The sequence below is a fragment of the Stenotrophomonas sp. 115C5 genome, assembly GCF_056861055.1.
Window position 1 is genome coordinate 1 of the sequence record NZ_JBSPUQ010000009.1, and the last position, 113,536, is coordinate 113,536.

A 113,536-nucleotide genomic window follows, 5' to 3' on the forward strand; every position below is an offset into this window, starting at 1 on the left:
TTTCCGGGGTGCCCCGCCCCCCCAGCCCGCCTCCCCCAGCACGCAACAACACAGAGCCGACCAGCCTGCTGTTGCTGTTGCTGTTGATCTCGAAGCAGTCGCGGCCGCAGGCCGCGCGGAACCCTCACAGATGCCGCAGTTCCTGCTTCAGCGTCGCCACGCAGCGGCGGCTCACTTCCAGCGGCTGCTTGCCATGCCGCAGCATCGCCTGCACCTGGCCGCCCGTGCCACGACGCAGCTCCACCAGTTCGTGGCGTGCCACCAGGCAATTGCGATGGATGCGGATGAAGCGACTGGCGAACTCTTCTTCCAGCGACTTCAGCGACTCCTCGATCAGGTCTTCGCCGCGTGCGTGGTGCACCACCACGTACTTCTCTTCGGCCTGCAGGTAGTGGATGTCGTCCAGCGGAATCAGGCGCAGGCTGCCGCGCAGGCGCGCGCACAGCATGCTGCGGGCCTGCTGCCCGCGGTGGTCCTGCGGCTGGCCGTCGCGGCCGGCCAGGAACGTGCGTGCGCGTGCGATCGCTGCAGCCAGGCGCTCGGCACGCACCGGCTTCATCAGGTAATCGATCGCTGCCGCTTCGAAGGCCGACAGTGCATGCGCGTCGTAGGCAGTGCAGAACACCACCGCCGGGCGTGGCTCGAAGCTGGCAAGGTGGCGGGCCGCTTCCAGGCCATCCAGCCCGGGCATGGCGATATCCAGCAGGACCAGGTCCGGCTGCAGCTCCGCGCACGCGTGCAGGGCCTGCTCGCCGTTGCCGGCCTCGGCCACCACATCCACGCCGTCCTGCGCGGCCAACAGGCTGCGCAGGCGCTCGCGCGCCAGCGGTTCGTCATCGGCGATGACTACCCTCACGATCGCTCCCTCACTGGATCGGCACTGTCACCTGGCAGGCATAGTAGCCCTCGCTCCAGCCAGCCGTCATCCGCGCGGCGCTGCCGAAGCGCCAGGCCAGCCGATGGCCGATGCTGTGCTGGGCATGGCCGGCACCGCGCGCCAGGGCCAGCCCGGGGGCCTGCGGATCGGGCGCCGGATTACGCACGCGGATCTGCAGCTCATTGCCCTCGCGCGCCAGCTGCAGCTCGATGGTGCCACCCTCGGGCAGCCGCGAGATGCCATGCAGCACGGCGTTCTCCACCAGCGGCTGCAGTACCAGGCGAGGCAGGGGAAGATCCCAGGGCAGTGGCTCGTCGCGCTGCCAGCGCACCTGCAGGCGCTCACCCAGTCGAAGTGATTCGATCGACAGATAGCGCTCGGCCAGCTCGCATTCGTCACGCAGGGTGGAATCGCCCTCGCCCGCCCCCAGCGCGGCACGGAACAGATCGGACAGGTCCAGCACCGCCCGCTCGGCCACCACCGGGTCGCGATGCAGCAGGCTGGCGATCAGGTTCATGCTGTTGAACAGGAAATGCGGGCGGATCCGCGCCTGCAGCGCGTCGGCCTGTGCGCGTGCGTTGGCCTGTACCTGCGCGGCCCAGCGATCACTCACATAGAAGTAGCGCAGTGCCAACGCCGTGATCAGCGCCGTCGTCGCGGCGCTGCCCAGCGTGAAGCGCCAGAAGCTGATGCCGCGGGCGAAGTTGTCGCCAAGCACCGCGTACAGGGCATGCACGATGCCCGCGCAGACCACCGCGATCAGCGTCGCCAGTGCGATGGCCGAGACCGCCCCCAGGACCTGTGGCAACCGCGACAACGCGTTCCGCAGCAGGCACAGGCTGGCCGTCACGGCCAGCGCCAGCCACAGCGCGAAACCACTGGCCGACAGCAGTTCGCCCACGGTCCAGTGGCGGCTGCCATCCGGGGCCAGGGCCAGCACCACCACCACCAGTTCGGCCAGGCCGAGCATCGCCGCCAGCCGCGGCAGGCGGCACAGTTCCGGCATCCAGGGCGGGGCGCTGGCCGCTGACATGGCTCAGGCGGCGCCCAGGCGTTCCTGCAACCAGTCACCCAGCGCCTGGATCTCTTCGGCGCAGACCTGGTGGGCCATCGGGTAGCTGTGCCATTCCACCTCCAGGCCCATCGCCTGCAGGGCCTGCGCGCTGTGTACGGCCACCGCCTGCGGAATCACCGGGTCGCTGCTGCCATGGGCCATGAACACCGGCACCTGCACCGCTCCGTCAACGCGCTTGGCGCTCTCGGCTTCCGGCAGGTAGGTGGACAGTGCGATCAGGCCAGCCAGTGGCGCGGTGCGCGACAGCGCGGCGGTCAGGATGATCGCGCCCCCCTGCGAGAAGCCGGCCAGGAAGATCTTCTCCGGTGCGATGCCGCGCTCGATCTCGCGCGCGATCAGCGCATCCAGCTGCACCACCGATTCCTGCACGCCAGCCATGTCGGCGCGCGAACGGAAGTCCATGCCGACGATGTCGTACCAGCCACGCATTGGTACGCCGTTGTTGATCGTGATCGGCCGCACCGGCGCATGCGGGAACACGAAGCGCAGCGCCGGCCAATGCGGGCGCACCAGCTCCGGCACGATCGGCGCGAAGTCATGGCCGTCGGCGCCGAGGCCGTGCAGCCAGATCACCGACCACTGCGGCGAGACGCCGGTTTCCTGTTCCACCGTTTGCAGCATGATGCGGCTCCTTCAAGTTCGAGCCGCATTATGCCGCTGCCGCGGGACGATCAGTACAGCGGCGGTTGTTCGGCGGCTTCCCGTCGCAGCTGCGCGGCGCGTACCAGCACCGGCGGCGGGATGTTCTCCTCGGGAATGTCGAGCAGGCCGAGACGATGCAGGAAGGCGCCCGGGCCGCGCGAAGACGTCAGGGCGACTACCGGCACCGCCAGCACCATGCCGATCACCACCGGCGCCATCCACGCCGCCAGCGAGGGCGATACCGCCCAGGCCAGCAAGCCCATGAAGGCACCGAACACCCCCAGGCCACCGTAGCCACGGATCAGCGCCAACCACGAGATGCCGCCATCGTCGCGCTGCTGTGCATCCCAGCCGGAATCGCGACCGGACAGCACTTCGGCCACGCCGCGCGACTGCACGTACATCACCACCGGTGCCATCAGCGCCGCCAGTACGGTTTCCACCAGCATCGAGACGAACGCGCGCACGGCGCCACCGCACCCGCGGCGGTCAACCGGGTCCAGCAGCATCGCCAGGTAACCCAGCACCTTGGGCAGCAGCAGCACCGCCATGGTCGCCGCGAACAGGCGCACCACCTGCTGCTCGTCCTGGGCCCGCCAGTACACGCTCGGCGACAGGTGCAGCAGGGCGTTGAAATCGATGCCTTCCTGGAACAGCGGGATGGCGATGCCGATCAGCATCAGCATCGCCCACATCGGCGCGGTGAAGTAATGACCGATGCCGATCAGCATGTGCATGCGGCTGATCCAGTGCAGGCCGCGGCTGCCGACCACCTTGCCGTGCTGCAGGTTGCCCTGGCACCAGCGGCGGTCGCGCACCAGCAGATCGGTCAGCGTCGGCGGACCTTCTTCATAGCTGCCCCCCAGGTACGGCACCATGTGCGCGGCCCAGCCGCCCCGACGCATCAACGCCGCTTCGACGAAGTCATGGCTGAGGACGTGGCCACCGAACGGCTTGCGCCCCGGCAGCGCCGGCAGCCCGGCCTGATCGGCAAAGGCGCGGGTGCGGATGATGGCGTTGTGGCCCCAGTAATTGCTCTCGGCACCGTGCCACCAGGCCACGCCGCGGGCGATCACCGGACCGTACACGCGGCCGCCGAACTGCTGCATGCGCGCGAACAGGGTGCGCCCACCGATCACCGACGGCAGGGTCTGGATCAGGCCGACATCGGCGTTGTGTTCCATGCCCGCGACCAGGCGCACGATGCTGTCGCCGGTCATCAGGCTGTCGGCGTCGAGGATCAGCATCTGCGGGTAGGCGCCGCCGAAGCGACGGACCCAGTCGGCGATGTTGCCGGCCTTGCGCCCGCTGTTGTCGCCACGGCGGCGGTAGAACAGCCGCGCCTGGCCATCGGGCACGCGCTCGCGCAGTTCGGCGAACACCTGCTCCTCGGCCCGTGCGATGTCTTCGCGGCGGGTATCACTGAGCACAAAGAAGTCGAACCGGTCGAGCTGGCCGGTGGCGGCCACCGACTCGTAGATCGCCTGCAGGCCGGCCAGCAGCCGGCGCGGGTCTTCGTTGTAGGTCGGCATCAGCAGCGCGGTGCGGCTGTGCACCGCCGGCAGCGGCTTGTCCGGGTCGATGCCGAGGCGGTAACCCCGGTCGAACACGGCAGTCAGGAAGCCGGCCACTGCACTGGCGAAAGACAGCGCGATCCAGGCGAACAGGCCGACAAACAGGACCAGCAGGCAGGCTTCGAGCACGCTGATGCCATTGGCCGACAGCACCCGCCACATCATCCGGGTGGCGATGGCGGTCATCGCCAGCGTGCCGCCGAAGATGTAGAACCGGCGCAGGCCGATCAGTCGCGGCGAGGTGCGGTGGCGGCGAACCTTCAGTTGGCCTTCGCGCAGGGTCTGCTCGGGCATCTGCAACGGCGATTCGGCCGGCAGCAGCGTCCAGCCGGCATCACGCCGGGACGTATCTGCTTCCGCATGGATGGTCTGCACCCCCATTGCCGCCTACTCCGCGCAGTCGGCACGGCCGGCCATCCCGGCCGGGCTGCATGCACCAAGGTTCCCGGCGCGCTTTCCCGGCGCCCGCACTTGTCCTGGCTGCGTCGGCCTCACGCCACGCAGTCGCTGTCTGTCACTACCGGAACCCACACGATCTCCAACGGGGCGGAATCGAAAATGCGGCTCAGTCTAGGGCGCCGGATGTAAGCCGAGTGCGAAGGTCTACGCCGGGATTTATCCCCATTCAGCAAACAGCAGGCGAGTGCCGGGGCATGGGTACGTATGTCACTTGGTCGCCCCAGGTACTGGATCGTAACAAACGCGAACGGTTATCATTTCATTAACCAGGCAGGTCACCGTCTTCCGCACGGCCGAGACCCACCCAGCTGCGCCGGTTCCAACCCAGCGCCCAACGACCCATGGAAGGGGGCTGCCTGCTGTCTGCGTGCGCCTGCTGCTTCCACCGGGTCCCCCTCCTCCGATGGAAGCCGTCATGTCCCTGCCGTTCCGTACCCGTTCCGCGCGCCTGCCGCGCACCCGCCTGTCCCGCGCTCTGGCCACCGCCTGCCTGCTTGCCCTGCCCGGCCTGGCCGCTGCAGAGGCCAGCGCCGATGCCTCCACCAAGGATCTGGATACCGTGGTGGTCACCGCCTCGGGCAACCAGCAATGGATCAAGGACGCGCCGGCCAGTATCAGCGTGATCAGCCGCGAGGACATCGAGCGCCAGCCGGTGCACGACCTGGCCACCCTGCTCAGCCGCGTGCCGGGCGTGACCGGTGGCCTCAGTGCGGTCGGCGAGCAGTCCAAGATCAAGCTGCGCGGCATGCCGTCCAATTACACGCTGGTGCTGGTGGACGGCAAGCGCATGGGCAGCTCGGCCTCGACCAACTACCGCCCCGACCTCGGCCGCCAGGATCTGAACTGGATCTCGCCCGACCAGATCGAACGCATCGAGGTGGTGCGCGGACCGATGTCATCGCTTTACGGCTCCGATGCCATGGGCGGCGTGATCAACATCATCACCAAGCGCATCGGTGATGACTGGAACGGCAGCGCCACGCACAGCTATACCCGCCCGGGCGATGGCAAGCGCGGTGATACCCAGCAGATCGGTGCGACCTTCTCCGGCCCGCTCGGCGAGCGCTTCGGCCTGCGCATCGGTGCCAACAGCATGCGCCGCGACTCGGACCGCTCCAACGGCGGTGTCTACGGCAACGCCTACGCCGGCGAGAAGGACCGCAACGTCGACGCGCTGCTGCAGTGGAAGCTCAGCGATGCGCAGGAACTGTCGCTGGAAGCCGGCCATGGCGTGCAGCAGGCCTTCATCGATGCCTCTCTGGAGAAGCAGGACGAAGGCGCCTGGGGTGCCAGCGAACTCAAGCGCAGTTCGCTGGCGCTCAACCACGACGGCAAGTGGAGCTTCGGCAACTCGAAGATCAGTGCGTACTGGACCGAGTACAAGAACGACATCGGTGCCACAGGCCGCTCCGAAGCCACCGATACGATCATCGAGGGCAGCCTGACCACGCCCTTCACCCTGGGGGTTGAACACCAGTTCGCCGTGGGCGGCCAATGGAAGCGTCAGGAGCTGACCAACACCGACACCATCGGCCGCGCGCCGATCGACTATGCCGGCAATGCCGTCAGCGGCTCCGATCTGGAAGTGGATACCTGGGCCCTGTTCGTCGAAGACGAGCTGAAGCTGCACCGCACCCTGGCGCTGACTCTGGGCGCACGCCTGGACCACCATGAGAAGTTCGGCGGCCACGTCAGCCCGCGTGCCTACCTGGTCTGGCACCCGGCCGAGCAATGGACCATCCGCGGTGGCGTTTCCAAAGGCTTCCGCGCACCCAGCCTGACCGAGAATTCGGCGACCGCCGCCACCCAGTCCGGCGGCCGAGGCTGCACCTCGCTGATCCCGTTGGGTTATACCCGCGGTGGCTGCTACATGGCCGGCAACCCGGACCTGGATCCGGAAACCAGCACCAACCGCGAGATCGGCATCAGCTTCGACAACGACCTGGTCGATGCGGGCCTGACCTACTTCCATACCGACTTCAGGAACAAGATCGAGTACGCGCCCCTGGGCAAGTTCAACGGCATCTGGTGGACGCGCATGAGCAACGTGCAGCGCGCACGCACCAGCGGCATGGAAGGCAACCTCAATTTCCGCTTCGGCGAGCACTGGCGCTGGCGCACCTCGGCGACCTGGATGAAGGAAGCCAAGAACCTGACCACCGGCCGCAACCTGATCGATACCCCGGAATTCTCTGGCTATTCGTCGCTGGACTGGACGCCCAGTACGGTGTTTTCCAGCAGTCTGTCGGCGCAGTACACCGGCAAGCAGACCGGCACGGCGACGACCTTCCTCAAGGCCTACACGTTGTACGACCTGACTGCGGCCTGGAACGTCAACGAGGTACTGACCCTGCGTGGCGGCGTCAGCAACCTCGCCGACAAGAAGCTGTATGCCGAAGGCTCCACCGACTACTTCGTGGCCGGGCGCAGCTACTTCATGAGCATGACCGCGCGGTTCTGACCGGCGGCGCGCGCCGCGATCGCGCTGGCAGCACGCCAGCGCGATCGGCGGTGTTGCGGATTACTCGCTTTCCAGCGCGGCCGCGTTCTGCGTAGCGGCCGTGCGTGCACGGTCCATCGCTACCGCCAGTTGCTGGCGTGCGAGCAGTTGTTGTGCCTGCACCACTTCAGGTGTCGGCAGGAGCACCGGTCCCGGTGCGTTTTCCGGTGTAGCAGGTGTGGTCATGCAACCTCCATGGACATCCCGCTGCCACCCAGATCCAGCAGGGGCGGCAGCGGAACTGCGCACCCTATCCTAAAAACAAGGCGGATGGGTGACGGAGCGGCGCCCCGCCACACCACGTGGAACACGGCAGGCGTCACATTTTTGACGCCGGAGCTTGGATCCTGAATAGGACTTGTCCTATCATGAAAACGTTTTCCAACAGGGATGTTTCCCATGAATACCACTGACCTGTCCCAGTTCAGCCCGAAGTGGCAGTTCCGCTTCAACTTCTTCCGCCAGCACGGCGCCCCCAAGAATCCCGGCTTCAAGCAGGCCTGGAAGGCGCTGTCCTTCGGTGACCGCCTGAAGATCAACCTGAACTTCTTTGCGCTGTTCTTCGGCGCCATCTACCTGTTGATCCTGGGCATGTGGCGCAAGGCACTGGTGCTGATCGGCATCAACATCGTGCTGGCCATCGTCTCCATGTTCCTTCCGGACGTCGTGGGGCGGATGCTGTTCATCGCCATGAACCTGCTGGTCGCCTCCAGCACCAACTACAGCTATTACCTGGAGAAGGTGGAAGGACGCGCCAGCTGGAACCCGTTTGAAGGCATGTTCTGAGCCCTCAGAACTGCGCACGGATGCGCGGCAAGGATGCAATCGACGCCCGGCCCCCGCCGGGCGTCTTCGTTTGCGGGGTCAGGCCGCGCGGCGTGCCACGGCTGCCGGTTCGGCGTGCAGACGGAAGCGCGAGACCGCCACCGCCAGCTGCTCGGCCTGTTCTTCCATCGCACGCGCGGCGGCACTGGCTTCCTCCACCAGCGCGGCGTTCTGCTGGGTGGTTTCGTCCATCTGCACCACGGCCTGGTTGACCTGCTCGATACCCGCCGACTGCTCGCGGGAGGCCGCCGAGATCTCGGCCATGATCTCGTTGACCCGACCGACCTGACCCACGATCTCCTGCATGGTGCGGCCCGCGCCGTGCACCAGCTGCGCACCGGCACCGACCTGCGCCACCGAGGCGTCGATCAGTTCCTTGATCTCCTTGGCCGCGCCCGCCGAGCGCTGCGCCAGCGCGCGTACTTCGCTGGCGACCACGGCGAATCCACGGCCCTGTTCGCCGGCACGCGCCGCTTCCACCGCCGCGTTCAACGCCAGGATGTTGGTCTGGAACGCGATGCCGTCGATCACCGAAATGATCTCCGCAATGCGCTGCGACGAGGCCTCGATCTGCTCCATGGTCTGCACCACCTGGCTGACCACCTGCCCGCCTTCGCTGGCCACACCCGCTGCGGAGCCGGCCAGGGTGTTGGCCTGCAGCGCGTGATCGGCATTCTGGCGCACCGTGGAGGTCAGCTCCTCCATCGAGGCCGCGGTCTCTTCCAGGTTCGCTGCCTGCTGCTCGGTACGGCGCGACAGGTCACTGTTGCCCGCGGCAATCTCACCCGCCGCCAGGCGGATGCTGGCCGCCGACTGCTGGATCTGGCCGACGATCTGGGTCAGCTGCTGCACGGTGCTGTTGGCATCGTCGCGCATCACCGCGAACACACCGTGGAAGTCGCCCTGCATGCGCGCGCTGAGATCGCCTGCGGCGATCGCGCGCAGCAGCGTCGACAGCTCGGCCAGGTTGTGGTCGCTGACCTGCATCATGGTATTGAGGGTTTCCACCATGCGGCGGAAGTCGTGGTCGAAACGCAGCGTGTCGCCGCGTACCGCGAAATCGCCGGCGGCGGCGGCGGCGGCCAGCTGCTGGATCTGATCGTTGATCGCCGCCAGGTTGCTCTTGGTGGTGGCCATCGCAGCGGTGAACACCGCCTTCTCGCCCGGCAGCGCTTCCATGTCCACGCTCAGGTCACCCACCGCATAACGCTGCATCACGTCGACCAGGCGCTGGGTGACGGCGTTGCTGGAGGCCACCAGCTGGTTGCTGTCGGCCACCATCCGGCCGTACTCGCCCGGGAACGCCGCGGCGTCCATGCGGTAGCTGATTTCGCCGGCGTCATGGCGACGCGCCATCTCCGCCTGCGCCGCCATCACCGACTGCAGCTGACCCCGCATGCCCTGCATCGCATCCAGCAGGCGGCCCACTTCGTCGTTGCTGCGTGCCGGCAGGGTGCTGTCCAGCTTGCCTGCGGCGACGTCGCCGGCCACGCGCACGGCTTCGGCCAGTGGGCGGATCGCCAACCGGCGCAGCAGCACATAGACACCGGCACTCAGTGTCAGCGCGGCCACCACGCCAACCAGCAGGGTCAACCACAGCAGCTGGCGCGCCTCGGCCACGATCACCGCGTGTGGCATCACCACGCCCAGCGCGAAGCGCTGCGGCGCATCGCCCACGCGCAGCGGCACGTACACGCGCACGTTGCCTGCCGCATCCGGAGTGAAGGCTTCGAACCGGCGGTCGGCGGCGATGTCGGCCAGCATGCTGCGGGTCAATGCGTCGTTGCGCGGCTTGCCGATCTCGGCGGCGTTCGCCGAGGCCAGCACCACGCCGTTCGGCGAGAGCAGTTCGACGCGCCCGGCGCCCATCGGCTTCAGCGTGGCCAGGTGCTTCTGCAGCGCCGCCAGCGAGAAATCGACGGTGAATACACCGAGGAACGTGCCGTTCTCGATGATCGGAGTGCTCAGCGTACTCATCAGCACCTGCTGGCCGGCGATGTCGTAGGCATAAGGTTCACTGACCTTGGGCAGCTTGTCGCGGCTGGGCACCACGTACCAGTCGGCCGAGCCGTCAGCGGCTTCGGTGTAGTCGGTCATGGTCGACTGCTGCGGCTTGCCGTCATGCCAGGCCCAGTAGCTCATGTAGCGGCCGCTGGCATCGTGCATCTCGGTATTGGCGAACTCGGCATCCTTGCCATCGAAGGCGTCGGCCTCCCACATGGTGCTCTTGCCCAGCCATTCCGGGTGGGTACGCAGCTGCTCACCGAGCACGGCCGCCAGGCTGGCGCGATCAGGCGCGTCACCCCGCGCACGCTGGGCGAGCACGGCTTCGACCATGGCATCGTTGCTGGCGAACGCCGTGCCCAGGTCGGCGGCGACCTGGCGGGCTTCGGCGGTGGCTTCGCTGGCCATGGTCTGGCGCGAGGCATCGATCAGGCTGGCGCTGGCCTGGCGGTAGATCAGGAACGCGGTCAGGCCGAAGCACAGCAGCGCGATCGCAGCGGTGCCCAGCATCAGCTTGTGGGCAATGCTGCCCGGGCGGCGGGCAGCGGCGGAACGGGGAGAAGGCATGGAAGGGTCCGCAAGGCAGTTCAGAACGACCGGCACCGCGAGGGCACCGCGCAGGTGCGCGATCCGTCGCGCAGGCCACCGGCCGCCGGGACCCGCCCGGCGCAGGAAGCGCACCGGGTTAGCGGCCGCCTGCGAACGAGGTTGAGGCGCTCCGCCTGCACATTCCTGAACCTGCTCAGGGTCGGGTCAGGAACCCGCCCCGTTCCGTCCTACTCGGCAACCCGATCCTTGATCCACTGCGCCCGAGGCAGCACTTCGATGCTGCCAGCCGCGTACTGCTGCAGCACGTCGTCCGGGCCGAAGCGCGGCTGCCAGCCCAGTGTGCTGCGCATCAGTGCACTGTCGTAGACGCGGTCGATGCTCAACGGCAGCGGCCAGCCACGGCGCTCGAACTCGGCCAGCAGCTGCGGGGCGCGGCGGGCCAGCACCCGACGGGGCTGGGTCGCCAGTTCCAGGCAATCCTCGCGCAGGAACGGTGTCGGTGCGCAGGCAATGTAGCGTGCGAAGGCGGCGCCCTCATCGTGCAGCAGCGCGGCATGTGCACTGGCCACGTCGCGCGCGTCGATGCCGCGGTGCAGGCGGAACATCGCCATCCGCTCCGGTGGCTCGGGGAAGCAGCGGGCCATGCGCAGCACGCGCACGCTGAAGCCCGGTGCCACGGCGGCTTCGGCCAACGCCTCTGCCTGCAGCTTGCTGCGATGGTAGATCGTGCGCGGCAACGGCTCGGTATCTTCATCGATCCAGCGGCATCCGCCCGCCACCACCGCATGGCCATACAGGGCCGTGGTGCTGGTCAGCACGAAGCGGCGTGCACCGGCCTCGCGGGCAGCCTGCAACAGGTGTGCGGTCGCCTCCACATTGATCTGCTGGAATACCGCATCCGGCACCAGGCCGACATGGGGTGCGTGCAGGGCGGCGGTATGGATCACCGCATCGACGCCCTGCACCGCCCGCGTCACGGCCTGACGATCGGTGACATCGGCAATGATGCGGGTGGTGGCAAATGGGCTGCGATCCAGCCCCACCACTTCGTGGGCCGCCGCCAGCGCGCCGAAGATCGCACGCCCGATCCGCCCGGAACTGCCGGTCAACAGAATCTTCATTGAGTCCATTCACTCGAAGCGCCCGGGAACTACCGGGATGCTTCGATTCTAGGCACGCTGCATGTCGTCTGCGATAGGGTGCGGTTGCAATTGTGCGTTCATTTTGGCGATGCCGATCGGGCCAGCAGCTTCCGGGCGACGAACAGCGGATCGTCACCGCCTGCCGCATCAGGCGTGACCCCGGTACGTTCCCAGTTGGTTCCGGTACGAAGGTTGATCGGCTGCCGGTCGGGAATGCTGATCTGATAGCCCTCCGGCAGCAGCACAGGATCATCGAACATATGTGCCGCGCCGCCACTTCGACTCCCAACGACACGTGCCCGCCCCTGCGCCTGCAGCGAGTACGCGACGAATTCGGCGGCCGAGCCGGTGCGGCGGTCGATCAGCACCACCAGCGGCTTCAGGTACAGCCCCAGGCTCGCCGGTGGCAACGGTACCGGACTGCGTTGGCCACGTTGTTGCAGTGACTGCACCTGGGTGATCTCCGCCGCCAGCAGGGTCCGCACCAGCAGGTCCGCACTGCCGTCATCACCACCACCGTTCTGGCGCAGATCGAGCACCAGCCCATCGGTGTCGGCCAGCAGGGTGAAGGCCGCGGCCAGCTTCGGCCGGGCCAGATCGAGCGGATAGAAGGTGCTCAGGCGCAGGTAGCCGATGTTGCCTTCCAGCACCCGCACCTCGCGCACGCCCGCGCCATTGCTGCGTGCATCCGCGCGCCAGGCCATCAGCCAGTCGTCCTGGCCGGCGCTGGCATCCACGCGCTCGACATGGAAGTGACCATCGAACACGTCCAGATCCTGGTTCAGGCGTGCGCTGAACGCCTTCGGGTCCGCGCAGCTGTCCGCATAGCGCTGCTGGGCGGACCAGCCGCGCACTGCCTCGGCAATGCGCGCGCCTTCGGCCACGTCCAGGTACTGCGCCTGTATCGCCGTGGCCGCCGCCTGCAGCACCGCGTCCTGGACCGGGCAGGACGCCGCCAGCAGCGCGCCCAGCATCCACGAAACCGCCATGACCGCACCCCATGTTGATGATATGTAAGTGCTTATATATCATCGCCAGCATGGATCTCCAACACGCCACCCTGGGAACGCTGCTGCGGGCCCTGCTCGACCAGCTCGACCCGGCGGTCGAACAGGCCTACCGCGACCTGAAACTGGACTACCGCCCGCGCTACACCCCGGTGCTGCGCACGCTGATGGCGCAAGGCCCCTGCCGCATCAAGGACCTCGCACTGGCCTGCGGGCTCAGCCATTCGGCACTCAGCCAGACGGTTTCAGCAATGGTGCGCGACGGCTGGCTGCACGCTGCGGTCGGTGAAGACAGCCGTGAGCGCATCCTGCAATTGAGCCCGCGCGCACTGCAGGCGCTGCCGGCGCTGCAGGCGCAGTGGCAGGCCACGGCACGCGCGGCGCGCAGCCTCGATGCCGATCTTGGACAACCGTTGGAGCAGGTGCTGCGCGACGCACTGCAGGCGCTTGAGCAGCGGCCGTTCGCACAGCGACTGCACGACGCACGTCAACACTGAGGTCGTTACTGCTCGGCCGCGATCTCGATCTCGCTGAGGAAGGTCCAGCTGCCATTGGCCAACCGCAGCTCCAGCGTGCGGCACTGCGCGGCCAGCGGCGCTCCATTGCCCACCACGTACTCCTCTTCGGTCGAACCGCTCAGCCCGGCCTGGGTGAATGGTGCCGACAGCACGCCGATGCTGGTTGCGGCAGTTCCCGGCTCAGCGCACATCACCTCCACCGACGTCGGCGTGACGATGCCCCACGCCGGGCGGGTCATCGTATGCAGGCCGATCCAGTCCACCCGCCGGCGCTGGCCCAGGTCGATGGTGATGCTGACGTTGCCGTGCACGCCCACCCAGCCGGCATCCATCGGATTGCGCGGATCTCCCACGCGGCGATCGAACAGCTCGTGACCGCTGCTGTCCGGATAGTTCGCATCCGGCGCCACGCTGTAGCTGTAGGTGGTCTGCACCGGATCGACACTGTAGGACGCACCGAGGCCATACAACCCGCGATAGGTGTTCATCAGCCGCGGCGATTCGCCATAGCCCTGGCCGGGACCGACGACCTCGGACATGTGGTACTGGTTGAGCCAGGCAACGCGCTTGCCGGCCGAGCGCGCACTCCACAACTGCTGGTTGATGCGCTGTACCGAGGCCGGGCGATAGGCACCGGACAGCCCGTTGCCGGTGTCCAGGAACAAGGGGCTGCCATGGTTGAACAGTTCTATGTCGGCCCACAGGCCGCTGGCACCCAGCGCCGCCGACAGCGCCTCGTAGTACGCCTCGGTGGAATGACCCGCGCGATCCCACTGGAACAATCGAGCATGCGAGGCCGCACCGATACCGTCCTGCCAGATCTGCACGTCCACGCCGGTGGCCGTACGGAACTGTGCAGCAGCCCGGCCCACGCTGGCCGGATCCACGCTGGATGACGCCAGGTAGGGTGCCACCATCACCGGCCGGGAAGGCGTGCTGCTCTTGAGCGCAGCCACGACCGCGCGGTAGAAGGACGCGCGCTCAGCCGGCACCTGGGCCGGCTCGTCGGTGATGTACCAGCCTGCGAACGCCGGATGCGATCCGTACTGCTGGCCCAGCTGGGCCAGCGACTGCGCGGCATCCTGCGCGACTGCCGTTGCGTTGCGGCCCTGCCAGAAGGTGGCGCACTGCCCCGAGCTGTAGGTGGTGCCGACCACGACCTTCATGCCGCGCGCCGCCGCTGCATCGAGCACCGTGCCAAGCTTGCCGGGGAAGCCGGCAATCCATTCGAAATCCTGCTCGCCGCTGGCACAACCCACGCCGGCCCGGGTGGCACGGGTCTGGCCGAGGATGATCGTGTCGTTGCCCAGGTCCTGCAGCTCATCCAGGAACAGCGGCAGCTGCGCGGCCGGCAGTTGTTCATCGCTGGCCGAATAGCCGACGTGGACGAAGCTGCCGGACAACAGGGGGCTGGCTGCATGGACGGAGCCGGCACACGCCAGCAAGGCGATCAATCCAATCCTGTTCATCTTCTACGTCCCTGTCGTGGCCAGGCGAGTGGCGTTGTCACTCATCCTATCAACAGCGGCCAGCACGCCACGATCACCTGCAGCGCTGCGCAGGCGCCGACTTCCACTGCTCCCGCAGCAATGCCCATGCAAAGTCGATTCAAGCGGTTGATTCATTCATCTGCGTGATCGAGCCTGCGCGCTCCTTCCCCCTGGAGCACCCCTCATGCGTACACCGCCCGCACCGCTCACCCTGGCGGAACGTGACCGCCGCTGGGCCCTTGCCCGTGACATCATGGCCAGCGAACGGCTGGATGCACTGGTCGTGCATGGCGATCGGGAAGCCGCAGCACCCGCCGGCTTCTCACCCGATTGCTACTTCACCAATGACCGGCCTGGCTCGATCGTGGTGTTCCTGGGTGACGCGGTCCCGCGTGTGTTCACCTTCGCCTCGCTGATGATCGCCGACCACCTGCAGGCCGGCCTGCGAGGCGACCTGCAGTGGATCGCACCCGAGCAGCTGTGGGTGGGCAAATCCGGCCAGGAGGTTGGCCGCTGGCTGCAGCAGTGTGGCCTGCATTCGGCACGTATCGGCGTGCTGGGCCTGGAACCGTACCCGCCGTTCTACTTCGACGGCGCGATGCCCGCACGCACTCTGCAGGGCATGCAGGCCGCGGTGCCCGCCGCGGAATTCGTACCGGTCTACCGCGCCTTCTTCCAGCGCGCCTCGGTGAAGAGCCAGGAGGAACTGGCACTGATCGCGCATGCCGCCTGGATCGGTGAATCGATGAGCGAGGCACTGCGCGCCACGGCCCGCCCGGGCGTTTCCGAAGCCGAGCTGGTGGCCGCGGTGACCGCTACCTGTTTCTCGCTGGGAGGCTATACCGCCGAGGTACTGCTCGGCTCGGGCCCCGAGTACGTCGGCTGGGGACCACCCGCATGGCAGTACCGTGCGCAGCCGCCGCGCATCCTGCGCGACGGCGACCTGGTGCTGTCCGAGATCTTCGCGCTGTATGGGCTGATGGAAACCCAGCACCAGGCCGCCGTTGCCATCGGCGAGGTGCACGAGGACATCCACCGTGCCGCCGTCGTGGCCCGGGCCAGCTACGAGGCGGGCCTATCCGCACTGCGCGTGGGCAATACCTTCGGCGATGTCGTCGACGCAATGGAGGCGCCCCTGCTCGAGGCAGGCGGCTGGCACGTGCACCCGCTGGTCCACAGCCTCAACCCCTACGGGCCGGTCGGCTTCGGTCGCGCACCGGGCATCGAAGTGCTGCCCGAGGCGGCACGCTATGCACGCATCACGCCACTGCCGACGGTCGGGCGCGAGCTGCCCCTGCAGGCCGGCATGTGTTTTGCCTTCGAGCCGAACTGTGCGTTCGGCCGGCACATGGCCAACATCGGCGGGACGGTCATCGTCGGCGAGCATGCAGGTGCGGCGCTCAACGAAAACTCGACCTGGCTGATGCGGGCCGATGCCTGAGTTCACCGCCCACCTGCAGACGCCGGCACGGCGGCGCGCGGCCGAGACGCGCAGCGGACAGACCCGGGCCCGCCTGTTGCAGGCCGGGCTGCAGCTGTTCAGCACACTCGGCGTGGACGGTGTGCGCACCCGCCAGTTGGTGGACATGGCCGGCTGCAGCCAGTCAGCCATTCCGTATCACTTCGGCGGCAAGCAGGAACTGTATGCCGCCGTACTGGCGCGCTGCGCGCAGACCATCGTCGAACACCTGCCACTGCCAGCCACGCCACCCACCGGCACGCGCCAGGCGGCGCAGCAGCTGCAGCAGTTGATGCGGGCCTTCGTCCACGCGTTGCTGTCGGCACCGGATGCCGGCACGCGCACGCTGCTGCTGGCACGCGAACAGATCCAGCCGACGGCCGCGTTCGCCAGTGCACACCGTACGCTGTTCGAACCCCTGCACACCACGCTGGCCGCGTGCGTGGCGTGCCTGCGCGGCAGCGAACCAACCAGCGTCGAGACGCTGCTGCGTACCCACGCCCTGCTCGGGCAGGCGATCGTCTTCGCCGTCTCCCACGGGGCGCTGCAGGCGCGATTGAACCAGGGAGCACCCTTGGCAGACGTGGAGACGATCGCGGCGGTGGTCAGTGGCATGGCACTGGCTGCAGCGAAGGCAGCACCCGCCTGAATGGCTGCATGATCAGCCCTGTGCGCAGGGCGCGTGAAAATCGTGGCGAAGATGGCGACCTGGACTTAGCGCGCGATGGCCAAGGATGGCCACTGTCGTCGACGACGGCGGCACCCACCCAGCAGGAGACGTCACATGGCCGACCAGAACCCCCGCAGCTCCAACCGGGGCTTTGCATCAATGGACCAGGACAAGCAGCGCGCGATCGCTGCCAAGGGCGGGCGTGCCGCACATGCCTCCGGCAACGCGCATGAATTCAGTCCGGCCGAAGCACGTGTCGCAGGCCGCAAGGGCGGCGAGGCGATCAGCCGCAACCGCCAGCACATGGCCGCGATCGGTCGTGAGGGTGGGCACGCTCGCCACGCCAATGCGCGCCAGCAGCAACAGCAGCCACAGGAGATCGAACGCACGGCAGAGGGCCCGCAACGCCAGCAGGGCTGAAGGCTGCGCGTCAGGCCGGTGCGCGCTGGCGATACAGACCCAGCGCAGCAAGCAGGGCCAGCGCACCGGCCACAGCCATCGCCCAGCCGAAACCACTGGCCATCGCACTGCGATACCACGCAAGCATCTGCGGCGTGGCGTGCATCGAGCTCGGTTGCAGGATCAGTTCGCGCGCCTGTGCCACCAGCCCCCGCTGCCCGGCCGCCTGCGCGGAAACGGCGAAGTGCTGCACGGCGCGCTGGCCCATCAAGCTGCCCAGCAGCGCGATGCCCAGGCTCATGCCTGCCTGGCGTAATGCGTTCATCGTGGCTGAGGCGATACCCGCGCGCTCGACCGGCGCGCTGGCCATGACCGCCATGCCGGTCGCCGGCACTGCCAGCCCCATGCCAATGCCAAGCAGCACCAGCACAGCGCTGGCAAAAGCGCGCGACGTAGCCGGTTCGAACGTGGCCATCGAGCACAGCGCTATCCCGGCCAGGGCGTAGCCCAGCACCAGCGCAGCGTGCAGCCCGAGGTGGGCGACCAGACGACCGAACAACAGCGAGATGACACCCATCAACAGGAACTGCGGAGCCAGCTGGGAGCCGGCCTGCGCAGCGCTGTGGCCCTGCGCCTGCTGGAAGAACAGCGACAGGAAGAACAGGCTGGCATAGGCAGTGAAGCCCAGCACGAACGATGCCAGGTTGAACATGCCGAAGCGGCGGTCGGCAAACAGGTCCAGCGGCAGCAATGGGCGTACCACCCGGCGTTCAACGATGCCGAACAGGATCAGTCCGGCGGCTGCGACGCCCAGCGCCAGCAGGGTCACCGGGGACAGCAGGCCATGCTCGCCGATCGCGATCAGGCCATAACTCAGCGCACCCAGCGCGACGATGCTGAGCAGCTGCCCGGCGGGGTCCAGTGCGGCGTGCTGCGGATGCCGCCGCTCGGGAATTCCCCATGCGCCCAGCGCCAGCGCGAGCAGGCCCATCGGCAGGTTGATCAGGAAGATGCTGGGCCATCCGGCGCGCTGCACCAGCACGCCGCCCAGCAGCGGGCCAAGCACCAGGGCCAGCGCACTGAACGCCGACCAGCCGCCGATCGCACGTGCACGCTGGCGCGGGTCGGGAAACGCGTGGCTGAGGATCGGCATTGCGGCGGGAATCAACAATGCGCCCGCGATGCCCTGCACTGCGCGCCCGGCCACCAGGGTTCCAAGATTGCCGGCACAAGCGCACAGCAGGGACCCCAGCGTGAAGGTGGCGACGCTGAGCAGCCACATCCGCCGATGACCGTAACGATCCCCAAGCGGCCCCGCCGACAGCATCAGCGCCGACAACGCGATCGCGTAGGCATTGATCACCCATTGCAGGCCGGCCATGTCGGTGTGCAACGCCTGCTGCAGGGTCGGCAGGGCGACGTTGACGATGCTGATGTCCAGCGAGGCGAGGAATGTGCCGAGGTAGGCGGCCAACACCAGGGCCGGACGTTGGAAACGCTGCATGGGTGGATCCCGGGGGAGGACGTGCGCGCATCGTAGCCACTGACTGACCGTCGGTCAATGACCGACGGTCAGTCAATGCCAAAGGACAGCTAGAATGGCCACCGTCGCACCCGGACCTTGCCCACCATGCAGACCCCAGCTGTCGCCAGGCCTCGCACCAAGCCTGCGGAAACCCGCCAGGAAGAACTGATGGACGCCGCGCAGGCACTGTTCCTGTCAAAGGGAGTGGACGCCACCACCATCAGCGACATCGTCGCCGCGGCTGATGTGGCCAAGGGCACCTTCTATACCTACTTCGCCTCGCGCACCGAGATCCTGCAGGCGCTGGCGCAGCGCTACACGCGGCAGTTCATGGAAGCGGTCGACCAGGCCGTGCAGCAGCACCCCGACGGCGATGGCGTAGCACGCCTGCGCGCCTGGATCCGCGCCAACATCGAACTTTACGTGCGCACCCATGCACTGCACGACGTGGTGTACGCCAACCATCATCACCACCAGCGCGGCAACGCCGAACGCAATGCAATCCAGCAGCAGCTGCTGGGCATCCTCGAAGCGGGCAACGCCGCCGGTCTGTGGCAGCTTCCGGCGCCGCAGGTTACCGCCTCGTTGATCTACGCCGGTGTGCACGGCGCTACCGACGACCTGATCGCCACACCGGCACAGGATGCCGATGCGTTCATCGAAGCCGTGCAGGCCGATTGCCTGCGCATGCTCGGCGTGCCACCGGCCGGTGCAAAGCGGCGCTGACGAACCGTCTGTCGCTCAGGTATGGGCGAGGATGTTCAACAACCGCCCGAACGGGTCACGGACGAAGAAGCGACGCACTCCCCAGGGCTCATCGGCCGGGCCATATTCCAGCGGGATGCCGGCCGCGCGCATGCGCTCCAGTACCTGCTGCAGATTGTCCACTTCGATCGACAGATCCGGCACTGCGGTGCCGGAACCCCCTTCACTGGCAAAGCTGACCTGCGCCAGCGCGCTGCCCTCGCCGCCGTGGGTGACGATCCAGCCGTGGTCCATCACCACCGGCATGCCCAGCAGCTCGCCATAGAACACTGCGGCACGCGCAGGATCAGGCGTGGCGATGTTGGCGACGACACGTTTGACGGCCATGTGCAGCGGCTCCGATGCGATTCCCCATCCTCGCCGCTGCGTGCATGGCCTGCAATCGGGCTGCGCTGAAACAGAAGAGCCCCGTCGGTGACGGGGCTCGTCATCAGTCCTGCATTGCCACTGCTTACACAGCGCCGCAGCGATCCATGACGCAACGATCGTATTCGTACTGGCATTCCATCGCATCACCGCCACCGGACAAGCAGGCCTGGTAAGCCTTCCAACAGGGAAGATCGCATGGCGGAATCGGCCCGGCCACAGCAACCGAACCGCTGCAGGCCAAGGCGAACACGGCACCCACGATCATTTTCCTGAAAGTACGCATGGACATCACTCCTTGATAAGCCTGGTGACCCCAGGCCGGGCCACGGTAGCGGGGTCTCCGGGAGATGGAGTGAACACGCGCGTCACGGAACATTAACCTGTTCATTAAATTTCCTTCACGCCACTGGGGGTGATCGGCGCGCTGCGGGGTTAACGGCCTTGTTGTCCGTCAATCAAGGAAGTTGTCCGATGAATCACCCGCTGCACGGCCGTTCGTCCCGCTCCCGTTCTCCGATGCACAGCCGCCTCGCACTGGCGGTCACCAGCACATTGCTGCTTGCCAGCACGTTGCCCGCCATGGCCAACGACTCATTCGAGGTCTGGCAACAACAGCGCCAACTGCAGGTGGCGTGGGCACAACCGGCCACTGCGGCGATCCCGTCCGCAACCACCCCGTTGCCGATTGCAGCCCCGGCAGCGGCGGCCAGCAGCACGACGACCCTCGGCAATCCGGGCGATCCAGCCAGCTGGCGTACGAACGAATTCAATGCCGACTGGGGCCTGGCCGCGACCAACGCGGACCACGCCTATGCGCGGGGCCTGACCGGTACCGGCATCCGCCTGGGTGTGTTCGACAGCGGCACCGGCCTGGACCATCCGGAGTTCGCCGGGAAGAACCATCGCAGCCTCCGTCTGGCCGATGTGTTGGCCGATGGCAGCCTGTGCGGAAGCGAGGTACTTGCCGGCCCGGATGCCTGCTTCACCAGTGACGGCAATCAGGTCGCCATCGATTACACCCTCATTGATCCGGCCTACAGGGACCTGCTCAATCGCAACGGCTACTTCGAGGGCCCGGGCTACAACGTGCACGGTACCCACGTATCCGGAACCATCGCCGCCAACCGCGACGGCAACGGAATGCACGGCGTCGCGTTCGGGGCGGACCTCACCGTGGCCCGCCTGTTTGCCAACAGCGTGAACTACCTGACCGTCGTCGAGCGCAATGGCGGACTGTATCTGGACAGTAAATCGGTTGCCGGGCTGGGAGCCTCCGACTCGATCTTCCCGCAGCTATACACACAGCTCAACGAACAGCACGTCCGCGCAGTCAACCACAGTTGGGGCCTGACCAACGAACCGGACACCGCCGAGAAGCTCGACTTCTATCTGTCGCACCCGGATCTTGCGGACAGCCTCGGCGCGATAGCAGAAGGCTCACGTACCCGCGGCCTGATCCAGGTATGGGCTGCGGGAAACACCGACTCGGTCAATCCCTCGCCAGAGCAGGCGCCGATCGCGGGCATGTATGCATCGATGCCACGCGCATTCACTGACGTCGAGCCGTACTGGTTGGCCGTAGTCAACGTCAACCAGGCGCTGGAGCTGAGCAATCGCTCGATGCGCTGCGGCCTGGCCGCAAACTGGTGCCTGGCCGCGCCTGGTTCGAACATCAATTCGACCGTCTACGGCGAAGATTCGGTCATCGATGCCAGCCCCCGCGAGGACAATGGCAATGTGATCCTCGAGGTCTCCGGCCAGGCCCCAACGCATGCCTACGGGAACCTGAGCGGCACCTCGATGGCCGCACCGCACGTCACCGGTGCACTGGGCCTGTTGTTCGAACGCTTCCCTTATCTGGACAGCGCCCAGGTGCGCGACGTACTGCTGACCACCGCGCGCGATCTTGGCGCACCGGGCATCGATGATGTCTATGGCTGGGGCCTGATGGACCTGCGCAAAGCCATCGAAGGCTACGGCTCGCTGCGCGTGGATACCAACGTGGTGATGAACCAGAAGGCCGGTGGCCTGAAGGTCTGGGAAGGCGATGCCTGGGACGACTGGACCAACGACATCGGTGGCCCCGGCAAGCTGACCAAGTCCGGCATCGGCTGGCTGCGCCTGAGCGGTGACAACACTTTCAACGGCGCGGTACTGCAGGACGGTACGCTGGAATTGAATGGCGCCAACACGCTCACGTCTGCGGTCGAGGTCCAGGGTGGCCAGTTCCTGCTCAATGGCAGCCTGGTCTCCACCGCGCTGAACACCACCGGGGGCGTGAGCACGGTCAGCAGCAGCGGCCTGCTGAAGGACAGCAACCTGACCGTCAACGGTGGCGTGGTGTCCTTCAACGGCACGCAGACCGGCGGCACCACCACGGTCGGTGCCAACGGCCTGCTGAAGGGTGTCGGTACGCTCGGCAGCACCCACGTCGACGGCATCATCGCGCCCGGCAATTCGATCGGCACGCTGACCATCAACGGCAACTACGTACAGGGTGCAACCGGCGTCTATGCTGCCGAACTTGCTCCGGGCGGGCGCAGTGACCAGCTGCACGTGACCGGCACCGCCACCCTCGGCGGCACCCTGATCGCACTGCCGGAGCCGGGTACCTACTACCTCGGCGAGCAGTTCAATTTCATCCGCGCCGACGGCGGTGTCAGCGGCCAGTTCGCGAAAACCGACTTCAGCGCGTTCTCGCCGTTCCTGCAGTTCAGCCTGGCTTACGGTGCCAATGGCACCCGCATCGACGTGGCCCGTGGTGCGTCGCTCGCCAGTGCCGCCGCCACGCCGAACCAGCGTGCGGCCGCGGCGGCGGCCGATGGACTGGCAATCAACCAGGGCCTGCCCAAGCCGCTGACCCAACTGTTCCCGCAACAGGTCGGCGGCGTGCTTGATGGCCTCAGCGGTGAACTGCACGCGGCCACGTCGCTGGCCCTGGTCGAGGGCAGCCGCCATGTGCGCGACGCCGCACTGTCACGCCGTGCCGGTGCGGCCGCACCGGGATCCGATACGGGTGATGCCACCGGCGCCTGGGTGCAGGCCCTGGGCGGAAACAGCAAGCTGGATGGCAACGCCAACACCGCCCGCACGGAAGCCAACAGCAATGGCCTGCTGGTCGGCATCGACCGCGAGTTCGGTGGCTGGCAGATCGGCGTGCTGGCCGGCACCGGCCGCACCGACGTGAAGCAGCAGGAGCGTCGTGCCAAGTCGAAGATCGACAACACGCACTTCGGCGCCTACGCCAGCCACACCTGGGGCGGGTTCGGCCTGCGCGGTGGCGTGGCATGGAGCCGCAATGAAGTGAAGAGTACGCGTGATGTTGCCTTCGCCGGCTTCAGCGACAGCCTGAGCGCGCGCTACAACGCACATACACGTCAGGCCTTCATCGAAGCGGGCTACCGTTTCGGCAATGCGGAAGGTGGGCTGGAGCCGTACCTGCAGGTCGCCCGCGTGGAAGTGGACCTGAAGCAGATCAACGAGCGCGGCGGCGCGGCCGCACTGCACGGCAAGGTGGACGACACCGGCACCACCATCGCCACCGCTGGCCTGCGCTTCGACAAGGGCCTGAAGGCATCGTTCCAGCAGGACAGCTGGTTGCACCTGCGTGGCGGTGTCGGCTACCGCCGTGCCTCCGGCGACCGCAGCCAGGTGGCCAACCTCGCCTTCGCCAACAGCAGCACCACGTTCGCGGTCGAGGGTGCTCCGATTGCCGACAACGCCGTCGTGGCCGAGCTGGGCCTGGCGGCGTGGCTGACCCCGCGGCAGCAGCTGGAGCTGGGCTACAGCGGTCAGTTCGGCAGTGAAAGCCGCGACCATGGCGCCACTGCACGCTGGTCCGTCCGCTTCTAAACACGTGTTCTCTTGACGGGTTGGGGCGGCCTCGCGGCCGCCCCTTTTTTGCCCGCCATCCAGCGCTATGTGCGGTGCCGCAGCGCGGCGGTACCTGCCAGGCTGGCAAGTGGCAGCAGCAACCCGTAGGCCACCAGCGGCCACACGGTATCGCCGGGCAGCACCAGGGTAACCAGCGTGCCGATGCCTGCCACGATCAGGCTCTGCACCGCGTAGTACAGAGCCACCGCCGTACCCGACGCATCGGCGAAATCACGCAGCGCGCCGCTTGCGGCCACCGAAACCACCATCACCAGCCCCACCGCGATGCCCCACATGGGCAGCACCACCGCGATGAACGAGGGAGGCCACGCTGCGGCCAACGCCATCAGCAGCACCCCGGCCACCATCACCCACAGGCCGCGCAGGAAGGTACCGCGCACGTTCCAGCGGGCAATGCACACGTGCGCCATCCGCGCCGTGACGATCATCACCAGCGCCACCGTGGCGAAGGCAAGGCTGAACGACAGGGGCGAGTACTGCATGCGCCCGACCAGCAGCCGGGGCGCGACCGAGAAGAACACGAAGAACGTGCCCATGCCCGCACTGAAGCCCAGCGTGTAGACCCAGAACGCGCCGCTGCCGAGGATGCGTCGTACCGCCGGTCGCGACGCGTCATGGCACCGCGGGCGGGTTTCCTGCCAATGCCGTACCGCGCGCATGCCGGCGATCATGCCCAGTGCGCCGAGCAGAACGAAGATCGCGCGCCAGCCAACCGCGCCTGCCAGCAGTGCGCCGAGGATCGGTCCCAGTGCCGGCACGAAGGCCAGCATCGAGGCGAACAGCCCATACAGCGACGCACCTTCGGGTGTATCGGCATACACGTCACGGACGGTGGCAAAGGTCGCCACCAATGCCGCCGACGCCCCCACCGCCTGTACGGTTCGCCAGGCCAGGAATGCTGCGCCGCTGCTGGACATGGCCAGCGCAAACGACGAAAGCGCGAACAGCAACGCCCCCAGTAACAGGACCGGCCGCCGCCCGATGCGGTCGGACAACGGGCCGAACAGCAACTGGCCCAGGCCGAGCACCAGCAGGTAGATGCTCAACGTCAGCTGCACCAGCGTCGGTGATGTCTGCAGTGCCCGCGGCATCACCGGCACCACAGGAAGATAGATATCCATGGCCAGCGAGGCCAGGAGGTCAAACGGCGCCATCAGCACAATGGCCGATGGCAGCGGGTGGGCCCAACGCGGGGCCTGTCGATTGAACATGGGGAGTCTCCGCCCAGAGTGAATCCGGCGGTGATCCATCCACTTCGCGTGCATCGCAGGGATGAACACCGCAACAACGTCTGCATCGTTGTTGCGGCTCAGCGAACTGTCTGCGGACCGTTCCCGTTGTTCATGATGTCCATCGAACGCGTATGCAGGTGGCGCAAGTGTAGCAATCGTCCACCTGCCGCGCGGCACTCAGGCCAGGGGCAACATGTCGATGCGCCTGCACGGCGTCTCCTTCACCTGCTCGATCAGCCGTCGCACCACAGGCGAGGTCTCCGCCCGCCGGTACTGCACAGCGATGGTCGAGACGATGGTGGGGCCGGCCAGTGGCAGATAGATCATTCCGGGCAGCACCAGCGTGCGTTGCAGTACCGATGGCACGATCGCCACCGAACCAACGCCGACCGACACCTCGGCCAACACCGCCGCCAGATGCCCGGGCTGGGAACGGATACGTGGAATGAACCCGCCGCGGCGCCCGACTTCCATTGCGCCCACCGGCTGCTCCGGCATGACGAAGCTTTCCCGGGCCAATGACGCCGGCTGTACCGGCGCGCGGGCCTGCGCCAGCGGATGGGTTTCCGGCAGGGCCACGCAGAACTGGTCTTCGACCAGGGTGTGTTCGCCGAAACTGTCGGGTACATCCATCGGAGGCCGGCAGAACACCACATCCACCCGGCCTTCCTGCAGCAGCTGCGGGAGCTCGCCCATCGGCCATTCGCTCACCTGCAGGTCCACGCCCGGGTAGCGGCTGCGGAACCGGCTGAGCTGATCCTGCAACGCACCGGCATACAGCGCGGAGCCGACGTAGCCGATCTCGATCTTGCCGATCTCACCCCGCCCGGCGCGCCGGCCCAGGGTTTCGGCCTGTTCGAACCGGCGCAGCACATCGCGGGCTTCCGCCAGGAACACCTCGCCTGCGGAGGTCAGCAGCACTTCGCGCCGGCCGCGGTCGAACAGGCGCGTGCCGAGGCGACGCTCGATGTCCTGGATCTGCACGCTCAGCGTGGGAGTGGCGATCCCCAGCCGCAGGGCCGCGCGACCGAAGTGCAGTTCCTCGGCCAGGGTGACGAAGTACTCCAGGTGACGGCGTTCCATGGGCGGCATTTCGTTAGGTTCAAGCTAACGTAACCAGAAAACACCGAGAATGAAACAAACACCGATCGTTGCTGGAATGGACGTCCTCCCTTCCTGCGAGTGACCGGTGCCGCCCTCCCCTCCCTCTTCGCCTGCACGGCAAACGCTGCCTGACGCGATCCTGCTGGTGGCCTCGCTGGGCTGCACGATGACCGTGCTGGAGACCAATGCCGTAGCGGTCGCACTGCCCAGCATCGCGCGCGACCTGCACGCCGGATTCGCCGATATCGAGTGGGTGATCAGTGCCTACATCCTGTCCTTCACCTCACTGCTGCTGCCCGCCGGTGCTGTCGCCGACCGCTACGGCCGCCGCCGGGTGCTGCTGATCGGCATCAGTCTGTTCGCCATCACCTCTCTGCTCTGTGCACTGGCGCCCGGTGCCACCCTGCTCTACCTGGCGCGGGCACTGCAGGGCATCGGTGCTGCTTTCCTGCTGGCGCCCTCGCTGTCGATCATCGGCCACACCTACCACCAGGGGGCCGCCAAAGACACTGCATGGGCGTTCTGGGGCACAGCCATGGGCGTGATGATGGTGCTCTCGCCACTGATCGGCGGCCTGCTGTCCGCGCTCTGGGGCTGGCGCGCGGTGTTCGTCGCGATCCTGCCGTTCCTGGGCCTGCTCGGCTACGGCACGCTGCGCTGGATACCCGAGTCGTCCGACAGCGTGGTCCGCCCGCTCGATCCGCCCGGCATCATCACCTTCAGCGTTGCCATCTTCGGCATCGTGTTCTTCCTGGTGGAAGGACTGGCAAAAGGATGGTCATCGGCGCCAGCGCTGAGCGGGCTCGGCCTGGCCATCATCATGGCCGCCGCCTTCGTCATCGTTGAACGGGCACGGTCACATCCCATGGTCGATCTCGGGCTGCTGGCCAGTCCGCGCTTCGTCGGCGCACTCATTGCCATGGTCGGCTATTCGGTCAGCGCACAGGTGATGGCGTCGATGCTGCCGCAGTACCTGCAGAATGGCATCGGCCTGGGCGTACTGGCTGCGGGTGCCGGCATGCTCCCGTTCGCTGCGGCGATGCTGCTGTTTCCCAGCGTGGGCCGGCGGCTCGGTCGCCATCTGAACAGTCCGGCGATGCTGGCGATCGGGCTGTCGATCACGGCCGCGGGCAATGCCGTGGCCGGACTGGCCGCGTGGCAGCACCTGCCGTGGCTGGCATTCGTCGCAATGGTGGTGATCGGTGCCGGCGGCGGCATCCTCAATGGCGAGACCTCCAAAGCCATCATCGGCGCGGCACCGCGCGAGCGGGCCGGCATGGCCTCCGGCATCAGCGCGACCACGCGCTTTGTCGGCATCCTGCTCGGATTCACCGTGCTGTCCAGTGCCTTGAGCCTGGGCATCCGCAACGCACTGTCGGCTGTGGTTCCCGCGCGCGATGTACTGCCGATGGCCGATGCGATCGCTACCGGCACCTTCGCCGATGCGCGCACCGAGGCCTTCGCACAGGCGATCTACAGCTACGGATTTGCCAGTGCACTGTGGACGTCGGCCATTGCCGCACTGCTGGCCAGCCTTGCGGTGTTGCTGCTGGGCCGCAGCCGGTCTGCGGCGGAAGCACCGTCCCTCCCGCAACACCCGGAATCGCGCGCATGCGACTGAACCTACCCCTGATCCTGTTGCTGTTCGCCATGCTGGCAGCCACCACAGAGGCGGCATCGCCCAATCTCCCCGTCGAGCCGCCACGTGCAGCGCTGCTCAGCCAGATCGACCAGGGCATGGCGAATGCCGTGGCCTGGGAGTACGCGTTCAATGCCATCGCCTCCTGCGATGTCGCACGGATCGACCACACCCTGCGCAACCAGCACCACAGCCACCCCGTGCAGGTACAGCCGCTGCTGGATGCAGGCTACACCGCGACCTATCGCACGGCCGAACCCTATCCGGCCCTGCAGGACCGGCTGGCCACGCTGCGCGATGCGGAAATCGCCTGCATGGCTGTTGCCGATGGCCGCAGCCACGCAAATGTCATCGACCGTGCTTCCGCGCTGCTGGCCTACATCGCCGGGCAACCGCTGTAACCATTGTCTCGATGCTCCATCGCATGTGCACACCCACCATGGCGCCACGCCGCACGCGTGCCCATGACTTCCGCCGCCGCTACCGCCTGACCTGCGCCGCACTGGACATACTGGCGGGCCTGCTGCTGGCGCGGGCCGCCGACGTCCAGATCGTTCATCATCACTTCTACCGGCACCAGGCCGAAGCACGGATGCTCCGCCACCATCCACTGCGCGCGCATCGCGGCACGCTGTACGACCGCCACGGCATCGTCATTGCCGGATCGGCTCCCGTGGCATCGCTGTGGATCGACCCGCGCGCCTTCTTCGACGCATCAGGTTCAGTCGAGCAGCTGGCCACGGTTCTGGATACTGACGCGATTGCGTTGACCAGAGTGCTGGCGCGCAACCGGCAGCGACGCTTCGTCTACCTGCCTGGCTTCCGTCGCGGCGATCCCGCCCGCCTTGAAGCACTGCAGGCCAGGGCGCCGATCGGGGTCCACCTGCAGCAGGAGTTCAAACGCTTCTACCCACAGTCGGAACTGTTCGCGCAGACCGTCGGCGTCACTGATATCGAGGGCCGTGGCCTTGAAGGCCTTGAGCACCTGTTCGATGCGCGCCTGAGCGGACAGGCCGGCTACCGTGACGTCATCATCGATCGCAAGGGTCGCCCGGTCGAGCTGCGCGACCGCGGCCGTCCGGCGCGTCCCGGCGAGGACATCGTGCTGTCGCTGGACAGCCGCATGCAGCACATCCTCCATGCTGGACTCGGACCGGCAGTACAACGCCACGGCGCGGTTGCCGCCAGCATCGTGGTGCTGGAAGTCGGCACCGGCCAGATCCTGGCGATGGTCAACTGGCCCACCTACAACAGCAATGTGCCCGGCACCGGCGCCGCGGATGCACGCCGCAACCGTGCGGTGACCGATGTGTTCGAGCCCGGCAGCACGGTGAAACCCTTCACCGTCGCCGCCGCGCTCGAGGCCGGCGTGATCACGTCTGCCAGCACGTTCGACACCCACCCCGGCTGGATCCGCAATGGGCGCTTCACCACCCGTGACTATCGGGATCTGGGCGTACTGGATACCACCGGGGTCCTGAAGAAAAGCTCCAACGTGGGCATCTCGTTGATTTCGCACCGCCTGAGCCGGGAACAGCTACACGCCATGTTTGCCGCGCTGGGCGCCGGGCATGTCTCGGGGAGCGGATTTCCCGGCGAGCGCAACGGCGTACTGGCCGCGCCTGCTGCATGGAGTGGCACCGGCAAGCAGACCTTGGCCTATGGATACGGGCTATCGATGACCACGCTGCAGCTGGCCAATGCCTACGCGACGCTGGCCAACCATGGCCTGCGCGTACAACCGACCTTCGAGCATGGCCGCGCAACAGTGGTGAGCCGTGCCATGCCCGCAGACGTGGCCGACCAGGTGCTGGACATGATTGCCACCACCAGCGAGCCGGGTGGCACCGCGACGCGGGCCCGCATCAACGGCTATGCCATCGCCGGAAAAACCGGGACCGCGCGCAAGGCGGCTGCCGGCGGGTATGCGCGCCACTACATGTCCCTGTTTGCCGGGGTCGTACCGGCGCAACATCCACGTTATGCGGTCGCCGTGGTGGTGGACGATCCCGATGCACGCCGCGGAGGCTACGGTGGCGGAGCAGTCGCCGCCCCCATCTTCAGCGAGCTGATGGGGCGGGTGCTGCACCTGCAGGACATCGCGCCCGATGCGCCCCGCTGAGTCCTGCACGCCACCTCGAAGTTGGCCGGGGCAGCCACGCTGCCCCGGCCGTGGCGGCCCCGGGGAGAAGGCCGCCGATGATCGTCAGGCCGCCTTCATGGCGTGCTTGCGCGCACGCATCACGTTGTGGCATTCCTGCACTTCAGGCAGCAGCTGGGTGACTTCCTGGCGCACGGCCGGCGGCAGTTCGTTGTCCTTCAGCACGTCCTTGAACGCGCCAAGCAGCCGGTCTTCGGACTCTTCCAGCTCGGCCACGTAACCATAGTTGGTGTCGCCGAATGCAGCGCGCACCTTGCCGTAGAACTGCTGCATCGACCCGACCATGGTGCCATGCTCGGCGGGCTTGCCGCCGCTGGCGGCGACCGAACTGCTCAACGCGGCGACGATGCGGCCCTTGACGCCGGCAATGCGGGTGAACAGGGCCGACAGTTCGGCATCCTTCACCTTGGTCGCAGCTTCTTCGTAGAACGACTTTCCGTCCCGGGCAATCTCGATCAGGTCGTTGAGGCGATGTTCGATGGTGGACTGGGTGCTCATGGAATCGCTCCTGTGTGCTCGATGGTCTATGGAGAATGACAGCGCGAGTGCGTTGCCTTCGGGACCACTGTGGAGGTTTGAATGTGCCGGCTGGGTGAGTACGAATTGATGCCTGCATCACCACCCTCAACGCGTCCTGACTCCTTCATCCCATCGCATTTCCACGTTCACGGCACCTGAGCATAACGCCCACGATTCACCAGGGCGCGATGACGATGATCAGCATCACCAGCAGTGCGATGGCAAGCACCAGCAACAGCACATGCCACTGCTTCCACGTGGGTTTTGGTTTGCCGGGGGTATTCATCGGATGTCTCCTGGAGTCTGTCATCGGCCCGCAGCCAGACTGAAGCAGAGCACCCCCGGTGCGCGTCGCGGTTTCGTGCATGCCTTGTGCATGAACGCTGTAGCCGGCGCGCGACGATAACGCGTCCATAACGTAATCGAGTTGTAAACGGAATGTTAGGTTCCTTCCGATTCCGCACGGCGGAGTTTCAGATCGGTTTCCACGCAGCAATGCGGAAACCCATTCAACTGGATTTGGAGAGAGCCAAATGCACTACAAGTACACCCTGCTTTCCCTGGCAGTGGGCACGGCCCTGGCCGCCGCTTGGTCACCGGCCGCGCATGCGCAGGATGACGGCGACAAGACCCCGAAGAACCTCGATCGCATCCAGGTTACCGGCTCTGCCATCCGCAGCGTGGATATCGAAACGCAGCAGCCGATCATCGCCATCACCCGCACGATGATCGAGCAGCAGGGCTTCACCACGATCGCCGACCTGTTGCAGAACCTGACGTCTACGGGCGCGCCGGCGATCTCCCGCGCACGCGCATTGTCGTCCGGTGAAAATGTCGGCGGCTATTACGTCGACATCCGCAATCTGGGCGCCACGCGCACGCTGGTGCTGGTCAATGGCAAGCGCCTGGGCGCGACCACCAGTGGCCTGCAGGATCTCAGCCAGATTCCGATGAGCGCGGTGGAACGCATCGATGTCCTGAAGGACGGCGCCTCCTCACTGTACGGTTCGGATGCGATCGCTGGCGTGGTCAACATCATCACCCGCAAGAACTACGAAGGGCTGGAAGTGTCCATGCAGCACGGGCAGTTCAGCCAGGGCGATGGCAAGGACAGCACGTTCTCGCTGGTGACCGGCGCCCGTGGAGAACGTGGCGGATACACCCTCGCACTGGAATACCAGAAGTCGGACCCGGTATTTGCCCGCGACCGCGAGTTCTCCCGGTACGGCGGCGCCGGCCCCAATTACCCGGGCGCGGACTGGAGCAACATCAGCCAGAACGGTTCGTGGTGCGACCCGGCGCTCTACAAGTGCAACACCGGTGACGCGGTGTTCAAGACGCTCAACCGTGGCGGCGACCCGAGGAATCCGAACGACTACCACCCGATCGCGCCGGCCGAGTTCGCCAACGGCAGCGACCAGATGCACCTGCAGACCGGCATCGAGCGTCGCTCGCTGTTCCTCAGCACGGACTACGCGCTGACCGACCAGATCAAGTTCGCCGCCGACATCGGCTACAACGAGCGCACCACCGACCAGCAGATCGCGGGCTACCCGTACCAGTCGACCAAGTTCGGCACGCCCCTGGACGCAAGCAGCGTTTTCAACCCGCTCGACCACAGCATCGCGTTCAATCGCCGCCTGTGGGAAGTGCCGCGCACGACCGAAAGCAAGCTGAAGTCGCTGCGCATTGCACCAAGCCTGTCCGGCTACTTCGAACTGGGCGCCAAGACGTACGACTGGGAAGTCGGTGCGCTGTTCAACCGCAATGAAGTCACAAAAACAGGCCGTGGCGACATGAGCCTGATTGCTTCCCGGCAGGCATTGGGGCCCTCCTACCTCGATGCCAACGGTGTGGCCCGGTGTGGCACGGCGGCATCGCCGGTCACGGGCTGCCTGGCCTGGAATCCTTTGCTGCCATACGGTGTCGCGGGGGCTGGCTCTCTCTCCGATCCCGAACTGCAGCGCTTCTTGTTCCCGACGTTCAACGATACCGGCATCACCAAGACCCGCAGCTATTTCGCCAATATCTCCGGGCCAGTGATCGAACTGCCTGCCGGTGACCTGTCCGTCGCTCTGGGTTACCAGTACCGCAAGGAAGAAGGCCGCTTCGTGCCCGACGCCTTTGCCCAGTCGCGCCAGAGCACGGCACTGGGCGCATCCACCACCTCGGGTGAGTACAGTCTCAATGAGTTCTTCGCCGAAGTGAACGTGCCGGTGCTGCGTGACCTGCCGTTCGCCAAGGAACTGACCGTGAACCTGGCCACGCGCTATTCCGACTACAGCAATTTCGGCAACACCACCAATTCCAAGGCCAGCTTCGCCTGGCGCCCGATCGAGGAATTGATGATCCGCGGCACTTTCGCCGAAGGCTTCCGCGCCCCGAGCATCTCCGACCTGTATGGTGGAATGGGGACCAGCTTCGAAACCTATGTCGATCCCTGCGGCACCGGCGCCACCAACAGCGTCAACGGCAACGCTGCCTGCAACGCTGCCGGCGTCCCGCTGGGCTACCAGCAGCTGAACCAGAGCCTGAAGCCCTGTGCCAGCTATCCGTGTGCCACGCCCGACGAATTCACCACCGGCTCCAACGCGAAGCTGCGACCGGAGGAGTCCAAGAGCAAGACCGTGGGCGTGGTCTGGAGCCCGCGCTGGGTCGATGGCCTGGACATCAACCTCGACTGGTACAGCTACAAGATCACCAACATGATCATCGAGGACAGCGTCGACCGCATCCTGCGTGACTGCTACGTGCTGGGCAATTCCTCGCGCTGTGGCAGCATCAGGCGCGCTGGCGATGGCCACATCACCAGCATGTTCTACGGTCTGGCCAACCTGGGCTCGATGGAAACCGAAGGCTGGGATCTGGGCATCCACTACCGCCTGCCCGAGTTCTCGTTCGGCCGCTTCACCATCGACCTGCAGAACAGCTATGTCTCCAAGTACGACGAGGAGAACCAGAACTCGGCCGGCGACACCATCATGATGGGCCGGATCGGTCGGCCGGGCATCTTCCGCCTGCGCTCGAACGTGGGTGTGAACTGGCAGCTTGGCAACTTCAGCACGCAGTACACGGTGCGCTACTACTCCGGCATGGCCGAAAGCTGCGTGCCGAACCGTCCGTGCTCGCTGCCCGATCGCTACGCCTACGGAGAACCGGATGCGTTGCGCAAGGTGGGCTCCAATGCCTTCCATGACATCCAGGTCAGCTACAAGCTGCCGTGGGACGGTACCGTGGCGCTGGGTTCGAACAACGTGTTCAACCACCAGGGCCCGATCATGTTCTCCAAGCCGTCCAGCTCCTTCCCCTACTACGGCGGCTTCGATATCGGCCGCACCGTGTACGTGAAGTACTCGCAGCGCTTCTGACGGGCATGTCCGTGCTCGTGGCCGGCGGAAGGGGAGTCCGCCGGCCACGATGCACACCACCTCCACCCAATCTCCATCGTTTTTCGACGGAATCTCCAAGGTTCCCGGCAACACTTGATGTCATGACGGCTAAGGAGCAGGACCGCATGGATCGCCACGCGCCCCGACGCTGCACACCCGTCTCCAGGTTCACCACTGAATGTGGCGATGTGGCCGGGTTCCGACCCTCCGGACGTGCCGCCGCAAGGGAAGTACGAGATGACGACGGCAGTTCGCACCGGCCTGACCGACCTGGTCGCTGACGCGCAGCGGTACCTGCGCAGGATTCTCCCCGGGCTGGCCTCGGCAGTGCATCCACTTGCTTCATTGCACGCCATTCCCCACGCAATGGCATCGCGCTACCACCTCGCCGGACTGATGCTGTACGGGGAAACCCCCGCCATGCTCGCCGTGGCCCGCGAGCCCGGCGAATCCAGCACCCGTGTGATCCAGGATGTACGCTGCCTGCGCTCTGCTGCGAATGCACTGGTGCTGTACGTCTCTCCCTATCTCACGCCGACCCAGCGCCGCTTCCTTGTCGAGAACCACATCGACTTCGTCGTCCCGCACACCCAGTTGTTCGCGCCAAGCCTGGCCATTGAGTTCCGCGACGCCCCTGATCATGAGAAGAAGGCCATCTCGCTGCTGCCTTCGGCGCAGGCCGTGCTGATCCACGTGCTGCTGAGCGGCCAGTCGCGCTGGTGGTCGCCGCGCGAGATCAGTGCTGCCGCCGGCTACACCTCGATGACGGCGTCGCGCCTGTCGGCCGAACTGGTTGGTCGCGGCCTGGTTGAACGCTCCACCGGTGGCCGCGAGCGCTTCCTGAAGCTGGCCGGCAACCGCGACGAGGTCTGGGCCAGGGCGCAGCCGTTCCTGCGTTCCCCCATCCTGAAGGAAGTGGATGTCTACTGGGGCCCGACCGCCGAGGCGCTCCGCGATGCCGGGCACCCGGCGCCGACGGCGGGCCTCGATGCGCTTGCTGACACGTCACCGCCCGCGATCGGCGGCACCCGCGCGCTGCACATCGATGCGTGGCGGTTGCTGGGTACACTTCCCATGCCCGGCCCGGACTGCGCCCAGAGCGCACGGCTGCAGATCTGGGCCTATCCGCCGGCATTCACCAGCATCGGCGATGTGGTTGACCCGCTTTCGCTGTATCTCAGCCTGAAGGGCAAACGCGGCCATGATGCAGACGCGCTGGAACAGCGGGTGGAACAGGCGCTGAGCGGGGACACATACCCCGCATGACCGAAGCCCTATGCGGGCTGCTCGCCCGGCACTGCAGCGGCGCGCCTGGCACCGTACTCGGCGAACACCACGCCGGACACCGCCAGCAGGCCACCGCCCAGTACCCAGCCACTGAGTGATTCGCCCAGCAGCAGCACGGCCAGCGCGGCGGTCACGATCGGCACCAGGTTGAAGAAGCCAGAGATGCGCGCAGCGCCCAGGCGTGAAAGTCCGGTCATCCAGGTCAGCGGCGCCAGGATCGAGGCACAGACTGCAGCGAAGCCGATGCAACCGACGGCGGTCGGATTGCTCACCCCGGTACCAACCAGCAACTGCAGTGGCAGCAGGATCAGCGAGGCCGCCGTGGCCTGCAGGAACAGCGACTCCAGCACCGACAACGGAATCTTCCAGCGCTGCATCAGCACGTTGTAGGCGGCGAAGGCCAATGCGCCGATCAGCATGATCGCGTCTCCGCGGTTCAGGCCCTGCGCCGCCAACCGTGCCAGGTCGCCCTGCGATACCACCGCCACCACGCCGGCGGTGGAGATCACCGCGCCAAGAATGGAAGTACCACGCACCGGATGGCCCATGAACACGCGTGACAGCGCCAGCGCGATCAACGGAATCAGCGCCTGGATCACCCCCATGTTGGTGGCCGAGGTGAAGTGCGCCGCATAGTAGGCCAGGCACTGGTACATCACCCCACCCAGGCAGCCCAGCACCAGGAAGCGCCCGAGGTTGGCGCGCACGGTCGGCAGATTGCCGCGCAGCCGCGGCAGCGCGAATGGCAGCAGGACCACCGCCGCGACCAGCCAGCGGAAGAAGCCGATATCGATGGGACCGACCGAGCCCGAAGCAAGCTTGGTCACGATGGTGTTCGCGCCCCACAGCAGGCAGGCGAGGATCGGGGAGAGATAGTTCACGCGTGCAGGTGTACGTGGGGGAATGGCCAGCGTACGCTTGGCGTATATTGAGGACATCCCGAAAATGCGCCACCCCGACCCCGGCTTGCGGCAATCGATGGAGCCGATCCCCACCTTCCGCCAGCTGCCCGGCCCGATCTACTTCCGGCAGGGCGCGATGGAGCCCACGGACTGGGGCACGCACAGCCATCCGTGGGGTCAGTTCAACTTCGTCGCGCAGGGGGTGATGGAGATGAAGATCGACGGCGAGTGGATGGTGTCGCCGCCGCACTACGCGATCTGGATTCCACCAGGAATGGCGCACTATTCACGCAACCGCTCGCAGCTGGCCTACCGCTCGGCCTATCTGTCGGCGGCACTTTCACGCCGGCTGCCCACGCGTTGCAGTGCGCTGGAAGTCAGCCCGCTGCTGCGCGAACTGCTGCATGAACTGGCACGACAGGGCGTGACCGATCCGCAGACACCGGTCCAGCGGCGCATGGCCGCCGTGGTGATCGACCAGATCGTCAACGCCGCTGTGCTGCCCAGTTTCCTGCCGATCGCCAGCAGCGATGCCTTGAAGCAGGTGATGGCGTACATGGAGAAACACCTGTCGGCGGCCGAATCGGTTGCCGAGATCGCGCGGCGGCACCACATGAGCGTGCGCAAGCTGGAGCGCCTGGCACGCAGCGAACTGGGCATGTCGCTGGGCGACTGGCGTGGGCGGGTGAAGTTCGTGCGCGCCACCGAGGCGCTGTGTACACGCCGGCCGATCAGCCGGATCGCCGAAGAGCTGGGCTATTCCGGCGTCAGCGCCTTCGCCGAGATGTTCAAGCGGCACGCGCAGTGCACGCCGGATCAGTACAGGAAGCTGCATCGGGCGGGGTGAGCGCGGCCTAGAGAGCGACCAGCAGGTCCACAAGCAGCCTCGGCAGGAACAAGGCGGCCAGAACGCTGGCCAACAGGATCAGCAGGACCTTCGCCGTCAAGGGGCGACGGCGCGGATTGCTGAAGTACAGGTGCAGATCGCGCAGTTCGTCTTCCAGCTCCTTCCGCACGCCTGCGCTCTGTGCACCGGGTTCGAGCAGCTGTCGCTCAAGCGCCTTCAGGCGCTTCATCAGTTCACGCGGCGGTGTAGCCCGCAGGATCAGCTGATTGAGCTCCTGGAGCCGGCGCGCCTGCGGCATCAGCGCTGCCACGAGATCATCCGGCGGAAGCCGTGAGACCCGTCGCAGGGCGTCCGCATCCATCTCAGCCTGCAGCACATCGCGTTGCCGCTGCAGTTCGGCCAGGGAGGTGCGGCGCTGCCACATGAGGAGGTACAGGATTGATGGGTGGCGGGCAGTGTATCGCCCGGCGCCCCGGGAAGGTTGTCGATTTCCCGCCCCGTCGTTCGTCGGAGAAGGAAAGGCGGGTCTTTCAGCCTCCAGGAGTGCCCCGATGTGCCCGATCCTCACCGCCTTTGCCACCTCTCCCGACCGCGGCCAGGGCCTGGCCCGTGACATGCGCGTACGCTGGGCGCTGGAGGAACTGGCCGTGCCCTATGACGTGCAGCTGCTCAGCTTTGCCGAGCTGAAGCAGCCCGTCCACCTGGCGCGCAACCCCTTCGGGCAGATCCCCACCTGGCAGGACGGCGACCAGGTCCTGTTCGAATCCGGCGCAATCGTCCTGCACCTGGCCGAACAGCATGCCGGCCTGCTCCCCGCTGATCCGGACGCACGCATGCGCGCGATCATGTGGGTGTTCGCTGCGTTGAATACGGTGGAACCGCCCATCGTCGAACGCTCGATGGCCTGGGTGCTGGAGCGCGATCAGCGCTGGTATGCACAGCGTCTTCCGATGCTTGAAGAGCGCGTGCGTACGCGGCTGTCACAGCTGTCGGCCTGGTTGGGCAGGGCGGCGTGGCTGGATGGCGACTTCAGCGTGGGCGACCTGATGATGGTCTCGGTGCTGCTGCGCCTGAAGAGCAGCGGCCTCCTCGACGAATACCCGCAGGTGGTCGCCTATGTGGGCCGTGCAACGCAACGCCCCGCCTACCAGCGTGCGTTTGCCGCGCAGCTGCAGGTGTTCCGGCAAAGCGCAGACGCGCCATCACCAAAGGATGACTGAGGCAGCCGCCTTCGGCACTCGAAGGTCCCGGCCGCGCGGAAACCGGAAGGCAGCCGTGTCGTGTATACACGGGCTTCACTGCCTGTGGGCTCCGATCGCGGGGGTCGGACACCCTCAAGGACTTCACTGTGAGCACTTCCTCGCACTCGCTTGCTTTCCTGCTTGCGCGCATCCTGTTGATGGCACTGTTCCTGGTCTCCGGCCTGGGCAAGCTCGGCGACCTCAGTGGTACCCAGGGCTACATGGAAGCAATGGGAGTGCCCGGCATCCTGCTGTGGCCGACCATCGCCTTCGAGATCGGCAGCGGCCTGTGCATCCTGCTCGGCTTCCAGACCCGGCTGGTATCGATCGTCCTGGTGGGCTTCAGCCTGGTCACCGCCTTCATCTTCCACCACAACTTCGGCGACCAGACCCAGCAGATCATGTTCCTGAAGAATCTGGGCCTGGCCGGTGGGTTCCTGTTGCTGGCCTGCACCGGAGCCGGGCGCTACAGCATCGACGGCCGGGGACGCCGCGCATAGGTATCGGCCAGCAGGCTCGCCACGCTAGCGACGGAGCTCCGCCTCCGGCGCCAGCGTGTGGACCACCTTGCCCTGCGCATCGAGGAACTCGATCGCCCCGTAGCCTTCCGGCGTGACGGTCAGCCGCAGCCGCGGCCGATCCGCCTTGTCGTTCAATGCAATGGCCGGCGTTCCATCGGCGCCGACCACCAGGCCGATGCGGGTCGGTGCCTGCACACCGGGAATCAGCGCATTCCCGAGCGTGGGTTCGCGTATCAGCTTCGGTGCCTGGTTGATCGAGAAGCTCACCTGGCCATCGGGAGACACCCGCCATCCGATCGCATCCATCGCCGGATGATCCAGCGCCAGCACCGCCATGCCGCCGTCGACATCAGCGGTGCCGAAACCACCGCGCTCGCTGCCCTTGTCGTCGTACAGCACCATGCCGGCCACGTTGAAGGCGCGTTTGTACTGGATGCCATCGATGATCGGCGCCGGCGTCTTCCCGGACAACGTCATGCGGATCACGCCCTGGTCATCGACGATATCGATGCGACGCGCGGTGATGCGCTCGCTGTCGGGCGTCGCGATCCGCGTCTGCGGAGCCTTGTCCACGATCAGGCGCTGCAGGGTTTCCACCGAAGGCCGCTTGGGCGCTCCGGCATCTTCGGCCGCACGCGCCGGAATGCTGTGGAATGCAATGAGCAGGACCAGCGTGCAGGCAGGGCGCATCATGCGGCCTCCAGAGCGGCGTGCACCGGGCGCCGGCAGGCGGCCTGCACCAGCATCAGCTGTGCCACCAGGATCAGCATCGCGCAGCCGGACAGCAGCCATGGGTCGATGTACCACTGGGCATTGAAGCTGAATTCACCGGCGGAGATACGCTTCCAGCCGTTGAAGTGCTGCATCGCCGCGACCACGAACGCGAAACCACCCATTGCGTTCGAAAGCCACGGCACGACGATGCCACCCGGCCGTGCAAACATCATCAGTAGACCCAGCACGCCGATGACGGTGCGCTGCACGCGGCAGTAAGGGCAGACATAGGCCAGCCCACTCCATTCCACCGACCAGGCCAACAGGCTGATCAGCACCGCTGCCGCCCCCGCGACGTACAGGACCCTCGGCGCCATCGCCGTGCTGCCGTTATGTGCCATTGCGTGCCTCCCTCCAGTGCGGACCCATGTGCAGGGTAGCGTGAAGCGGACACGGGCGCGGCAGGCGTCGCCTTGCGGGCCTCAGTCCTTCTTGAACACGGTGCGCTGGCCGATCGGGCTTCCCTTGCGGGCGGTGGGACGGGCCAGGCCGGGAATCAGGAAATCCGTCACCTTGTGGCCCTTCTGGACCTTAGCGGCCAGCCAGCGCGGCATGCGCCCGCGGCCGGACCAGGTCAGGCGCTTGTATTCCGGGTCGCGGTATTTGGCAGCGACCTTGCCGGCTTTGCGGCGGCTGGATTTCCGCGGCGTTGCGGGTTCTTCGACGGACGCATCGCCAAAGAGTTCTTCGAGCGTATAGCCCGCTTCGGCGGCCGCCGCCTTCAGCATGCGGCGCACCGCACTGGCCGGACGACGGCTGGAAATGAGCTGCCTGCGCTGTTCAGCGGCAACCACCAAGGCACCCAGCTCCCGCAGGCTGAGCGATTCGATATCGATAGTCATGGCGGGAAAGGTCCACTCCGGCAGGGTGATCTGTCAAGAGCAATGAGCGCGCGGGTGGCGAGCCGCCATTATCGTGTCAGGTCCTTCAGCAGCTGATTCATGTGTTTTGACCAGTGCGTTGCAGACGCAACGTCATCGAGCAGTTTGTTGCGCAACTCAATCAGGTGCTTTGGAAGATCCATTATTGGAATCCTGAGATCCTCCTGTAGGAGTTCTTCCGAAAACGCGCCAGCCTGTTCATTCCACAACAGGATGGTCTCGCGCGCCAGCCCGATTTTCTCGTCGTACGTGTGAGATGCCTTCATCCAGATTCGCGCTATCAGCACACCCTCTGGCCCATGTTCCCGAAAGAACTCTGAAAATGCCTCCATCTCGTCGCGAGCAGCCTTGTTGGCACGCTTGGCTTCATCAATCCAGCTCGCAGTATCTTTTTCCAGACACTTTCCAAGTGCGAAACGTGTAGTGGCAGTTGAAATGCCAAGCGCCACCTCCTGAAAGTGCCGGGAACTGACAAGGGACACATTGCATCAACACTGGCGTGGCTCAGCGTTGCCCGCCCCGCCTGATCCGGAAGTGATCGCGATACGCGGACGGCGACATGCCGACAATGCTCTGGAATGCCTTGCGGAATGAAGCCGCGTCGTCATAACCCAGGCGCGAGGCCACCTGTGCGATGGGAAGATCGCCGAGCTGCAGCGCATCCTTGGCCTTGGCCATCCTGGCCTGACGGATGTAGTCGGCGGGATTGCGTTCCGTGGCCTTCTGGAAGCGCCGGATGAATGTTCGTTCGGTCAAATGGGCACGTTGGGCAAGCCCGGCCACGGTGTGGCGCAGCCCAGGTTCTGCAAGGATCAGATGCTGGGTCGCCAGGATGGCGGCATCATCGTGATCGAGCCGGGGCAGGAATCCCTGCAAGGGACGCTGGTCCTGCCGGATGCCGTCACTGAGCATGAAGCGGGCCGTGGCCAGCATGACACTGGGGCCCATGACGCGATCGACGATCAGCAGGCCGAGATCATTCCACGCGAGAATCGCCCCGGAGGTAATGACGTCACCGTCATCGATGACGACATTCTCGGTCGTTACCTGGACATCCGGATACGCGCTGGCGAGCAGCCCTGCAAAGGCCCAGTGGGTGGTAACCCGCCGTCGCGCAAGCAGGCCGGTCTGGGCGAGCACGAATGCCCCTGCGCAGACCGAGCACATGATCGCGCCACCGGCATGGAGTTCCTTGAGCCACTGCGCCTCACGCGGCATCGCCGACATCCGCTCGGGCATCGCGACGCTGGGCGGCGAGATCACGAACGCGGGAGCGTTCACCTCGCCTGGATCGCTGTCCCAGCAACATTCCATTTGCGCCGACACCGGGTCCAGCTGCCAATGCGTTACCCGCAGGGAACACCGCCGGTCATCGTCGTGGGGATACGCCGCCCACTCATTTGCAATCCGGAACAGATCCGTCAGGCCATGGATCGCTGCCATCTGGCAATCCGGATAGATCAGCAGGGCCACTTCGACCCGCTTGTCAGTTTCGATACCCATGAATGTCACCTCCGCCAATTTCAATTGATGCAGCGCTTCCTAGAATGGATTCGGACGGAGTGATGGCCGCCTCAGGATAGAAGGAAATGCCGCCCTGGGGCCACTTCTGCAACACACACTGACAGCGTCCTTCCTCCTGCACCGATGCATGGTTGCCGGTAGGCAGGACGCCCCCAACCCCAACTGCGAGGAACCCGGAAATGGCTACGGTTACTACGAAAGACGGCGTCGAAATCTTCTACAAGGATTGGGGCCCGCGCGACGCCAAGGTCATTCATTTCCATCATGGCTGGCCCCTCAGCGCCGACGACTGGGACGCGCAGATGCTGTTCTTCGTCAACAAGGGATATCGCGTGGTTGCCCACGACCGCCGCGGGCATGGTCGCTCCAGCCAGGTGTGGGACGGCCACGACATGGACCACTACGCGGACGATGTTGCGGCGGTGGTCGAGCACCTGGGTACCCACGGCGCGATGCACGTGGGCCATTCCACCGGCGGTGGACAGGTGGTCCGCTACATTGCTCGCCACGGCGAGAAGAACGTGTCCAAAGCGGTGCTGATCAGCTCGGTGCCGCCGCTGATGGTCAAGACCGCGGCAAACCCGAAGGGCACGCCCAAGGAGGTCTTCGACGATTTCCAGGCGCAGCTGGCGGCCAACCGCGCGCAGTTCTACCACGACGTGCCCGCAGGTCCCTTCTACGGCTACAACCGCCCCGGCGCGCAGCCTTCAGATGCGGTCATCTGGAACTGGTGGCGGCAGGGCATGCAGGGTTCGGCCAAGGCGCACCACGATGGCATCGTGGCGTTCTCCCAGACCGACTTCACCGAAGACCTGAAGGGCATCTCCATCCCTGTGCTGGTGATCCATGGCGACGATGACCAGGTGGTGCCGTATGCCGACTCCGGTGTTCTCTCCGCGAAGCTGGTAAAGAACGGCACGCTGATCACCTACGAAGGTGCACCGCACGGCATTCCGACCACGCACGCCGACCGGATCAACGCCGACCTGCTGGCGTTCCTTGAAAGCTGATCGTGAAGGATCCGGGAAGTGCTTCCGGCACTTCCCGGACGGGGATGGCAAGAGCGGCTGCCACACACACACCAGCCCTCCCATCTCTGGAACCAGGTCAGCCCCTACGCAGCTTCAACATAGGGTGCCAATGCAACGGCCAGCACGTCGATCCCCCACATCGACCCGGCGATGTCGTCTGGCCCGCTCTTCTTGAAGCGCGACCAATCCGCCCTCGCCAGTTTCCCCACCAGCAGTTGATCTGCCGGCAGGCGATGCATCGCCCAACAGGGAAACTGCCGCGAAGACACGCGACCTCGCGCCAGCTCAACAATGTCGGTGTGACTCGTCGACTGCATCACACGCTCGTAGACACTCGCAACGCCGTCTTCAGGTCCTTCGAAGTACTGGACGAAGCGATCACCGTCGTGCAGCAGGACACCTGTAACCCCGGCCATCCTGTTGAACCTGGCGGCGTCCGCAGCGAGCGACTCCAAACGCTCCGCGGAAAGATCCGCGGCAACCTGACTTGCGTAGACAACAGCCCGAAGGGGCATGGATTCTGCCTTGAAATAGGTGCCGGGTAGGCACCTGCCGGCACTCTAGCACCGGCGCCACGTGCAGGTCGGGACGTGCATTCTTAACTCTTCAGAATTCGATCGAGCGCCCTTCGTGCCATGCGACCGGCAAAGCAGCATGATGGGCGGCCCCAGGAAAGTCAGGGTTCTCGTTCATCTTCATGCGTGACATCGGACAGTTCTACGTAATCAGCGTCGAGGGAGTGACGCGGGCAGACGGCACCCTGCTGCAGGTCACCCGAATCGATTGCTCCTGCATCAAGTGCTCCTGGCAGTTCAGGGCCATTCCCAACCATGGCCTTGTTGATCTCGACGGTGCGGCGGCGCTCAGCTGCCCAACCTGCGGCAATCACCAGTCAGTCAGTCGCGCACGGCTTGAAGAGCTCAATCGACGCAACGACGAATAGCCTGCACTTCAACCATCCATCAACGCGGCACCGACACGACCGATACCTGGTTGGCTCTATCGTTCGTCAACAGGCACCATCCCGGCATTCCCATGAGTCATACCGGCATTTTTCAGATCACCGATCTCACCTACACGGCTGGAGAGGAGGGCGCGCTGGCCCGCGCACTGCAGATCGTCGCCACCTGCACCGCGTGCGGATCCACGAGCATCTGGCGCGAGCATGAGATGGAACACGTTGCCGGTGGAACCGTCCTCTCATGCCGCACCTGTGGTGTCCGCCAGGCCATCAGCAACGCGCGCCTTTCGATCTGCCCATCAGACATCCGCCATCCGCGCCGCTGAAGGGCACCGGGCTCGTACTGCGTAGCGAACCGGCAGAAGCAGACGTTCACTCGGCTTTTACAACGCATCGCCGCTCCAGGCCAGGAAGCCCCCGGGCGCATCCACCTGCATCCAACTGCCGCGCCAGCGCGTATGTGAGATGCCCGCGCCTTGCGGGCATCCCACAGAGGAACGCGCCGTGAAAGCTCTTCAGCGGATAGCCGCCACAGTAAGCTTCGCCGTACTCGTCTCAGCCACTTCAATGAGCTTCGCCGCCAGTACCGTGATGGTCGGCGGAGCGGAGATGTATCCCACCAGGACCATCGTCCAGAACGCCATCAACTCCAAGGACCACACGACCTTGGTCGCTGCGGTCAAGGCGGCGGGCCTGGTCGATACTCTCAATGGAGCCGGCCCCTTCACCGTTTTCGCGCCCACCAATGCAGCTTTCAGCAAGCTGCCCGCAGGTACCGTCGATACGCTGGTGAAGCCTGAAAACAAGGCACAACTGACCAAAATCCTGACCTATCACGTGGTACCGGGCAACTACAGTTCCGCGCAGCTGATGGCCGATGCCAGGAAGCACGGCGGCAAGGCCATGCTGAAGACCGTTGAAGGTGAACCCCTCACCGTCGCTCTGCACGATGGCAAGCTGTGGGTCATCGATACCAAGGGCGGCAAGGCGGGAATCAGCATTGCCGATGTCGGCCAGTCCAATGGCGTGATCCACGTGATCGACACCGTGTTGATGCCGAAGTAGTTGCATGTAGCAGGACGTCCACATGCGCGGCAGCCGCATGGCGGCTGCCGCCGTCAGGACAATCGGTGACATGGCCAGGCACCGGCTATGAGTGCCTGCGAACAGGATTGTCGACCGCGATGGTGGGCCCACCAGCAACCGCAAAATTAACTTATCTTATTGATTTATAAGAAATATTAAGTGGCAAGCAAAAAGAACAACTCACCTTTAGACTCACAAAGATGGATCCTAGTCCACAGGCAGGATGTAGGCGACTTACGCCGATGCCCGGCTGTCAGTCATCCGCTACCTGCATGTACTCAAGTGGGAGATTGAACTGCGACCGGAGACGGTCAAGGTACTCCTCCGTTACGCGATCAAGATGCGCGTTTGACACAACGACCAGTGCGGCCGCCTCTAGGCCATTTCCACGGTAAGAGTACTCCAGCAACTGCCCCATGGCCTGCCTCACCGCATCAGAGGCTGTCCTGGCTGGCTTAATTTCGTAGAGAACGAACTGGCCATCCTGCCTTAGCACTAGCGCATCCGCAGAGCCACCCGTACCTGTTGGGTGCTCGGTCGCTACCGAGTCACCAAATTTTTTACGAAGCAAATCGACGAGGCGATCCTGAATGACGTTCTGCCTGTACTGGATGGACTTCAACCCCGCCTCTACCTCTGCGGTGCCGTTAGCAACACGCGATCTATGCCCTGGCACGAATTTCACTTTGTCGGACCCGGCGACCAGGTTGCGATAGACGAACCAAGGGAAGATGTTTCTAACGAGCGGATCTTCAGCTATTCCGCATTCTGTCAGGTGCGCCGATAGCGCGGCAGCTTGGCTCGCCCAATTGCCACCCGGATTGATGAAGCCGGTATGCCGAGCAGACCATTGCGCAACCTCAGCATGCTTCTTGCCGTCGACGACAGTGTGGTACGTATCGGGATGGATGGCGGCAAACGCCCTAGCCAAGACGAGGCGCGGGTTCTTTGGGATCAAGCCATCCGTTGCCCAACGCTCAAGGACAGCCCCCAATCTCTGGAAGCTCTCAGGCGTTCCGTCAGCCGAGATCTGCTTTGTCATCTCGACGAGTTGTGGGCGAACGCGCTCAACTGCTGCTCTTCCGAGAGTTCCTTGACCGGCATGACTGATGGAATTGTCCTGCATCACCCAAATCAAGTCGATGACGTCATCAACCCTATCACTGCGCAGAGCGCTAGCGACGGCCACAGTGGCTTCCCGATACTTCGGCAGCCACGTGTCAAGCGAAGAATTATTTCTGTCAAGGAAGCGCGCCTTGAAATGGTTAGCTTCCGCGTCAAGATGAGGTCTCACTACCTCGCGGGACAGGTAAGCACGCAACGCTGGCGAGATCTCTACCCGGTCTTTTTTGTCGAACGTAAGCGTGGTCTGCTTCTTGTTAGCCCTGTACCCAGTTGCAGTTAGCCCCGGCGTCCCTCGTACCAACTCGCGCAGGAACACCTTCACCGGCAAGTATGGCCCGTCCGCCTGGTGCCGCTGGTCGTGACGGTAGATCATAATTTCGCCGTCGCGCTTGACAATGCGAGGATGGATAATTTCATACGGCGCATCCGTCCGATAACTGACGCCGCGCAGGTGAACGCCATCAATGAACTGCTCTAGCTCTTCCATGCACCCCAATCTCCAATGAAATGACCGTCAGTAGGTCGCAACCGCCCGAAGATCATATGGCCAGAGAGTGTCCAAAGCCTAGGATCGCTGGCAGTCGCACCTAAATGTCCTGGAGGACACCTGCGATGACAAAGGTCTCATTCTTTCGAAGAGGTCGTTTCGCCTATCTAGACTGGCGAGAGAACGGAAGACGCAAGCGACTATCTATTGGCATGCTGAGCGACCCAGAGGCTGAGAGAGTGAGAGCGATTAAGGAGACCGAGCTAATTTGGGGGCCTCGTATTCCGCCCTCACTTCCCACTGTCTCTGAGTTCATGAGCTTCTACCTGGAATGGTACAAGGCTGAACATCCCACGACCATCAAGCAGGCCAGGAGCGAGATGAAGCGCTTCATTGAGGGCTTCGGACATCGTTCCATCGACACGATCCGGCCGATTGAGATCGAGCAGTACAAGCGTTCCCGCCTGCTGGATGACAAGGCGGCGAAGGAAACGGTTGGAAAGGAGATCCGACGGCTCAAGGCGGCGTTTAAGCGCGGCGTCGAATGGAAGGAGCTAGACGTCAACCCGCTGGACGCGGTGAAGGCTCCAAGAGGGGTGCGCAGCGTGGCGGTCAAGTTCTACGACCGGGCATCAATGCGGAAGCTGTATCGGGCAAACCCCAAACGGGCGCCGCTTTGGCTGTTCGTGGCCCATACCGGTTTGCGGCGCGGTGAGTTGATCGGCCTGGAGAAGTCCTCAGTAGTTCGCGGGAGGCTTCTGATTGAAAGCACGCCAGACGAGTATGGCAACGGCAGGACGAAGTCTGGCAAGTGGCGCGAGGTCCCGCTGAACCGTTATGCGCGCTGGGCGCTACGTCACCTGCCCGATCCTCTCGTGTCCGTGCACAAGGATACAGTGTCGGACTGGTTCGCCTTGGATGCCAAGCGTGCTGGAATCGGTGGCAGCCTCCACCGGCTCCGGCACACCTTCTGCGCCCACATGGTCATGGCCGGTGTGCCGCTTCGCCGGGTGCAGATCCTGGCAGGACATGCCGACTACGCCACCACAGAGAAGTACTACGCGCATCTGACCACTGAAGGAGATGCTGCAGCCGTGGCTACGTTGACGTTCTGAATTCAACCATTCACAGAGCCGTCCGCACCGTTGTTCGCAAGGAGTTGCTGCAATGGAATCTGGCAATAAGCTACTGACCCTAGCGCAGGCTGCGGAACTTTCAGCCTGTTCCACCAAAACTCTCCGCAGAGCCATTGATGCCGGGGAGCTTGCCACCGTACGGCTGGGACAAAGCGCGAAATCGGATCGAATTCATGCCGCCGATCTAGATGCTTGGTGGCAGCGGTCGCGGTACGTGTCCCCGCCCATGCCGGTGTTCCCGAAAGCAGCTTTCATGGGATCGCTCGCTTCTGATGCTGATGAGCGACTCGGAAAGCTACTGGCAACGAAGCGAACCAAGTCCGCCGCCAGGACCGCGACTGTGCGCCGGAGGAAGTAGTCCGCTAGGCGGAGATGTCCGGGAGGCGGACTAGTCCGTCTGACGCCACTCTTGCCGTTGCTGCTCGGCCTTACTCGCTAGCTCCCCCGGACGGCTGCTGCGCCGAAGTTCTCCGTCTACGCGCTCGTGCCCCGTAACGATGGCTATCTCGCCACTTCAGTACCTCCCCGGCCACCCAAGTGGCTGGGCGCATCGATACCCTGAGAGGGAAGTCAGGTCGGCACGCGACAGTCTCAAGCACGCTTCTGCGTGTTAGCCCAAGCAGTTCGCCTACGACGTCCGCATTTATCGCCCTGAGCTCAAATGGCACCAGGCTATCGTGTTCGCTCATAGTCACACCCGTTTTACAACTGCCGGGCCAACCAGCCTAGCTAAGACTGCAGCCCCTGTCCCCCACCAGAAATTAGGACTCGAACGCCCTGTGCTGCAAGGCATTTGAGATCACAGGCGTAGTCGACAGCTGGGGATGCATCTCCTCCGCGTGCATGCCCGTTCGTCCGACGCCGGAGATTGTTCCGCCGCCGTCCAATCAGGTGGGAAAGCCGCGCGGTACCACTTGCGAGCCAGGTTGCCATCCCCTCTGATGCGCTCTACCCGCCCCTACCCAAGCCTTCATCGGGTCTTTCACCCTGGGCTTGGTCACCGCTGGCGGCCGACGTGGCTCCAGGGCTTCCTTGACCCGCTCCAGCTCCTTCAATCCGGCCTGGGCCAAGCGGCGAGCCTGCTGCAACTGCTCGGGTGTCGGCGACAGGCCGGGCGGCGGCGGTAAAGGCTCCCTCGGGCTGTCGTCCACCATCCTAGCCACAGCGGCTCGCAGGCGCATCTCAGGGTAGAGCCTGGCCGCGCACCACCGCTCGGCGTAGCGCTTGCCCTGATCGACACTCGCCGCCCATGCATCCTTGGTCTGCCACATCTTCCGGGCATCGAGGTGCACACGCACCCCGCGCTCCTTCGCTGGCGAAACCTGGGCGATCTGCCGGCCGCTCCACCACAGCACCCAGGTATCCCTCAGCTGGACGCAGCCAGAGGGTGGTGACGCAGAGCGAAAGCCTTGGTAGCCGTGCGAGGGAAGCATGGCCGGAAGGATACGGCTGGCCGTCGCACATCCTGCGAACGCGACAGCCACCTGCCTGAATCGTTCCGGCTGGCGCCCGGCGCAGCGCTACTCAAGCGTCACTGGCTTGAGTAGCTTGAAGCCCTGGATCCGGCAAGGACAGAATGCCGACTCCGCCCTGTCGACCGTCGTCAAGCCGCTTTGGGCTATGGCCCCCTGAGCCTAGGATAGAACCGACCTTAGACCTTGACCTTAAGCTTGACTGTTGAACCAGCCGTTTCGGCAGCAGCCAACGCGTCTTCCAGATTACTGCCGGCGGCGCCCGCAGTGTCAGCGATGATCTGCTCAACGTCCGGAACAAGAGCAAGAAGCTCTTCCCGCGTTTCGACAGTTGGGTGTTCAACATCCCCTGTAGAATCAATCACTTCGGACGAAAGCTCATGCATTACGGCGTCGATCTTTGGCGCACCCTGCTCAATGTCGATGTTCTCTTGGACTGCCCATTTGAGAACGGCATTACCAAGACCTTCATTGAGGAACAACAGTTCCGCGAGGTAGAGGGGCTCAATATATTCGTGATCCGTCGCTTTCTGCCCGAGGAGGATACGGGCATGCTCCTGACTCAGAAGTGCGGCGAGGATGGCCAGCTGCGTGGCATGTTGCGGAGAAGTGCTTTTCACAATTGACATCCTTTTCAAAGTCCACAAATTGCATCGGCATACCAAAGGTAATCTTTAGTCACAAGCTGCGGCTTAAGACTCCAACGTGTTTCAAGCCGCCCTTTTCCAGAAGACGCTGGGGGGAGCCCACCCAAGACTCTCCCATAAGGCAACCCTAAAATCGGCCGCATGCGTCAATCATGCTCAGTGGATGCGTTCGCAATGCGAACGCATAGTCCAAGCACGACGGACGCATCGGGGTTACTAGTCGAGGCTGCAGCAGCCGACAGCCAGCCACTTCGAATTTCACGTGAAGTATTGAACCTCCTGCGTCCTGAGAGTGCATGTAGCCCCTCGCCATCTAATCTTCCTCTGGAATCGGCCGTACAGCAAGGAGCTTGGTGGTAATGCTCGCAATTCTAGCGACGGAGGACAGCGCAAACGCTGACACCCCAGCAACGATAGAGTGAAGGACTACGCTCTTAGGGAGATAGAAGGAAATCAGGGCAACAACGCACATTAGAACGCTTCCCCACAGAGCCTCGCGGAGATAGCAGAGGAGGTCATCCAGATACCCGCTACCTTTCAGCCTCCCGTAAGCAGTGTCGCTCATTGCGTACAAAAGAGCTTTGAGCGTAGCCATGAAACCTGTCAGCACTCCTCCCAATGAGATCACGGCCGAGAGATAGCTGTCGGGAGACTGCACAGGAAGAGAGATGAACTCCGCTGCATGCAGAAACCAAGCCGCGAGAGCCACCGCCATAGCTAGCACCCATGGCGAAGCCCTCTCCCTCGCTAGCGGCGTTATCCATTTTGAATACGTTCTCGCCATCTTCTGTATGTGGCCTCCAATTTGCTAAAGCGCGCCTCCATTGGTAGACGCTTCCCGGAACCTGGCTCAATGCTTACGTGATGTTTAAGCGTCTCGTTGATGAGATCTACGGGACAAATATCACCGTCCGGGGTCTCACGGCCTGCGATTTCGGCTGAATCAGCGGCACCGCTGTTGACCAGTCGGCTTAGCCATCCTTTGGCATTGCGTAGTGACCTGTTCTTATCGTGGCCAACTGAGACCTCAATCTTGATACGAGCCCCATTCATATCTGCGGCTTGGCCCAACGCCTGAGTTAGCGCGTGCCCGTCTCTACGCTGCCGGGCGGTCAGCTTGGCCAAGTCCACTCCAACCGAGAATCTCCTCACTTCAGAGATTCTCTCGTAGCGAGCCTCTGCATCGGGATCAAGAACCACATCGGCTTCATACTCATTGGTCTCGTACTCCAAGTAAGATGACAAGTACTGAGCCATTGCACTTGGCCTCACGCCATAGTGGTTGTACTGCGCTATCAGATGACGAGTCTGCGGGAGATACAACGCTGCAGCCTCCTCTCCGAAGAACTGCTCCTCCTCGATATCAAGGTCTTCGATTGGTTGGTCCTTGCTCCCCTTTCCGGGGCCTGACACGTCCCTCAACTTCACGAAGTCCAACGCCCATCGGCGCGGCAGCCCGTTCTCCGCGTCCATCCGTTCTACGCTTTCTAGTCGAACATTGGCACCGCGCACGTATCGAACACGGTCTCCGATATCATCCGCCTCAATCACTCGCAATAGGGAACTTACACTCCTTTCCCCACCCACCCTGTTAAGTTTAAAAAGCTGAATTTGAACGCGTGCCGGTTTCAAACTATGCCTCCCTTCGGGTAACTCCCTCACTCAGAATTGAGCGGTCTACTTGAGAGCCTAATCCCTAACCGGACATCGTCCAACCGTATTTTTTGGCACAGCAATTGCATGGGTGGCGCTAGTGAACTCCTTCCAAATCCCAAGGTCCTCCCATTCCTAGATTTACCTACATCGCTCTATCCGTCCTTGCCATGCTTGGAGCCTGTGCCAAGCAGCCGGAGATGTGGACGGCCTTCGTTTACCCTCCTGGGAGGTCCTTGGCGGCCGAAGACGCCTTCAGGGCAATTTACGGCCACTACGAGTCCTTCGAGCAGTGCCAAGCCGCCTCTATTGGCGCTCTGCGGCAATTGGCCTTCCAGCGCCAATCCGAGGACTTCGGGAGCTACGAATGTGGTGTCGGCTGCCGGTACGAAAAAGAGTGGGATATGTACGTCTGCAAGGAGACTCGGAAGTAGCTCAGTTCAGCGAGTGCTGGTCTATGACTGAGTGGAACACGTCCACCTCAGCCACCCACCGGCCGTTACTGAAACAGCTAACCAGGCCACATTGGCAGTGTCCGCCCGTCCAGGCAGGGCAGCGCCCGTCGTGCAGGTCGTAGGCCCTCCAGGGCTCGCCGATTGCGTCCTTGGCCACCTGCGCTCGGCCCTCGAAGTCTTCCGGCAGGCACTGCCGCTCAGCGGCATACACCACGTAGGTAACCCCGTCCCAAACCTCGGGCGGTCCATCCCCCTCTAAAGTAGAAATTGAGGTCTGCTCCTCAGCCATGACTGCCGTCCTCCCTAGTTGCCTCAGGGGAGACAAAGCGGACCGTGATGCCTTGCACAGGCACCGAATCAGGGTCTACCCCAACAGACTGGACCGGCTTGCCGTAGCCCCGATCCAGCAGTGCCTCGCTGGCCGCCTTAGCCAGAGCAGGATTATCGCCTCGCATGATGGCTACCAGCTTCTCAATGGCCTCCTGGCCGTACTCCCGCGCCAACTGACGCACCTCAAAATCCACCTTGGGCCGGCCGCTCGGATTGCCCGATTGTCCTGGCTTGAATGCCATAGCTGTCACCTATTGTTTTCAGTTGTTACCAATACGAGCCCATGCCTACGGAAAGCCTTGTCCGCAACATCCAAGCCCACCTCCTCGACATGTCGCTGGAGGAAGCTCGCGGCCATCTCGGTGATGTCTAGGCCGCCCAGGTAGACACGTTGTCCCGCATTGGCTCGGAGCATCACTGCAGCGATGCCCTTCACGGCCGCAGGGGATAGAGACGACGACATAGCTACTCCCTCAGTTCGGCGATCCACGCGGCATAGGAAATGCACTCATCGGACGGCGAGTTCTTCTCTGGACCGACTACCCACCCGCTCAGCGTCTTGATAACGACGATCTGCTTACCATTGAGCCAAGTCGGCATTGCTTCTCCTTAGTTGATGTTCAAACCGCGTCGATTGATCTTTTCCAGGAACGAACCGCGAGCGCCGCCCGGCCCCATGCCGCTGCTCGGGCTGAAGCTGCCTGTCTGCATTGCTCGGTTGGCGCCAGCGCTACCACCTCGGCCCGTTCCGCCACTGGCTGCAGTTGCGCCCGGCGAGTAGTTGCCGAAGTTGAGATTCGATCCCTGCCCCTCTTGGATGCCTTGGCCCCAAGTGCTTGCTGGTGACCAGCTGCCGGGAATGCTTGCCATCCCATTGCCAAATTGGGAATTTCCGAAGTTGTTAACCGACCCCTGACCCTGCAGGTAGCCGCTCCATGTGCCACCCGGCGACTGGGACGGGAAGCCGAGGTTCGGGGTGGCACTGGGCGGCGCTGCGACGAAAGCGGATTGGGCAGACGGCGGGGCTCCGTAGATCGGGACAGACTCGGGCTGCACCCTACTGATTCCATAGTCCGCTCCACGAGTCACCCAGCCGCTCAGCCCTCTGTCTGCCAGCTGTGCGGCAGGCGCCCCGCCGAACAGGCCAGCGGCGAACTTCAGCGCAGTTGCAACGGCTGCCCGTCCACCGTTGCCCATGTAGTTGCCGCGACTGTCGAAGACGTTTCCCGGGATGGCGCCATTGGCGATGCGCCTACCGGCCCCCTTAAAAAAGGCCGTAGCCCTTGAATCAGTCATACGCTCTCCTGGGGCGCGGATCCCGCCCCCCGTTTATGTGGTTTTTTGAGATCCCAGACGACCGGCCAGGTGTATGCTGACCCGGCCCTCCTGAGGATGGACTTCGATGGATGCTTGGAAGAAGACCCGCTACTCCCTCCCCAAGTCCTGGGAAGAGAGTCAGCAAATGGATGATCGAAAGGACGGCCGTTACGGGCTGGCCTTCGTCTCGCTGCTTGTTGCGGTCCCTGTGCTGCTTATCGCGCTGGTAGTGCTTGCCTACTCTGGCTTTGCGGCCGCTTCGTAGCTTCAAGCTGATCCGCAAACTCCGCTACGTCGTCGTTTCCTTCCAAGTCGGCAATACGGCGCAGCGTTTGAGCCTGAGAGATCAGCTCGCCGACCGGCTTCTCTCCGTTCTGAGCCACCCAACGCACAAACCCCGGACTGGTCATCAAGCGACCGAGGCCGTTAAACGCTGCAGCCAGCGAGGCGGAACTGGTGACGATCCCCGCCGCGAGCAGCGGACTCCCTGCCGCTAGTGCACTCGCTGCGCTACTCGCTGTACCTGCCGACTGGGTGATGAGCGAAATCAGCCGCCCCGAGCCAGACGGGTTGCGGAACACCGCGCTCCCCTGCCGGATTCTGTCAGTCATGCGAGCGATCTTTTCCATATCCTGACGGAAGCCCATCCCATGGCGGTCGAACAACACCCGCTTAGCCTCCGGGCTCATGTTCGCCCAGTTGGTCAGAAACGTTTCCATGCTGAAGACGTCGCTATCGGCGTTCTGCTGGCTGCCCGTCGCCCGCCCCATTCGGCGAATGAAGGAAGCTGACATCTCTCGCTGTGCATCTTTCGGAAGGGACTGCATCACCGCATGCAACGTCGTGGCCCCCTCCTTCGTGTTGCCGAACGCAGCCTTATAGACGGCTTCCGGACCGCCACTCTTGTCCACTACATGGGCAATGGAGTCGATACGGTTGCTTCTGGCCGCGTAGTAGGCATTTGCCCGCTTCCAGGCCTGCTGCGCCTCCGGAGTCGTAGCGGCCGCCTCCATATCCCGCGTGAGGGCTCCGTAGAGCGCCTTCCACTTGTCTCGTGGCACGCTATCCGCCAAGGAGTAGTTGTCTAACTCCTTGCCCACAAGCGTCCGCAGTTTGGTCAAAGCTTCGTACGGAATCTGGTTGTCCGCCATCCCTGCGATTGCCGTCTTGACCTGCTCGTCAATCTGCCGAGGACTCGCAACCGGTTGCGAGGCACGCATTCCCAATGTCTGGAGACGCACATTCTCCGCCCGAGCCTGCTCCGCTTGCGCGTTGAGCTGCTGCCTAAGCGTGTCAGCCTGTTGGCGGACATCCGGGCGCTGTAGGGCGGCCTCCGCCCCCCCTATGTCCTTCGCTAGCGCAGACTCAATACCTTGGATTCGCGAATTCTGGAAGAGCTTGGCAACGTTGGGTGCCCCCTCAATGGAGGCATTGAGATCAGACAGTGCCTGCTTGGTGTTCTCGACCTGAACCCGTGTACCGGGCGCAACTTGCTGGGATACCCGGTCATACAGCTCATCCGCCTTCTTCGCAGTCTTCGGAACGAACGCCACCGGACTCTTGCCCTCTACCCCCTCAAGAACAGCTCTACCAGCTTGCTCGGGGCTCATAGGCCTGCCGCGTGGGGAGAGCTTTTCCGCGTAACGCTCAACGGCTTGGCCAGTAGCGCTGGACTGCTTGGCCCCCAGCCGTGCAATCGGGCCAGCGCCACCGGGCACGTTGCCAAGCATGGTCTCCATAGATTGGGCGAACCGGCCGCCAGTCGCCTGCCCAACGCTCGGCGTGGTTCCTGCAGCGGCGAAATCGGTGATTGCTCGGTCGACATCTTGGGCAGTCACTCGTTCACCCGCAGCGTTACTCCCCCTGAGAGCGCCTCGCGTCACATCTGCCATCGCCTGTGGGACGAACCCGCTACGCATACCGGGAAGTGCCGAGATAGTGCCCGGCGCGAAACCGCCAACAACACCTGCTGCGATTTGGGCAGCGGTCCCGCCACCAGTCTCTCGGACGGCGGAACTAGCCCCGGTGCCCGATACGGTGGCAGCAGTCTGTAGGACCGGGTTGGCAGCGAAGAACTCGCCAGCAGCCTGCGTGAGGCCGCGACCGCCACTCGCGGCGGTGCCCACTCCCAGCGTCAAAGCAGTGCCGGTCAAGCCCTCGCCGATGTCAGAGACGATCCGCTGAGCCTTTGTCTGGGGCCGCTGCATGCCAAGGTCATCCGCAATCTGTTCGCCGATCTGACGGTAGGATGCCGTAGGAACGAAGCCATCACGACCGGCTGAAATGTCTCCTTCAGTCGGCACATGGAACTGTCGCCGAATCGGATCTACGACGTAGTGATTGAACGCATCGCCGCCAATGGCGCCCAGCAGCCCACCGACACCCTGCAGTACCTGCCGCCCCCCGTATTCGCCCAGCGACCGACCGACCGCAGTGCCCGGCTGGTCAGCAGTGCTCTCCCAGCTGGAGGTCACATCGCTGAAGTCGGGTCGCACCGCCTGCACAATTGGGAGCGTCACAATGTCATCGGGTTGATCAAACTGGTCAAAGGCGTTCTGACCAGGGCTAGCTAGATCTTGCACAGGGCCATCGAACTGATCGAATGGATTTTTCGCCATTGGTTACCTCAGGTAGTCGTCAGCGCTGACGCCATACTTCTGCTCGAAGGCCGCGCGCATGTTCGGGTTCTTTCGGAGGAAGTCCACAGCTGCCGGGGGCACTTGGCCTTCCTTGCGAGACGACGAGCCCCTGCCCACGATGCGCTCTGGCGAGTAGTTGTATTCCTTTGCCAATCCGGAGTACTGCTCCCGGTACGCGTCAATCTGCTGCTGGGCCTGGTCTCGCAACCCCCTTGCGGAGCTGACGAAGCCCGTTCGCTGCTCGGAGTTCAACCGTTCACCGTTGATTGCCTTGTTGTAGGCATTTCGGATCTGATCCGGCACACCGGCTGCGTTCTGTGCCGTGGCGAATTCCCCCTCCCGAACCACAGACGCGGGATCAAGCATGCGCATGTAAGAAAAGATCAATGCCAGGTCATTCTGCGCAGAGGGGTTGGTGGCTGCCTGTTCGATCTGCCGGTACGAGTTAACAACTGTCTGCGGAGTTTTGATCTGCGAGGAGTACTCCTTTCGCAGCGCTTGCTCAGCTTGCGCCAGGTCGCCAGGGGCGGGGTTGTTCTTTCGATCTGCAGGACCGCCAGGAATTGGCGCAAGACTTCCGCCATCGGCGGTGTACCGATATCCAGAGGGTGCCTGTCGCTCTGTCTGGTTCGGCTCCTTTGTCGGGCGAAAGCCGATCTGAGGTGCCGCCGCAGTTTGCGTGCGAGAGCGCTGAAGAACCTTGGGCACATACGCGCGGGTCTCTGCCGGAGCATTGGCGAGGACCGCATCCACGTTGCCGCCATGCGTCTGCATTGCACGGTCCACGTTGCCGGGGCCCCAGTTGTAGGCAGCCAATGCCAAGCGCGGGTCGCCGTACTGCCGAAGCATCGCCTGCAGGTAGTCCTTGCCCACGCGCTCCATCTCAGCCGGGGACTGATCGCGAGCAGGCGCAACGCCATAGCCCGGATCGCGGAGAGTGCCAGGCATCGTCTGCATGGTGCCCATGGCGCCATTGGACGACACCGCAGCCGGATTGCCGCCCGACTCGACCTGCATCACAGCCTGTTCAAGGCCCGGCAGCACATCGGCGCCCAGTAGCCCAGCCTTCGGCATCTGTGGCTGTACTGCATCGGGGGCGAGCAGACCACTGCTGATCGGGTTGTTCTGCAGGTCTCGAACCTCGCGAGTGTCCTTGTTGATCCACACATCCAGCAGGCCATCCCTACCCGTCTTGGGATCTCGGTAACCAATCTGTGTAGGTTCCCATTTCGCCCTTGGGCTCGCCTTCTGGCGAAATTCTTGTGCACCCACCGGATCGACACTCGCCCACTGACTCCATGAGTCCTCATTGAGTGATCCATCAGGATTCAGCACGCCTTTCTGAGCCTGCTCGATGGCCGCGTTACGCTCCATCCCCTGACGAGTACGAGCCAGGATGTCGTTCTTGTACCGGGCATTCTCGGTATCGATGACACCCTCGTTAACAGCAAGGAGGCCAGATTTGAGGCCGTCTGCGAGGGACGCCCCGAAGTTCCCACCGTTCCGGGCGCTGAGCAGTGCCAAGCCGGAGGCTAGCAGGCCCTGCCGAGCTATCGCACTTCGGTCTTGGTCGTTTAGGTTCTGCCAACCGGGCGTGACTCGGCCCAGAAAGTTCTGCAGTTTGAAGGTCATTGGGTTGTCCTGTACTCAAGGCGTCTATCGCGCCATAGGGGGAGAGGCGGCGCCACCGAAGTGGTCGCCGCCAGGAGCCCGCCCTTGGGTAGTAGAGCCCCTATTACTTAAGGCGTTTGGCGGGTGTAAATCGCTCCCGTGCGATCAAGTCGTTGAGCAATAACCCAGCAGAAAGGGTTGGCTTTTTTCTCCCGCCTCTCACATCGATAGATCGAGCGCTTTCCCCTCGCCGACTTCCCACCCACTGCTCTCGCCCAACTCCTCCAGTAGCGCGTAGCAGGCTCGCTCCAGCCAGTCCCAGAGGATGGCCTGCACGTTGGACACCAGCTCTCGATACGTGGACTCTCGCATTCGGAACGAACGCGCACCATCTCTATAGCTTCGAGCTTCCCTAGGCTTCAGAAGCTTGGCCGCCGCCTCTCGCGCTACTTCCGGCCTGTGCCCCATGGCAGACAGGTACATCTCAACCTTGGGCCAGAACTCCATCCGTTGAGCGGCGTAGACCATCAGCCAAGCTTCGAGCGGGCCATCAAGTGATGCCTCGGAAAGCGCCAGCAGCACAGGGCGTACCGGCCTCACAGCAGGGATGACTACGGTGCCCGCAAACTTGTGGTTATCCCAACGTCGCACCCGTCGTACACGCGTGGCGCACGCGTCGGCACGCATGTTCGCCTTGCGATCAAAGTCCTCCGCCAAGGAACGAGCGTCCGCACGGATGCCGCGCAGTGCGATAGCCCTGGAGGCTGCATGTGAGGGGAGATATCTCCTAGCGTCCTGCACCACTCTTCCTCGCGAGTGAATAGCGAGCCCATCGGGATCAAAGGCCCCATCCTCATCTGGCAAGGACTCCACCCACGACGCCTGCCACGACACCGCCATGCAGGGCCCACAACCGAATGCAGCAGCCAATGCCCTAGAAGCTCGATCCACGTTGATCGAACCCTCTGTCCAAGGCTTGGCAAGACCGGGAGCTTCCGGGGCTTGCACCTGCCTGGACCGGGCTCGGTACTGTGCCGACTGGTTCAAGGGGCGCGCTCCTCAAGCCAAGGCTTCAAGAAGATCTGAAGCGGTGAAGAGCGCGCTCCGCTTGGTAGATATCTATAAGGGAGTACACATAGCGACCTCGAAGGGTTGCGGATAACCCCCTGACTGGCCCACATAGCGACCTCGTAGGTCTGTATGTGGGCCAACTGTTTCGAGAGTTGGCCCACATAGCGACCTAGTTGGCCCACATAGCGACTAGCCATTGTGATTTCGCCTCCAGTGATTGGGCGCCGTCACAGTCGATGGCTCAAGGTGCTTCTCTGATTCGTCAATCGCGTAGTAGGTGAGCGCGAACAGGCTGCACATGTTCTTGCCGCCCTTGCGAGTCTCAAGGATCCACCGAGCATCCAACAGTTCTCTTTTGGCCGCCTGTACCGTTGCCTTGCTCCTCCAGCCTCGTTTGGAAAGCATTGACCAAGGAATACTGAGATCCCCGTTCCTTCCCGGACGGTACTGGCGAGCAAGCTCAAGCAGCAGCTTCACTGCATTTCCCGAAAGAAGGCCAAACTCTTCGGAGTCCGAGATCTGGTGCTGGATTGAAAGAAAAGGCGCCCCCTTACCCCGCCCCTTCAATCTCTGGTGGCGCTGCTTGTTTTGTTGCCGGCCGGAAATAGCCACTCCGTGCCCAGGCGGCCTGCTGGCTGGGTCCTGGCTGAAATTGTGCATACACCCCCCAAGGGCATAGGTGGGAAGCCAGTCAGGTCTTCTTGGGCCGCACCTTCACGGCTCGCGCGCCAGGAAGATGCGCCCAAGTTCGGCCGGTGCGGATCTGGTTCACTGTGCGAGGGGCTACCCCGAGTCGCTTGGCCCACACCTTCGAGGGAATGGTGTCCACGCTGTCGCGTATCGCTACCGCTTGCTCTGGGGTCAACTTGCAGTAATGAGACCTGCAGCCGTAGCGAGCGATGTTTCTCTCGGCCTGCCTAGCTCGGTTCTCCTGAGGAGTTACCAAGTCAAGATTGGAAAGCGCGTTGTTGCCTGCATCGCAATCAAGGTGATCGATCTGCATGCCCTCTGGAATAGGACCGTTTGCAGCTTCCCATACCAATCGATGCGCATACCAAGTGACTCGCGAACATGCCGCTGTCGCCCTCCGGATTACCCTGACATAGGTATCCGAGGTCTGGATTCCGACCTCAAGACCATCTGTGTCAAAGATGCGGCCGGTGGAAAGGCAGACCTTGAGACCTGAGGAAGGGTGGGGAACGAGTTGGGCAGGATCGTGTGGCTTCACAGCTCCACCTCCACCGACTCACCCTGCTGTTCCCGTCTCGCTTGGAGATCTCGCCAGGCGCTCTGAACTTCCTGGGGTGCGTGGTATTCGGTCACCCGGTACGAACCGTGCTCGTCTTCATGGGTAGCTGTGTACGTCTCCAGAAGTCCCCGGCTCACCAGTTCAGCCGCCGCGCGCCGAGACGGCGCAGCCCGACCGCAATCAGAGGTCCAACCGCCCACGTCCAGGAGCCCCATTTGATCTCGATTGAGATTTGAGAAATCGAAATGGTTCACGCTGCGACCTCCATAGAGGCCGCAGCAAGGCGTGCGGGAAGTGTGTAAAGACTATCGAGGTAGACGAAACGGCGTGTGCCGATGCTGACCGTCTCCAGAAGACCGGCTTTCGCCAGTTCGTAAGCCTTAGACCGGCCAATTCCTACCTTCGCGCATTCCGGAATGAAGGGCCGGAAATCCCGATGTCCATATGTATCCATTGACTGCACCGTGTGGCCGCTATGCGCGGCGGGTGAGTCGAAATTTAGATACCAAGTCAAGCCCACAACATGCCATCAACAGAGACATTTCTGACTTTTGCTCAGGTTGAACAAAAACTGCTGTGGCCCGCTTTTGCTTCAGGTCTAGCTGCCGATGCGCGGACTTGTCTACACAGGAGCAAGTTTTGACACAGCGGCCTCGTCCAGGTCATCGGCTTCGAAGAACACTGAAGTCAAGGCCAGGACGACAGTCCTATAGGGTTGACCGAACTCATTGAGAAGTTCCTTCGTCTGCCGCCGCATAAAGCTAAGGCGAGCGGCGTTTGGATCGTTTGGCTTTTTGATGTGGGATTGCAGTTCGCCTAGGCGCTCCGCGCCGTTCTGTAGCGCATCCAGAACCAGACCTAGGTCAACCATTGCGAGGTGGTACATAGCGAATCTTCGTTGAATGAACATATCCTCTGCCTCATCTTCGTCGAGCCCCTCATAGTCTTCGCTGTGACGCTCTTTGTAGTTCATCGCACTTGTTAGTGCGGCAAGGTCCAGTTCTGGCTGGAACGGCCATCCTAGGCCGGTCACGTCGTCATGGAACGGAGACAGAAGATCGCGTAGCGCCTCACAGTGGGAAGTGATTCTTTTAGAAGCGTCAATCCGCTGCTTGGCGGTCATCTTCTCGAACGGCTCAAACTCAGCCAGCGAGCGCTGAACCGACCAGTGCAGCCATCCCTCAAGACTCATAGCCAAAGGGAATCGACTCCGCCTCTTCTTCCCCTCTAGCACCCTCAAACATGTTGAGAACTGCGCAGATGTCTCAAGCTTGCGCGCGATATCGGCAGCACGCGTCGTGGGATAGGACTTATCAGGAAATTTCATGGGCTCTCCATCGGACGAGTGAACTGAGGCCTTACCCGCGCGGCAATTCGATGTTAACCCTCACCTGGCGGAGATCCGCCATAAGTGACGCCACCATACCCTTGACTTGACGCCGCGCCTGGGATTTCGTCGTTGGCGCACTCCCATCTTTGCTCGGGGCCATCAATATCCGCATCGCCATGGAATCAAGAAGCTTGGCTGTTTTCTTTCGGCGCTCATTTGCGACGAGCCGCTCGTTTCGAAGGGCTCGCTGACGCGCCTTCTTCTCCGCCGCCGCATACCGTCTTTCTTGCCGCTCGTGAGCCCTTCTCAGGACATCCTCTGGAAAACCTAGCGGCAACATGTCGTCCGTTTGGTCGTAGGCGGAAGCGTACCAGTGGACCCCAGCGCGCCTGTTGTAGGAGGCCTCCTCGAAGAGATGGCGCCCGGCATCTGGGGATACTTGGTCCCGCAATGGGCTCCAGCCAATTTCCTGAGCCCGTGTGAGAAGCTGACTCGCGTTCAGCCTCTCAGTCACAACCTGGCCAGCGGCATCAAAGTAGCAAATGCAGAACTTGTCACGTCGATGAAGGGCGAGCCATTCGACGCAAGGTAGTTGGTGGGCGACTAAGACGCGGGCGGGAACACCGCATTCCAGGAGCCCATCAATCGGATCCTTATGCTGAACGGGGACGCTTGCGCTGGAGCGGCCTTTACGCAAACGTGCTGAAGCAAAATCTATAATCTTGCGATCCATGATCGACTCCTCAATAGTCGGTTGTGGTAGGCCGAGCTAGGGGTTGCCGCCCCTTCCTCGGCCGCTTTGTTTATGCGGCTATACTTCTCTGACTGGCCATCGTTAAAGGCATCTCTGGGGTTTAGGCACGCTTGGACTTGAAGGCCAGCACCTTAGGCTCTTGTGCTCGCAGCTGATCGAGATAGTCCGACCAGGCTTGCATCATCTTCCGGCGCTCCGGCAGGTGGGTTGCCCGGTTATAGGCCCGCCCAAGGGGATCTTTCACGGCATGAGCCAACTGATGCTCAATGTAGTCCGGGCGATAGCCAAGCACTTCGTCCAGCACCGTTCTCGCCATCGCTCGGAAGCCATGGCCAACCATCGTGTCTGAGTCGAACCCAAGATTCCGGAGCGCCGCGTTCAACGTGTTCTCGCTCATCGGCTTTAGAGCACTACGGACACCCGGGAAAACGAACTCGCTGCGCTTGGTGTAGGGATACAGATCCCGAAGCACTGCCACGGCTTGAGTCGAGAGCGGCACGATGTGCGGCGTTTTGGTCTTGCTGGTGACGTAGCGCCACTCTGCAGCATCGAGGTCGATGTCAGCCCACTTCGCCTGCCTCAGCTCCCCGGGACGGACAAATAGCATCGGAGCCAGCTTTAGCGCGGCCTGTGTGACCAGTGCCCCTTGGTAGCCCCACAGCGCGCGCAGGAGGTCCGCTATAACGGCTGGATCAGTCACGCTAGCGAAGTGCTTGGTCTGAGGCTGCTCAAGTGCTCCTGTGAGGTCCTGAGCGGGATTTCGATCAGCACGGCCCGTAGCGATGGCATAGCGGAAGATGCGACCGGCGTGGGCCCTCGCCCGATGGGCAGTCTCGACTACGCCTCGCTGTTCCAGCTTCCTAAGCGCAGCCAGTAAAACCGGAGCAGTGATGTCCCCAACCGGCAGATCCGCCAACCCAGCCAGATCCTTCTCGATCAGCCGACGCTCGCGCACAACGGATCCAGGGGAAAGGCCTTCCTTTGTCCGCTTGGCGAGCAACTCCAAGCCAATGGCACCGAAGGTGTTTGCCGCGCGCTCTCCTTGCACTGCCTTCTCGACCCTTGCCACTTGAGCGGGATTGGCTCCGCCGCGCAGCAGCGAACGCAGACGGTCACGCTCGACGCGGGCGGCCTGCAGGGACATAGACGGGTACTCGTCGAGGGTGACGATGCTGGCCCTACCGGCGTACCTATAGCGGTACCGCCAAGCCTTCGACCCCGTTGGACGCACCTCAATGCACAGCCCATTCGAGTCGGCGATCCGGTAGGCCGTCGCCTTGGGCTTCAGTGTGCGAACTTTGGTGTCGGTGAGCATGTGAGTCATCCGCCAGTGAGTCAGGGTCAGGGATTACCTACCCTCGACTCACAGCCTGACTCACTTTTTTTACGGATGCAAGTGGATGCCAACGGATGCCGATGGACGGTCAATCGCCGTAAAAACCCTATTCCGCCTGCACTCTTGGACATCCCCGGACGTCGCTGGACGTCAATGTGGTGGGCCCACCAGGATTCGAACCTGGAACCAAGGGATTATGAGTCCCCTGCTCTAACCGTTGAGCTATAGGCCCGGCGCAGCCTCACAGTGTAGTGAGGCCGGCAAAGGGTTTCCACTGCGCGCCACTACTGCCCCAGGCGCTGCATCAACCGATCCAACGGCGCGCGGTTGTGGTACTCACCGCGCAGGCGGCGCTCGCGCTCGCCACACTGTCCGTTGTCAGCCACCACCAGGTCGGCGCCGCGCAGCAGTACACGTGTCGTGCAGTCACCCTGGCGCAGATGCAGCACGTCTTCGTCCTCCTCCGGTGCAGCGCGCCCCAGGAACCGCGGTGCCGCCCCCTCGCCGCCCTCCTGCGTGCTCAGCTCGAATGCGTCCCCCTTGGCTGCGATGTCGATGGCATTTCCGTCACTGCGTTCCCAATGGGCGACCCAGCTGGTCAGGTTGGTCTCGTAGTAGTTGCTCGTTTTCATCACGCGCGACTCCGGCGCCCAGCCCACCACTTCCTTGCTCGGCGGTCGTGCTTTCACGCAGTAGTAGCTGTTCCAGCGGTCACCGATCACCAGGCCGGTGCCCGGTTCCATCTCCTCGCCACTGCGGCACCCCTCCCGTTCCTCGTCCAGGCAGCCTTCTGCCTCGCCCAGCAGCAGCACCTGCCCGGCGTCGACCACGCGACCCACGGCATAGTCGAACTGGCTGCTGAAGAAACTCTCGGCATTGCATGCCGGTGGTTGTGGAGTATCCGCCCAGGCAACCAGCGGTGACAGCGAGAGCAGCAGGATCGGCAGTTTCATCGGCATTCCATTGACCAGTACAAAAACAGGACATGCATCCTATCCCGTCGTACGCAACGCGGACGTCCACAGGCAAAAAAACAGACCCCGCTTGCGCGGGGTCTGTCGGGTGCTTCATATGCAGCGGATACCGGTCAATCGATATCCAGGAAGCTGCGCAGCTGCTCCGAGCGGCTCGGGTGACGCAGCTTGCGCAGGGCCTTCGCTTCGATCTGGCGGATGCGCTCGCGGGTCACGTCGAACTGCTTGCCGACCTCTTCCAGCGTGTGGTCGGTATTCATGTCGATGCCGAAGCGCATGCGCAGCACCTTGGCTTCCCTCGGGGTGAGGCCGGCCAGCACGTCGCGCACGGTTTCAGACAGATTGATGTTGGTGGTGTTCTCGATCGGGGACTCCACGTTGGTGTCCTCGATGAAGTCGCCCAGATGGGAATCCTCGTCGTCGCCGATCGGGGTTTCCATCGAGATCGGCTCCTTGGCGATCTTCATCACCTTGCGGATCTTGTCTTCCGGCATGTCCATTTCCTTGGCCAGCTCCTCCGGCGTAGCCTCGCGGCCGTACTGCTGGAGCATCTGGCGGGAAATACGATTCAACTTGTTGATCGTCTCGATCATGTGCACCGGAATACGGATGGTGCGCGCCTGGTCGGCAATCGAGCGGGTGATCGCCTGGCGGATCCACCAGGTGGCGTAGGTCGAGAACTTGTAACCGCGGCGGTACTCGAACTTGTCCACGGCCTTCATCAGGCCGATGTTGCCTTCCTGGATCAGGTCCAGGAACTGCAGGCCGCGGTTGGTGTACTTCTTGGCGATCGAGATCACCAGGCGCAGGTTGGCCTCGACCATTTCCTTCTTGGCCTTGCGCGCCTTGGCTTCACCGTAGGCCATGGCACGGCTGATTTCCTTCAGCTCTTCCAGGTCCAGCTGGGTCAGCTTCTCGATGTCGATCGTCGCCTGCTGTTCGGCGATGATCTGGTCCTTCACTTCGCGCAGGGCCGACGACCACTTCTGCTTGCGCTTCAGTGCGTCTTCCACCCACTCCAGGTTGGTCTGGTTGCCTTCCCAGGAACGGATGAAGTCCTTGCGCGGCATGCGTGCAGTGACGGTGGCCAGGTTCAGCACGCGGCGCTCATGGGCCTTGATCGACGCCATGGTGTCGCGCAGCTGCTTGGTCAGCACGTCGGTCAGCGGCAGCGGCAGCTTCAGGGTGACGAACACCGCCGACATCTCTTCGCGCAGGCGCGGCAGGTTCTTCTTGTCGCCCTTGGTCGCGGCCTTCTTGAAAGCATTGAAGGCATCGCTCAGCGCCTGCATGCGCGCAGCGACCTCCTCCGGGTCCGGACCGGTCGGTGCGGCTTCTTCGTCGCCACCCTCGACATCATCGTCCTCGTCCTCGTCGCCTTCGGCGTCGGCATCGTCGCTGTCATCAGTGGCAGCTGCGGCCGGCGCCGGGGCTTCGTCCGTCAGGTCGTTGAAGCCGACGATCACTTCGGCCAGGCGCTTCTTGCCTTCCTTGTGGGCTTCGTAGTCGGTCAGCAGCGACTCGACCGAGACCGGGAACTGGCCCAGGGCGGCCTGGACCTGCGAAAGGCCTTCCTCGATGCGCTTGGCGATGGCGATTTCGCCTTCGCGGGTCAGCAGCTCGACGGTGCCCATTTCGCGCATGTACATGCGCACCGGGTCGGTGGTACGGCCACCTTCGGTGTCGAGCGCGCTCAGTGCAGCGGCGGCTTCTTCGGCCGCGGTGTCATCGACTTCGCGGTTACCGGTGTTGCCGTCGTTGAGAAGCAGGGTTTCCACATCCGGCGCAACTTCATGGACATCAATGCCCATGCCGTTGATCATGCCGATGATGTCTTCGATCTGTTCCGGGTCGACCATGTCGTCCGGCAGATGGTCATTGACTTCGGCGTAGGTCAGGTAGCCCTGTTCCAGGCCCTTGCTGATCAGTTGCTTGATTTCGGATTGGGCAGGACGTTCGTTGGCCATGTAGTGCTCGCGCCACCGGCTAGGGAGAAATAGGGAACGTAGCATTATACCAGCCCGGGGCCCGGCCTGCCGGGCGGTGGTCCCGGCGGCCTAGGGCCTGAGAAGGAAGGTCACAGGACCGTCATTGACCAGGCTGACGACCATATGGGCACCAAATCGGCCCGTTTCCACCCCTGGCGCGTGATTTTCACGACAGATCTCGACAAATCGATTGAACCCGCGTTCAGCCTCGTCCGGCGGCGCGGCGCTGGTGAAGCTGGGCCGCATGCCCGATCGGGTGTCGGCCGCCAGGGTGAACTGACTGACCAGCAGCAGGCCGCCGCCGGTGTCGCGCAGCGACCGGTTCATCTTCCCGGCCTCGTCGGCGAACACCCGGTAGCCCAGCAGGCGCTCGGCCATGCGCCGCAGCTGGGCCTCGGTGTCGCCCGGTTCCATGCCCACCAGCGCCAGCAGGCCCGGGCCGATCTGGCCGACCGCTTCATCATCGACGTGGACGGCAGCCTGGCTGACACGCTGGATCAGGACGAGCATCGTGGGCTCCTAATGAACACGGCCGGCCACGATAGCAGCGCCCTTGGCTAAACTGGCGCCGATGAATCCGCAACGCAAAGCCCGGCTGGTCTACCGCGCCACCACCCTATTCGCCCGCCTGCCCTGGCCGCTGCTGCGGGGAATCGCCCGTGCCCTGTCCTGGACCTGGATCAGTCTCAACGCCCGTGAGAGCCGCGTCACCCGGCGCAACCTGGAGCTGGCCTACCCGGACCTGGAGGGCGCCGCGCGCGACCGCCTGCACCGGGAGCTGCTGCGCTCCACCGCCCTGCAGGCCATCGAAACCCTGCGCCTGTGGAGCCAGGCGCCGGCCGACAACCTGCGCCTGCACCTGAAGCAGCGCCACGGCGAGGCCCTGTACGACGCGGCGCTGGCCAGCGGCAAGGGCGTGATCGTGGCGGCGCCGCACTTCGGCAACTGGGAACTGCTGAACCAGTGGCTGGCCTCGCGCGGGCAGATCGCCATCGTCTACAAGCCACCGGAGGACGAGGCCAGCGATGCCTTCCTGCAGCTGGTGCGGGGCGGCCAGAACGTACAGCAGGTGCGTGCCGAAGGCCCGGCCGTGCGCCAGCTGTTCAAGGTGCTCAAGGACGGCGGTGCCACCGGCATCCTGCCCGACCAACAGCCCAAGGCCGGCGATGGGGTGTTCGTGCCGTTCTTCGGCGTGCAGGCGCTGACCATGACCCTGGTCAACCGGCTGGCCGAGCGTACCGGCGCCACCGTGCTGTATGGCTGGTGCGAGCGCATCGGGCCGGACATGGAGTTCGCCCTGCACATCGAACCGACCGACCCCGCCGTGGCCGACCCGGACCCGCAGGTGGCCGCCACCGCGCTCAATGCAGGCATCGAGCGCATCGCCCGCCGCGACCCTGCGCAGTACCAGTGGACCTACAAGCGCTATACGCTGCGGCCATCGGGCAGTGGCGAGGAAGACCCCTACGCGACCGAGGAACACCCGCATTGACGGCCGCTCCACTCAGGCCACCGGCCCCTGCGACCGGCGGCCGCACCACGTTGAATACGACGCCGGCGCCCCCATAGAGACTGCGATGTCCGCCTCCCCCGGTCCTGCCATGCCTGCTGCTTCTTCCCTGTTCGGCGATCCGGCCGCGATCCGCTGCGAGCGCGCGGTTTCCGAACTGCGTGCCGGTCGCCCGGTGCTGCTCCACGATGGCCAGGGCCAGCGCCTGGCGGTGATCGCGCTGGACAGCGCCACGGCCAGCAGCTTCGCTGCCTTCGCCAATGCCGCCCACGAGCGGCATTACCTGTTCCTGACCGCCACCCGCGCCCGCGTGCTTGGCGTGGAGGCCCCGCAGGGTGCGCGCCTGCCGCTGGCCGGTGTTGCCTTCGACGCCCTGCCCTCGCTGGGCTATCTGCGCGAACCGGGCCCGATGCCGGACGGCTGGAGTGCCGGTGACGCCTTCGACGCAGGCGCCGTGGAACTGGCCCGCCTGGGCCTGCTGCTGCCGGCGATGGTCGCGGTGCGCCTGGACGCCGAAGACCGCACCTTCGATGGCGCGGCCGAGGTGGCCCTGTGCGACCTCGCCGAAGGCGCAGCACATGCCGCGCATGATTACGAGCTGGTGGCGCGTTCACCGGTGCCGTTGCGCGATGTCGGCATGACCACGTTCGCGGTGTTCCGTGGCGGCGTCGCCCAGCGTGACCAGGTCGCGATCATCGTCGGCGAACCGGACCTGTCGGCGGTGGTACCGGTGCGCGTGCACTCCTCGTGCCTGACCGGTGACCTGTTCGGCTCGCTCAAGTGCGACTGCGGCGACCAGCTGCGGCGCGGCCTGCGCAAGCTGAAGGAACTGGGCGGCGGCGTGCTGCTGTACCTGGACCAGGAAGGCCGCGGCACCGGCATCGCCGCCAAGATGCGCGCCTACGGCTACCAGCACGACGGCCTGGACACCATCGACGCCGACGCACAGCTGGGCTTCGGTGCCGACGAGCGCCGCTACGGCAGCGCGGTGGCGATGCTGCGTGGCCTGGGCATTTCGCGCGTGGCCCTGCTCAGCAACAACCCGACCAAGGCGCAGCGCCTGCGCAATGCCGGCATCGAAGTGCTGGACTGCATTCCGGTCACCGGCGAGATCACCGCCGAGAACGAACACTACCTGCGCACCAAGGCTGATCGTGCCGGCCACATGCTGGATGTGGACGCGCTGATCCAGGCTGCCCAGTAACGCAGCCGACCTGCTACCGTCTGCGCGGTGCGGCCACGGCCGCCACCGCCCGCCCTGCCACCTGACGGAGCCCGCGTGACCGACGTTCCCCTTACTGCTCCGCCCACCGATGCCTGGCAGTCGCTGCCGCGCCGCGCCTCGCGGCTGGCCGCACTGGAAGGTGCCTTCGGTGGCCTGTTTGTGCCGGGCCTCCCACTGGCCGCTGCATGGTGGTTCTTCGATCTGCCCGGTGGCGTGTGGGTCGCAGCCCTTGGGCTGCTGGTGGGGGCTGCATGTGGTGCGTGGCTCGGCCACCGCCGCCTGGTCCGCACCCGTTGGCGGCTGGACGCACAGGGCCTGGGCCTGCGGCGAGACCTGATGTGGCAGCTGGAAACGCGCATTCCCCTGTCGCGCGTGCAGCACCTGGACCTGCGCCGCGGGCCACTGGAACGCCGCGCCGGGCTGGCCACGTTGATCGTGCACACGGCCGGCACCCGCATGAGCGCGGTGACCGTCAGCGGTCTGGACGAGGCGGATGCCGAGCGCCTGCGCGACACCCTGTCCCATCAGCTCGACCAGGACGCCGACGCCCTGTGAGCCTGCCACCACCTCTGCCTGCAGCGCTGCCCACCGGTGGCGAGGACCACCGCCTGCATCCGTGGTCATGGTTGTTCGTACTGTTGATGCAGCTGCGCCATTACTTCCTGCCGCTGGTCGCGCTGCTGGTGTTCGGCCAGCGGGGTGACCGCGACCCGATGTGGGCGCAGCTGATTCCGCTGACGGCAATTGCCGCACTGGTACTGGTGTCGGTGCTGCAGTACCTCAGCTACCGCTACCGTATCGGCAGTGATGCGATTACCGTGCGCAGCGGTCTGCTGGCGCGCAACCGCCGCGAGATCCCGTTCGCCCGCATCCACAACGTGGAAGTGCGGCAGAATCCGTTGCACCGGCTGTTCGGCGTGGCCGAGCTGCGCCTGGAATCGGCCGGCGGCGTGCGTCCGGAAGCCGAAATGCGGGTACTGAAGCTGGACCAGGCGCTGGCACTGGAACGACTGGTGCGCCAGCGTGGGCAGGCACCGCAGGCCGCCGACGTTGTCGCCGCCCCCTCGATCACCGAGGCCGACACCGAACAGGTACTGCTGCGCCTGTCGAGCTGGGACGTGGTGCGCATGGGCCTGCTCTCCAACCGTGGCTGGGCGCTGGCGATCGCCGCGTTCGGTGTTCTGTTCCAGACCGTGCCGCGGCCGGTGATGGACGATGCTCTCCAGCGCGGTGGCCGCGAGGCCTTCGGCTACGCCAGCCACCTGCACCCCGGCGTGGCCGGCGCGTTCCTGCTGCTGGCTGCAGCTCTGTTGCTGGGCTGGCTGGCGCTGCGCGTGTTGTCGGTGGTGCTGACGCTGCTGCGCTACCACGGCTTCACCCTCAGCGAGCAGGATCGCCGCCTGACCGTTTCGGCTGGCCTGCTCAGCCGCACCCGCAGCAGCGTGGCGCGCCGGCGCATCCAGGCCTGGACGCTGCGCGAAGGTACGTTGCAGCGCTGGTTCGGGCTGCGCCAGCTGCGCATCGACAGCGCCGCCGGTGGCCCTGCGCGCGATGAGGACCGCGCCCTGCGCGAACTGGCACCGCTGGCGTCAAGTACGCGTTGCGAGCAGCTGGTGCAGCACCTGCTGCCACAGTTGCAGTGGCCACCGGCGCAGTGGCAGTCCATTCCGCAGCGCGGCTGGTGGCGGCTGTGCCTGGGCGCGCTGCTGCTGGTGCCGCTGCTGGCTGCGGCCGCGTACTGGCGCTGGGGCCCATGGGGCCTGCTGGTGCTGGCGTGGCTGCCGGTGGCGCTGCTGGTCGCGCACCGGCAGATGGCGCGCATGGGCTGGTACCTGGACGAGCACTATGTGGCGGTGCGCGGCGGCTGGTGGAAGCGCTGGTGGCGCTGGGCCGAGCTGGACAAGGTGCAGGGCCTGCGCCTGCAGCGCTCGCCGCTGGACAGGCTGCTGGGCACCAGCAGCCTGCAGCTGGATACCGCCGGCGCGCATGGCGATGTGGCGCTGACCCTGCACCATCTGCCGCAGGCACAGGCGCAGCAGGTGATGGAGCAGCTGGCCGCAGCACTCGCGCGGCGCAAGCTGCGCTGGTGACGGCGGGGCCGGATCCCGGCCGCGCATCCACGCATGGCGTGGATCTACTGTAGAGCCGAGCCCACGCTCGGCTTGCCGCAGCCGAGCATGGGCCCGGCGCTACATCACCCCCCGTTACCGCTGCGAGGGGCCCCAATAGCCCAGGTCCTTGCGGATCTGCAGGTCGCGCATCCAGCTGCCGAACGGCTTGCGCCGCAGCGCGCCCATTTCGCCGGACAGGAAATCCTCGGTGGCCGCGATCACGCGCTCGCTGGACAGGCCATCGCGGTACGGGTGGATGGCATCGGCGTAGCGCACGATTTCCGCCTGCAGCGCCGCGTACGGGTGCAGCGCACGCTGCAGCATCGCCTGCAGCTGCGCAGGATCATCGAAGTCGATCATGTGCGGCTTGGGCACGCGGTTGCGGAAAGTCACCACTGGCTTGTGCTGGACAATGAACTCCGAAACGATCGACGAGGTATCCGATACCAGCACATCGGCGGCGCGCTGCGCGGCCATCACCTGCTCGGGCTCGATGAAGCGGGCATTGGCACCGGCCAGCGCGCGGTAGCGTTCGAACAGTTCCGGCGGGCACTTCGGGTGCAGGGTCAGCAGCCAGTAGTGATCACCAGCAGCGATATCGGCGGCGATCTGCGCGTGCAGGTGCGGGGCCGCGCTCAACCGTTCAGTGAAGGTCGAGCCGAACAGGATCACCGGGCGCTCGCCGGCCGGAGCACGCAACGCGGCGCTCTCGCCACCGTCATCGCGGAACAGCGGGTCCAGCTTCGGCCAGCCGGTCTCTGCCACCGCGAAATGGCCCTGCAGGGCAGCGATCTCGCGGAACGGCGCAGTGGTGGCCGGCCCCTGCGTGCAGTACAGGTCGAACATGCCGCGCACCCTGAAGTGGCCGCGGGCACTGTCACGCTTCTCCACGTTGAAGCCATGAAACAGCTGCACCTTGGCCCCGGAAAGGAAGGTCGGCACCCAGTTGGCGGCGCTGAACACCGCCCGCGGGCGCATCGCCAGGGCCTGCTTCAGGCCCACGTTGGGCACCCCCGGCAGGCTGCTGCCGGCCGCTCCGCCCTCGAACCAGGCGGCCACCTCCTGCCCGGACGCGTGCAAGGCCTGCGCCAACGGGGCGAGAATAGGCAGCGCATAGCGCTCCGTCGCAAACAACAGGTACCCGGCCATCATGTCCTCCACGACCGCTCCCATCGAACGGCCTCGCATCTCGGCGTGCATTATCGCGTTCAACGAGGCCGGGCGCATCGGCGACTGCCTGGCCTCGCTGGCCTTCTGCGATGAGATCGTGGTGGTCGACTCGCAGTCCACCGATGCCACCGTGGCCATCGCCGAGGCTGCCGGTGCCCGCGTGCTGCAGCGCCGGTTCGAGGGTTTCCGCAGCCAGAAGGCGTTCTGCGTCGAGCAGGCCAGCCACGACTGGGTGCTGTGCCTGGACGCCGACGAACGCATCAGCCCCGAGTTGCGTACGGCCATCGAGCAGGCCCGCGACGGCGGTTTCAGCGGCCACGCCGGCTACCGTTTCGCCCGCCTCTCGGAATATTTCGGGAAGTTCCTGCGCCACGGCAATGCCTACCCGGACCGGGTGATGCGGCTGTTCGACCGCCGCCAGGGCGGCTGGCGCGGCAAGCGCGAGATCCACGAAGCGGCCAGCGTCGAGGGCAACGTCGGCACCCTGCGCGGCGACCTCATCCACTACCCCTACCGCTCCCTGCAGCAGCAGCTGGCCAAGACCGAGAAATACGCGCGGATGATGGCCGAGCACGAGTTCGCACGCGGCAAGCGGGCCACCCTGGGCAAGCTGGTACTGGCGCCGGCCTGGCGGTTCTGGCGCGGCTTCCTGTTCCGTGGCGGCTTCCGCGATGGCTGGCATGGCCTGGTGTATGCCTACGTACGCGCCAACTACGTGCGGCAGAAGACCATCATGCTGTGGATGCTGGGCAATGGACAGGCGGTGGCCGACCCGGCGCCTTCCGCGGACCGGCCGTGACCACGCTGTGTCACACTGCGCGGGCGTTGCCTGAAGACCCCCCATGAAAATCCTGTACACCAACTTCCACTACGGCGACGGTGGCGGCCACACCACGTACATCGTCTCGTTGGCGCGTGCGTTGCACGGCCAGCACACGCTCCATGTCGCCGCGCCGGCCGACAGCCGCCTGCTGCGGACCATGGCCGATGAGGGCATTGCCCGCACACTGCCGATTGCGTTCGGCAGCGGCCTGCCAACGCTGCCCCGGCAGCTGGCCGAACAGCGTGCGCTGCGCAGGCTGGTGCGCGATGAAGGCATCGACCTGATCCACGTCAACGGTGCGCGCGACCACCGCTTCGTGATGCAGGGGCTGCTTGGCATGCGCCGCCCGCCGATCGTGCTGACCAAGCACAACAGCAAACCCACCGACACCTTCGGCAATGCGCTGCGCGCACGCTGGGCCACCGATCGGCTGATCGCGGTCTCAGCCGACACCAAGCGCCTGCTGGAACAGGGCCCATACCGTCGCTGCCCGATCGACGTGGTCCGCAACGGCGTGGACCTGGAGCGCTACTCGCCACAGCCGGCCGGCACCGGCAGCGCGCTGCGCCAGCAATGGACGCAGGATCCACAGGCGCTGGTGCTGGTCAGCAATGCCGGCACCGACGATTACAAGGGCTGGATCGACCTGGCCCAGGCCATCGCGCGGCTGCCCGATGCGGTGCGCCCGCACGTGCACATGGCCGTGGCCGGCCACCTGCCCAGCGCACAGCAGCGCGAACAGGTGCAGGCGCTGGGCGAGGTGGCCGCGCAGGTGCACTTCACCGGCCTGCTGGCCGATACCCGCGTACTGATCGCGGCCGGCGATGCTGGCTTCGTGCTGTCCCATGACGTCGAGACGATCTCCTTCGCCTGCCGCGAGATGATGGCCAGCGCCAAGCCGATGCTGGTCAGCGATTACGCGGGCCTGCCGGAAAACATCGAACAAGGCGTCGATGGCTGGGTGGTTGCCACCCGCGACGTCGACGCCATCGCCGCACAGGTGCAGGCGCTGTACGCACAGCGCGATGCGCTGCCGGAACATGGCCGGGCAGCACGCCGCCATGCACAGCGGGAGTTCGGCCTGCAGACATTCGCCGACGCCACGCTGGCCAGCTACCACGCCGCCCTGGCCAGCCCCTGAGCCACGTTGCCCGAACGCTCAATCGGTGATGCCGGGCCCCTGCAGGCGGCGCTCGTGCTCGAGTTCCGCCGCCGACGGCCGGCAGGTGCCGGCGACCGCGTCGGCAGGTACCAGCCACCAGCGGCGACGATTGGAAATGCCCGCCATTTCGGCCTGCGCACGATCAATGCAGGCCTGCATCGCATCCTCGTTCACCAGCAGCCAGCGGTGCTGCGGAACCAGCCGCTGCCAGCGCACGGCAGCCTGCAGCTGTTGATGCCAACGCGCTTCGAATCCAAAGGTGGCCGCAGGACGATCGGCCATCAGCAGGTTCTGCTCTTTCCATGCCACCAGTCCCAGCTCGGCCTGCGGGCCGATGCGTGCGCTGACCTCGCGCATCAGGCCACGGGCCGAGCTGGAATCGTTCAACACCGGATAACCGACCAGGCTGTACAGCACCCAGACCCCGGCAAGGGTAGCGACCAGGGCAACGTGCCGACGCCGGCGCCCGCACACCCACAGGCTCAAGGCCGACCAGACCGCCATCGCCAGCGCCGTCCAGGCCAGCGCATCGGTGGCACCGGGAAGCAACCCGCGGCCATGGGTAAGACGCACTTCGAAATCCGGATCACCCAGCAGCGCCAGCGCACCGACCAGGCCCAGCGCCAGTGCCAGCAACGCGGTGAATGCGCCCAGCACACGCTGCACATCGCACCGCCTCAGCAGCCCCGGCAGCAACGGCGCCAACGCCAGGCAGAACATCGGCAATGCCGGCAGGATGTAGACGTCGCGCTTGCCGTGCGGGATAGAGAAGAACAGCACGACCAGCAGCCACCAGGCCAACGGCAGCAGGTAGCGCGCATCGCGCCGGCGCAGCCGCCGGAACCAGGCCGGAAGCGCCCACGGCAGCAGCAGGAACGCGGGGATCCACATCGACGGCATGATCGCCAGGAAGTACCACCACGGCTGGTGATGGTCCCAGGACTGCGTATAGCGCCGTGCGGTCTGCCGGAACAGGATGTCGTCCATGTAGGCGCGGTACGGCTCCGAGCCGGTGGCCAGGCCGGCCAGCAGCATCGGCGCCAGCCACAACGACACCGCCAGCAGGAAGGCCAGCGGTGCCAGCCAGAAGCGCAGGTCACGCACGTGCAGGCTCACCCGCGGCCAATGCAGCATGGATGCGACTGCGGCCGGCACGATCATCATCAGCGCCAGCACGCCTACGCCCTTGGTGATCACCCCGATGCCGGCGAAGAACCAGCCCATCCACCACCATCGCCAGGCCGGGCCCAGCAGCAGATGGCGCAGCAGTCCGTAGTTGGCCAGGGTGATGAACAGCACCACCAGCGGATCGATCTGCGCCTTCTTCGCCTGGAAGGTGAAGTGCAGCGCGAACAGCAGTGCCCAGCCGGCGTACAGCCCCACCTGCCGCGTCCACAGGCGGCGGCCGAGATCGACCACGCACCACAGCGTACCCAGCGCGGCCAGCAGCGAGGGCAACAGGAACGCCAACCGCCAGTGGCCGACCAGGCTGTACAGCGCGGCCTGCCACCACATCAGCATCGGCGGCTTGTCCGAATACAGTTCGGGGCCGCGATGCGGGAACAACCAGTAACCGCTGTCGACCATCTGCTTGGCCACCAGCGCGAAACGTGGCTCATCCGATGGCCACGGATCACGGAGGCCCAGGCCGGCCCCCAGCACCAGCAGAGCCATCACCACCAACAACCACGTCTGGCGCGACGCGTGGGTTTTCAGCATGGGACTCGAAACGGCAGCGGGGGTCAGGCTGCTTTTAACAGACGCGCGTAGAAGAAACCGTCAGCATCGTTTTCACCCGGCAGCCGCTGGCGTGCCACCCCTTCGCAATCCACGCCGAACGCGTCGCCCAATGGCTGCGCCACGGCATCCGGATGCCACTTCAGGAACGCGCGCACCTGATCGATGTTCTCGGCGCGCAGGATCGAACAGGTGGCATACAGCAGCACGCCGCCCGGGCGCAGCATCGACCAGCAGGCTTCCAGCAGGCGCGCCTGCACGCCGACCAGTGCATCGATGTCTTCAGCGCGACGGTGGAACATCACATCCGGCTGGCGGCGGATCACGCCAGTCGCCGAACACGGCGCATCCAGCAGGATCGCGTCGAACGGCACGCCATCCCACCAGGCACCGGGATCGCTGGCATCGGCAGCCAGGGTCTGCGCATGTTCGCCCACGCCGGTGCGGGTGTAGGTATCGCGTGCGCGGGCCAGACGGCGCGCGTCGATATCCAGCGCCAGCAGGCGCAGGCTGGGGTCGCGCTCCAGCAGGTGCGCAGACTTGCCGCCGGGTGCCGCGCAGGCGTCCAGCACGCGGGCACCGGCCGCCGGAGCCAGCGCATCGGCCGCACACTGCGCCGACAGGTCCTGCACCGAGATCGCGCCCTCGGCGAAGCCGGGCAGCTGATTCACGGCAACCGGAGAGGCCAGCCGCAACGCGTCGGCGCTGAGCGGACTGGCTTCTGCGGCGATGCCGGCTTCGGCCAGCGCTGCCAGTGCCTTGTCACGGCCGCCCTGCTGGCGGTTGGCGCGCAACCACAGTGGCGCCGGTTGCAGGCTGGCGCTGAAGATCGCGTCGGCCTGCGCCGGCCAATCGCGTTCCACCGCATCGGCCAGCCATTCCGGGAAGGCATCGCGCGCGGGCTGTTCCGGGAAGCCTTCGCGCTGCGCGCGGCGCAGGATCGCATTGACCAGGCCTGCCTGGCGCTCACGGCCCAGTGCACGCGCGGCATCGACCGTGGCCGACAGCGCCGCGTGCGCCGGCAGCTCGAGCACGTCCAGCTGGGCGAACCCGACCATCAGCAGCGTGCGCAGGTCGGCATCACGCGCCGACAGCGGCTTCTGCATCCACGACTGCAGCGCCGCGTCATAGGTGCTGCGACGACGCAGGACGGCAAAACACAGGGCTTCCAGCAGCGCGCGGTCGCGGCTGTCGGCCAGCTTCGGCAGCGCCCAGGCCAGCTCGGCCTTCAGCGAACGGCCACGGGTGAACACCTGTGCCAGCACACGTGCGGCCAGCATGCGCGTGGCCGCGCCCGGCGCCGCCTTGGCGACGGAGAAATCGTTCTGCTTCGACACCGCTTATGCCCCCACGCGCAGATCGCGGCGGGCGTTGAGGTAGTCGGCCGCAGTAATCGCCTTGCCACCTTCCCGCTGCAGCACACGCAGGCGCAGTGCGCCCTGGCCACAGGCGATGTCGATGCCATCGCGGCTGGCCGCCAGTACGGTGCCCGGTGCCTGGCCGTGGTCCGCCTCCAGCGCCACCGCACCATGGATGCGCACGCGTTCACCGGCCAGCGTCGCCTCGGCGATCGGCCACGGATTGAACGCGCGCACGGTACGCGCCAGCGCGCCGGCGTCCTGCGCCCAATCCAGCTTCGCTTCGGCCTTGTCCAGCTTGTGCGCGTAGGTCACGCCCTGTTCCGGCTGCGGCCGCGCGATCGGCTTGATGCCGGCACGCAGCAGGCCCAGGCCATCGGACAGCACCTGTGCGCCCAGCTCGGCCAGCTTGTCATGCAGCTGGCCACCGGTATCGGTGGCCGCGATCGGCAGTTCCTGGTGCAGCAGCACCGGGCCGGTATCCAGTCCGGCCTCCATCTGCATCAGGCACACCCCGGTCTTCGCGTCGCCGGCCTGGATCGCGCGCTGGATCGGCGCGGCACCGCGCCAGCGCGGCAGCAGCGAGGCATGCACGTTCCAGCAGCCGTGGGTCGGAATGGCCAGCACCGCCTTGGGCAGGATCAGGCCATAGGCCACCACCACCATCAGGTCCGGCTGCAGGTTGCGCAGCTGCTGCTGGGCCGCCTCGTCCTTCAACGACTCGGGCTGGTAGACCGGGATGCCACGGGCCACGGCTTCCAGCTTGACCGGCGACGGCGCCAGGCCACGGCCACGGCCGGCCGGACGATCAGGCTGGGTGTAGACGGCCACGACCTCATGATGGCGCGCAGCCGCGCGCAGCGATGACACCGCGAATTCCGGCGTACCGGCAAAGACAATCCTCATGGCTACCCCACTTGCAGGATGGATTCGTGCAGGAAATAAAACGGCGCCGTCGGCCGGCGCCGTACAGCCCGCGCGTGCCGCGCAGGCGCGGGCCACCCGAAGGGTGGCCCGGATTGGCGATCACGCCACGTGCTTGCGCTGCTTGGCCAGCTTCTTGCGCACCATCTCGCGCTTGAGCGGCGACAGATAGTCGATGAACAGCTTGCCGTCCAGGTGGTCCATCTCGTGCTGGATGCAGGTGGCCAGCACTTCACCGGCCTCCAGCTGCTGTTCCTGGCCGTTGCGGTCCAGGTACTTCACGGTGATGGTGTCGGCACGGGTGACGTCGGCGAAGATGCCCGGAACCGACAGGCAGCCTTCCTGGTACACCCGGCCCCCGTCCTTGGCGACGATTTCCGGGTTGATGAACACATGCGGTTCATTCTTTTCTTCGCTGACGTCGATGACCATGAAGCGCTTGTGCACGTCCACCTGGGTGGCGGCCAGGCCGATGCCCGGGGCGTCGTACATGGTCAGGAACATGTTGTCGATCAGTTCCTGGAAGGCCGGCGTGGTGACTTCGGCGGCTTCGATCAACGCAGCCTTGGTACGCAGGCGCGGATCGGGGAACTCAAGAATGGGGAGAAGGGCCATGGCTGTTTCCGGATAGGGGGCCGGCACGCCGGCATACGTCGCAGATTCTAGCTCCAACGCTTGCCTTGCGCCCCGGTTTCTGGACTATAGTGCGCGAACCTGTTGGGGAATCAGGGCTTCACACCTATGTTGCTTCGTTTTCGTACGGTCGTCGCCGCGGCGATGCTGACCGTGGCTGCCTATGCTACCGCCGTGGAAGTGAATGGCGGGCACCCGGACACCTATGTGGTCCGAAAAGGGGATACGTTGTGGGATATCGCCGCACGTTTCCTGCAGAAGCCGTGGCTGTGGCCGGAGATCTGGCAGGCCAATCCGCAGATCGCCAATCCGCACCTGATCTATCCCGGTGACGTGCTCAGCCTGGCCTATCTGGACCGGGTGACCGTCGCTGCCAAGCCCGGCCCGCGCCAGGAAGCCCCGATCGATGCCATTCCGCTGGCCCAGGTCGAGCCGTTCCTGAAGCAGCTGAGCGTGGTCGACAGCATCGAGCAGCTACCCTACGTGGCCGGCTTGGAGGAAGAACGCCTGCGCGTCACCAGCGGCAGCGCGGTGTACGTGCGCCTGGCCGACGCCCAGCTGGGGCAGCGCTGGGCCGTGGTCCGCCCGACCGTGCGCTACGCCCAGCCCAAGCCGACCGAGGACCTGACCGCCAACGGCGACGTCACCCCGGGCAGCGGCAACCTGTGGCGGGCCTACAGCGCCCCCAACCACCGCCGCGGCGTGCTCGGCTATGAGCTGGCCCAGGTCGCCACCGGCACCATCACCCATGTCGCCGGCGGCAAGGTCGAGGCGTCCACCCTGGTGCTGGACAAGAACGAGGGCGGCCGCGAGGTGCGTGCCGGCGACCGCCTGGTCCCGGTCGAGGCCAAGCCGTACGACCTGCAGTTCATCCCCCATGTCCCGGCCGCCGGTGTGGAAGGCGTCGACGTGCGCGTGCTGGCCGTCACCGACATGTTCACCGCCGCCGGCCCGCGCGATGTGATCGCGATCTCGGCAGGCCGCGCGCAGGGCGTGGACAACGGCACCGTGTTCTCGCTGTGGCGCCCAGGCCGCCACGTGGCGCACCGCATGAAGTACCCGACCTCGTCGCGCATGGACGATTCGCTCAGCACCGGCGCAGGCCGGGTCTCGCTGCCGGACGAATACGCCGCGCACGCCATGGTGTTCCGTACCTTCGACAACGTCAGCTACGCGCTGGTGATGCAGGGCGTGAAGCCGGTACGCGTGGGGTTCAACGCACTGCACCCGGACGCGAAGTAACCATCGCCAGGCGGCCCGGCCAGGCCTCTGGCGGGCAGGCACCTCCGGCAAAGTCTGACAGCCACATGCGAAGGCGCCCTAGGGCGCCTTTGTTGTATGCGCTCGATAGTGGGGGGATGACCAACCCAACTGACGAGGCGCTGCTGCGCCTGTTGATGGCAGGCGGCTCGCTGGCACCACGGCGGGCCCTGCTGGAGGCCGCAGGCAATGCGGAAATCGCGATCGCGCAGGGCGCCGCGAACTGGCGCGCGCACGGCTGCACGCCAGAGCAGTGCGCCACACTGGAACGCCCGGACGCCCGGGCCTCGGCCGTGGCACGGCGCTGGCTGGAAGACGACAACCAGCACCTGCTGGCCTTCACCGATCCAGCATTCCCCCCGGCCCTGCTGGATGTCCCCAACCCACCCCTTGCGCTGTTCATCGCCGGTGACCCCAGCCTGGCCTGGCGCCCGTCGGTGGCGCTGGTCGGCAGCCGCTCGCCAACGCCGGGCGGACGCGCGCTGGCAGCCCGCTTTGCCGGCTGTTTCGTCGAAGCCGGACTGACGGTGACCAGCGGCCTGGCGGCGGGCATCGACGCCGCCGCCCACCAGGCGACACTCGACGCCGGTGGTTGCACCGTGGCGGTGATCGGCACCGGCCCGGACCGGGCTTACCCGGACAGCCACGCCCGCCTGCAGGCCCGGATCGCCACCGAGGGCGCGGTGCTCAGCGAGTACCTGCCGGGCACGCCGGCACGCCCCGGCCACTTTCCCGCCCGCAACCGGCTGGTGGCCGGGCTGGCACTGGCGACGGTGGTGGTCGAGGCCGCCCAGCGCTCCGGCGCCCTGATCACCGCACGCCTGGCTGCCGAGGCCGGTCGCGAGGTCTGCGCCCTGCCCGGCTCGGTGCTCAATCCACGCGCGGCGGGCTGCCATCGGCTGATCCGTGAGGGTGCTGCACTGGTCGAGCGCCCGGAGGAGGTCCTGGAACTGCTGGCCCCCGCCCTCCGCCAGCAGCTGCCGGGCTTGCAATCACGGTTGGCCACCCCCACTGAACAGGCACCGCCGGTACTCCTGCCGGCGCGCTGGGCCGACGACCCTGACTACCAGTGCTTGTGGCGGGCCCTGGACCACAACCCAAGCAGTATGGATTCACTGATCACGCGCTGTGGATTGACGGCGCCCCAGGTGTCCTCCATGCTGCTGGCCATGGAACTGGCGGGAATCGTGGTGTGCGTACACGGCCGCTACTGTCGAACTCCCTAGTTTCTTCACCTCCACAGCGTCGCGCGACGCAGGCCGAGGGGCAATGAAAGAGAGCATCCTGGATGTACTGCTGTACCTGTTTGAACACTATTTCAGTGAAGATGCGGACCTGATCCGTGACCGCGATTCGCTCCAGAACGGCCTGATCCAGGCCGGTTTCAGCCCAACCGAGATCAACAAGGCATTCGACTGGCTCGATGCCTTGGCCGCGCAGCGGCCGAGCGTGGCCCAGGCGCGGGTCGATGGCCCCGTGCGCGTCTACCACGGCCCCGAGCTGGACAAGCTGGACGTGGAATGCCGTGGTTTCCTGCTGTACCTGGAACAGCACGGCATCCTCGACGCCGACCAGCGCGAGCTGGTGCTGGACCGGGCGATGGCCCTGGACCAGGACGAACTGGACCTGGACGACCTGAAATGGGTCGTACTGATGGTGCTGTTCAACCAGCCCGGCTCCGAGGCGGCGTATGCCTGGATGGAGACGCAGATGTTCATGGACGAGCCAGAACCCCTGCACTGACCGTACACTTGGGGGCATAGCGCATTCAGGAGCGTCCCCGTGAGCGAGTGGTTCCATGCAGAAGGCAACCGGCAGCAGGGTCCGCTGCCGGCGGAACAGTTGGTCGAGTTGTTCCGCAACAACCAGATCTCCCTGGACACCCTGGTCTGGCGCGACGGCCTGCCGCAATGGCAGCCGTTGCGCACCGTGGTCGACGAACTCGGCCTGATCGTGCCGGCGCTGGACGCTGCCACGCCACCCGTGGAACCCGAGCCCGAACCGGAACCGGTGGCACCGCCTCCGCCGCAGCCGCCGGTACTGCCGCCGTCCCCCCCCTACACCACCAGTGCATCGGCCACCGCCCTGCCGGCGCCGAAGAAGAAGCTGTCCGGTTGCGCCCTGACCGCCATCATCGGCGGCGGCCTGCTGCTGGTGCTGGTACCGATCGTGGCCATCCTGGCCGCCATCGCGCTGCCTGCCTACAACGACTACACCGTGCGCGCCAAGGTCGCCGGCGCAGTGACCGCACTGCAGCCGTTGAAGGACCAGGTGCAGCATTTCGCCGATGACGAAGGCCGTTGCCCCGGTGCCAACGACGCCGGCTTCCCGGCCCCGGGTGACTTCGCCCATGCAGGGCTGTCGGCGGTGAACATCGGTCGCTTCAACAATGGCCACTGTGGCATCGAAGCCACCCTGGCGCTGCCCGGCAAGAGCCTCGATGGCGACCTGCTGTGGCTGGAATACGATCGCGACAGCGGCCGCTGGGAATGCAGTGGCGAAAGCAACGACAAGTACCTGCCGCCGTCGTGCCGCGGCTGAGCCACGCGCACGCCAGCACCTCCAAGGATGATTCAACAGGGAACATGCAATGACTGAGTGGTACTACGCCGAAGGACAGCAACGCCAGGGCCCGCTGCCGGTCCAGGAGATCCGCCAGCGCTTCCAGCGTGGCCAGCTCAACCTGGACACCCTGGTCTGGCGCGAGGGCATGGCCCAGTGGGCTGCACTGCGCCAGGTGGTCGACGAGCTCGGCCTGCAGACGCTGGCCGATGCCAGCACGGCCACCAGCAGCGGCGGCTTCGACCTGCGTGGCGACTATGCCGCCATCGACAACGGCAGCGCCCCCCTGCCCGGCACCGGCGCACTCAGCAGCTCGCCCTACAGCGCTCCAGCCGCCGCCGGCAGCGGTGGCCACGCACAGCCGGTGGTTGGCGGTGAAGTGGTCTACGCAGGCTTCTGGAAGCGTGTGGCGGCCTACATGATCGACTACTTCGTGCTGGTCATCCCCGGCAGCATCATCGGTGCCATCCTCGGTGCGATCCTCGGCGCCAGCATGGGCGCGGTAGGCAGTGGCGAATCGGCCATCGAGATCGTGGCGCAGCTGGCCAGTGCCCTGATCAACCTCTGCATCGGCATGGCCTACTACACCTGGTTCCACGCCTCGCAGGGCGGCGCCACGCTGGGCAAGATGGCGGTCGGCATCAAGGTCGTGCGCGGCAACGGCGAGCGCCTGACCAAGGCGCGCGCATTTGGCCGCTACTGGGCCATGCTGCTGAGCAGCTTCACCCTCGGCATCGGTTTCCTGATGGCGGCCTTCACCGAGCGCAAGCAGGGCCTGCACGACATGATCTGCGACACCCTGGTGGTCGACCGCTGGGCCTACACCGACCAGCCGCAGCTGCAGCGCCGCGAGCTGGGCACGGTGACCGTGCTGGTGCTCGTGCTGACCGGCCTGCTGTCGCTGGCGGGCCTGGTCCTGCTGGTGTTCGCGGTCGGCTTCATCGCCAAGATGGCCTCATGAACGGCCATCCTCACGCCTGGCTGCTTGACATGGGCTGGCCGGGCGTGATTCCTCTAATAAGGTGAAACCTGAACGCCCGGCACATTACCGGGCGTTCAGTTTATGGATTTGCCCGTGGCCGCTTCACTAATGCGGCCGTTTGCTCCACCCTAGCGGCCCCTCTCCCCTGGTCCGCCCACAGACCTTTCCTGACATGCCCAAGCACCTGCTCATCGTCGAATCGCCGGCCAAGGCCAAGACGATCAACAAATACCTCGGCAAGGACTACACGGTCCTGGCCTCGTATGGGCACGTGCGCGACCTGATCCCGAAGGAAGGCGCGGTCGACCCGGACAACGGGTTCGCCATGCACTACGACGTGATCGACAAGAACGAAAAGCATGTCGATGCGATTGCCAAGGCCGCCAAGAGCGCCGACGACATCCTGCTGGCGACCGACCCGGATCGCGAGGGTGAGGCGATCAGCTGGCACATCGCCGAGATCCTGAAGGAACGCGGGCTGGTCAAGGACAAGCCGATGCAGCGCGTGGTGTTCACCGAGATCACCCCGCGCGCCATCAAGGAAGCGATCAGCCAGCCGCGCGCGATCGCCAGCGACCTGGTCGATGCCCAGCAGGCGCGCCGCGCGCTGGACTACCTGGTCGGCTTCAACCTGTCGCCGGTGCTGTGGCGCAAGGTCCAGCGCGGCCTGTCCGCCGGCCGCGTGCAGAGCCCGGCGCTGCGCATGATCGTCGAGCGCGAGGAAGAGATCGAAGCCTTCATCGCCCGCGAATACTGGTCGATCGCCGCCGAGTGCGCACACCCGTCGCAGCACTTCAACGCCAAGCTGATCAAGCTGGACGGGCAGAAGTTCGAGCAGTTCACCATCACCGACGGCGACACCGCTGAAGCGGCGCGCATGCGCATCCAGCAGGCCGCGCAGGGCTCGCTGCATGTCACCGATGTGGCCAGCAAGGAGCGCAAGCGCCGCCCGGCGCCGCCGTTCACCACCTCCACCCTGCAGCAGGAAGCCTCGCGCAAGCTCGGCTTCACCACCCGCAAGACCATGCAGGTGGCGCAGAAGCTGTATGAAGGCGTGGCGATTGGCGACGAAGGCACCGTCGGCCTGATCTCGTACATGCGTACCGACTCGGTGAACCTGTCGCAGGACGCGCTGGCCGAAATCCGCGACGTGATCGCCCGCGACTACGGCATCGCCTCGCTGCCGGACCAGCCGAACACCTACCAGACCAAGTCCAAGAACGCCCAGGAAGCGCACGAAGCGGTGCGCCCGACCTCGGCCCTGCGCACTCCGTCCCAGGTGGCGCGCTTCCTGACCGACGACGAGCGCCGCCTGTACGAGCTGATCTGGAAGCGTGCGGTGGCCTGCCAGATGATCCCGGCCACGCTCAACACCGTCAGCGTCGACCTCTCGGCCGGCAGCGAGCACGTGTTCCGTGCCAGCGGCACCACCGTGGTGGTGCCCGGCTTCCTGGCCGTGTACGAAGAAGGCAAGGACAACAAGAGCGCCGAGGACGAGGACGAAGGCCGCAAGCTGCCGGCGATGAAGCCCGGCGACCGCGTGCCGCTGGAACGCATCCAGGCCGAACAGCATTTCACCCAGCCGCCGCCGCGCTACACCGAAGCGGCGCTGGTGAAGGCGCTGGAAGAGTACGGCATCGGCCGTCCCTCGACCTACGCTTCGATCATCCAGACCCTGCTGTTCCGCAAGTACGTGGAAATGGAAGGCCGCAGCTTCCGCCCGTCCGACGTCGGCCGCGCAGTGTCCAAGTTCCTGTCCAGCCACTTCACCCGGTACGTGGACTACGACTTCACCGCCAAGCTCGAAGATGAGCTCGATGCCGTCTCGCGTGGCGAAGAAGAGTGGATCCCGCTGATGGCCCGTTTCTGGGAGCCGTTCAAGGAGCTGGTGGAAGACAAGAAGGAATCGGTCGACCGTGCCGAGGCCAGTGGCGCGCGCGAGCTCGGCACCGACCCGAAGACCGGCAAGCCGGTCAGCGTGCGCCTGGGTCGCTTCGGGCCGTACGCCGCCATCGGCAGCACCGCCGAGGATGCCGAGGAGAAGCCCAAGTTCGCCTCGCTGCGCCCCGGCCAGTCGATGCACACCATCTCGCTGGAAGACGCGCTGGAACTGTTCCTGATGCCGCGCGCGCTGGGTGAGGACAAGGGCGAGCCGGTCAGCGTCGGCATCGGCCGCTTCGGCCCGTTTGCCAAGCGCGGCAGCACCTATGCCTCGCTGAAGAAGGAAGACGACCCGTACACCATCGACCTGGCCCGCGCCGTGTTCCTGATCGAAGAGAAGGAAGAGATCGCGCGCAACCGGATCATCAAGGAATTCGACGGCAGCGACATCCAGGTGCTGAACGGCCGCTTCGGCCCGTACATCAGCGACGGCAAGATGAACGGCAAGATCCCCAAGGATCGCGAGCCGGCATCGCTGACCCTGGCCGAAGTGCAGCAGCTGATGGAAGAAACCGGCAAGCCGGTGCGCAAGGGCTTTGGCGCCAAGAAGGCCGCCGCGAAGAAGGCCCCGGCCAAGAAAGCAGCGGTGAAGAAGGAAGCCGCACCGAAGAAGGCCGCTGCAAAGAAAGCGCCTGCCAAGAAGGCCCCGGCCAAGAAAGCAGTAAAGAAGGCCGCCGCCAAGAAGGCCCCGGCGAAGAAGGCCGCTGCAAAGAAGTAGATCCACGCCATGCGTGGATGAGGGCCAAGGTGTGCGGACCAGCGGTCCGCACCTACCGTCCGCGCCGACCACCCCTTCTGCACGCAGCAGGGGGATAATGGAGGCCCACGCCGGGCCGGTCGCCGCCATGAAAGAACTCACCCTGGACTCTGCTGTCGCCACGCTCCGCGCGGGCGGCGTGATCGCCTACCCGACCGAAGCGGTCTGGGGCCTGGGCTGTGATCCCTCGCACGAAGCTGCGGTGCACATGGTGCTGCGGCTGAAGCAGCGCCCGATCGAGAAAGGCATGATCCTGGTCGCGGCCGAGCTGGCGCAGCTGGAAGGCTGGGTGCGCCTGCAGGCGCTGCCCGACGCCCGCCAGCGCGCGGTACTGGCCAGCTGGCCCGGCGCCAACACCTGGATCCTGCCCGCCGGCCCGCGCGCGCAGCCCTGGGTCACCGGCGAGCACAGCGGCATCGCGGTGCGCATCAGCGCGCACCCGCTGGTGGCCGAACTCTGCCGCGCCTGGGGCGGCCCGCTGGTCTCCACCAGCGCCAACCTGGCCGGCGAACCGCCGGCCCGCAGCCGCGAAGAACTGGACCCACGCCTGCTGCGCCTGCTCGACGGCATCCTCGATGGACAGACCGGCGGCCTGGCCCAGCCCACCCCGATCCGCGACGCGCTCAGCGGCAACGTACTGCGTTCCTGAGCCGGCGATTGCGCTGCTGCGGACAATCACGCACCCTGCCGCCATGACCCTGCTGCGCGCCACCCTCAGCCTGTGCCTGCTGCTGCCGTGGACGGCGCCCGCCGCCGACGACGTGCGGGTGTACCGCTGCGTTGCCAGCAACGGCGCCGTTGCCCTGCAGGACACGCCCTGCAACAGCGGCCGCCAGCAGGTTCGCGACCTGCAGCGCCCGCGCGATCCCGCTCCACGGGTGGTGCGCAGTGATGCCACGCCTCCGCCGCCCAGCGAAACCCCGGTCATCCGCGAGCGCGAAGTCCGCCACGTCTACATCCAGCCGCCGCAGCCGATGTACGAATGCGTGAGCGAGGATGGCCGCCGCTATACCAGCGACAACAACGAAGGCAATCCGCGCTGGGTGCCGCTGTGGACCAGTGTCTGGCTGCCACACGGCCATCGGAGCCCGGCCTACCCCGGACCACGCCCCGCCATCGGCACGCCGATCGGCGAAGGCGCGGGTTATCGCCCTCCCTCGATCGGCATGGGCGTGCAGGTTCCGGCCGGCAGCGTGCTGGTTCGCGACAGCTGCCATGCGTTGCCGCCGCAGGAAGTCTGCGCGCGACTGAGTGACCGCCGCTGGGAGCTGGATCGCCGTTACAACAGCGCGCTGCAGAGTGAACGCACCGCCATCAGCAACGAACAGCGCGGCATCGATGCGCGCCTGTCACGCGATTGCGAACGCTGAGCGCAGCACGCCGTCGCAGCCTGTACGCTGTGCGCATGAACCGAGTGATCTGGCTGCTTCTGGTGCTGCTACCCGGAAGCGCGTTGGCCGAAGAGGGCGTGATCTACCGCTGTACCTCCAGCAGTAGTGACGTCCCTACCCTGCAGCGCACGCCGTGCCCCACCGGCAGCAAGCAGCAGGTGCTGCGCATACCCGACCCGGCCAACTCGCAGCCGGCCGCCGCTGCACCTGTGGCGGCCGAACCTGCACCCGCCCCCGTCGAAATTCCCGCGCCGGTGCCGGCCGGAGCGGCCGTTGCCCCTGCGGCCCCAGCGAAACCACGACGCGCGGATGAAGGACGCACGATCATGGAAGCAGGCATGGTCGAACACGAAGGAGACGACCAGATCCTCGACAGCGCGACGCTGCGCCGCGATGCCGAGGCCCGCGCCACCGCAGGTGACGGTCCACCGAAGCCGCCGCTTCCTCCGATCTTCCAGTGCACCGACAGCCAGGGCGGCGGCTACCTGTACGAGTACGAGGCCTCGCCCGGCCGCTGCGAGCTGATGACGGTACAGGGCCTTGGCGGAGTGACGCCGGTGAATGCCGCCAGCTGTGAAGTGGTGCGCGACCACTGCGAAGCGCTTCCCGAAGCGCAGCGCTGCGGTGGTTGGCAGCAGCGCTTCCGCGATGCCCGCGGCCGTGAGCGCTTTGCCGCGCCGGAAAACCGCGATACCGCGCGCGGAGAACGCAAACGGCTGCAGGACGTGCTGGAAGCCAGCAACTGCCCGGTACCGGGGTGACAGCGGCGGCATGGCCGCACCAGCCCAAGGGGTGGATCTGTTGTAGAGCCGAGCCATGCTCGGCTGCCGTTGGCGGAATGCAACCGAGCATGGGCTCGGCTCTACAGCAGAGCGATCAGAACCCGTAGCGCAGGAACCCACCATCCACCGCGATGCACTCGCCGGTGACATAGCTGGCCGCCGGCAGGCACAGGAAGCCCACGGCTGCAGCCACTTCCTCCGGCTCGCCGATGCGGCGCATCGGCGTGCGGTTGATCACTTCCTCGTAGTAGTCCGGGTCCGCCAACGGCCCTGACGTGCGCCGCGTGCGGATGTACCACGGTGCCACCGCGTTGACCCGGATGCCATCCTCGGCCCACTCGACGGCCAGGTTGCGGGTCATCTGGTGCATCGCCGCCTTGGTCATGCCGTAGACCACGCCGCTGCGCACATGGGTCAGGCCGGACACGCTGCCGACGTTGACGATGGACGACGACGCGTGGCGGGCCAGCAACGGATGCGCGTAGCGCGACAGCTCGAATGCCGAGAACAGGTTGGTCTCGAAGATCTTCCGCCATTCATCCTCGGAATACTCCGTGGCCGCCTTGGTGACGTTGCCGCCGGCGTTGTTGACCAGGATGTGCAGGCCATCGCTGTGGTCCTCCACCCAGTCCAGGATCTGGCGGCGGTCCTCGTCGTCGGAGACATCGGCAGCCAGTGCATGCACCTGCATCTGCGGATACACGTCCAGCAGTTCGTCGCGCGCGGTCTCCAGCATGTCGATATCACGGCCGACGATCATCAGATCGGCGCCGAAGCCGGCCAGTTCATGCGCGATGGCAAGGCCGATGCCGGCGCTGGCGCCGGTGATCAAGGCGGTCTGGCCGTCCAGGCGCCACCGTTGCTGGGTCATGTGCTCTCCGGGGCCGCGCCCGCTGTGTTTCGATGCGGCAAGGATACGCGCTCACGGCCGCCCCCTGCCGAGGATGCGACACTGCCCGCACGCCCATCACGGAGTGCCGCCATGCGCATCCTGATCCTGTCCACGTCCCTGCTGGCCACCGTGCTGCTGTCCGCCTGCCAGCGCCCGCCCACGCCGAATCCGGAGAAGCCGCCGGAACCGCAGGCCATAGCCCGTGCGATCCAGCAGCCACTGGACCGCGCCAAGCGCGTGCAGAAAACCGTCGATGACGCCGCTGCGAGCGAGCGCAAGGCCGAGGCTGACGCCACGCAGTAACCCCGCAAACGAAAACGCCCGGCCAAGGCCGGGCGTTTCCAGTAGATCCACGCCATGCGTGGATGGCTTCCGGTCAGAACCCGCAGAAGCAGTACGCCAGCGCCTTCACCGGCGTGCCGTTGCCCTTCTCGCGGGCCGCGTTCTCGACAAAGCGCAGCTGCGTATCCACTTCCGGCATCGTGCGCGCCAGCACCATCCGCGCCATGCCCGAGTCGGACAGCATCCAGGCACCGGCACGGCTGCCGGCGAAACCGCTGACGAACTGCGCGAACGGCGTTGCCGCCTTCTCGATGTAGCGCACGCGATAGGCATCGGCCTTGCCCAGCTTGGCGCGGCTGGCGGCATCGGCCACGGCATCCTTCAGGCCACCGAAGGCATCGACCAGACCACGTTCCTTTGCCTGCGCACCGCTCCACACGCGGCCACGCGCCACTTCGTCGACGGCCTCGACCGGCTTCTTGCGGGCGTCGGCGACGCGACCGGTGAAGTCGGCGTAACCCTTGTTGATCACCGACTGGATGACCTGGCCCACAGCCGGCTCCATCGGGCGGGTGACATCGAACGCACCGGCGAAACGGGTGGTGCCGACACCATCGGTGTGCACGCCGATCTTGTCCAGCGCGCGGCTGAAGTTCGGCACCATGCCGAAGATGCCGATCGAACCGGTGATGGTCGACGGATCGGCATAGATGCGATCGGCGTTCATGCTGATCCAGTAGCCACCGGAGGCGGCCAGGTCGCCCATCGACACCACCACCGGCTTGCCGGCGGCCTGCAGGGCCACCACTTCACGGCGGATCTGCTCGGAGGCGAACACTTCACCACCCGGCGAATTGACACGCAGCACCACGGACTTCACGTTCTCATCGTCACGCGCGGCACGCAGCAGCGCCGAGGTCGATTCGCCACCGATGCGGCCGGCCGGGAGATCGCCGCCGCTGATTTCACCGGCGGCCACCACCACCGCCACCTGCGGACGGTTGTCGACCGGGTTGCGGCGCGCATCGAGCTGGCCCAGGTAGGTGCCGAAGTCGACGTTGCGGAAACCACCGTCGGCATCTTCGTCGGCCACGCCACGCTCGATCATCAGATCCTCGAATTCCTCGCGGGTCTTCAGTGAGGTCACCAGCTTCTGCTGCAGGGCGAACTTGGCCAGGTCACCACCGGCAGCGGCGATGCCTTCCGGCAGCGTGTCGATGCCGGCGGCCAGCTGTGCCGGGTCCAGGCGACGCGCCTTGGCGATGTCGCCCAAGTAGCGCTGCCACACGTCGTTCATCCAGAACAGGTCGGCTTCCTTGGAGGCCGGCGAGGCGGCGTCGAGCACGTACGGCTCGGCCGCGGACTTGTACTCGCCCACCTTGAACAGGTGCACGTCCACACCCAGCTTGTCCTGCAGGCCGGTGCGGAAATACTGGCGGTAGCGGCCCAGGCCCTCGAGCACCACCGACCCCATCGGGTCCAGGTAGACCTCGTCGGCCTGTGCGGCCAGCAGGTACTGCGACTGGCCCATGCTTTCGCTGTAAGCCACCAGCTGCTTGCCGGATGCACGCAGGTCCTGCAGCGCGGCGGCGACTTCACGCAGCGAGGCGAAGCCCGACGGCTGCAGCTTGTCCAGCTCCAGCACCACGCGCTCGATCTTCTTGTCTTCCTTGGCCGACTCGATCACCCGCAGCAGGTCGCGCAGCTGGATCTCTTCGGCACCGTTGTCGCCCACCGCCTTGGCCAGCGCACGGCTGACCGGATCAGCGCTGAACTGCTCGACCAGGCGGCCTTCCGGCGCGATCACCAGGGTGGTGCGGTCCTGCAGCGATTTGCTGGCACCGGCGCCCATGCCGGCGGCGATGACGAACATCACCAGCAGCAGGAACAGCAGGCCGAAGAACACCAGGTTGAGGATCAACCGGCGGGTGAAGTTCATGACGTCCCACAGCCCGATGAAGAAACTGGCGACGGGGTTGCGACGCGCCGGGGGCAGCGGGGGCACGGGTTGATTCATGGAACGCTCCGGATGGCTTCTTGCCGTGGTGCCAGCATAGCCGGTGCCGCGTGATGCGGCATCGGACACAAGTCAGGGGATCGCCCGCCACGGGTCATCGCGGCGGGCGGGCAAATCAGGACAGTACGGACTGGCCGATGCGCAGGCTGCTGCGGCGCAGGCGCCAGCCCATCAGGATGGCGGCGGCGGTCAGGCCGACGATCAGGCCGATCCACATGCCCTGCGGGCCCATGCCCAGCCCCAGGCCGAGCCCGGCGCCGAGCGGCATGCCCAGGCCCCAGTACGCGAACATGGCGATGAACATCGGCACGCGGGTGTCCTTCAGGCCGCGCAGCGCGCCGGCCGACAGTACCTGGATGCCATCCGGGAACTGGAAGGTGGCCGCGTACAGCAGCAGGGTGGAGGCCAGGCCGGCCACCGCCAGGTCGTTGGTGTAGACACCGACGATGGCATCGTGGCCGAACAGCAGTACCGCCGCCGACAACGTCTGCGTGCCCATGATGATCGCGTAGCCAGCCCACGCCGCACGGCGCACGCCGAAGCCATCGCCACGGCCGACCGCATGGCCGACCCGCACGGTGGTGGCCTCGGCCACGCCCATCGGGATCATGAAGCACAGCTGGGCGACGTTGATCGCGATCTGGTGCGCGGCTGCTTCATTGGCACCGAGGCGGCCGATCAGCAGCGCGGTGACGATGAACAGGCCGCCCTCCATCAGCACGGTGATGCCGATCGGCAGGCCGGTGCGCAGCAGATCCCAGATCGCCTTCCAGCGCGGTCCTTCGAAGTGCGAGAACAGCTGCAGGTGGGCGAAGCGCTTGGTGAACCACAGGTAGGTGGCGAAGGCGATCGCCTGCAGCCACATCATCACCGCCGAGGCGATGCCCAGGCCCTCGGCACCCATTTCCGGGAAGCCCAGCTTGCCGTTGGCCAGCACGTATCCCATCGGCGCCAGCACCAGCAGGCCGCCGAAGCCGAGCAGCATGGTCGGCAACGTCCAGTGCATGCCCTCGCTCAGATAGCGCATGCAGAAATACAGGGTCAGCGCCGGGCCGCCCCAACGCACCGCATGCAGGAACGCGGTCGCCCCCGGCACGATGTCCGGTGCGATGCCGAAGGCCGGCAGCAGCGGCGGCACCACGGTGAGGAAGGTGAACATGATCAGGCCCAGGCCCAGCGCCAGCCACAATGCCTGGCGGAACAGCGGGCCGATCTCCCGCTCGCGGCCAGCGCCATGCAGCTGCGACACCGAGGCGGTGAGCGAGATCAGGGTGCCGATCGGGATCAGCATCGGCAGCCACAACAGCGCCGTGCCGATGGTCACCGCGGCCAGGGTCGCGGTGGCGTGGTGGCCGGCAATGACGTTGTCGACGAAGGAGATCAGACCGGTGGATACATGCCCGAGCACAAGCGGCAGGGCGAGCAGACCGGTGGCGCCGACTTCCTTGCTGAAGCGCGGCGTGGAGGTTGCAGTAGACATAAGGTGCTTGACGCGAACTACGGTTGCGCGCGAAGGGCACAGGCACCGGGTTGCGGCCGGTCATCTTACGCGCGCCGCGCGCGCATTCCCATGACATGGCGTGAATGCTGGGTTCCGGCAGGCCCCGGCATCACGCGTTGCGATCGCGTTACGAACAGAAAAAGGGGACGGAGGGGATTAAGTCGTTTCAAGCCCGACTGTGCCGAATACGACTTAATCCCCTCCGTCCCCTTTGTTTACTGACCCGCCTGGCGCTTGAGCCAGGTGTCGCGCTCGGCGGCCGGCACCGCGAGGAACGCGCTGCGAACCGTGTCGCGCTCCTGCGGCGGCGTGCGCTGCGCGACCAGGGTGAGCTGGGCCAGCTGCGCCGGGCTGAGCTGGCGCAGCACGGCCAGCGCGGCCTCGCGCTGTTGCGGCGGCACAAACCCGAACAGGCCGTGCAGCTTGGGGAACTCCAGCCCCAGCTGCGGGCCCAACCGCCAGCCTTCGCGGAACGCCTGGTCCTGCGCCTGGAACTGCTGGCGCAGGCGCTGCTGCTGGTCGGCTGGCAGTGCATTGAATCGCGCAGCGGCCTGACGGATCCGCTCGCGCTCGCCCTCCGGCAGGGCGCGCCAGGCCGCGTAATCGGCGCGACGCTGGCGCTGCTGCGGGGCGTCAAGCTGGGCGAACGCGGCGGGTGTCGTGCTTGTGGTGGCCGGGGCCGTAGCCGCCGGTGAACTGCCCGGCACTGGCGGCGGCAGCGGCACGTTCAAGGTCTGCGGCGCGGCGGACAGCGACAACGGCAGGGCCAGCAGCAGGCTGGCGAGCAGGGTCTTATTCATCGGCGGCAGCGGTTTCCAGCGTGGCACTGGCCGGCTCGGGCCGGCTCGGCTTGGATTGTGATTCGTCCACCGGCAGCGGGCCGCCAGCAGCGGTCCACGCATACAGATCAGCATCGGCCACCAGCGGATAGTCGCGGTCGGCCAGCATGGTGGCGTCGTCCGTAGCCTGCGCAGGGGTCGCGTCCGGCGTGGCGTTGACCTCGCTTGGCGGCAGTGCTTCCACCGTGACGGGGCCCGCCTCACCCACCACGCCTTCCGGCAGCGGTGCGTCGCTGCCAGACGAATGGCCCTGCCAATAGCGCCAGCCCAGCGCGGCTGCCAACAGCACAACCACGGTCACCAGCAGGATCAATGGACCGCGCCAGCGCGGCTTTGCGTTCGAACGGCGGCGCTTGCCATTGGCAGCCGTGCGATCTTCACGCTGCGGCGCACGCCAGCCGGAGGTTGGGGCTTCATTGTTGGCCGCCGGCGCGGCCGGCTGCTGCAGCTGCTGCAGGCGTTTGGCGGGCAGGTCGCGGATGCGCAACTGCACCTGTTCGGCCAGCTGGCGCCAGGCCGAGGCATCGGGTTGGCCGTGCGCGTCACGCGGGCAGGCCTCGGCCAGCAGGTGCTGGTAGCCGGCTTCATCCTGGTCAAGCACGCGCATGGCGATACCTTCATCCAGACTGCCGCCCACCCGCAGCAACAGCGCCAGGCGCGGCAACGGTCCCATCTCGCCCAGCGCGGCCAGCGGCGGTTCCCACTGGCCGCCCACCGGCTCGCGCAGCGCCTGGCGCTGGCCCAGCAGGGTCCAGAAGCGGGTCGGCCACTGCGCCATCGGCAGGTCACTGGCGACCGCGGCAAAGGCACGCATCACCGCCACCAGGGTCTGCTCGGCACGCGCGGCATCGCCGCACTGCAGCTCAGCCACCACCAGGGCGCGGCGCTCGACGCCACGCAGGAACGCCGACAGCGCGCCGGCCGCGGTCGAGGAAACAGGGGCGGGCACAGCCGTCATCGGTCACTCCAAAGGTCTGGGGGAATGATAGCGGCAGGCAATCGACGCCCGTAGGACTTGCGCCCACGGATACTTCGTGCTGCAGGTTGTGCACAGCACCACGCTCCCGGCGCGGGAAACTGCGGCATGCAGCTGAATTCACTCTGTTTCAGCAATGTTTCACACTTAAGTACTTGATTTTGAATTCCTTTTAAGTATGGCGATTTTTTGACCAACCCAAGCGTGAGCTCGTCGCCATCGGCCTCCTGCGTTCCCGTCGACCGGTAACGCACAACGTTATCCACAGAACATGTGGATAAGACTGAATCTCCAATGGACACCGATATTTAGGTGACATTTATGATTCAACGGGCGCCGCTCCGCCGTCTCCCACCCCGCCATTCGCGTGCGCATGGCCCGGTACACTGGCCCGATGCTTTCACCGATTCCGACCCTGCAGGTTGCCCTGCCCGTCCCCCTGCCCCGTCTGTTCGACTACCTGTCGCCGGAGGGCGATGGCCCCACGGTTGCGGTCGGCTGCCGCCTGAAGGTGCCGTTCGGCAACCGCGAGCTGATCGGGGTGGTGGTGGGGCACGGCCAGATCGACGACGGCCAGGGACTGCGCCAGGCGTTGGCCTGGTGCGACCCGCAGCCGCTGCTGCAGGGGGAGCTGTGGCAGAGCCTGCAATGGCTGGCGCGTTACACCCACGCACCGCTGGGCGAAGTACTCAGCACCGCCCTGCCCGGCCCACTGCGCCATGGCGACACCCTGCCTGACACCCATCACTGGGGCTGGCAGCTGACCCCCGAAGGCCATGCCCAGCGCGGGAAGCTGCGCGCCGGCAGCCGCCCGCGACAGTTGGCAGAACTGCTGGCCGAAGCCGTCGTGGACGAGGACGTGCTGGGCGAACGCATGGAGGACTGGCGGACCGCCGCGCGCAGCCTGGCCAAGCGTGCGCTGGCCGAGCGCGTGGCGATGACGGTGGCACCGCAGCATGCGCAGCCGCTGCCCGGCCCCACGCTCAACCCGGACCAGGCCGAGGCCGTGGCCGCGATCAACGCTGCCGAAGGCTTCCAACCCTTCCTGCTGGATGGCGTGACCGGCAGCGGCAAGACCGAGGTCTACCTGCAGGCCATCATCCACTGCCTGGCACAGGGCAGGCAGGCGCTGGTGCTAGTGCCGGAAATCGGCCTGACCCCGCAGACCCTGGCACGCTTCCGCGGCCGCCTCGGCATCGCCGTGCATGCACTGCATTCGGGGTTGAACGACAACGAGCGCGCGCGCGTCTGGGCTGCGGCTTCGCGTGGCGAGGCACGGGTCATCGTCGGCACCCGCTCGGCGGTGTTCACGCCATTGCCGCAGGCCGGGCTGCTGATCATCGACGAGGAACACGACGGCAGCTACAAGCAGCAGGACGGCATCCGCTATCACGCGCGCGATTTCGCTCTGGTGCGCGCCAAGGCACTGGGCATTCCGGTGCTGCTCGGCAGTGCCACCCCTTCGCTGGAAACCCTGCACAACGCCTATGCCGGGCGCTACACCCACCTGCGCCTGAAGCAGCGTGCCGGTGATGCGCGGCCACCGCGCGTGCGCATCCTCGATGTGCGCAAGCGGCCGCTGCACGATGGCCTCTCGGCTGATGTGCTGGCCGGCATCGGCGAGCACCTGCAGCGCGGCCAGCAGGTGCTGGTGTTCAAGAACCGCCGTGGCTACGCGCCGGTGCTGCTGTGCCACGACTGCGGCTGGACCGCACCGTGCAACCGCTGCGATGCACCGATGACCGTGCATGGCGGCGGCCGTCGCCTGCAGTGCCATCACTGTGGCGCGCGGCAACCGGCACCGCTGGCATGCCCCGCGTGCGGCAGCCTGGCGCTGCAACCGCAGGGCATCGGCACCGAGCGCCTGGAAGAACATCTCACCGCCGCCTTCGCCGATTTCCCGGTGGTGCGCATCGACCGCGGCACCACCTCACGCCGCGATGCCCTGGAACAACAGCTGGCGAAACTGAGCGACCAGCCCGGCATCCTGGTCGGCACGCAGATCCTGGCCAAGGGCCACGACCTGCCCAAGCTGACCCTGGTGGTGGTGGTCGGCATCGACGAGGGCCTGTTCTCGGCCGATTTCCGCGCCAGCGAGAAGCTGGCGCAGCAGCTGATCCAGGTGGCGGGCCGTGCGGGCCGTGCACGTGATCCCGGCGAGGTCTGGCTGCAGACCCATCACCCCGGGCACCCGTTGCTGGAAACCCTGGTGAGCGGTGGCTACCACCCGTTCGCGCAGGCCGAGTTGAACCAGCGCCAGGCCGCCGGATTCCCGCCGTTCGCGCATCTGGCGCTGATGCGCGCCGAAGCGCAGCAGGTGGAGCATGCCAATGCATTCCTGCTGGCAGCGCGGCAGCTGCTGGGCGAGCAGAACATAGTGGAGGCGTATGGGCCGATGCCGGCGCCGATGCCACGTCGCGCCGGTTACCAGCGCACGCAGCTGCTGCTTTCGGCACTGCAGCGGCCGCCGTTGCATGGGGTGCTTTCGCAGCTGGTTCCGCAGCTGTATGCGCTGCCGGAAGCACGCAAGGTGCGCTGGTCGCTGGATGTGGATCCGACGGACCTGTATTGATCCGGTCGGTGCTGCCGAGCATGGCTCGGCACTACTGTAGAGCCGAGCCATGCTCGGCTGCTTCTCTTTCCAGGAAAAGACCCGGCCCCGCTTACGTCAGCGGCGACATCACGCCGCGCTGGTAGGCCGGCCGCTCGCGCAGGCGCGCATACCAATCCGCCAGGTGCGGCAGTTCCGGGCGCTGGATCGGCAGTTCGAACCAGGCATAGATCAGCGAGCCCAGCGGGATGTCACCCATCGCGAATTTCTCACCCGACAGCCACGGCTGTTTGGCCAGCGTGGCATCGGCCATCGCCAGGTAGTCACCGGCACGCACGATGGCGGCATTGATGCGCGATTCGTCACGGTCGGCCGGGGCGGTGCGCATGATGCCCCAGATCAGATCGGTGTACAGCGGCGCCATCCGCGAGGTGCTCCAGTCCATCCACTTCTCGGCCTGGGCACGCTCCATCGGGTCTTCGGCGTACAGGGTGCCCAGCGCGTAGCGGGCGCTCAGGTAGCGCACGATGGCGTTCGATTCCCACAGCGGCAGGCCGTGGTCTTCGATCACCGGCACCAGGCTGTTGGGATTCATCGCCTGGTACTCCGGCGTCTGCGTGCCGCCGTGGCTGCCACCGACTTCGATGGATTCATACGGCAGGCCGATCTCCTCGGCGCACCACAGCACCTTGCGGACGTTACTGGAATTGCGGCGGCCCCAGATCTTCAACATGCGGGTTTTTTCCTTGCTGGCAATGCGAGCGGCAACGATACGCCTGATCGGGTGGGGTGTGTGCGCGCCGCATGCCGGATCTGGCATCCGGGCGTTGCCGGCCAGCGGCCGGCACTACCTGTTCTTCTTCGGCAACGCGCGCACGTAGGACGACTTGCCGTCCTTCTTCAGCTCGAACAACCCGATCGCTGCCAGCAGATCACTGAGCTTGCCGTAACCGTAGTTGCGCGGATCGAACGAAGCCTGGTTGCCGATCTGGCTGCCAACCGGCCCCAGATGCGACCAGCCATCCTCGCCCTCGGCCGAGGACACCGCGCGGCGCAGCATCTTCACCAGCCGCGTGTCGCTGCGCATTTCCGCACCGCTCTTGCGCGGCCGCGCATCGTCGTTGGCTACCGGCTCGTTCGAGGCCTGTTCGCTGGAGGCCTGTTCGGTATCCGGCACGCTGGCGTGGGTCTGGCCCAGCGCTTCCAGGTAGGTGAACTTCGAGCACGCGTTGACGAATGGCTCGGGCGTCTTCTTCTCACCGAAGCCATACACCTTCACGCCGTCGGTCAGCAGGCGCATCACCATCGGAGTGAAATCGGCATCACTGGAGACGATGGCGAAACCATCCAGATTGCGCGCGTACAGCAGATCCATGGCGTCGATCACCATCGCCATGTCCGAGGCATTCTTGCCCTTGCTGTAGGCGAACTGCTGGATCGGACGGATCGCGTACTCGTGCAGCACCGCCTCCCAGCCCTTCAACCGCGGACTCTTCCAGTTGCCATAGGCGCGGCGTACGTTGGCCACACCGTAGCGGGCGACTTCGGCCAGGACCTCGTCGATCTTCGAGGCCGGCGCGTTGTCGGCGTCGATCAACAGGGCGATGCGCTTTTCCGGTTCGCTCATGGGCTCCTCACGGGCCGTTGCCTGAACCCGAGTATCGCCGATCCACGCGGGCGCTGACGTGACAGGGGGCCATCATGCGAAGATGCCAGGCGCTTCCCCCAATGCCCCCACTGGAGTGAGTCGATGAGTCGCGAGCGCGTTCCCCACCTGGTTGTTGTCGGCGGCGGTTTTGCCGGCCTCTGGGCCACCCGTGCCCTGGCCCGCGAGCGCATACGCATCACCCTGGTCGACCGCCGCAACCATCACCTGTTCCAGCCGCTGCTGTATCAGGTGGCCACTGCCGGCCTGTCCGCCCCGGATATCGCCGCACCGCTGCGCCACATCCTCGGCCACCAGCGCAATGTGGAAGTGCGGCTGGGCGAAGTGGTGACCATCGACAAGCAGGCCCGGCAGATCCGCATGGCCGATGGCAGCACGCTGGACTACGACAACCTGCTGCTGGCCACCGGCGCCACCCACGCCTACTTCGGCAACGACCAATGGGCCGATGATGCGCCCGGCCTGAAGACGCTGGACGATGCCATCGCGCTGCGCCGCAAGCTGCTGCTGGCCTTCGAGCGCGCCGAGGCAGAACCGGACCCGGCGAAGAAGGCCGCATGGTTGAGCTTCGCCGTGGTTGGCGGTGGACCTACCGGCGTCGAACTGGCCGGCACCCTGGCCGAGATCGCGCGCCATACCCTGCGCAACGAGTTCCGCCACATCGACCCGGCCAGCGCCAAGGTGCGGCTGGTCGAGGCCGGGCCGCGCGTACTGTCCTCGTTCCCGGAAGTGCTTTCGCTGAAGGCGCGCCGGCAGCTGGAAAAGCTGGGCGTGGAAGTGCTGACCGGCACCCCGGTGAGCGACATCGACAGCCAAGGCTTCAAGCTCGGCGATCAGTTCGTGCCCGCGCGCACCGTGGTATGGGCCGCCGGTGTGGCCGCTTCACCGCTGGCGCGCACGCTGGAGGTGCCGCTGGACCGCGCCGGGCGCGTGCAGGTGCAACCCGACCTCACCCTGTCTGGCCACCCGGAACTGTTCGTAGCTGGCGATCTGGCCGTATTGAACCAGGCCAACGGCAAGCCGGTGCCTGGCGTGGCGCCCGCGGCCAAGCAGATGGGCAAGTACGTGGCCGAGGTGATCCGCGCGCGCCTGCACGGCAAGCCCGAACCCGGCCCGTTCAAGTACGCAGACTTCGGCAACCTGGCCACGATCGGCCGCATGGCTGCGATCGTGCATCTGGGCCGGCTGCAGCTGTCCGGTGTGCTGGCGTGGTGGTTCTGGCTGGCCGCGCACGTGTTCTTCCTGATCGGCTTCCGCAACCGCATCGTGGTGCTGCTGAACTGGGCCGTGGCGTACTGGAGCTACCAGCGCAGCGCGCGCATCATCTTCGGTGATGACCAGGACGACCGGCGACCGAAGCGCTAGGAGCGCACGCATGCTCCTGTAGCGCCGAGCCATGCTCGGCTGCACTTCGCGCGGATTGCAGAAGCCGAGCATGGGCTCGGCTCTACGGCGCCTTCGGCTTCGGGTACCACAGCGCATTGACGATGACCCAGCGCTGGTCGAAGCGGCCCATGTGGAAGTAGTCGACGAACCACGGCGTTTCCAGCCGTACCGAGGCCGCGTTGCCGATCACGTCCAGCACCGTGCAGCGGCGGTCCCACTGATCCTTCGGCGTTTTCAGCGCGCCCTGCTTCGTCAGCGCGACCAGTTCTTCCTTCGACATCCGGCGCAGGCCCAGCCGTTCGTCGGGTGTATCGCCGAGTACCGCGCGCTTGGCCAGGTCCGGGTGCAGGGAGCGGGCGACGCGCTGCGGGTCGGCCTCCAGCTGGCCGTCGACGTAATCGTGGCAGGTGGCTTCGATGGCCGCGAGGGTGGCCGGATCGGCGGCGGGGCTCGTTGCTGCGGAGAGAGCGAACAGCAGGGCGGTCGTGGACATCCGGGTCTCCAGCGCTGAGGGCTGGGCGATCATGGCATGGCTGGAAGCGCCCATCCACGCATGGCGTGGATCTACTGTAGAGCCGGGCCCATGCTCGGCTTCACCATCAGGCAGCAGCAACAAAAGCCGAGCGTGGGCTCGACTCTACAGAAGCGCAGGATCCGGTGCCTGCAGCCAGGCCAGCTTGCGTTCGCGCGGCTGCTGCTTGAGCTGCCACTCAGCCCGCGAGGCGGCGGCCCGGTCCGGGTACTCGCGCACGGCCAGCACGCGCAGCGGTGGCCGCGCCCGGGTGTAGCGCGCGCCCTTGCCGGCCTGGTGGGCGGCGAAACGCGCGTCCACGTCGGTGCTGATGCCGGCGTAATAGCTGCCATCCCGGCATTCGAGCAGGTACAGGAACCAGGGGCGGAGGGACGGGGCCATGCCCGGATTATGCCGTGCTGCACTGCAGCGGATATACTGGCGGCCGAATGCAGGAGAGAGGCGCCGCGCTGGCGCCCGCCGAAGGCGCAGGCTCCCATGATCGCTCAGGCCGGTGGGCTGGAATCCCACCAACCATGCATTCGACTCGCCGAGCTGGAGAGAGGTCACCGGGCACGCCCGGGACGATCCGCCGAAGGGGCACGCGGCCTACGCCGCTGAACTCTCAGGCAAAAGGACAGCGGGAGCGGCACCGGTCATCGTCATCCCGTCATTGCGCAGGCAGTGGCGGTAGTCGCGCATGGCCGGCCCCACCGCGCCCGGAGCCTGTCCCATGCTGCTGTCCATCATCTACCTGATTGCCATTTCCGCCGAGGCCATGACTGGCGCACTGTCCGCAGGCCGCCGCCGCATGGACCTGTTCGGTGTGGTCATGATCGCCTGCGTCACCGCCCTCGGCGGCGGATCACTGCGCGACATCCTGCTCGGCCACTATCCGCTGGGCTGGGTGAAGCATCCCGAGTACCTGGGCTTCACCGTATGCGCGGCGCTGATCGCCACCTGGGTCGCACGTTGGATGCACCACTTCCGCCGCACCTTCCTGGTACTCGACGGCCTGGGCCTGATCGCCTTCACCCTGATCGGCTGCTCGATCGCGCGCGAAGCCGGCCATGCGATGCCGATCGTGCTGATCGCCGGCATGCTGACCGGCGCGTTCGGCGGCGTGCTGCGCGACATCCTCTGCAACGAGGTGCCGCTGATCTTCCAGAAGGAGCTGTACGCGATCATCGCGCTGCTGACCGGCGCGGCCTACCTGTTGCTGCTGCACTGGGGCGTGGCCGACGCCACCGCGATCCTGTGCTGCCTCGGCGGCGGCTTCGCGCTGCGCCTGCTGGCGATCCACTACCGCTGGGAAATGCCGAAATTCGTCTATCACGACGAAGTGCATTGAACGATGGCGTGTTCGCCGGGCATGGCCCGGCGCTACAGAAGAGCGGTATCCACGCATGGCGTAGATCTAGAGCACGAACTTCATGGGGCTGCCCCCCCGCGCGTATCCGCTCTGGATAGTCAGCCGACGGATACCGTTGGCGTCCGCATCCCCAATCGCCGTCGGAATCGTCGGCTTCCAGCAACACAGGATCGATCCATTCGCACAAGTAGTCGCTATCAGACCGTCTTTCGAAGCCTAGACAGTTCACTTTGCCCTCCACGTCAATGGAGTTGTGGGTGCTGCCGAGGTAGCTAGCGGTCAGGTGCCCCGCCACTTGTGTGTAGGTGCCGGTCTCGAGGAAGGTCTGAACAGTGATGTTGCCACCTACGGACAGAATCCCATCATTGAGTGAGCACGCGTACAGATGATCGCATTCCAGCTCATCACGCACGAACACCCAACCACCACAGTCGAGATTCCGGGCCCTGAGGCTCCCCAGTACGATCACGCAGAGCGTCTCGCTCAGATCGTTCAGTATCAGCGTGCCGTCTGCGATCAGATCACCATCGACAATCACGCAGTCGGTCTCGCAGTCGGATTTCCAGTCGCCACCTAGCGTTGTCGCAGGCACTACTTTGAATGAAGGCTCGTAGTCATCGGGCGCGGGCTCGGGAGATGCCGCGATCACCGCCCGGGCCTTCAGCGCAGGCCGCAGCAGCCCCTGGTCCCCTTCGCTGCTTTGGATCCTGATTCTTTCATCAAGATCCGCCAGCAGGCGCGCCTTCTCGAGGGACGGCTCAAACCAGTCTTCGATGACAGATACGGCATCTTCAGCGATTCGCCCGCCTTTCAAGCTCACGAGCGCCTTGGCAGCTTCACCGGAAATCGACCGACAAGCTGAATCCAGAAAGTTGTCATCCGGGAAAACACGCATCGGCGGGGTCCAGTCAGGCGAGGAACCCCATCTTCGGCCGAAATCGCAGGAGGACTCCATACAACTCTTCCGAAATCCTGCCGTGTGGCTCGCTGATATCCACGCATGGCGTGGATCTACGTCTCACACCACCCCGGCGATGTACCTGGCGCTGTCGCTCATGCGCAGCGCCAGGCGCATCGCCGGTGCAGATGGGCCGGTCTCCAACTCCGACCGGCCCTGATCGCGGCCGCACCCCCGCAGGCGCTGACCGCCATCCACACACGTGCCGCACTCAAGCGGCTTCGGACACCTTTACGTCGCGACGGGCACGCACGGCCGCGGCCAGTCGCTCCAGCACCGTCACGGTGGTGTCCCAGTCGATGCAGCCGTCGGTGATGCTCTGCCCGTAGACCAGCGGCTGGCCTTCCACCAGTTCCTGGCGGCCACCGATCAGATGGCTCTCGATCATCACGCCAACGATGCGCTGTTCGCCGTCTTCCAGCTGAACGGCGATGTCGTCGATTACCTTCGGCTGGTTCTCCGGATTCTTCAGGCTGTTGGCATGGCTGGCGTCGATCATCAGGCGCGCCGGCAGCTTGGCCTTGGCCAGCACCTGGCAGGCCTCGGCAACACTGCCTGCGTCGTAGTTCGGCTGCTTGCCGCCGCGCAGGATCACATGGCAATCCGGGTTGCCGGTGGTCGACACGATGGCGGTGCCGCCCTGCTTGGTGACCGACAGGAAGTGATGCGGATTGGACGCCGCACCCACCGCGTCAGCGGCGATCTTCACGTTGCCATCGGTGCCGTTCTTGAAACCGACCGGGCACGACAGGCCCGACGCCAGCTCGCGATGCACCTGGCTTTCGGTGGTGCGTGCGCCGATCGCGCCCCATGCCACCAGGTCGGCGATGTACTGCGGCGAGATCACGTCGAGGAACTCGACACCGGCCGGCAGGCCCAGCTTGTTGATGTCGCGCAGCAGGCCGCGTGCGATGCGCAGGCCCTTGTCGATCTTGAAGCTGCCATCCAGGTCCGGATCGTTGATCAGGCCCTTCCAGCCCACCGTGGTGCGCGGCTTCTCGAAGTACACGCGCATGACGATTTCCAGTTCGCCGGCCAGCGCGTCACGCAGCGGCTTCAGGCGCTGGGCGTACTCGATGGCGGCCTTCGGGTCGTGGATCGAGCACGGGCCGACCACCACTGCCAGGCGGTCGTCGCGGCCATGCAGGATCTGGTGCAGGGCCGCGCGCGAGGCGCTGACGGTGTCGGAGGCTTCATCGTCACAGGGCAGCATCGCCAGCAGCTGGGCAGGCGGTGTCAGCGGTTCGATGGTGCGGATACGCAGGTCGTCGGTGTGCGGGGGCATTGCGGGAGATCTCCGGAACGTTGGGGGTCCCCAGCGTGGCGGCATGAAAAAAGCCGCCAGGTTCGCTGGCGGCTTTCGGGAATGCGTCTGAAGCTTTCTTCAGGGTGAGCGCAGTCCTTCCTCCGCCAGTGGCTTCGGAAAGTAATACCAGTAAAAGCTGGTGGGGGCTGCGTTCATGGGATCTATTGATAGCACAGCTTTTGCGCAGTGCAAACTGTTTCATCCGCAACTGGGGACGCGGTTCAGCGAGGTGCGCGCCGGCCCGGCCTACGCGGCGGCAACCACGCAAAGTTGCTCATTTGCCATGCACTTCCACGTCCAGCAGCAGGCCTTCATGGATGTCGGCCCAGCGTTCCAGCACGCGATCCAGTTCCTGCCGGGCCTCGTCCAGCTGCTCGGGGTTGAGCAGGGAACGCGCGGTGTAGAGGTCGGAAACCAACCGCCGCAGGGCCGATTCCTGGATGGCCACCGACGGCCCCTCCAGCCCCGGCAACTGCAACGCCGGGCTGTCGCCAAGAGGGCCGAACAGCGTGACCTGGAGCGTGCTCTGCATGATCGACTTCCCTGCGGATGGACATGGGCAATGTCCTGTTTACCGCGTCCGGGTGACAGGCGCATGTGCCACCCATGCCGAGGGCCGGGATCTGCCGGCGTCTGCCGCCCCGCTACAAGGCGGCCAGGTCGGCCAGGTGCTGGGCCATGCTGTCCATCGCGCCTACCGCATGGGTGGTGGTGAAGTACTCATGCCAGCCGGTAGCGGCAATGCCAGCCACCAGCGCATCGACCTCCTCGCGGCTCGCGCAGCGCCAGACCGCATAGAACTGTTCATCGCTGCTGTGCGGTACGCCCCTGGCAATGCGGCCCATCGCCAGCGGCGTGATGCGGGCTGGATCGAACTGCTGCATGCCGGCGCCAATACGGGCGAAGAAGGCATTCCGCTGCTCGGGCGGCAGTGTGGTCCAGGCCGGCGTAGCGGTATAGAGCTCGATGAAGGTGTGCGACATGGTGGTTCTTCCTTGAGGTGGACGGGGTTGCGGGGTTGTCGGCCAGCATCCGGCACTACCGGAGCGAGCGCAGTGCGCGTTTGCGGATGTAGGCGTTGGCGTCGCTGTGGCGCTCGTGCTGCCAACGCGTGCACAGCTCGCGCAGCCACTGCGGCTGAGTCTTGCCGGCATCATTGAGCCAGTTGCCGACCGAATCCTGCACGTAGCGTTCCGGGTCGTCAGCCAGTGCTTCCAGCATCGGCAATGCATGTTCAGGGTGCTGCTTGAACAGCGCGATATGCGCGGCCCAGACACCGCGCGGACGCAGTGCTTCGCAGGCGAAGCGGCGCAGGTACGGCGATATTTCCTGTGTCCACGGTTGCAGGTACTCAAGCGCCTGCATTGGCACGGCAACGATGTCCGTGCGTAGCGCCAGCCACGCCCATTCGCGCACACCGAAGTGTGGATCATCGGCCAGCGTGCGCATGTGCTGCAGCTTCTCTGCCAACGTTGCACGGGCATCGCTGCCGATCAGGTAGCAGGCCCAGCCGCGCACGGTATCGGAGCTGTGATGCTGCCAGGGCGCAGGCGCGCCCTGCCCCGCCTCACGCAGCAGCTGCGCAGCCAAGGCCATGCGCAGCGTGATGCCCTTGGCTGAGGCATCCTGCATGCGCTGCAGCGCTTCCGGTGCAAGCGTAGGTGCCACCGCCTGCAGCAGCGCAGCGAAATCCACCGCCAGGCATTCAGCCAGATGGCTGGCGGCGACGCTGCCAGTGTTGAGCGCATTCAATCGCTCAGCTGTCAGGGTCCCGCTCATGCCCCACGACCTGTATCGGTGTGCCGCCAGACCTTGTGCAGCAGCTGCGACAACTGCTGCTGTTCTTCCGCGTCCAACCCGCTGAACAAGCCCCCTATCCATTGCGTGTGCTGGTTGAACAGCGTCTCGGCCAGGCACTTCCCCTGTGTGGTCAGCACGATCTGCAGGCGCCTGCCGTCTTCGGCGTCACTGCGCCGCTGCAGCAGCCCTTCGCGCTGCAGGCCATCGATCAGGCCACTGATCGTGGCGCGGGTGACACCTGCGCGCTCGGCCAGTTCATGCGGTGGCAGTGTGCCACCCGCGCCGTGCAGCAGGAAAAGCACGATGAAACGCCCTTCACTGAGTCCTTGCAGCGCCAGGCGCGTGGCGCAGTCGCGGTCGATGGACGATGACAGCGACAGCACCTGGAAACACAGGCGCAGCTGCGCGACGCCGGTATGGCCGCGTCGTTGCGCTTCATCCAGAAGGGCACTGTGCTTGGCTTCCAGCATGGCTCGCTCCAACATTATTAGGCACCTAATCATATTGCAAAACAAGGCGCCAACGCCAATATCAAGGCGATATCAGGGAATCGGCCCCAGCAGCAGGCGTGCGATCAGTCCGCCGCCGTCACGCTGCAGCAGCAGAAGCTCGCCCCCATGCCGTCGTGCGACGTTGGCCGCCACCGCCAGGCCCAGGCCGGTGCCTCCCGTGGCGCGGCTGCGCGAGCTCTCGCTGCGTTGGAAGGGTTGCAGCAGGCGTGCGCGGTCGTCCTCGGCAATGCCGGGGCCGCGGTCCATCACATCCAGCTGCATGCGACTGCCTTCCATGGCGGTGTGCAGATCTACGGCACCGGCGTAGCGGTCTGCGTTGTCGATGAGGTTGTCGATCGCCCGCCGCAGCAGGAGCGCGTCGCCCTGCCACGGCAAGGTGTCCGGTCCCTCGATGGAGATCTCGACACCGCGCAGCAGGGCACTCTGCACGCATTCCTCCAGCAACGCGGCAAGGTCCAGCGGCCGCAACTGCAGTGGTTGCAATTCGCCGCGTGCGTAGTCGAGCACCTGCTCGATCATCGTGTCCATGCGCTCGATGTCGGCCACCATCCGCGCCGCCTGTGGCGGCGGTGCAAACTCCGCGCGCAGACGCAGGCCGGTCAACGGCGTGCGCAGGTCGTGCGCTACCGCGGCCAGCATGCGCGTCATGTCCTGGGCCTGTGCGCGCAGGCGCTCGCGCCCGGTGCTGATCGCTGCAGCCAATATCTGTACTTCGCGTGGGCCCTCGTCCGGCAGCGGCGTGCCGTCCTGCAGTTCGACCCGTGCACTGGCCTCGGCCAGCCGCCGCAGCGGCCGTCCCAGGCGGACCGATGCCCAGGCGGCAAAGGGTGCCAACAACACGGTCCCCGCTACCAGCGCCAGCACGACCTGCCGGCGCCACGCGGCCAGATCACTGTGGTCGCTGCCGACCACCTGCCATCGGCCATCAGCTTGGCGCACCGCCAGTTCAAAGGGTGACCACTGCATCTTGGTCAGCACTGACACCTGCGCCTGCAACGCGTCCGTCCGTGCATTTCCATCGAGTTCCATGCCGCCTTCGATGACCTTCACATCAGGCGCCTTGCCACGGCCACTCCAGACCAACCGCACGTGTTCCAGCGGCAGGTCCATCTGCGACGCAACCAGGTGGGTGAGCCCGCCATTGCTGCTGCCCTGCGGCGGCGACGCACGGGTTTCGAGATGCAGCCCCAGAGGCATGGCGGGCCGTTCGCCACGAACGACCTGCATGGCCTGGTCCAGCCGCATGGGGGGCGGTGCGGGTCGTGGCATCCAGCCGACCACCGCTACGCTGACCAGCGTGGCCAGCAGCAGGCTGGCCAGGGCCACCATCGCGATCCAGCGTGCAGTGGACCAACGAGCCCTCACAGCACATGCACCTCGGCGCCGAAGCGATAGCCTTCGCCGCGCAGCGTCTGCACAAGCGCTTCCGCGCCGGCAGCCGCCTGGCCCAGTTTGCGGCGCAGCCGGCTGATCGCCAGATCGACGGCGCGGTCGACGCTGTCGCTGTCTTCGCCATGGGTCAACTGCAGCAGCTGCTCCCGTCCCAGCACGCGTCCAGGGCGCTCGGCCAGCGCCAGCATCAGGGCGAACTCCCCCCGGCTGAGCGCGAGTTCACGGCCATCGGGTGTGAACAGGCGGCGCTGATCGGGTAGCAATCGCCAGCCGGCAAACCGCAGCTCGCAGGCGACCTGGGCGCGCAGCTTGTCCTGCCGGCGCAGCAGGGCACGCACCCGCGCCAGCAGTTCGCGTGGATCGAAGGGCTTGGCCAGATAGTCGTCCGCTCCCATTTCCAGGCCGATCACGCGGTCCGGTGCGGCCCCCATCGCCGACAGCATCAGGATCGGGATGGCCCGCGCCTGCAGCCGGCGGCACACCGACAGGCCGTCCTCGCCGGGCATCATCCAGTCCAGGATGATGGCGTCCGGACGCTCGTTCAGCAGCAGGAGGTCCAGGCCTGCAGCGTCGGCCGCCACGCGTACCTGGAAGCCATGCAGCAGCAGGCAGTCGGCGATGGCGTCACGGATGCTGGCATCGTCATCGACAACGATGACCCGGGCAGGAGTGTTCATGCGGCCAGTATCCTGCAGGTGTGTATCAGGACGGTATCAACGCCGATATTCCCAAGATACGCGGATGCGCGCCAATAGGCCTCCACTTCTACTCCGGAGATCCAACGTGCGCCTGTCCGTTCTGCCCCTGCTTGCCGCTGCATTCCCCGCGCTGGCCGCCGCCCCACCTGTACACGTGCTGCCGATGTGGATGCAGGGCAACCATCCGGCAGTGGCCGTCTCACTGAACGGAAGCGCCGAACCGCTGCGCTTCGTGGTCGACAGCGCGGCCGGGGCCACCCTCGTCGACGGTCGGGTTGCCCGCCGCCATGGACTGGAGGATGCCAGCGCGGCCACCACGCATGCGCAGGGAGCCAGCGCCCAGAGCGCGCCGCTGCAGCGCATGCACACGACCTCATGGAAGGTCGGTGGGTGGCAGCTGCGCGTCAGCGGTGTGCAGGCCGACCTTTCCAATCTGCAGAAAGACGATGATCCCGCCGTCGACGGCCTGATCGGCAACGACCTGACCGGCCGTTGGGATACCCGCTGGGACTTTGGTCGTGGTGAGCTGGCGCTATGGAAACCCGGGCAGCTTGGCGTCGATGGTCGCCAATGCCAGGCCAATGCACTACCTGATCGTCGCGAGGGCCTTGAACACTTCGCCTTTATTACCGTGAAACTGGGTGACGCGGGAGTGGAAGCCATCGCGGTGGTCGACACCGGTGCCGCGCAGACCGTGCTCAATGCCGAAGCCGCCCGCGCACTGGGCCTGCGCATCGACGGCAGCGATGAGCGCCTGCGGGTGCGGGAGAAAGGCACGCAGGGACTGGGTGGCCAACCGCAGGCGACGTGGTTGTACACCCTCTCCGGCATGTCCGGCCCAGGTTGGCAGCACCCGGCGATGGAGGTCAGGATCAGCGAACTGTCGGTGTTCAGGTCCATCGGGCTGGAGGCTCGCCCTGCACTGATCCTTGGCGCCGACGCCATGGTCGACAGCCAGGTGGACATCAGCGCCGGCGCCGCCCGGATCTGCCTGCGCCAGCCGGCGGTGACGTGACCCCCGCATGCTATGACGTGGACTGCGGGCTGGCGTAGCATCGCGCCACGTCCCGCCAGGAGGTCCACGCATGCGCCGTGTTGCCCTGTTGTTGCTGACGCTGTTTCCGCTGGCCGTGCTGGCCGCACCGCCCCCGGTACCCGCGCCGGCCCACATCGACGCCGAAGCCCAGCGTCTAATGCTTGCCGCCCACGCGCGCGGCATGGCGCTGGCGGTGATCGATGGCGGCAAGGTGGTGCACGTGGCCGCCTACGGCGAGCGCAATGCCGCAGGCGAGCCGCTGCGCACCGATACCGTGATGTACGCCGCGTCGCTGACCAAGATGGCGTTCGGCCATCTGGTCGCACAGTTGGCGCAGGACCGGAAGATCGAGCTGGATGCCAGCATTGCTGCGGCGCTGGACAAGCCCCTGCCGGACTACCCGCCCGAGCCGAAGAAATACGCCGACTACAGCGTGCTGGCCGATGATGCGCGCTGGCGCCAGCTCACCCCTCGCCTGCTGCTCAACCACGCCAGTGGCTTTGCCAACTTCGGGTTTCTTGAACCGGACGGCCGGCTGAAGTTCCACTTCGATCCGGGCAGCCGCTACGGCTATTCCGGCGAAGGGCTGATCCTGCTGCAGTTCGTGATCGAACGCGGGCGGCTCGGCGAGGATGTAGGCGCGTTGATGCAGCAGCGGGTGTTCGACCGCTTCGGCATGACCCGCACCAGCATGATGTGGCGTGCGGATTTCGCCGCCAACCTGGCCGATGGCTGGACGGCAGAAGGTACGGCCGAACCGCACGATGAGCGCAGCCGCGTGCGTGCGGCTGGTTCAATGGATACCACCATCGCCGACATGGCCCGTTTCGCCGCTGGCTACGTGCGCGGCGATGGATTATCAGCGGCGATGCGCAGGGAGCTGGTGCGGCCGCAGCTGCAGATCACCAGCGCCAGCCAGTTCCCCACCCTGCAGCCGGAGCTGCCGAAGGCGCAGCAGCGCAAGGACCTGGCGGCTGGCCTGGGCGTGGTGACGTTTCTCGGCCCGCAGGGCGCAGGCTTCTACAAGGGCGGCCACGACGATGCGGTGGGCAATACGCTGGTATGCATGGAGCAGCACCAGCGCTGCGTGGTGATCCTGGGCAACGATGTGCGGGCAGAGGCGGCCTTCCCGGCCCTGGTGGCGTTCGTGCTGGGCGACACCGGCGTGCCGTGGCAGTGGGAGTACGGCGCGGCGAAAGCGTTTGTCAGATGATCGAAGCGTTACCGTTGCACACAGGTCCCGCAGTCGTGCAGCATGCAGACACGGACGCAATGCAGGAGACAGGATGAATCGCCCAGAGATCGATGCCATTGCCGAAGCGGTGTTGCAGCCGGATGCACGGCGTCTGCGCATCGCTGCACGCCATCGCCAGGCTGAACATCGGCAGCGACGTCAGCGGGTGGCAGCCGGCGCCAGTCTGATCGGGATGGCGGGGGGCCTGCTGCTTGCGCCGATCACGGGGCTGCCGTGGGTACAGGGGATGATTGCTGGCGGCGCGCTGTCCCTGCTGGCGGCCCACCTGTGGCTGCAGCGGCGCGAGGGCCGCGGGTAGACTTACACCTGGCAGCGGCATCCACGCGTGGCGTGGATCCATTTTGATTCCGACCGGCCACAAAAAAACCCCGCCTTCCGGCGGGGTTTTTCATTACGGGGTGAAAGCGGGGACTTAGAAGTCCATGCCGCCCATGCCACCCATGCCGCCCATGCCACCGGCGCCACCCATGGCCGGCTCGTCCTTCTTCGGAGCTTCGGCAACCATGGCTTCGGTGGTGATCATCAGGCCAGCGATCGAGGCAGCGTTCTGCAGGGCCGAGCGGGTCACCTTGGTCGGGTCCAGGATGCCGAACTGCAGCATGTCGCCGAACTCGCCGGTGGCGGCGTTGTAGCCGAAGCTGCCGGTGCCTTCCTTGACCTTGTTGATGATGACCGACGGTTCTTCACCGGCGTTGGCAACGATTTCGCGCAGCGGGGCTTCCATCGCGCGCAGGGCGATCTGGATGCCGTGGTTCTGGTCTTCGTTGGCACCCTTCAGGCCGGCCAGTGCGGTGACCGCACGGACCAGGGCAACGCCGCCGCCCGGGACCACGCCTTCTTCAACGGCTGCACGGGTCGCGTGCAGGGCGTCGTCGACGCGATCCTTCTTTTCCTTCATTTCGATTTCGGTCGAAGCGCCGACCTTGATCACGGCAACGCCGCCGGCCAGCTTGGCCACGCGTTCCTGCAGCTTCTCGCGATCGTAATCGGAGGAGGTGTCCTGGATCTGGGTCTTGATCTGGCCGACGCGTGCATCGACGGCAGCCTTGTCACCCACGCCATCGATGATGGTGGTGTTTTCCTTGGAAACCTGCACCTTCTTGGCGCGGCCCAGGTCCTTGATGGTGGCCTTTTCCAGCGACAGGCCAACTTCTTCGGAGATCACGGTGCCGCCGGTCAGCACGGCCATGTCTTCCAGCATCGCCTTGCGACGGTCGCCGAAGCCCGGAGCCTTGACGGCCACGACCTTGACGATGCCACGGATGGTGTTGACCACCAGGGTGGCCAGCGCTTCGCCTTCGACTTCTTCGGCCACGATCAGCAGCGGCTTGCCGGCCTTGGCGACGCCTTCCAGCACCGGCAGCAGGTCACGGACGTTGGAGATCTTCTTGTCGTGCAGCAGGATGAACGGGTCATCCAGGTCAGCGGTCTGCGACTGCTGGTTGTTGATGAAGTACGGGGACAGGTAGCCGCGGTCGAACTGCATGCCCTTGACCACGTCCAGCTCGTTGTCCAGGCCCGAGCCTTCTTCAACGGTGATCACGCCTTCCTTGCCGACTTCCTTCATCGCGTCGGCGATGATCTGGCCGATCGACTCGTCCGAGTTGGCCGAGATGGTGCCGACCTGGGCAATTGCCTTGTCGTCGGCGGTCGGCTTGGAGATGGTCTTCAGTTCGGCAACGGCGGCCACGACGGCCTTGTCGATACCACGCTTCAGGTCCATCGGGTTCATGCCGGCGGCCACAGCCTTGGCGCCTTCGCGGATCAGGGCCTGGGCCAGCACGGTGGCGGTGGTGGTGCCGTCGCCGGCGTCGTCGTTGGTGCGGGAAGCGACTTCCTTCA

General features: G+C 65.5%; 106 protein-coding genes, 1 tRNA gene and 2 riboswitches (1 of these 109 cut by a window edge). Of the genes, 44 read left to right on the top strand and 63 right to left on the bottom strand.

The annotated features are described in order from the left end of the window. Positions 1-124: 124 nt before the first annotated feature. Genes AC13FN_RS12190 through mdoH form a run of 4 tightly spaced genes read right to left on the bottom strand, consistent with a single transcriptional unit; the run spans position 125 to position 4,549 of the window. Positions 125-856 carry a LytR/AlgR family response regulator transcription factor gene (locus tag AC13FN_RS12190; RefSeq protein ID WP_010481294.1) on the bottom strand — a complete coding sequence of 244 codons (732 nt, stop codon included), beginning with the start codon at positions 854-856 and terminating at the stop codon, positions 125-127. Between the two features lie 10 nt (positions 857-866). After that, positions 867-1,910 carry a sensor histidine kinase gene (locus AC13FN_RS12195; RefSeq protein WP_049436946.1) on the bottom strand — a complete coding sequence of 348 codons (1,044 nt, stop codon included), beginning with the start codon at positions 1,908-1,910 and terminating at the stop codon, positions 867-869. 3 nt (positions 1,911-1,913) lie between these two features. Further along, on the bottom strand, positions 1,914-2,573 hold the full coding sequence (locus AC13FN_RS12200) for an alpha/beta hydrolase (RefSeq protein WP_099527326.1): 660 nt from the start codon (positions 2,571-2,573) through the stop codon (positions 1,914-1,916). A gap of 50 nt (positions 2,574-2,623) precedes the next feature. Continuing rightward, the gene (mdoH, locus tag AC13FN_RS12205) at positions 2,624-4,549 is read right to left on the bottom strand and encodes a glucans biosynthesis glucosyltransferase MdoH (protein ID WP_482984930.1); all 1,926 of its coding nucleotides are present in this window, start codon (positions 4,547-4,549) and stop codon (positions 2,624-2,626) included. Positions 4,550-5,042: 493 nt separating this feature from the next. Here mdoH and AC13FN_RS12210 point away from each other — a divergent pair, with 493 nt between their 5' ends. Beyond that, positions 5,043-7,088: a TonB-dependent receptor domain-containing protein gene (locus AC13FN_RS12210; protein ID WP_049436941.1), complete on the top strand. Its 2,046-nt coding sequence runs from the start codon at positions 5,043-5,045 to the stop codon at positions 7,086-7,088. A gap of 60 nt (positions 7,089-7,148) precedes the next feature. Here the strand turns inward: AC13FN_RS12210 and AC13FN_RS12215 are convergent, their stop codons facing one another. Beyond that, positions 7,149-7,313 carry a hypothetical protein gene (locus AC13FN_RS12215; protein ID WP_162838412.1) on the bottom strand — a complete coding sequence of 55 codons (165 nt, stop codon included), beginning with the start codon at positions 7,311-7,313 and terminating at the stop codon, positions 7,149-7,151. A gap of 213 nt (positions 7,314-7,526) precedes the next feature. Between AC13FN_RS12215 and AC13FN_RS12220 the strand changes: the two genes are divergently transcribed. Next, positions 7,527-7,913, top strand: a complete 387-nt coding sequence (locus tag AC13FN_RS12220) for a DUF2628 domain-containing protein (RefSeq protein WP_049436940.1) — start codon at positions 7,527-7,529, stop codon at positions 7,911-7,913. A 78-nt stretch (positions 7,914-7,991) separates the two neighbouring features. Here AC13FN_RS12220 and AC13FN_RS12225 read toward each other — a convergent pair whose 3' ends face one another. From AC13FN_RS12225 to AC13FN_RS12235, 3 genes are all read right to left on the bottom strand, one after another. Continuing rightward, positions 7,992-10,523, bottom strand: coding sequence for a methyl-accepting chemotaxis protein (locus AC13FN_RS12225; RefSeq protein WP_482984929.1), 2,532 nt, complete (start codon positions 10,521-10,523; stop codon positions 7,992-7,994). Between the two features lie 209 nt (positions 10,524-10,732). Beyond that, positions 10,733-11,626 (bottom strand): NAD-dependent epimerase/dehydratase family protein, encoded by an 894-nt coding sequence (locus tag AC13FN_RS12230; protein WP_049436938.1) that lies wholly within the window; start codon positions 11,624-11,626, stop codon positions 10,733-10,735. 98 nt (positions 11,627-11,724) lie between these two features. Further along, positions 11,725-12,636 carry a S41 family peptidase gene (locus AC13FN_RS12235; protein WP_049436937.1) on the bottom strand — a complete coding sequence of 304 codons (912 nt, stop codon included), beginning with the start codon at positions 12,634-12,636 and terminating at the stop codon, positions 11,725-11,727. A gap of 50 nt (positions 12,637-12,686) precedes the next feature. Between AC13FN_RS12235 and AC13FN_RS12240 the strand changes: the two genes are divergently transcribed. Beyond that, positions 12,687-13,151, top strand: a complete 465-nt coding sequence (locus tag AC13FN_RS12240) for a MarR family winged helix-turn-helix transcriptional regulator (RefSeq protein ID WP_049436936.1) — start codon at positions 12,687-12,689, stop codon at positions 13,149-13,151. Between the two features lie 5 nt (positions 13,152-13,156). Here AC13FN_RS12240 and AC13FN_RS12245 read toward each other — a convergent pair whose 3' ends face one another. Next, complete coding sequence (locus AC13FN_RS12245; protein ID WP_049436935.1) at positions 13,157-14,641, bottom strand: DUF4434 domain-containing protein; 1,485 nt, start codon at positions 14,639-14,641, stop codon at positions 13,157-13,159. Between the two features lie 205 nt (positions 14,642-14,846). Between AC13FN_RS12245 and AC13FN_RS12250 the strand changes: the two genes are divergently transcribed. From AC13FN_RS12250 to AC13FN_RS12260, 3 genes are all read left to right on the top strand, one after another. After that, the gene (locus AC13FN_RS12250) at positions 14,847-16,103 is read left to right on the top strand and encodes a M24 family metallopeptidase (protein WP_049436934.1); all 1,257 of its coding nucleotides are present in this window, start codon (positions 14,847-14,849) and stop codon (positions 16,101-16,103) included. Beyond that, the gene (locus AC13FN_RS12255; RefSeq protein ID WP_482984928.1) at positions 16,096-16,770 is read left to right on the top strand and encodes a CerR family C-terminal domain-containing protein; all 675 of its coding nucleotides are present in this window, start codon (positions 16,096-16,098) and stop codon (positions 16,768-16,770) included. The genes AC13FN_RS12250 and AC13FN_RS12255 overlap by 8 nt, the downstream gene beginning before the upstream one ends. 135 nt (positions 16,771-16,905) lie before the next feature. Further along, a complete protein-coding gene (locus AC13FN_RS12260) occupies positions 16,906-17,211 on the top strand; it encodes a KGG domain-containing protein (protein ID WP_482984927.1) in 306 nt (101 codons plus the stop codon). Between the two features lie 10 nt (positions 17,212-17,221). Here AC13FN_RS12260 and AC13FN_RS12265 read toward each other — a convergent pair whose 3' ends face one another. Beyond that, positions 17,222-18,694 carry an MFS transporter gene (locus AC13FN_RS12265; protein WP_049436931.1) on the bottom strand — a complete coding sequence of 491 codons (1,473 nt, stop codon included), beginning with the start codon at positions 18,692-18,694 and terminating at the stop codon, positions 17,222-17,224. A 126-nt stretch (positions 18,695-18,820) separates the two neighbouring features. On the opposite strand from AC13FN_RS12265, the gene AC13FN_RS12270 reads away from it, so the two are divergent. Next, positions 18,821-19,441 carry a TetR/AcrR family transcriptional regulator gene (locus tag AC13FN_RS12270; RefSeq protein WP_049436930.1) on the top strand — a complete coding sequence of 207 codons (621 nt, stop codon included), beginning with the start codon at positions 18,821-18,823 and terminating at the stop codon, positions 19,439-19,441. A gap of 15 nt (positions 19,442-19,456) precedes the next feature. Here the strand turns inward: AC13FN_RS12270 and AC13FN_RS12275 are convergent, their stop codons facing one another. After that, entirely contained in the window at positions 19,457-19,807 is a 351-nt protein-coding gene (locus tag AC13FN_RS12275) for a VOC family protein (protein ID WP_010481265.1), read from the bottom strand. 124 nt (positions 19,808-19,931) lie between these two features. Continuing rightward, a complete protein-coding gene (locus tag AC13FN_RS12280; RefSeq protein WP_029550896.1) occupies positions 19,932-20,132 on the bottom strand; it encodes a hypothetical protein in 201 nt (66 codons plus the stop codon). 188 nt (positions 20,133-20,320) lie between these two features. Between AC13FN_RS12280 and AC13FN_RS12285 the strand changes: the two genes are divergently transcribed. After that, on the top strand, positions 20,321-23,701 hold the full coding sequence (locus tag AC13FN_RS12285) for an autotransporter domain-containing protein (protein ID WP_482984926.1): 3,381 nt from the start codon (positions 20,321-20,323) through the stop codon (positions 23,699-23,701). A gap of 65 nt (positions 23,702-23,766) precedes the next feature. Here the strand turns inward: AC13FN_RS12285 and cml are convergent, their stop codons facing one another. Next, positions 23,767-24,954, bottom strand: a complete 1,188-nt coding sequence (gene cml, locus AC13FN_RS12290) for a CmlA/FloR family chloramphenicol efflux MFS transporter (protein ID WP_227199700.1) — start codon at positions 24,952-24,954, stop codon at positions 23,767-23,769. A gap of 198 nt (positions 24,955-25,152) precedes the next feature. After that, positions 25,153-26,058 (bottom strand): LysR family transcriptional regulator, encoded by a 906-nt coding sequence (locus AC13FN_RS12295; RefSeq protein WP_049436968.1) that lies wholly within the window; start codon positions 26,056-26,058, stop codon positions 25,153-25,155. A gap of 106 nt (positions 26,059-26,164) precedes the next feature. Between AC13FN_RS12295 and AC13FN_RS12300 the strand changes: the two genes are divergently transcribed. Genes AC13FN_RS12300 through AC13FN_RS12310 form a run of 3 tightly spaced genes read left to right on the top strand, consistent with a single transcriptional unit; the run spans position 26,165 to position 29,840 of the window. Continuing rightward, complete coding sequence (locus tag AC13FN_RS12300) at positions 26,165-27,700, top strand: MFS transporter (protein ID WP_482984925.1); 1,536 nt, start codon at positions 26,165-26,167, stop codon at positions 27,698-27,700. Beyond that, positions 27,691-28,119, top strand: coding sequence for a hypothetical protein (locus tag AC13FN_RS12305; protein WP_049436926.1), 429 nt, complete (start codon positions 27,691-27,693; stop codon positions 28,117-28,119). The genes AC13FN_RS12300 and AC13FN_RS12305 overlap by 10 nt, the downstream gene beginning before the upstream one ends. A 23-nt stretch (positions 28,120-28,142) precedes the next feature. Further along, positions 28,143-29,840, top strand: coding sequence for a peptidoglycan D,D-transpeptidase FtsI family protein (locus AC13FN_RS12310; RefSeq protein WP_482984924.1), 1,698 nt, complete (start codon positions 28,143-28,145; stop codon positions 29,838-29,840). An 84-nt stretch (positions 29,841-29,924) separates the two neighbouring features. Here AC13FN_RS12310 and AC13FN_RS12315 read toward each other — a convergent pair whose 3' ends face one another. Beyond that, positions 29,925-30,377 (bottom strand): PA2169 family four-helix-bundle protein, encoded by a 453-nt coding sequence (locus tag AC13FN_RS12315; protein ID WP_010481259.1) that lies wholly within the window; start codon positions 30,375-30,377, stop codon positions 29,925-29,927. Between the two features lie 554 nt (positions 30,378-30,931). Here AC13FN_RS12315 and AC13FN_RS12320 point away from each other — a divergent pair. Next, positions 30,932-33,766 carry a TonB-dependent receptor domain-containing protein gene (locus AC13FN_RS12320; RefSeq protein WP_482984923.1) on the top strand — a complete coding sequence of 945 codons (2,835 nt, stop codon included), beginning with the start codon at positions 30,932-30,934 and terminating at the stop codon, positions 33,764-33,766. A gap of 258 nt (positions 33,767-34,024) precedes the next feature. Then, positions 34,025-35,053, top strand: a complete 1,029-nt coding sequence (locus AC13FN_RS12325) for a hypothetical protein (protein ID WP_482984922.1) — start codon at positions 34,025-34,027, stop codon at positions 35,051-35,053. An 8-nt stretch (positions 35,054-35,061) separates the two neighbouring features. Here the strand turns inward: AC13FN_RS12325 and AC13FN_RS12330 are convergent, their stop codons facing one another. Next, positions 35,062-36,012 carry a DMT family transporter gene (locus AC13FN_RS12330; RefSeq protein WP_482984921.1) on the bottom strand — a complete coding sequence of 317 codons (951 nt, stop codon included), beginning with the start codon at positions 36,010-36,012 and terminating at the stop codon, positions 35,062-35,064. A gap of 7 nt (positions 36,013-36,019) precedes the next feature. Here AC13FN_RS12330 and AC13FN_RS12335 point away from each other — a divergent pair, with 7 nt between their 5' ends. Next, positions 36,020-36,823, top strand: a complete 804-nt coding sequence (locus AC13FN_RS12335; protein WP_049436921.1) for an AraC family transcriptional regulator — start codon at positions 36,020-36,022, stop codon at positions 36,821-36,823. A 7-nt stretch (positions 36,824-36,830) separates the two neighbouring features. On the opposite strand, the gene AC13FN_RS12340 is transcribed toward AC13FN_RS12335, so the two are convergent. Continuing rightward, positions 36,831-37,247 carry a hypothetical protein gene (locus AC13FN_RS12340; RefSeq protein WP_049436920.1) on the bottom strand — a complete coding sequence of 139 codons (417 nt, stop codon included), beginning with the start codon at positions 37,245-37,247 and terminating at the stop codon, positions 36,831-36,833. 127 nt (positions 37,248-37,374) lie between these two features. Between AC13FN_RS12340 and AC13FN_RS12345 the strand changes: the two genes are divergently transcribed. Together AC13FN_RS12345 and AC13FN_RS12350 are read left to right on the top strand one after the other, a co-directional pair. Continuing rightward, entirely contained in the window at positions 37,375-38,043 is a 669-nt protein-coding gene (locus tag AC13FN_RS12345) for a glutathione S-transferase family protein (protein WP_312391907.1), read from the top strand. Positions 38,044-38,171: 128 nt separating this feature from the next. Further along, positions 38,172-38,564: a DoxX family protein gene (locus tag AC13FN_RS12350; protein ID WP_049436918.1), complete on the top strand. Its 393-nt coding sequence runs from the start codon at positions 38,172-38,174 to the stop codon at positions 38,562-38,564. Positions 38,565-38,588: 24 nt separating this feature from the next. On the opposite strand, the gene AC13FN_RS12355 is transcribed toward AC13FN_RS12350, so the two are convergent. The 5 genes from AC13FN_RS12355 to AC13FN_RS12375 all read right to left on the bottom strand — a co-directional run bounded on the left by AC13FN_RS12355 (position 38,589) and on the right by AC13FN_RS12375 (position 41,743). After that, on the bottom strand, positions 38,589-39,275 hold the full coding sequence (locus AC13FN_RS12355; protein ID WP_100051527.1) for a hypothetical protein: 687 nt from the start codon (positions 39,273-39,275) through the stop codon (positions 38,589-38,591). After that, positions 39,275-39,700, bottom strand: coding sequence for a hypothetical protein (locus AC13FN_RS12360; protein WP_049436917.1), 426 nt, complete (start codon positions 39,698-39,700; stop codon positions 39,275-39,277). The genes AC13FN_RS12355 and AC13FN_RS12360 overlap by 1 nt, the downstream gene beginning before the upstream one ends. Positions 39,701-39,781: 81 nt before the next feature. Continuing rightward, positions 39,782-40,201, bottom strand: a complete 420-nt coding sequence (locus AC13FN_RS12365; RefSeq protein WP_010481241.1) for an H-NS histone family protein — start codon at positions 40,199-40,201, stop codon at positions 39,782-39,784. 68 nt (positions 40,202-40,269) lie between these two features. Then, positions 40,270-40,722 carry a hypothetical protein gene (locus AC13FN_RS12370; RefSeq protein WP_482984920.1) on the bottom strand — a complete coding sequence of 151 codons (453 nt, stop codon included), beginning with the start codon at positions 40,720-40,722 and terminating at the stop codon, positions 40,270-40,272. Positions 40,723-40,744: 22 nt separating this feature from the next. Then, positions 40,745-41,743 (bottom strand): GlxA family transcriptional regulator, encoded by a 999-nt coding sequence (locus AC13FN_RS12375; RefSeq protein WP_482984919.1) that lies wholly within the window; start codon positions 41,741-41,743, stop codon positions 40,745-40,747. A 200-nt stretch (positions 41,744-41,943) separates the two neighbouring features. Here AC13FN_RS12375 and AC13FN_RS12380 point away from each other — a divergent pair, with 200 nt between their 5' ends. After that, a complete protein-coding gene (locus AC13FN_RS12380; protein ID WP_478410331.1) occupies positions 41,944-42,774 on the top strand; it encodes an alpha/beta fold hydrolase in 831 nt (276 codons plus the stop codon). Between the two features lie 104 nt (positions 42,775-42,878). On the opposite strand, the gene AC13FN_RS12385 is transcribed toward AC13FN_RS12380, so the two are convergent. Further along, positions 42,879-43,310, bottom strand: coding sequence for a BLUF domain-containing protein (locus tag AC13FN_RS12385; RefSeq protein ID WP_049436912.1), 432 nt, complete (start codon positions 43,308-43,310; stop codon positions 42,879-42,881). A gap of 182 nt (positions 43,311-43,492) precedes the next feature. Here AC13FN_RS12385 and AC13FN_RS12390 point away from each other — a divergent pair, with 182 nt between their 5' ends. The 3 genes from AC13FN_RS12390 to AC13FN_RS12400 all read left to right on the top strand — a co-directional run bounded on the left by AC13FN_RS12390 (position 43,493) and on the right by AC13FN_RS12400 (position 44,821). Then, complete coding sequence (locus tag AC13FN_RS12390; protein ID WP_030002866.1) at positions 43,493-43,738, top strand: hypothetical protein; 246 nt, start codon at positions 43,493-43,495, stop codon at positions 43,736-43,738. Positions 43,739-43,830: 92 nt separating this feature from the next. Beyond that, positions 43,831-44,082 (top strand): hypothetical protein, encoded by a 252-nt coding sequence (locus tag AC13FN_RS12395; RefSeq protein ID WP_054172576.1) that lies wholly within the window; start codon positions 43,831-43,833, stop codon positions 44,080-44,082. 178 nt (positions 44,083-44,260) lie between these two features. After that, the gene (locus tag AC13FN_RS12400; RefSeq protein WP_049436910.1) at positions 44,261-44,821 is read left to right on the top strand and encodes a fasciclin domain-containing protein; all 561 of its coding nucleotides are present in this window, start codon (positions 44,261-44,263) and stop codon (positions 44,819-44,821) included. Between the two features lie 274 nt (positions 44,822-45,095). Here AC13FN_RS12400 and AC13FN_RS12405 read toward each other — a convergent pair whose 3' ends face one another. Further along, the gene (locus AC13FN_RS12405) at positions 45,096-46,454 is read right to left on the bottom strand and encodes a hypothetical protein (RefSeq protein WP_482984918.1); all 1,359 of its coding nucleotides are present in this window, start codon (positions 46,452-46,454) and stop codon (positions 45,096-45,098) included. A 314-nt stretch (positions 46,455-46,768) separates the two neighbouring features. Between AC13FN_RS12405 and AC13FN_RS12410 the strand changes: the two genes are divergently transcribed. After that, positions 46,769-47,569, top strand: a complete 801-nt coding sequence (locus tag AC13FN_RS12410; protein ID WP_482984917.1) for a tyrosine-type recombinase/integrase — start codon at positions 46,769-46,771, stop codon at positions 47,567-47,569. Between the two features lie 52 nt (positions 47,570-47,621). Next, positions 47,622-47,948 carry a helix-turn-helix domain-containing protein gene (locus AC13FN_RS12415; RefSeq protein WP_482984916.1) on the top strand — a complete coding sequence of 109 codons (327 nt, stop codon included), beginning with the start codon at positions 47,622-47,624 and terminating at the stop codon, positions 47,946-47,948. Positions 47,949-48,477: 529 nt separating this feature from the next. Here AC13FN_RS12415 and AC13FN_RS12420 read toward each other — a convergent pair. The 17 genes from AC13FN_RS12420 to dtd all read right to left on the bottom strand — a co-directional run bounded on the left by AC13FN_RS12420 (position 48,478) and on the right by dtd (position 66,926). Next, entirely contained in the window at positions 48,478-49,023 is a 546-nt protein-coding gene (locus AC13FN_RS12420; protein ID WP_482984915.1) for a hypothetical protein, read from the bottom strand. Positions 49,024-49,241: 218 nt separating this feature from the next. Continuing rightward, a complete protein-coding gene (locus tag AC13FN_RS12425; RefSeq protein ID WP_482984914.1) occupies positions 49,242-49,682 on the bottom strand; it encodes a hypothetical protein in 441 nt (146 codons plus the stop codon). Between the two features lie 783 nt (positions 49,683-50,465). Next, positions 50,466-51,371, bottom strand: a complete 906-nt coding sequence (locus tag AC13FN_RS12430) for a DUF6731 family protein (protein ID WP_312720473.1) — start codon at positions 51,369-51,371, stop codon at positions 50,466-50,468. 727 nt (positions 51,372-52,098) lie between these two features. Continuing rightward, the gene (locus AC13FN_RS12435; RefSeq protein ID WP_428710174.1) at positions 52,099-52,389 is read right to left on the bottom strand and encodes a DUF5681 domain-containing protein; all 291 of its coding nucleotides are present in this window, start codon (positions 52,387-52,389) and stop codon (positions 52,099-52,101) included. Between the two features lie 367 nt (positions 52,390-52,756). Beyond that, complete coding sequence (locus AC13FN_RS12440) at positions 52,757-53,443, bottom strand: hypothetical protein (RefSeq protein WP_482984913.1); 687 nt, start codon at positions 53,441-53,443, stop codon at positions 52,757-52,759. Positions 53,444-53,679: 236 nt separating this feature from the next. Continuing rightward, a complete protein-coding gene (locus AC13FN_RS12445) occupies positions 53,680-56,082 on the bottom strand; it encodes a hypothetical protein (protein ID WP_482984912.1) in 2,403 nt (800 codons plus the stop codon). Between the two features lie 3 nt (positions 56,083-56,085). Continuing rightward, on the bottom strand, positions 56,086-57,735 hold the full coding sequence (locus AC13FN_RS12450) for a lytic transglycosylase domain-containing protein (RefSeq protein ID WP_482984911.1): 1,650 nt from the start codon (positions 57,733-57,735) through the stop codon (positions 56,086-56,088). Between the two features lie 198 nt (positions 57,736-57,933). After that, a complete protein-coding gene (locus AC13FN_RS12455) occupies positions 57,934-58,296 on the bottom strand; it encodes a hypothetical protein (RefSeq protein WP_482984910.1) in 363 nt (120 codons plus the stop codon). A 678-nt stretch (positions 58,297-58,974) separates the two neighbouring features. Then, a complete protein-coding gene (locus AC13FN_RS12460) occupies positions 58,975-59,262 on the bottom strand; it encodes a hypothetical protein (protein ID WP_141134224.1) in 288 nt (95 codons plus the stop codon). A gap of 214 nt (positions 59,263-59,476) precedes the next feature. Next, positions 59,477-60,013: an HNH endonuclease signature motif containing protein gene (locus tag AC13FN_RS12465; protein ID WP_482984909.1), complete on the bottom strand. Its 537-nt coding sequence runs from the start codon at positions 60,011-60,013 to the stop codon at positions 59,477-59,479. Positions 60,014-60,656: 643 nt separating this feature from the next. Continuing rightward, positions 60,657-61,361: a hypothetical protein gene (locus AC13FN_RS12470; protein WP_482984908.1), complete on the bottom strand. Its 705-nt coding sequence runs from the start codon at positions 61,359-61,361 to the stop codon at positions 60,657-60,659. 31 nt (positions 61,362-61,392) lie between these two features. Continuing rightward, positions 61,393-62,097: a hypothetical protein gene (locus AC13FN_RS12475; RefSeq protein WP_482984907.1), complete on the bottom strand. Its 705-nt coding sequence runs from the start codon at positions 62,095-62,097 to the stop codon at positions 61,393-61,395. 121 nt (positions 62,098-62,218) lie between these two features. Further along, positions 62,219-63,433, bottom strand: a complete 1,215-nt coding sequence (locus AC13FN_RS12480) for a tyrosine-type recombinase/integrase (RefSeq protein WP_482984906.1) — start codon at positions 63,431-63,433, stop codon at positions 62,219-62,221. Positions 63,434-63,610: 177 nt separating this feature from the next. Beyond that, positions 63,611-63,686, bottom strand: a tRNA-Ile gene (locus AC13FN_RS12485). A gap of 52 nt (positions 63,687-63,738) precedes the next feature. Beyond that, positions 63,739-64,407 (bottom strand): hypothetical protein, encoded by a 669-nt coding sequence (locus tag AC13FN_RS12490; protein WP_049436897.1) that lies wholly within the window; start codon positions 64,405-64,407, stop codon positions 63,739-63,741. 134 nt (positions 64,408-64,541) lie between these two features. Next, a complete protein-coding gene (gene rpoD / locus AC13FN_RS12495; protein ID WP_180836365.1) occupies positions 64,542-66,395 on the bottom strand; it encodes an RNA polymerase sigma factor RpoD in 1,854 nt (617 codons plus the stop codon). A 90-nt stretch (positions 66,396-66,485) separates the two neighbouring features. Then, complete coding sequence (gene dtd, locus AC13FN_RS12500; protein WP_049401012.1) at positions 66,486-66,926, bottom strand: D-aminoacyl-tRNA deacylase; 441 nt, start codon at positions 66,924-66,926, stop codon at positions 66,486-66,488. Between the two features lie 61 nt (positions 66,927-66,987). Between dtd and AC13FN_RS12505 the strand changes: the two genes are divergently transcribed. From AC13FN_RS12505 to AC13FN_RS12520, 4 genes are all read left to right on the top strand, one after another. After that, entirely contained in the window at positions 66,988-67,908 is a 921-nt protein-coding gene (locus AC13FN_RS12505) for a lauroyl acyltransferase (protein ID WP_053443572.1), read from the top strand. An 85-nt stretch (positions 67,909-67,993) separates the two neighbouring features. Next, positions 67,994-69,130, top strand: coding sequence for a GTP cyclohydrolase II RibA (gene ribA / locus AC13FN_RS12510; RefSeq protein WP_049452915.1), 1,137 nt, complete (start codon positions 67,994-67,996; stop codon positions 69,128-69,130). Positions 69,131-69,205: 75 nt separating this feature from the next. Further along, complete coding sequence (locus AC13FN_RS12515) at positions 69,206-69,706, top strand: PH domain-containing protein (protein WP_043397520.1); 501 nt, start codon at positions 69,206-69,208, stop codon at positions 69,704-69,706. Then, positions 69,703-71,241 carry a PH domain-containing protein gene (locus tag AC13FN_RS12520; RefSeq protein ID WP_054172580.1) on the top strand — a complete coding sequence of 513 codons (1,539 nt, stop codon included), beginning with the start codon at positions 69,703-69,705 and terminating at the stop codon, positions 71,239-71,241. Before AC13FN_RS12515 ends, AC13FN_RS12520 begins: the two co-directional genes overlap by 4 nt. A gap of 114 nt (positions 71,242-71,355) precedes the next feature. On the opposite strand, the gene AC13FN_RS12525 is transcribed toward AC13FN_RS12520, so the two are convergent. Further along, entirely contained in the window at positions 71,356-72,414 is a 1,059-nt protein-coding gene (locus AC13FN_RS12525) for a CDP-glycerol glycerophosphotransferase family protein (RefSeq protein WP_312392446.1), read from the bottom strand. Here AC13FN_RS12525 and AC13FN_RS12530 point away from each other — a divergent pair. Beyond that, positions 72,413-73,231, top strand: a complete 819-nt coding sequence (locus AC13FN_RS12530; protein ID WP_054172582.1) for a glycosyltransferase family 2 protein — start codon at positions 72,413-72,415, stop codon at positions 73,229-73,231. The two genes, AC13FN_RS12525 and AC13FN_RS12530, sit on opposite strands and share 2 nt — an antisense overlap. A 43-nt stretch (positions 73,232-73,274) precedes the next feature. Then, the gene (locus AC13FN_RS12535; protein WP_054172583.1) at positions 73,275-74,396 is read left to right on the top strand and encodes a glycosyltransferase family 4 protein; all 1,122 of its coding nucleotides are present in this window, start codon (positions 73,275-73,277) and stop codon (positions 74,394-74,396) included. Between the two features lie 18 nt (positions 74,397-74,414). On the opposite strand, the gene AC13FN_RS12540 is transcribed toward AC13FN_RS12535, so the two are convergent. From AC13FN_RS12540 to def, 4 genes are all read right to left on the bottom strand, one after another. Next, positions 74,415-76,136 carry an ArnT family glycosyltransferase gene (locus tag AC13FN_RS12540; protein WP_478410336.1) on the bottom strand — a complete coding sequence of 574 codons (1,722 nt, stop codon included), beginning with the start codon at positions 76,134-76,136 and terminating at the stop codon, positions 74,415-74,417. Positions 76,137-76,159: 23 nt separating this feature from the next. Further along, on the bottom strand, positions 76,160-77,491 hold the full coding sequence (gene rsmB, locus AC13FN_RS12545) for a 16S rRNA (cytosine(967)-C(5))-methyltransferase RsmB (protein WP_049436888.1): 1,332 nt from the start codon (positions 77,489-77,491) through the stop codon (positions 76,160-76,162). A 3-nt stretch (positions 77,492-77,494) separates the two neighbouring features. Then, positions 77,495-78,418: a methionyl-tRNA formyltransferase gene (gene fmt, locus AC13FN_RS12550; RefSeq protein ID WP_049436887.1), complete on the bottom strand. Its 924-nt coding sequence runs from the start codon at positions 78,416-78,418 to the stop codon at positions 77,495-77,497. Positions 78,419-78,538: 120 nt separating this feature from the next. Then, entirely contained in the window at positions 78,539-79,051 is a 513-nt protein-coding gene (gene def, locus AC13FN_RS12555; protein ID WP_008267110.1) for a peptide deformylase, read from the bottom strand. A 126-nt stretch (positions 79,052-79,177) separates the two neighbouring features. Here def and AC13FN_RS12560 point away from each other — a divergent pair, with 126 nt between their 5' ends. The 9 genes from AC13FN_RS12560 (at position 79,178) to AC13FN_RS12600 (ending at position 88,723) form a co-directional block, all read left to right on the top strand. Continuing rightward, positions 79,178-80,311, top strand: coding sequence for a LysM peptidoglycan-binding domain-containing protein (locus tag AC13FN_RS12560; protein ID WP_054172585.1), 1,134 nt, complete (start codon positions 79,178-79,180; stop codon positions 80,309-80,311). Positions 80,312-80,427: 116 nt separating this feature from the next. After that, positions 80,428-81,555, top strand: coding sequence for a DNA-processing protein DprA (gene dprA / locus AC13FN_RS12565; RefSeq protein ID WP_482984905.1), 1,128 nt, complete (start codon positions 80,428-80,430; stop codon positions 81,553-81,555). Between the two features lie 43 nt (positions 81,556-81,598). Beyond that, the gene (locus AC13FN_RS12570) at positions 81,599-82,072 is read left to right on the top strand and encodes a DUF494 family protein (protein ID WP_005411195.1); all 474 of its coding nucleotides are present in this window, start codon (positions 81,599-81,601) and stop codon (positions 82,070-82,072) included. A 39-nt stretch (positions 82,073-82,111) separates the two neighbouring features. Further along, the gene (locus AC13FN_RS12575) at positions 82,112-82,870 is read left to right on the top strand and encodes a pilin (protein ID WP_197597998.1); all 759 of its coding nucleotides are present in this window, start codon (positions 82,112-82,114) and stop codon (positions 82,868-82,870) included. 49 nt (positions 82,871-82,919) lie between these two features. Next, a complete protein-coding gene (locus AC13FN_RS12580) occupies positions 82,920-83,852 on the top strand; it encodes an RDD family protein (RefSeq protein ID WP_049436883.1) in 933 nt (310 codons plus the stop codon). Positions 83,853-84,045: 193 nt separating this feature from the next. Further along, positions 84,046-86,532: a DNA topoisomerase I gene (locus AC13FN_RS12585; protein ID WP_482984904.1), complete on the top strand. Its 2,487-nt coding sequence runs from the start codon at positions 84,046-84,048 to the stop codon at positions 86,530-86,532. A 97-nt stretch (positions 86,533-86,629) separates the two neighbouring features. After that, positions 86,630-87,220 (top strand): L-threonylcarbamoyladenylate synthase type 1 TsaC, encoded by a 591-nt coding sequence (gene tsaC, locus AC13FN_RS12590; protein WP_080354943.1) that lies wholly within the window; start codon positions 86,630-86,632, stop codon positions 87,218-87,220. Between the two features lie 43 nt (positions 87,221-87,263). Beyond that, positions 87,264-87,941 (top strand): DUF4124 domain-containing protein, encoded by a 678-nt coding sequence (locus AC13FN_RS12595; RefSeq protein WP_401740903.1) that lies wholly within the window; start codon positions 87,264-87,266, stop codon positions 87,939-87,941. 35 nt (positions 87,942-87,976) lie between these two features. After that, positions 87,977-88,723 carry a hypothetical protein gene (locus AC13FN_RS12600; protein WP_217014366.1) on the top strand — a complete coding sequence of 249 codons (747 nt, stop codon included), beginning with the start codon at positions 87,977-87,979 and terminating at the stop codon, positions 88,721-88,723. A gap of 115 nt (positions 88,724-88,838) precedes the next feature. Here AC13FN_RS12600 and AC13FN_RS12605 read toward each other — a convergent pair whose 3' ends face one another. Then, complete coding sequence (locus AC13FN_RS12605) at positions 88,839-89,615, bottom strand: SDR family oxidoreductase (RefSeq protein ID WP_010481164.1); 777 nt, start codon at positions 89,613-89,615, stop codon at positions 88,839-88,841. A 111-nt stretch (positions 89,616-89,726) separates the two neighbouring features. Here AC13FN_RS12605 and AC13FN_RS12610 point away from each other — a divergent pair, with 111 nt between their 5' ends. Beyond that, complete coding sequence (locus tag AC13FN_RS12610; RefSeq protein ID WP_401740898.1) at positions 89,727-89,939, top strand: hypothetical protein; 213 nt, start codon at positions 89,727-89,729, stop codon at positions 89,937-89,939. A gap of 73 nt (positions 89,940-90,012) precedes the next feature. Here AC13FN_RS12610 and sppA read toward each other — a convergent pair whose 3' ends face one another. The 4 genes from sppA to AC13FN_RS12630 all read right to left on the bottom strand — a co-directional run bounded on the left by sppA (position 90,013) and on the right by AC13FN_RS12630 (position 95,233). Then, positions 90,013-91,935, bottom strand: a complete 1,923-nt coding sequence (gene sppA / locus AC13FN_RS12615) for a signal peptide peptidase SppA (protein WP_049436878.1) — start codon at positions 91,933-91,935, stop codon at positions 90,013-90,015. Between the two features lie 115 nt (positions 91,936-92,050). Next, on the bottom strand, positions 92,051-93,415 hold the full coding sequence (locus AC13FN_RS12620) for an MATE family efflux transporter (RefSeq protein WP_010481157.1): 1,365 nt from the start codon (positions 93,413-93,415) through the stop codon (positions 92,051-92,053). Positions 93,416-93,651: 236 nt separating this feature from the next. After that, entirely contained in the window at positions 93,652-94,236 is a 585-nt protein-coding gene (locus AC13FN_RS12625; protein WP_010481155.1) for a DUF3106 domain-containing protein, read from the bottom strand. Continuing rightward, a complete protein-coding gene (locus AC13FN_RS12630; protein WP_482984903.1) occupies positions 94,229-95,233 on the bottom strand; it encodes a hypothetical protein in 1,005 nt (334 codons plus the stop codon). Before AC13FN_RS12630 ends, AC13FN_RS12625 begins: the two co-directional genes overlap by 8 nt. A 412-nt stretch (positions 95,234-95,645) precedes the next feature. Between AC13FN_RS12630 and AC13FN_RS12635 the strand changes: the two genes are divergently transcribed. Then, positions 95,646-97,823 (top strand): primosomal protein N', encoded by a 2,178-nt coding sequence (locus tag AC13FN_RS12635; RefSeq protein ID WP_482984902.1) that lies wholly within the window; start codon positions 95,646-95,648, stop codon positions 97,821-97,823. A 91-nt stretch (positions 97,824-97,914) separates the two neighbouring features. On the opposite strand, the gene AC13FN_RS12640 is transcribed toward AC13FN_RS12635, so the two are convergent. Next, on the bottom strand, positions 97,915-98,535 hold the full coding sequence (locus AC13FN_RS12640) for a glutathione S-transferase family protein (RefSeq protein WP_010481150.1): 621 nt from the start codon (positions 98,533-98,535) through the stop codon (positions 97,915-97,917). Between the two features lie 114 nt (positions 98,536-98,649). After that, complete coding sequence (locus tag AC13FN_RS12645) at positions 98,650-99,429, bottom strand: NYN domain-containing protein (protein WP_010481148.1); 780 nt, start codon at positions 99,427-99,429, stop codon at positions 98,650-98,652. A gap of 123 nt (positions 99,430-99,552) precedes the next feature. Between AC13FN_RS12645 and AC13FN_RS12650 the strand changes: the two genes are divergently transcribed. Beyond that, on the top strand, positions 99,553-100,833 hold the full coding sequence (locus AC13FN_RS12650) for an NAD(P)/FAD-dependent oxidoreductase (RefSeq protein ID WP_482984901.1): 1,281 nt from the start codon (positions 99,553-99,555) through the stop codon (positions 100,831-100,833). A gap of 82 nt (positions 100,834-100,915) precedes the next feature. Here AC13FN_RS12650 and AC13FN_RS12655 read toward each other — a convergent pair whose 3' ends face one another. Both AC13FN_RS12655 and AC13FN_RS12660 read right to left on the bottom strand, forming a co-directional pair. Continuing rightward, positions 100,916-101,347, bottom strand: coding sequence for a nuclear transport factor 2 family protein (locus AC13FN_RS12655; RefSeq protein WP_197644291.1), 432 nt, complete (start codon positions 101,345-101,347; stop codon positions 100,916-100,918). A gap of 144 nt (positions 101,348-101,491) precedes the next feature. Next, positions 101,492-101,767: a GIY-YIG nuclease family protein gene (locus AC13FN_RS12660; RefSeq protein ID WP_012481382.1), complete on the bottom strand. Its 276-nt coding sequence runs from the start codon at positions 101,765-101,767 to the stop codon at positions 101,492-101,494. A gap of 40 nt (positions 101,768-101,807) precedes the next feature. Continuing rightward, positions 101,808-101,897, top strand: a riboswitch (glycine riboswitch). A 13-nt stretch (positions 101,898-101,910) separates the two neighbouring features. After that, positions 101,911-102,014: riboswitch (glycine riboswitch) on the top strand. Positions 102,015-102,098: 84 nt separating this feature from the next. On the opposite strand from AC13FN_RS12660, the gene AC13FN_RS12665 reads away from it, so the two are divergent. After that, complete coding sequence (locus AC13FN_RS12665) at positions 102,099-102,716, top strand: trimeric intracellular cation channel family protein (protein ID WP_005411215.1); 618 nt, start codon at positions 102,099-102,101, stop codon at positions 102,714-102,716. Between the two features lie 1,190 nt (positions 102,717-103,906). On the opposite strand, the gene AC13FN_RS12670 is transcribed toward AC13FN_RS12665, so the two are convergent. From AC13FN_RS12670 to AC13FN_RS12700, 7 genes are all read right to left on the bottom strand, one after another. Beyond that, entirely contained in the window at positions 103,907-104,980 is a 1,074-nt protein-coding gene (locus tag AC13FN_RS12670; protein WP_414610281.1) for a 3-deoxy-7-phosphoheptulonate synthase, read from the bottom strand. 295 nt (positions 104,981-105,275) lie between these two features. After that, on the bottom strand, positions 105,276-105,533 hold the full coding sequence (locus AC13FN_RS12675) for a hypothetical protein (protein WP_005411217.1): 258 nt from the start codon (positions 105,531-105,533) through the stop codon (positions 105,276-105,278). Positions 105,534-105,645: 112 nt separating this feature from the next. Continuing rightward, positions 105,646-105,984 (bottom strand): DUF6616 family protein, encoded by a 339-nt coding sequence (locus AC13FN_RS12680; RefSeq protein ID WP_482984900.1) that lies wholly within the window; start codon positions 105,982-105,984, stop codon positions 105,646-105,648. 55 nt (positions 105,985-106,039) lie between these two features. After that, positions 106,040-106,780, bottom strand: coding sequence for a DNA alkylation repair protein (locus AC13FN_RS12685; protein ID WP_482984899.1), 741 nt, complete (start codon positions 106,778-106,780; stop codon positions 106,040-106,042). Further along, a complete protein-coding gene (locus tag AC13FN_RS12690) occupies positions 106,777-107,271 on the bottom strand; it encodes a MarR family winged helix-turn-helix transcriptional regulator (RefSeq protein ID WP_482984898.1) in 495 nt (164 codons plus the stop codon). The genes AC13FN_RS12685 and AC13FN_RS12690 overlap by 4 nt, the downstream gene beginning before the upstream one ends. A gap of 72 nt (positions 107,272-107,343) precedes the next feature. Next, a complete protein-coding gene (locus AC13FN_RS12695) occupies positions 107,344-108,642 on the bottom strand; it encodes a sensor histidine kinase (RefSeq protein WP_482984932.1) in 1,299 nt (432 codons plus the stop codon). Between the two features lie 32 nt (positions 108,643-108,674). Continuing rightward, positions 108,675-109,382 (bottom strand): response regulator transcription factor, encoded by a 708-nt coding sequence (locus AC13FN_RS12700; RefSeq protein ID WP_054172598.1) that lies wholly within the window; start codon positions 109,380-109,382, stop codon positions 108,675-108,677. Between the two features lie 106 nt (positions 109,383-109,488). On the opposite strand from AC13FN_RS12700, the gene AC13FN_RS12705 reads away from it, so the two are divergent. From AC13FN_RS12705 to AC13FN_RS12715, 3 genes are all read left to right on the top strand, one after another. Beyond that, entirely contained in the window at positions 109,489-110,418 is a 930-nt protein-coding gene (locus AC13FN_RS12705) for an aspartyl protease family protein (protein ID WP_312392242.1), read from the top strand. Between the two features lie 70 nt (positions 110,419-110,488). Further along, positions 110,489-111,652 (top strand): serine hydrolase domain-containing protein, encoded by a 1,164-nt coding sequence (locus AC13FN_RS12710; RefSeq protein ID WP_197644300.1) that lies wholly within the window; start codon positions 110,489-110,491, stop codon positions 111,650-111,652. Between the two features lie 73 nt (positions 111,653-111,725). Then, entirely contained in the window at positions 111,726-111,992 is a 267-nt protein-coding gene (locus AC13FN_RS12715; RefSeq protein WP_043397487.1) for a hypothetical protein, read from the top strand. A 114-nt stretch (positions 111,993-112,106) separates the two neighbouring features. Here the strand turns inward: AC13FN_RS12715 and groL are convergent, their stop codons facing one another. Next, on the bottom strand, positions 112,107-113,536 hold the 3' portion of the coding sequence (gene groL, locus AC13FN_RS12720) for a chaperonin GroEL (RefSeq protein WP_014038666.1). 220 nt of this gene lie beyond the right edge of the window; only the last 1,430 of its 1,650 coding nucleotides appear in the window; the start codon falls outside the window, past its right edge; its stop codon occupies positions 112,107-112,109.

Bases quoted from the DNA above. Each gene is read 5' to 3' on its own strand.
- AC13FN_RS12690 (WP_482984898.1), bottom strand. From the start codon at position 107,271: ATGCTGGAAGCCAAGCACAGTGCCCTTCTGGATGAAGCGCAACGACGC.
- AC13FN_RS12600 (WP_217014366.1), top strand. From the start codon at position 87,977: ATGAACCGAGTGATCTGGCTGCTTCTGGTGCTGCTACCCGGAAGCGCG.
- AC13FN_RS12535 (WP_054172583.1), top strand. From the start codon at position 73,275: ATGAAAATCCTGTACACCAACTTCCACTACGGCGACGGTGGCGGCCAC.
- AC13FN_RS12530 (WP_054172582.1), top strand. From the start codon at position 72,413: ATGTCCTCCACGACCGCTCCCATCGAACGGCCTCGCATCTCGGCGTGC.
- rpoD (WP_180836365.1), bottom strand. From the start codon at position 66,395: ATGGCCAACGAACGTCCTGCCCAATCCGAAATCAAGCAACTGATCAGC.
- AC13FN_RS12265 (WP_049436931.1), bottom strand. From the start codon at position 18,694: ATGCAGCGTTTCCAACGTCCGGCCCTGGTGTTGGCCGCCTACCTCGGC.
- AC13FN_RS12695 (WP_482984932.1), bottom strand. From the start codon at position 108,642: ATGGTGGCCCTGGCCAGCCTGCTGCTGGCCACGCTGGTCAGCGTAGCG.
- AC13FN_RS12305 (WP_049436926.1), top strand. From the start codon at position 27,691: ATGCGACTGAACCTACCCCTGATCCTGTTGCTGTTCGCCATGCTGGCA.
- AC13FN_RS12320 (WP_482984923.1), top strand. From the start codon at position 30,932: ATGCACTACAAGTACACCCTGCTTTCCCTGGCAGTGGGCACGGCCCTG.
- AC13FN_RS12360 (WP_049436917.1), bottom strand. From the start codon at position 39,700: ATGGCACATAACGGCAGCACGGCGATGGCGCCGAGGGTCCTGTACGTC.
- AC13FN_RS12250 (WP_049436934.1), top strand. From the start codon at position 14,847: ATGCGTACACCGCCCGCACCGCTCACCCTGGCGGAACGTGACCGCCGC.
- AC13FN_RS12310 (WP_482984924.1), top strand. From the start codon at position 28,143: ATGTGCACACCCACCATGGCGCCACGCCGCACGCGTGCCCATGACTTC.
- AC13FN_RS12200 (WP_099527326.1), bottom strand. From the start codon at position 2,573: ATGCTGCAAACGGTGGAACAGGAAACCGGCGTCTCGCCGCAGTGGTCG.
- AC13FN_RS12260 (WP_482984927.1), top strand. From the start codon at position 16,906: ATGGCCGACCAGAACCCCCGCAGCTCCAACCGGGGCTTTGCATCAATG.
- AC13FN_RS12345 (WP_312391907.1), top strand. From the start codon at position 37,375: ATGTGCCCGATCCTCACCGCCTTTGCCACCTCTCCCGACCGCGGCCAG.
- AC13FN_RS12645 (WP_010481148.1), bottom strand. From the start codon at position 99,429: ATGAGCGAACCGGAAAAGCGCATCGCCCTGTTGATCGACGCCGACAAC.
- sppA (WP_049436878.1), bottom strand. From the start codon at position 91,935: ATGAATCAACCCGTGCCCCCGCTGCCCCCGGCGCGTCGCAACCCCGTC.
- AC13FN_RS12365 (WP_010481241.1), bottom strand. From the start codon at position 40,201: ATGACTATCGATATCGAATCGCTCAGCCTGCGGGAGCTGGGTGCCTTG.
- AC13FN_RS12675 (WP_005411217.1), bottom strand. From the start codon at position 105,533: ATGCAGAGCACGCTCCAGGTCACGCTGTTCGGCCCTCTTGGCGACAGC.
- AC13FN_RS12410 (WP_482984917.1), top strand. From the start codon at position 46,769: ATGAGCTTCTACCTGGAATGGTACAAGGCTGAACATCCCACGACCATC.
- AC13FN_RS12585 (WP_482984904.1), top strand. From the start codon at position 84,046: ATGCCCAAGCACCTGCTCATCGTCGAATCGCCGGCCAAGGCCAAGACG.
- AC13FN_RS12710 (WP_197644300.1), top strand. From the start codon at position 110,489: ATGCGCCGTGTTGCCCTGTTGTTGCTGACGCTGTTTCCGCTGGCCGTG.
- AC13FN_RS12525 (WP_312392446.1), bottom strand. From the start codon at position 72,414: ATGATGGCCGGGTACCTGTTGTTTGCGACGGAGCGCTATGCGCTGCCT.
- AC13FN_RS12390 (WP_030002866.1), top strand. From the start codon at position 43,493: ATGCGTGACATCGGACAGTTCTACGTAATCAGCGTCGAGGGAGTGACG.
- AC13FN_RS12505 (WP_053443572.1), top strand. From the start codon at position 66,988: ATGAATCCGCAACGCAAAGCCCGGCTGGTCTACCGCGCCACCACCCTA.
- AC13FN_RS12355 (WP_100051527.1), bottom strand. From the start codon at position 39,275: ATGCGCCCTGCCTGCACGCTGGTCCTGCTCATTGCATTCCACAGCATT.
- AC13FN_RS12700 (WP_054172598.1), bottom strand. From the start codon at position 109,382: ATGAACACTCCTGCCCGGGTCATCGTTGTCGATGACGATGCCAGCATC.
- AC13FN_RS12380 (WP_478410331.1), top strand. From the start codon at position 41,944: ATGGCTACGGTTACTACGAAAGACGGCGTCGAAATCTTCTACAAGGAT.
- AC13FN_RS12715 (WP_043397487.1), top strand. From the start codon at position 111,726: ATGAATCGCCCAGAGATCGATGCCATTGCCGAAGCGGTGTTGCAGCCG.
- AC13FN_RS12540 (WP_478410336.1), bottom strand. From the start codon at position 76,136: ATGCTGAAAACCCACGCGTCGCGCCAGACGTGGTTGTTGGTGGTGATG.
- AC13FN_RS12625 (WP_010481155.1), bottom strand. From the start codon at position 94,236: ATGAATAAGACCCTGCTCGCCAGCCTGCTGCTGGCCCTGCCGTTGTCG.
- AC13FN_RS12490 (WP_049436897.1), bottom strand. From the start codon at position 64,407: ATGAAACTGCCGATCCTGCTGCTCTCGCTGTCACCGCTGGTTGCCTGG.
- AC13FN_RS12470 (WP_482984908.1), bottom strand. From the start codon at position 61,361: ATGAAATTTCCTGATAAGTCCTATCCCACGACGCGTGCTGCCGATATC.
- AC13FN_RS12255 (WP_482984928.1), top strand. From the start codon at position 16,096: ATGCCTGAGTTCACCGCCCACCTGCAGACGCCGGCACGGCGGCGCGCG.
- AC13FN_RS12195 (WP_049436946.1), bottom strand. From the start codon at position 1,910: ATGTCAGCGGCCAGCGCCCCGCCCTGGATGCCGGAACTGTGCCGCCTG.
- AC13FN_RS12445 (WP_482984912.1), bottom strand. From the start codon at position 56,082: ATGGCGAAAAATCCATTCGATCAGTTCGATGGCCCTGTGCAAGATCTA.
- AC13FN_RS12670 (WP_414610281.1), bottom strand. From the start codon at position 104,980: ATGCCCCCGCACACCGACGACCTGCGTATCCGCACCATCGAACCGCTG.
- AC13FN_RS12595 (WP_401740903.1), top strand. From the start codon at position 87,264: ATGACCCTGCTGCGCGCCACCCTCAGCCTGTGCCTGCTGCTGCCGTGG.
- AC13FN_RS12450 (WP_482984911.1), bottom strand. From the start codon at position 57,735: ATGACCTTCAAACTGCAGAACTTTCTGGGCCGAGTCACGCCCGGTTGG.
- AC13FN_RS12395 (WP_054172576.1), top strand. From the start codon at position 43,831: ATGAGTCATACCGGCATTTTTCAGATCACCGATCTCACCTACACGGCT.
- AC13FN_RS12475 (WP_482984907.1), bottom strand. From the start codon at position 62,097: ATGGATCGCAAGATTATAGATTTTGCTTCAGCACGTTTGCGTAAAGGC.
- AC13FN_RS12245 (WP_049436935.1), bottom strand. From the start codon at position 14,641: ATGAACAGGATTGGATTGATCGCCTTGCTGGCGTGTGCCGGCTCCGTC.
- AC13FN_RS12685 (WP_482984899.1), bottom strand. From the start codon at position 106,780: ATGAGCGGGACCCTGACAGCTGAGCGATTGAATGCGCTCAACACTGGC.
- AC13FN_RS12630 (WP_482984903.1), bottom strand. From the start codon at position 95,233: ATGACGGCTGTGCCCGCCCCTGTTTCCTCGACCGCGGCCGGCGCGCTG.
- AC13FN_RS12385 (WP_049436912.1), bottom strand. From the start codon at position 43,310: ATGCCCCTTCGGGCTGTTGTCTACGCAAGTCAGGTTGCCGCGGATCTT.
- mdoH (WP_482984930.1), bottom strand. From the start codon at position 4,549: ATGGGGGTGCAGACCATCCATGCGGAAGCAGATACGTCCCGGCGTGAT.
- AC13FN_RS12570 (WP_005411195.1), top strand. From the start codon at position 81,599: ATGAAAGAGAGCATCCTGGATGTACTGCTGTACCTGTTTGAACACTAT.
- AC13FN_RS12220 (WP_049436940.1), top strand. From the start codon at position 7,527: ATGAATACCACTGACCTGTCCCAGTTCAGCCCGAAGTGGCAGTTCCGC.
- AC13FN_RS12610 (WP_401740898.1), top strand. From the start codon at position 89,727: ATGCGCATCCTGATCCTGTCCACGTCCCTGCTGGCCACCGTGCTGCTG.
- AC13FN_RS12340 (WP_049436920.1), bottom strand. From the start codon at position 37,247: ATGTGGCAGCGCCGCACCTCCCTGGCCGAACTGCAGCGGCAACGCGAT.
- AC13FN_RS12435 (WP_428710174.1), bottom strand. From the start codon at position 52,389: ATGGCATTCAAGCCAGGACAATCGGGCAATCCGAGCGGCCGGCCCAAG.
- AC13FN_RS12375 (WP_482984919.1), bottom strand. From the start codon at position 41,743: ATGGGTATCGAAACTGACAAGCGGGTCGAAGTGGCCCTGCTGATCTAT.
- AC13FN_RS12635 (WP_482984902.1), top strand. From the start codon at position 95,646: ATGCTTTCACCGATTCCGACCCTGCAGGTTGCCCTGCCCGTCCCCCTG.
- AC13FN_RS12660 (WP_012481382.1), bottom strand. From the start codon at position 101,767: ATGGCCCCGTCCCTCCGCCCCTGGTTCCTGTACCTGCTCGAATGCCGG.
- AC13FN_RS12650 (WP_482984901.1), top strand. From the start codon at position 99,553: ATGAGTCGCGAGCGCGTTCCCCACCTGGTTGTTGTCGGCGGCGGTTTT.
- ribA (WP_049452915.1), top strand. From the start codon at position 67,994: ATGTCCGCCTCCCCCGGTCCTGCCATGCCTGCTGCTTCTTCCCTGTTC.
- AC13FN_RS12620 (WP_010481157.1), bottom strand. From the start codon at position 93,415: ATGTCTACTGCAACCTCCACGCCGCGCTTCAGCAAGGAAGTCGGCGCC.
- AC13FN_RS12325 (WP_482984922.1), top strand. From the start codon at position 34,025: ATGACGACGGCAGTTCGCACCGGCCTGACCGACCTGGTCGCTGACGCG.
- AC13FN_RS12295 (WP_049436968.1), bottom strand. From the start codon at position 26,058: ATGGAACGCCGTCACCTGGAGTACTTCGTCACCCTGGCCGAGGAACTG.
- AC13FN_RS12315 (WP_010481259.1), bottom strand. From the start codon at position 30,377: ATGAGCACCCAGTCCACCATCGAACATCGCCTCAACGACCTGATCGAG.
- AC13FN_RS12275 (WP_010481265.1), bottom strand. From the start codon at position 19,807: ATGGCCGTCAAACGTGTCGTCGCCAACATCGCCACGCCTGATCCTGCG.
- AC13FN_RS12560 (WP_054172585.1), top strand. From the start codon at position 79,178: ATGTTGCTTCGTTTTCGTACGGTCGTCGCCGCGGCGATGCTGACCGTG.
- AC13FN_RS12420 (WP_482984915.1), bottom strand. From the start codon at position 49,023: ATGCTTCCCTCGCACGGCTACCAAGGCTTTCGCTCTGCGTCACCACCC.
- AC13FN_RS12605 (WP_010481164.1), bottom strand. From the start codon at position 89,615: ATGACCCAGCAACGGTGGCGCCTGGACGGCCAGACCGCCTTGATCACC.
- AC13FN_RS12405 (WP_482984918.1), bottom strand. From the start codon at position 46,454: ATGGAAGAGCTAGAGCAGTTCATTGATGGCGTTCACCTGCGCGGCGTC.
- AC13FN_RS12655 (WP_197644291.1), bottom strand. From the start codon at position 101,347: ATGTCCACGACCGCCCTGCTGTTCGCTCTCTCCGCAGCAACGAGCCCC.
- dprA (WP_482984905.1), top strand. From the start codon at position 80,428: ATGACCAACCCAACTGACGAGGCGCTGCTGCGCCTGTTGATGGCAGGC.
- def (WP_008267110.1), bottom strand. From the start codon at position 79,051: ATGGCCCTTCTCCCCATTCTTGAGTTCCCCGATCCGCGCCTGCGTACC.
- AC13FN_RS12335 (WP_049436921.1), top strand. From the start codon at position 36,020: ATGCGCCACCCCGACCCCGGCTTGCGGCAATCGATGGAGCCGATCCCC.
- AC13FN_RS12665 (WP_005411215.1), top strand. From the start codon at position 102,099: ATGCTGCTGTCCATCATCTACCTGATTGCCATTTCCGCCGAGGCCATG.
- AC13FN_RS12640 (WP_010481150.1), bottom strand. From the start codon at position 98,535: ATGTTGAAGATCTGGGGCCGCCGCAATTCCAGTAACGTCCGCAAGGTG.
- AC13FN_RS12210 (WP_049436941.1), top strand. From the start codon at position 5,043: ATGTCCCTGCCGTTCCGTACCCGTTCCGCGCGCCTGCCGCGCACCCGC.
- AC13FN_RS12440 (WP_482984913.1), bottom strand. From the start codon at position 53,443: ATGACTGATTCAAGGGCTACGGCCTTTTTTAAGGGGGCCGGTAGGCGC.
- tsaC (WP_080354943.1), top strand. From the start codon at position 86,630: ATGGAGGCCCACGCCGGGCCGGTCGCCGCCATGAAAGAACTCACCCTG.
- AC13FN_RS12285 (WP_482984926.1), top strand. From the start codon at position 20,321: ATGAATCACCCGCTGCACGGCCGTTCGTCCCGCTCCCGTTCTCCGATG.
- cml (WP_227199700.1), bottom strand. From the start codon at position 24,954: ATGTTCAATCGACAGGCCCCGCGTTGGGCCCACCCGCTGCCATCGGCC.
- AC13FN_RS12280 (WP_029550896.1), bottom strand. From the start codon at position 20,132: ATGCGTACTTTCAGGAAAATGATCGTGGGTGCCGTGTTCGCCTTGGCC.
- AC13FN_RS12580 (WP_049436883.1), top strand. From the start codon at position 82,920: ATGACTGAGTGGTACTACGCCGAAGGACAGCAACGCCAGGGCCCGCTG.
- AC13FN_RS12680 (WP_482984900.1), bottom strand. From the start codon at position 105,984: ATGTCGCACACCTTCATCGAGCTCTATACCGCTACGCCGGCCTGGACC.
- fmt (WP_049436887.1), bottom strand. From the start codon at position 78,418: ATGAGGATTGTCTTTGCCGGTACGCCGGAATTCGCGGTGTCATCGCTG.
- dtd (WP_049401012.1), bottom strand. From the start codon at position 66,926: ATGCTCGTCCTGATCCAGCGTGTCAGCCAGGCTGCCGTCCACGTCGAT.
- AC13FN_RS12330 (WP_482984921.1), bottom strand. From the start codon at position 36,012: ATGTCCTCAATATACGCCAAGCGTACGCTGGCCATTCCCCCACGTACA.
- AC13FN_RS12270 (WP_049436930.1), top strand. From the start codon at position 18,821: ATGCAGACCCCAGCTGTCGCCAGGCCTCGCACCAAGCCTGCGGAAACC.
- AC13FN_RS12225 (WP_482984929.1), bottom strand. From the start codon at position 10,523: ATGCCTTCTCCCCGTTCCGCCGCTGCCCGCCGCCCGGGCAGCATTGCC.
- AC13FN_RS12415 (WP_482984916.1), top strand. From the start codon at position 47,622: ATGGAATCTGGCAATAAGCTACTGACCCTAGCGCAGGCTGCGGAACTT.
- AC13FN_RS12230 (WP_049436938.1), bottom strand. From the start codon at position 11,626: ATGAAGATTCTGTTGACCGGCAGTTCCGGGCGGATCGGGCGTGCGATC.
- AC13FN_RS12235 (WP_049436937.1), bottom strand. From the start codon at position 12,636: ATGGCGGTTTCGTGGATGCTGGGCGCGCTGCTGGCGGCGTCCTGCCCG.
- AC13FN_RS12240 (WP_049436936.1), top strand. From the start codon at position 12,687: ATGGATCTCCAACACGCCACCCTGGGAACGCTGCTGCGGGCCCTGCTC.
- AC13FN_RS12215 (WP_162838412.1), bottom strand. From the start codon at position 7,313: ATGACCACACCTGCTACACCGGAAAACGCACCGGGACCGGTGCTCCTG.
- AC13FN_RS12480 (WP_482984906.1), bottom strand. From the start codon at position 63,433: ATGCTCACCGACACCAAAGTTCGCACACTGAAGCCCAAGGCGACGGCC.